The organism is Streptomyces sp. NPDC028928 (assembly GCF_055564915.1).
The window spans coordinates 200,342-314,010 of record NZ_JBVHVI010000012.1 but is presented as its reverse complement, the minus strand read 5'-3'; the positions used below and the strand labels follow the sequence as shown (position 1 = coordinate 314,010).

Genomic DNA, 113,669 nt, shown 5'->3' with positions numbered 1-113,669 from the left:
AAGCCCAGGTAGGACAGGACCGCCACGGACACCGCGCCGAGCACCGCCGACAGCGCGAACCCGCCCTGCGTGCCGTCTCCGGACAGCGGCGACAGCAGCCCCCGCTGCGCCCCGTCCCGCGCCAGCACCACGACCGCCGACACGACGAACACCAGCAGGACCACGACCTCCAGGGCCAGGACGGCCAAGCCCACGCGCGCGGCGGCCCGTACGCCCCACAGGTTGAGGAGGGTCGTGACGACCACGGCCAGCGCCGTCCACACCCACCGGGACACCTCGGGGACCAGCGCGTTCATCGCGATGCCGGAGAAGAGGTACGCCACCGCGGGGATGAGCACGTAGTCCAGCATCGCCATCCAGCCCGCGACGAACCCGGCCCCGTTCCCGAGCCCCGCGCGCGCGTAGGCGAACACCGAACCCGCCTGCGGTACGACCCGCACCATCTGCGCGTAGCTGAACGCGGTGAAACCCATGGCGACCGTCGCCACCCCGTACACCAGTGCCACCGCGCCGTGCGACCGGGCGTCCAGCGTGCCGTACACCCCGACCGGTGCCATCGGGGCGATGAACAGCAGCCCGTACACCACCAGGTCCCGGAAGCCGAGGCTGCGGCGCAGCCCGTGGTGCGCGCCGGTCGTGGAAGCTGTCGTTCCGGTGTCGGACATACGCGTCAGTCTTCCCCGCGGGGCCACGGGGAAGCGATCCCGGCGCCGCCGAACGCACCCTTACGATGGGACGCATGACCGCTTCCTCTGGCCGCCGTGTCCTGCTCGCCGCCCCCCGGGGCTACTGCGCCGGCGTGGATCGCGCCGTGATCGCCGTCGAGAAGGCCCTGGAGCAGTACGGGGCCCCGATCTACGTCCGGCACGAGATCGTCCACAACAAGTACGTCGTGCAGACCCTGGAGAAGAAGGGCGCCATCTTCGTCGAGCGCACGGAGGAGGTGCCGCCCGGCAACATCGTCATGTTCTCGGCGCACGGCGTCGCCCCCGTGGTGCACGAGGAGGCCCGCCAGGGCCGGCTCGCCACCATCGACGCCACCTGCCCCCTGGTCACCAAGGTCCACAAGGAAGCCGTCCGGTACGCGGGCGAGGACTACGACATCCTCCTGATCGGCCACGAGGGCCACGAGGAGGTCATCGGCACCTCCGGCGAGGCCCCCGAGCACATCCAGCTGGTCGACGGCCCCGCGGACGTCGACAAGGTCGAGGTCCGCGACCCGTCGAAGGTGGTCTGGCTCTCCCAGACCACCCTCTCCGTGGACGAGACCATGGAGACCGTCGACGCCCTGAAGACGAAGTTCCCCGGGCTCGTCTCCCCGCCCAGCGACGACATCTGCTACGCCACGCAGAACCGGCAGCTCGCCGTGAAGCAGATGGGTGCCGAGGCCGAGCTGGTCATCGTCGTCGGCTCGCGCAACTCCTCCAACTCCAAGCGGCTGGTCGAGGTCGCCAAGCTCGCCGGCGCCCGCGAGGCCTACCTGGTGGACTTCGCCAGCGAGATCGACGAGGCCTGGCTGGAGGGCGTGAGCACCGTCGGCGTCACCTCCGGGGCCTCCGTGCCGGAGGTGCTGGTCGAGGAGGTCCTGCAGTGGCTCGCCGAGCGCGGCTACGGGGACGTGGAGCTGGTCAAGGCCGCCGAGGAGTCCATCACCTTCTCGCTGCCCAAGGAGCTGCGCCGCGACCTGCGCGAGGAGGCGGCGGCCCTGGTCGCCGAGCGCGGCGGAAGCGGTACACCCGAGGCGTGACTGTCCGTGCTCCGTCGTAACGTGGAGCCATGCAGATCTTCGGCGTGGACATCGGCGGATCCGGGATCAAGGGCGCCCCTGTGGACCTGGACCGGGGCGACCTGGCCCAGGAGCGCTGCAAGGTGCTCACCCCGCACCCGGCGACGCCCGACGGCGTCGCCGACGGGGTCAGGCAGGTGGTGGACCACTTCGGCTGGACCGGGCCGGTCGGCCTGACCTTCCCCGGAGTGGTCACCGGCGGCGCCACGGTCCGTACGGCGGCGAACGTCGACAAGAGCTGGATCGACACCGACGCGCGCGCGTTGTTCAGCGACCGGCTCGGCGGGCTCCCGGTGACCGTGGTCAACGACGCGGACGCGGCGGGCGTCGCCGAGATGGAGTTCGGCGCCGGGCGGGGCCGCCGGGGCACGGTGATCCTGCTCACCTTCGGCACGGGCATCGGCAGCGCCGTCTTCGTGGACGGCGCCCTGGTCCCGAACACCGAGCTGGGCCACCTGGAGCTGAACGGCCACGACGCCGAGAAGCGCGCCTCCAGCAAGGCCAAGGACGACCGCGGCCTCAGCTGGGAGCAGTGGGCGCACCGCGTCCAGAAGTACCTGGCGCACGTGGAGATGCTGTTCTCGCCGGAGCTGTTCATCATCGGCGGCGGGGTCAGCCGCAAGGCGCAGAAGTTCCTGCACCTCATCGAGGACGTCAAGGCCGAGATCGTGCCCGCGCAGCTGCAGAACAACGCGGGGATCGTGGGCGCGGCGATGAGAGCGGCCCAGCACGCCTAGGGGGTTTCGTTCGGATCAGGTCGGACCCGGGCTGATCCAAACCAAACCCCCTGGGACCCGGGCTGATCCGCACGTACCCCCGGCCGGGCCGGCTGCTGTCAGCTTCGCCGCCGGCGCCGCTGTACCCACCGCACCCGGCGCACGAGCACGATCAACGCGGCGGCGAGCGTCCCCCCGTACAGCCAGCCCGCCTGCGTGGCCAGCCCGGTGACCAGCCCCATCAGACGGCCGGGCAGTCCCCCGCCGCCCTCGGCGACCGGCAGCAGCCCCACGGCGAACGCGATCGGTGCGACGACGGGCGCGCTCAGCACGTCCCCCGCCCGCACCCACAGCGCGGTCAGCACGCACACCGGCAGGAACAGCACGCCGTAGACCGCCGGGGACGCGCCGAACAGCAGCTCGTCCAGGCAGCCGAGCAGGAACATCGCCGCCAGGCAGAACAGCCCGCTGCCGAGCCCGGTCAGCCGGGGGTTCGGCAGGTGCCGGGCAACCGGCGCCGGCCGGCGCGCACCGGCGGGCCGGCCCGCTCCACCGGGCCGGCGCCGTCCCTGCCGCGGCAGCGGGGGTGACGAGGGCACGCCACGTCGCGGTCCGTCGTTCGGGGGATGCGTTCCGTATTGCTCCACAGGGACCAACCTAGGTCTGTTTATGTGCCGAATCGGCCTCCAGACACGCCGGTGGCCGGAGCTTGGCCGGGGGTTCGGCGCATCCGTGAGGCGGGCGCGCGGGACGCCGTAAACTGGTGGATCGGCCAGTGTCGGTCTCTGGCCCCTGGCAGCCCCTGGCCCACTCAACTACGGGAAGTCGCAACGTGTCGCTCACGATCGGAATCGTCGGCCTGCCCAATGTCGGCAAGTCGACCCTGTTCAACGCCCTGACCAAGAACGACGTGCTGGCGGCCAACTACCCGTTCGCCACGATCGAGCCGAATGTCGGCGTGGTCGGCGTGCCCGACGCCCGTCTCGCCCAGCTGGCCTCGATCTTCAAGTCGGAGCGCATCCTCCCGGCCACGGTCGACTTCGTCGACATCGCCGGCATCGTCCGCGGTGCCTCCGAGGGTGAGGGCCTGGGCAACAAGTTCCTCGCGAACATCCGCGAGTCCGACGCGATCTGCCAGGTCATCCGTGCCTTCAAGGACGAGAACGTCGTCCACGTCGACGGCAAGGTCTCGCCCAAGGACGACATCGAGACGATCAACACCGAGCTGATCCTCGCCGACCTCCAGACCATCGAGAAGGTCCTCCCGCGCCTCCAGAAGGAGTCCCGGATCAAGAAGGACATCGCTCCCAAGGTCAAGGCGGTCGAGGAGGCCAAGGACATCCTGGAGAAGGGCGACACCCTCTTCTCCCACGGCATCGTCCAGGGCACCGAGCGCGCGGAACTCCTCCACGACCTGCACCTGCTCACCACCAAGCCCTTCCTCTACGTCTTCAACGTGGACGAGGACGAACTGGTGGACGAGGACTTCAAGAACGAGCAGCGCGCCCTGGTCGTCCCCGCCGAGGCGATCTTCCTCAACGCCAAGCTGGAGGCCGACCTCGCCGAGCTGGACGAGAAGGAGGCCCTGGAGCTGCTGGAGTCCGTCGGCCAGCACGAGCCCGGCCTCGCCACCCTCGCCCGCGTCGGCTTCGACACCCTCGGCCTCCAGACCTACCTGACGGCCGGCCCCAAGGAATCCCGCGCCTGGACCATCAAGAAGGGCGCCACCGCCCCCGAGGCCGCCGGTGTCATCCACACCGACTTCCAGAAGGGCTTCATCAAGGCCGAGGTCATCTCCTTCGACGACCTCCTCGAAGCCGGCTCGGTCACCGAGGCCCGCGCCAAGGGCAAGGCGCGCATGGAGGGCAAGGACTATGTGATGCAGGACGGGGATGTGGTGGAGTTCCGCTTCAACGTGTAGCGGGTGACGTAACACCACTTCGCTGATCTGGCAAACGTGCAGGTCAGAAAGGGCCCGACTCTTCGGAGTCGGGCCCCTGGTTTTTCCCGTGCTGGGATGGTGCTGGGATGGCTGACGCCTCGCCACCTGTCATCTGCCCTCGCCTCCGGCCGTCCTACGCGCGGACGTGATGCTGGCCGTGCGACGCGATCCCGGCTACTTCCGCGGCTGGCGCCGTACCTACGCCACCGCCGGCGGAGTGCTGCACCAGCAGGCCATCCACGGCCTGGCACTCGCCCTGCGGATCGTCCCCGGCGACGTCGAGGCGGTCGACGCAAAGGTCGCGCGCTGCCGGGGCTTGGCCGAGACCGAGGACCGAGTCACAGCCGTCGTCACCCTGACCGGCGGGACCGCGGTCCACATCGACGCACGCGTGGACCACTCCGGCCCGTCGGCCCACGAACTCATCCTCCACCTTGCCGACGGACGCCTCCTTCGGGTACGTGGCCGGAACCTCGAAGCCGGACTCGGTATTCCGGTCACCGCTCCCACCCATGAGGAACTGCGGCGCGCGATGTACGCCGCAGTTCTGGACGCCGCCGACGGGCGTCCGCCCCCTCCCTGCCTGTTCCCGCTGACGGCGCTGCGGCGCCCGCTGGAGGTGATCGACCGTGTCTACCGTGACGCCCGTGTCGTACGGGTTACGGACTCCGCTGCCGCATGAACTGCCCGCCGAGTTCGGCCCGTGCCGCATCGGGCTGCTGTGGCGCAACGGCGCCGCGTACGACGACCCGGCATCGATCGAGATCACCACCGCCCACCAGGCACCGCCCGGGGCGACGGAGGAACTGGTGCGGGCCACGCTGTCCCGGACCGACTGGATGGATGACCTGCTGGCCGGTCGCTACCTGCCCACCATCGAACCGGTCGAGAATCTGCTCGTTGAACTGGAACGGGCTGCCGGATGACCGCGCACCGACTCACCACCGGCCACTGCTCGACCCTCCTCGTACTGCCCGAGAAACTGGACACCGCGCCCGCGCAGGCCGTCGACCGGTCCCTGCCTGGCGGCTGGACCCTGGAGGCAGCGCCGGACACCAAGGCGGCGGCCGACGTCGAGATCACCACAGGGGCGGCGGCTGTCACCGTCGAGAAGGACACCGTGCGCCTGCGACTACCCGCCGCCGTGGCCGCCTCGGACACCCTGGCCTACGCCACCTACACCGCGACCGAACGCATCCGCCAGCAGCAGCACAGGGTCACCGTGCACGGCACCGCCCTGATCGCACCCGACGGACAGGCGGTCTTGCTGATCGGAACGAAGGGCGTCGGCAAGACCTGCACTGCGATCGCCCTCGCGGCGCGCGGCTGGACCACGCCGGTGACGACCTGGTCGTCCTCGGCGAGCGAGGCGACGGTGGCCTTGCGGTGTGGCCGGGGAAGCCCACCGCAGCCATCCGTGACCCGACCCGACCCCTCGCGCCCAAGCCACGCTACCTTCTGGAGCCGTTCGCCACCGTCCCGGCGTCACTGGCGAGGGTCGTGCGCGTGGCCGTCCACCCGGATCTGGCTCAAGCCTCGATGACGCCCGCAGTGCCGCTCTCGGTGAACGAGCGGCTGCGGTGCACGAGATGCTGGCCCGCTACATCTCCGGCCTGCCCACTCCGGTAACCGGCGTCTCAGGAGTGCCGTACGGCCCGGTGTGGCCGCTGGACACCCCCGCCCTGGCCCGCTGGCGCAGTCACCTCATCACCGCGCTCGCGGGCTGCCGTTTCGACTACCTGCACGCCCCCGACCCCGAGACGGCCGCCGACCTGCTGACCAAAGAGGGGACCACATGAAGGCTGCCGCGATCCTGCCCAGCCGCAACGAGCCGGCCACCATCAGCGCCGTCACCACCGCCGTCGACACCGCCCTCGGCAACGTGGCGACGGTCATCGTCAACGCCGACTCCTCCGACACCCCGACCACCACCGAAAACTTCGCCGCCACCGGCACCCGGGCGAAGAAGGCGCCGCTGGCCGGCCTGACGCGGGGCAAGGGCGCCCAGATCCTGGCCGCTGCACGCCGTCCGGAACTCGCCGACGCTTGATCCCGGCCTCGGCGACCTCGTAGGCGCTCGGTACGCTCGGTACTGGCTCGTCCTCCATGGGGATCCAGAACTTCCGCCTGGTCAGCCGCAACGAAGCGTGGAACTCCGGGATGGCGTTGAAGACTTCGATGAGCAGCGGTCCGTCGTACACGGGCAGGATGGGCTCGAGGAACGTGCGCCAGGGGATCCAGCTGTCCGCGACTTCGCCGCGGTCCGGCGGGGACACCTGCACGTAGTGCAGGCGCCGCTGACCGACGGCATCCCGGATGCCGCGGAGGGCGGCCTCCGGGCCGCTGCTGCCGAGGACGACGTGGGAGCTGTCCACGCACACGCCGATCTGCGGACTGCGCAGGTCGGCGAGGAAGTCGAGCACGTCGCGCACCATGTTCGGAGCCGGTGTCTCCCAGTGGTCGACGGGTTCGATGGCGACCTGGACGCCCTTCTCCGCCGCGTATTCGCCGAGCCGCTCGAAGAGCGGCTGCGCGATCTCGTACCGGGGCCGCAGCCAGTCCTGCAGGGCGTCACTCCACAGCGGTTCGCCGTTGAGGGTGGGAAAGACGTTGTAGGGGAACAGGACGGGGCCCGCCATGATGGTGCCGCGCAGGGCCGCTGTGATGTCCACTCTGGACTTGAGGTAGGCCAGGGCCGCCTCGCGTTCCTCGGCCTTCAGCGATGCGGGGTCGTAGGCCGGTGTCGTGGCCACGTTGGTGGTCAGACCTACGTTGTCCAAGCCGGCCGCGTCGAGAGCCTTCCTGAGCTGTTCGTAGCGGGGTACGTCCGCTTGGGGATCGCCCGTGCCGTTCGGGAAAACGGGGAGGTCGAAGCCCGTGTACCCGATGTCCTGCAGTTTCTTCATGTGCCTGACGATGACCTCGGTGTACTGGGGGGTCATCCGGGTGCAGGTTGACGGTGAACATGAAGAAGCTGAGGTAGATGTCGCGTGTGCTCATCGTTACCACCCCAGGACTTCGGTGAGGTAACGACGAGCCATCTTGGCGTAGGTCAGCGGGTGTGCTGTCGCCGGGTGCTGTTCGGCCTCGACGACCAGCCAGCCCTCGTAGTCGGCTTCCGCCAGCGTCGAGAGGATGGGCTTGAAGTCGATCGCGCCTTCCGGGTCTCCGGGCACGGTGAAGACGCCTTCCAGGATTCCCTCCTGGAAGGACAGGTGGTTGCTCTTCACCTTGTCGACCACGGGCTGGCGGACGTTCTTGAGATGAACGTGCTTGATCCGCTGCTTGTGCCTTTCCGCGGCCGTGAGCGGGTCGTCGCCCGCGAACCGGAGATGCCCGGTGTCGAGCAGCAGATGCACGTGGTCCGGGTTGGTGTTCTCCATCAACCTGTCGATGTCCGCGGCCGTCTGCACGCCGGTGCCCATGTGATGGTGGTAGCACAGCCGCATTTTCTTGTCCGCGGCCAGCTTACCGATTTCGTTGAGCCCGCTGGCGAGGAGATCCCATTCTTCCTTGGTGAACTCCGGGCGGTGCTTGAAGACCGGGATAGGTTGCAGGTGGGACGACCGCCCGAATTCTGCGACCACGATGTCCTTGCCGCCCACTTTTTCGAGGAACTGTAGCTGCCTCTTGAAGTTTTCGACGGTCCGGTCTTTTTCGCCGATGGTGAAGTAGGTGCTCACCCAGGGCTCGGACACCTTCAGGCCGCGCAGGTCGAGTGCCTTGTTCAGTGCGGCGGGATCGGCCGGGTACTTGTGACCGATGCTGCAGCCCTGGAATCCGGCGAGCGCCATCTCGCTCACGCATTGCTCGAACGGGATGCCGATGTCGATCAGCGGAAAGTCGTCGTTCCACCAGAGTGTCGGCGTCACGCCGAGTGACACCTTGTCGGGACCCAGGTTCGGGACCGTGCCGGTCATGACACTTCCTCCTCTTGTCAGTCCTCGAATACGGGCGGATTGACCCATGATCCGTAGCCCGGCGCCTTAGCGCCGGACGGGTGGGCGCCGATCGCCCGCCACAACAGCCCCTCGGTGTAGGCGTCGGGAGAGACCACGAACAGCGGTTTGCGTTCGGCTCCGCCGTGCGCGGGATCTTCCCCGGCCGGCTGTCGTCCGGACGTGGCCTGCAGGGACCGGCTTTCCTCGGGCCGGCTGTCGTCCGGGACGGCGGGCTTCGCACCGCTCCGTCCGGGCGCCGTCCAGGCCGCGACGTCCATGCGCCCCACCAGTTCCGGGCCGTACCAGACGCCGACGTACCAGAGCTTGATGATGCTGTTCACCACTGGATCGGAGGGAACGGCAGAGGGATCGGACCCCATCGCCTTCCGGAGCGCGTCCAGCCCTTCTTGATTCACGGCCGTCTTGTAGTACTCCTCCGCCTGGCCGGTTCCCCAGAGGTCGAACTCGCTGAACCCGGTCACAGCGGCAGAGAACTTCACGAAATCGTGCAGATTATTTTCTGCGTCCGTTGTCTGCGTCATGATCCCGCCTCCTTCGACGGCCTCAGCCGTAGATCTCGAATGTCGGGCCGGCATTCTGCCCTGAATGCCCTGCGAGCGGGTTGCGGACGAGCCGGTTCATGCTGTCGCGCATGCGGAACATCTCCCAGACCGCCTTGAGCAGAAGGTCGGGCTGACCGTTGTAGGCCAGATTGATGTTGGTCAGGAAGGTGGCGTAGAACTGGTTGAATTCCTCGGCCGCCGCCAGGATTTCCGGGTCTCGCGAGAGGTCCACCATCTTGATGTCCGGCTTCACCGGATAGACGGCATCCCAGTCGACGTGCAGAACCGGGCCGGAAGGCTCGTTCGGCTCATCGCCCTTCTGGTAGTACCGCCCTTTCTCCAGCTGCTGGAACCTGTAGTAGTGGGCGAGTTCGTCCTGGCTGTCGTAGATGCCGCCGTACAGCCCTTCACCCTGCTCCGCGACGAGGGTGAGCGCCGCGACCGCGCTGTCGCGGCCGGTCACCACGATCACATCGCCACCACCGGAGTAGAAGTACTCGGGAGTCACCTGGCGGGCGGGATCACCGGTGAAAATCGTCGTCCCTGCCTGACGGGCCTGGTCCTCCAGGTGGTTGATGCCCCGGATGATCTCCTCGTAGAACTCACCGATGCTCGAGAAACGCTTGGTGGGATCCCCGGGGACGAGGCCGAAGACCGACCCGGACTGCTCGAGTTCCGCCAGTTTCTCCGGTGGCGGCGCCGCGCCGTTGGCCGTCAGTCCGAGGGGCGCCCAGTCCATCGGTACGAACCTGTCTTGCTCGGTAGCTACCTCTGGGGGTTTCTCGATCTTCAGGAACGTGTCGAGAGCCTCGGGCGAGAACGGCCGGAGATGGACATCGAAGTAATCGGGACCACACGGCAGGCGCGTCGGGTAATCCGGCACGAATCCCGGCTTGGTGAGGTCCGGCTTCCCGCCCACGGCGTTCAGGACGTTCGCGACCAGGGTGAGGTGCAGCATCTCCTCGACGGCCACGACCCTGATGATGTGCCGGGCATCCGAGTTCGTCCCCGGACGCAGCGAGTAGAGCGCGGTCAGGTAGGGCGGGAGCGTCGCATGCTCCAGCTGGAGCCCTTTGTAGAGGTAGTCGTACAGCTCCTCGATGGTCTTGATCTTGGGGTCCGGAGCGGGCTCTGATTCTGAGACGGACATGTTCCCCCAATCGTGGGAGGTGGACGGTGGGCGGTGTCGCGTTCAACTCGCCGGTCTGTGAGCCGTCTAGCTGCGGACGACGGCCGGCGCCTTCGCGGCGCGCAGGTACTTGACGATGTGGGCCGCACTGCGGAAGGCGAGTGCCGCCATGGTCAGGCTGATGTTGGACGTCCCGATCGAGGGCATGCTGCCGGGCCCGACGAGGTAGAGGTTGTCGTGGTCCCACGAGTGCTGGGTGTGGTCGACCACGGAGTGTGCCGGGTCGGTCCCCATGATGTGCGTGCCCGCCAGATGGTTGCCGCCCACGATGTTGTACCACTGGCCGTTGTACTCGACGGCGCTGGAGCGGTTCTTGTCGTACGTTGTGCAGTCCTCGGCGCCGAGCTTCTCGAAGATGTCGGTCGCGAGCTTGCGGGCGAACTCGGCGCCCCGCATGGTGTAGGGCGGGATCTTGAGCGACACGACCGGCTTCAGGTTGCCGAGGGCATCCTTGTACCGCTCGTCCACGGTGACCGTGTTGTTCCGGTCGGGCAGCAGGTCGATCATGAAGGCCAGCAGAAGCTGCCGGGAGATCTGGTTGCCGAGTGTCCTGCGCAAGTCCCGTCCGCGCAGGCCCTGCTTGTCCACGTGTTCGACCAGGTCCGTGTAGGGCGAGCCGGTCGCCCACCCCCAGCCTTCGTTGTGGATGTCCACGCCGAAGCCGGCCTGGGTTCCGCGGAATCGCCCGCCACGCAGGTCGGTGATCCCGCTCGTGCAGACCGTGCCTCGCATCGTGCCGGCCGGCTTGGGCAGCAGGCCCCAGGTCAGCAGGTACGCGTGGTCCATCAGGTTGCGGCCGATCAGCTTGCTGCGGCTCATGCGCTGCATGTCGGAGGCCAGCATGAGCCGGGCGTTCTCGATGGCGTGCGCGCAGAGGATGTAGACGGCACCCTCCACCGTGTGCTCCGTGTACTTCTCGGAGCTGAGCGACTCGTATTTCTTGAAGGTGATCCCGGCTACCCGTTGGTTGTGCTCGTTGATCTCGATCTTGGACGCGACGGCCTGGGTCACGATTTTGACGTTGCCCTTGCTGAGCGCCTTGGCCAGCGTCTTTCCCGAGTGGTATTTGGCCTGCACCGGGCAGATCGGGACGCAGTTGGTGTTGCCCTGGCAGCGCTCGCCCTCTTCCGCCTGGCTCGTGCTCACCGCGCCGACCGGGACGAAGCCCTTGCCGCCGTCGTACGCGGCGTTCGGCACGCCGTTACGGGCCTGCGGAAAGCTCCGCACCTGGAGGGTGTACTCGTCGTCCGCCAGGTTGACCCGCATGCCGTCCACACCCCGGGCGACCACCTGGTCGAGATAGGACGGCGGCATGCGGTGCATCGGGAACACGTATCCCTTCGGGAAATGCATTCCCAGGTACGCCTGGTCCTCGACGTCGGCGGCCACGCCCAGTTCGGCCTCGGCCTTGCGGTAGTAGGGTTCCAGGTCGTCATAGTTGAGCGGCCAGTTCAGGCCCTGGCCGTATTTGGTGCGCAGGTCGAAGTCCTCGGGAAGCATGCGCAGCGTTTTCCCCTCCCAGTGCATGGAGGTGCCGCCGAGGACCCGGGTGAAGGTGGTGTCCGTGCAGTACTTGTCCTCTTGCACGAGGTAGAAGTCGTCTCGGGGTGTGTTCGGATTCACCGGCATGGTGTCGGTGCTCCTGGGCATCCGGGCGTTCGGGTTGAACGGGTACGGAGACTGGTTGTCCTTGACGACCGCGCCGTAGAACCGCGACAGGTACGACTCGTACTCGGCGAGGTCCAGGTCCTTGCCGGGGCCGGCTTCGAGAAGCAACACCCTGTAGCCCGCCTGGCCCAACTGCTCGGCGACGATGGAGCCTGCCATGCCGCCACCGACGATGACGGCATCCCACACTTCTTGAGCAGCCTCCGCGGCGCTGGTCTGTGTCGCGGCACCGGCTGGAAAGATCACCGGGTCTGTACCGTCGTAAGACATCATTGATGCCCCTTGTCGTGTCTGGGGGTGACCTCACCCCGGTTACGGGCAGAACAGCCCGGTGACAGATCCCACCAGCCGTCAGAACGGATGGTGATTGATTGCTATCGAAGGCCGCCCCTGCCACTAGCAAGGAGAAACAGCTTGGAATCGGAGTTCAAGCTGGACATAAGGAAAGCAGGCATCTCGGCCACCGATGAACCACTGAGGGCGTCCCGTAATCCCAGCGGGTCCCGCCGCCGACTGCGGTCGCTCGCCGCGTTGACGGACAGTCCGCGTACGTCGCATACGAAGACCGCCCTGCGCTTTGCGATTGACGAAATCTGACGTTGTTCGCTGATCCACTGAGGACCGCGGGAGAGCCTCAGTACGAGGCTTGCATAGACGCTGTTATCTCGCTCTACCGCAGCGGGGATCTTGTCGGTGAATCCACCGTTCGGGCGTAATCAGTGAGCCTATCGGCGTTGCCTCTCCAAGGTGAGGACGGCCTTGGCGACGGCGGTCATGCGCTCGGGGCTTATGTGCGTGACCGCGGAAGATCCGCCAGGACTTCAGCCGTGCCATGCCGCGTCCGAAGGGAGTCCGGGCCTGGTCAGGCGTAGTAGGCGCTCAGCGCCGCGTTGGCCGTGTCGCCGTCCATCCGCAGCAGTTGGGCACGGCCGGTGAAGTAGGTGTGGACGGCCAGCGCGGCCGCCGCTCCTTCACCCGCGGCCATCGCGATACGGCGCACGCCGCGGTACCGCACGTCTTCGGCGGCGAAGACCCCCGGCACGCTGGTGGCGTACGACGGCACGTTCGGGCCAACGTCGGTACCCGTGACCACGTACCCCTTGGTCAGCTGGACGCCGGTGCCCTGCAGCCATTTGGTGTCCGGGTCGGTGCCGATCAGTACGTAGACCGCGCGCACCGGCCGGGTCTCCAGGGAGTCGTTGAGCGTCCGCAACTGCACGTCGGTGAGCCGCCCATTCTTGCCCACGTACTCGGCGATCTCGGTGTTCTCGCGGACCTCGATGCCGGACTGCTGGATTAGCTCCACCAGTCGCGGCAGCATCGAAGAGCCTTTGAGGGTGCCGCGGACGAGCAGGGTGACCTTGGTGGACTTCTCCGCGAACATCAGTGCGGCGCGACCCGCGGTGTCGCCGGCCCCGACGACCACGACCGAGTCGTCCTTGGAGACCTGCTCGGCGTCCGCGGGCAGGGCCATGTAGTAGACACCGCGACCCTCGTCATGGCGCTCGTGCTTCCCGCCCTGGCGACGGGCGGCCACTCCACAGGCCACCACCAGGGCAGCAGCGTTCAGTCCGGCCGGCCGGCCGTCGTCGCGACGCGCTGTCACCCGCCGTCTCCTGAGCGGGGGCTGCCCGTCGCCGGCATCGAGCTCCTCCAGCGCCGACAGACTCTCGGCCCGGCAGGCGGGGAGCCACTCCACTTTCTGGTTCAGCGCCTGGCGAAGCCCTCGCTGGGCCAGCTCACCGGCGACGATGCCGTCGGGAAAGCCGAAGTGGTTGTCGATGACGTTGACAGCGGTGCCGGCCGCGCCGCCGGGCGCCTCGTTCTCCACGATCAGCACCTTGTGGCCGAACAGGCCGGCGTGGTTGATCGCCGCGGTCAGCCCCGCCGGTCCGCCGCCGACCACGACCACGTCGTAGTCAGTGCCGCCGCTGTACCTGGTCAGGTGCAGTGCCTTGGCCAGGGCGATCAGCGGCGGATTATGCAGCTCTCGCCCGTCGATCCTCACGATGACCCCCGCTTGCCCCACGGGGCCGTGCGTGACGGCGAACGGGACGTGGTTGAGCAGCAGGAAACGGACCACGCGGTACACGGCGGCGTCGCGGCGGTCGCCTTCGACCAGTACTGTCTGCTGATCCTCGGGGGCCGTGTCGTAGAGCATCCGTTCCAGCCGCGGCCACAGGTCGTCCTCGTCCGGACGGGCAGGCAGCACCTGGATGCCGTCCTGGCCCTCACCGCCGGCCTGGGCACCGCGGTCGGACAGCAGCAGGCGTCCGGCCGGCGGCACGGCGCCGGTCTCCCACAGCAGGTCCGAGCCCGATCCATCGGACAGGTCCGCCGCCGCCAAGGACGGCGCACCGCGAGGGGCAGTGATCTCGGGTTGAGGCCGCTCGCTTTTGGTGGCCGAGGTTACGGGGGTGCCAGTGCCCTGACTCCCCGTCGTCGCTTGTAACCGGCGCGGAGGCGCGCGGACCCTCACCCGATCAGCGGACGGCGCACCGCGAGAGGCAGCTGCTACCCGCCCTCGTCGACGTCTCCACCGTGCGCGGCGTCTGCGTGGATATCTGGACCGGGCACGTCCGTGGCCTTGCTGGACAATGCACGGCAGGGGTGTACCGATACCTGGATCGGCCTGCGGGAACACGGAAACGTTGGGCCGAGCCCCGGCTCTCCGCACCTTGATGCAGCCGGAGCGCGAGGAGTATGAGCTGCATGGTGCTGGGATGGCGTTCCCGTGCTGGGACGGTGCTGGGGTGACTGGCTCGAAACCATCGTTTCCGCAGGTCACAGCGCTGGCTCAGACGTTGCACTTCAATGAGTAGTCGTGCACTTACTGCGCGTTAGACGTTGAGTCAAACGTGCAAGTCAGAAGGGGTCGGGCTCTATCGAGTCCGGCCCCTTCTTCGTCGTCACCGTGCTGGATGGGTGCTGGATGTTCTGACGTGTGGTCAGCAGCAATCAGGTGTCGTAAACGGTGGACCGGTGTCCCACGTGAACGACCCAGACCACCAGTTCTCCGTTGTCGATCGTGTAGACGACGCGGTAGTCGCCGACGCGCAGGCGGCGCCGTTCGGGCTGGGACACCAGTGCGGTGGTGTTGAAGCCGAGGGGGTCGCTCTCCAACTCGGTCAGCTTGGCCAGGATGCGCAGCGCCATGTCGCGGGGGATCTTCCGAAGCTCGGCCTGTGCCTCGGGACGGAAGACGGTTCGGTACTCACTCACCGCGTGCCAGCGTCTCCCTCATGATGTCCTCGATCGGGATGCCGGGCGCGGGGTTGGCCATGCGCTCGTCGATGATCCGATTGATCTCGCGCTCTTCCCACTCCTGGTACTTGCGCAGTACCTCGATGGAGACGACGGCGGCGACTTCCTTGCCCCGGCGCGTGATCACTGTGGGTACGTCGTCGCGATCGGCGCGCTCCACGACTTCGGCGAGGTGGGCCCGCACATCGCGAATGGACTCTATGGGCAGCGGCTGCGTCATGCGCCCAAGTGTACCGAGTGGCGCATGTGTACACAACGTGTCCCGTGCGGGCGACGGTCTTCGTCGCAGTTGCGCGTGCTGGATGTGCTGGATGAACTTACGCAGAGGTCAGGTGGTTTAGGTCAGTCAACATGTCGCCGCGGCGAACGCGCGCCTGATCGAGGCCCAGGCACGGGTGCCGATCGTCGCCCACTGGGGCGAGGGCCTGCTCGCTTCGGTGGACGGGCTGCGGTTCGTGGTGCCCAAGCGGACCATCCATGCCGGTCCCTCGCCGAAGTATTACCACTTCAAACGCGGGATCACGTGGCTGAACGCGGTCAATGACCAGGTCGCCGGGATCGGGCAGATGGTCGTGCCGGGCACCCCGCGCGACTCCCTGCACATCCTGGACACCCTGCTGAACCTGGATGCCGGGGTGAAGCCGGAGATGGTCGCCACCGACAACGCCTCGTACTCGGACGTGGTGTTCGGCCTGTTCTCGATGCTCGGCTACAACTTCTCGCCCCGGTTCCGGGACCTGGCCGACCAGCGGTTCTGGCGGGCGGAAATGCCTGGCGTCGAGACCGGCGGGTACGGGCCGCTGGAGGCGCTGGCCCGCAACAAGGTCAATCTGGGCAAGGTGATCACGCACTGGCCGGACATGCTGCGGGTGGCCGGCTCCTTGGTGACCGGGCAGGTCCGCGCGTACGACCTGCTGCGGATGTTCGGCCGTGAGGGGCGCCCGACCCCGATGGGGCAGGCATCCGCCGAGTACGGGCGGATCGCCAAGACGCTGCACCTGCTGCGCGTGGTCGACCCGGTCGACGACACCTACCGGCGGCAGATGAACCGGCAGCTCACCGTGCAGGAGTCCCGCCCAGTTAGGCATACGCCTCTGTTGAAACACCAGCGCTACCAGGCCGAATACACCTATGTGGGGGATGCTCTCGCCCACCGAGAGACGCACCGCCGCTCGACTCGCTCCTGCTGATGGACCACGGCCTTTGCGGCACAATGCCGCAGCCCCGCACGGCCAACCCCCCACCTATTCGTCTTCCAGACCACCGGCTGTGGCGTCGAGCCGGTCAGCGCGGGCTGGATCAACGACGTGCTCGGCGTGACCGTCCGCCGACTCCGTGAGGACCGCCTTCTCCATGCCGGTGAAGAGGTCTACGACATCGTCCTCGGTGGCGCCGTCCGGGTTACAGCGGCCGGACCACTGGGCGTCGCCCGCGCCCGGCCATCCGCGGTGCGTAGTGGCGCGCCAGGCGCACACCGGGGAGCACCTTGACCTCGTAGAAGCGCAGCCAATCCGCATCGGTGATCTCGAAACGGGCTTGGTCTCGAAGACGCCGGTGTTGTTGACCAGGATGTCGACGTCGGGCGGCTCTCGGATCAGGTCGGCCGTTCCCCCGGCCGTCCCGATATCGGCGGTGACGCCGCGTCCGCCGATCCGTTCCGCCGTCTCGGCGACACGGGCGGCATTACGGCCGTTGATCATGACATCTGCGCCGGCGGCGGCCAGCGTCCGCGCCGTCGCCTCCCCGACCCCGCCGTCGACCCCGGTGACGCGATACACCGGTGTGCGCAGGGCTGCCCAGGAGCACCCAGCGCCCCCAGACGCTAACGATTCTTCGGCAAGGCGACGGGGTCCGCACCACGACGACTCAGCACCGAGCCACGGCCGCACCAGTTGTCTTACCCGACAGCCGGGTCGAAGCGGGGCTCTTGCGTACCTCGATGCAGCTGGAATGCGAGGGGCTCCTGAGCCGCATGGTGCTGGGATAGGGTCCCGTGCTGGGATGGTCCTGGGATGACCGGCTCAAAAGAGTCGTTTCCGCAGGTCACAGCGCTGGCTCAGACGTTCCGCTTCAACGTGTGAGCGGATGACATGACACCACGTCACTGACGGGGCACACATGCAGGTCAGAAGGGGTCGGGCTCGTCGGGGTCCGGCCCCTTCATCGATCCCGTGCTGGATCCCCTGCTTCCCCCGGCGCGTGATTACCATGGGCAGGTCGGAAAGCGCAGGTGCTGAGGGTATGTACGAGTTCCACGGCTGGTTCGGTATCTCCGAGGACCCGTACGAGGACGACTCGCGGTGTCTGAAGGCCGGTGTCGAGGAATTGCGGGCGCGGATCGACGCGGTCCGGTGGGGCTCCAGCTGCAAGGTCGCGCTCGACGTCTTCAACGGGCTGGACGTCGTCACGGCCACCGGCCACACGAACCGCGTCGGCTACGAGGCCGGGCAGCTGGACGAACTGGTGGCGTACATCGCGCGCCGCTTCCCCGGTTCGTGGGGGATGCTCTACGACCGCTCGGACGACGGCGACATCCCGAACGCCGACAACGCGTTCCGGGTGCGTGTCATGCGCAGAGGGGTTGTCGAGGAGCGCCTGGATCCGTTCCTGTCGCCGTGCAATCCGGTGATCGAGGACTGAGCCCGGGCGGGGGCCGGCTCCTTCTGGGGCCGGCCCCGCACCGGTACCGGAAGCGGGGCTGCCTCAGCTCCGGGCGGGCTCGGCGGGGCGTGCCGACTCGGCCACCGCGTGCGGCACCCGCTCCGGGACCGTCCAGGCGGCCTCGGGGCGCCACCGGGACCAGGCCGGGTCCCACCACGCCTCGCCCCGGTCGAGGGCGCGCGTCAGCTCGCGTGCCGCCTCCCGGACCCGGTCGGCCTCGCCGTCGGCGAAGCCGCCCGCCTCCGCCCGGCCCTCGAAGTGATCGACGTCCTTCCAGCGGTAGGGGCCGCCGTCGCCGGGCACCCAGATGTCCAGTTCCAGGTCGAGCGTGCCTGCCACGGGTGGGCCCCCAGGAGAACGGTCCCGAGCCGAACGTCATGGGCGTGCCCTGCGCCAGGTACACCGCCAACAGCTCGGGTAGGTGATCCACGGCTTGTCGTCGAGCAGTTCGCGGCGAACGATGGCCTGTCCGGGGGAGAAGCGTTCTGTCATGACCGTAAAGCTAGAGTGGCCGCAATCATGATCGCGGATGCGGGGGCGTGTGGTGTTCGGAGGGCGCAGGCGGGCGGCTGGGCGTGAGCGGTACGACGAGGAGGGGCCCTCGGACACACGCTACGTCGTCGGTGAACTGGACGACCACGACGAGGCGTTGCCCGACATCCAGGTGCCCGACGAGCCCGGCACCTGGAAGGCGCCCGACGCGCTCGAACAGCACCTGTACGAGCTGCTGACCCGGCACGCCGCGGCCGAGTGGGAGGACGAGGAGGCCCAGGAAGAGGCCCGGGGGGAACTGACCCTCGCCTATCTGGAGGCGCTGGCCGGGGACCTCGTGTACGTGCCGTTCCGGCGGGAGGAGACCTCGCCCGATCCCGGCATGCGTACCTTCCACGTCTACGACACCCCGGTCGGGCGGCTCGTCGCCGTGTACACCCGCGGGCTGCTCCCGCGCCCCCATCCGTACCTGGTCTTCGAGTCGTACACCCTGCGCGACCTGGCCGACGACCTGCCGAAGGACGTCGACGGCATCGCCGTCAACAACCAGACCCCGATCCCGATGCTCATGGCGGCCGACGCGGAGGAGCGCCAGGTGTGGCGGGCGCTGCACAACGAGCACTGGGACGAGGACGGCCGCGCCGAGCGGCTCGTGACGCTGCGCTCCGGTGTGCCGCCGCTCGGGCCGCTCCTGCACGGGCTGGCCCTCGGCGCCCACATGTGCTTCGTCAACGGCGAGGCCTGGAACAACCCGCACTACCACGGTCTGGGCCTGTCCATCGAGCACGAGCGGCTCGCCAAGTGGTGGGGCGTCACCGGCCGGGACGAGTGGCTGGACGTCCAGCGGCGGCTCCTCGACCGGGAAGTGACGCCCTGGTACTGGGAGTTCGTCCTCGACGCACGGACCGCGCTCGCCCAGCGGTACACCGACGGGCGGCTGCAGGCCGTCGACGCCACCGTCTGGCGCGCGCACGTCGAGACGGCCCTGCGGGAGCGTGCCGCGCAGGTGCCGGAGCAGATCGGGCCGGACTGGGAGGAGTTCGTCGCCCACGTCGTGGGCCTGGTCGGCAAGGTGCTGCGCTACGAGGGCAGGTTCCGCGCCGACGGCCTGCTCGCGGCGGACGCCGCGGTGCGTTCGGTCGCCGCGTGGGACATCGGCCGCGCCTCGATGATGGCCCGCTGGGGCTACGGCGCCCGCTTCGCCACCCGCGCCGAGATGCGCGAGGCCGTCGTGGAGGCGAGCGAGGCCGCGCAGGCCGCGCACACCTCCTGGCAGGACTTCTCCGCCGGGTACGCGCTGGGCCGCTGCCTGCACTTCGACGACGAGGAGTTCGGCGGCTGGTACCAGGAGATGCTCGCCGCCCACCAGACCCTGGCCGGCCACCCGGACAGCCCCTGGCAGACCGTTCCCTTCCGCCTGCCCCAGGGGGCGGGACTGGGCGCGTAGCCATGGTCCGTCGGTGATGTGTCGCAGCGTCAGGCAGGGACAGCGGGGGAGTGCGCGGCGTCGTACACGGCGTGGGCGCGGGCGATGTCCCCGCTGTGCCGCCTGGCCCAGTCGACGAGGGAGAGCAGGGTCTCGTACAGCTCCAGCGCCATCTCGGTGCACTCGTACTCGACCCTGGGCGGAACGGTCGGGTAGACGGTGCGCACCAGCAGGCCCTCGCGTTCGAGCTTGCGCAGGTTGAGGGTGAGCATGCGGCGGCTGATGCCCTCGATGCCGCGCTCCAGCTCGCTGAAGCGCACCGGGCCCTTCGCCGCCGCGACCAGGATCCCGATGGCCCACTTGCCGGCCACCCGGTCCAGGACCTCGCTGACCGGGCACGCCGGGTTGTCGGCCTGCTCCGTCACATCCATGTGACCCCGAGACATAAAAGTGCCTCCTTACGCGGACCGCTGACGTTACACAAGATGGAGTCCGTAACAAAGTGAAACCACGGAGGGGGAGTTCCATGTCCGCTCAGGCCGTGCCCGTACGAGCGGGTGCCGGTGCATCACGCTGGCTCGCGCTGGCGATCCTCTGCGCCGGCCAGCTGATGGTGATCCTCGACGGCACCATCGTGAACGTGGCGCTGCCGTCCATCCAGGAGAGTCTGGACTTCACCCCGTCGAACCTCGGCTGGGTGGTGAACGCGTACCTGATCCCCTTCGGCGGCCTGCTGCTGCTCTCGGGCCGGTTCGGTGACCTCTTCGGCCGCAAGCGCGTCTTCATCACCGGCCTGGTCGTGTTCACCGTGGCCTCCCTGCTGTGCGGCCTGGCGCAGAGTTCGGCCATGCTGCTCGTGTCCCGCTTCGCCCAGGGCGTGGGCGGCGCCGTGACGTCCTCGGTCACGCTGGCCATGGTCGTCACCATGTTCACCGAGCCCGAGGAGCGGGCCAAGGCGATCGGCGTCTACAGCTTCGTGCAGTCCGCGGGCGGCACGCTCGGCCTGATGCTGGGCGGTGTACTGACACAGACCATCAGCTGGCACTGGATCTTCTTCGTGAACGTGCCGATCGGTGCCGCGGCCGTCCTCATGGCCCAGCGCCACCTGCGCGCCGAGCAGGGCGCGGGCAAGGGCAAGAACACCGACGCACTCGGCGCGGTCCTGATCACGGCCGCGCTCACACTCGCCGTCTACACCATTGTCGAGGCGGCCGACTACGGCTTCGGCTCCCCGCGCACCCTCGGCTTCGGCCTCGCCACCGTGGTCCTGCTCGCGGTGTTCGCGGTGCACCAGGCCAAGGCCGCGGACCCGCTGCTGCCGCCCCGGATGTTCAGGTTCCGCAACGTCTCCGGGGCGCTGGGCACGCACACCCTGATGGTCGCCGGCATGTTCGGCTTCCAGTTCCTGGCCGTGCTGTACATGCAGAACGTCCTGGGCTTCGACGAGGTGCAGACCGGCTTCGGCGTGGTCCCGGTCTCGCTGCTCATCGGCCTGATGTCGCTGTTCGTCGCCCCGCGCCTCATCGCCAGGGCCGGCCCCCGGACCGTGCTGCTCGGGGCGCTGGTCCTGATCGCCGGAGGCCTGGCGCTCCTCGGCCGGATCCCGGCCGACGGCGCCTACGTCACCGACGTGTTCCCCGCCACCGTGCCGCTCGGCATCGGCTTCGGACTGGCGATGCCGTCGCTGGCCGGCCTGGCCATGTCGGGTGCGGCCCCGCAGGACTCGGGGCTGGCCTCGGGCATGTTCAACACCGTGCAGCAGGTGGGTGCCTCCCTCGGCCTCGCCGTCCTGAGCACGCTGGCCGCCTCGCACACCAGCGCCGCGCTGGGTGACGGAACCGCCCGCGCGGACGCCCTGACCGAGGGGTACCAACTGGCCTTCCGGGTCGGTTCCTGCTTCGTCCTGGGCGCCCTGGTGGTCGCCGCGGCGGTGCTCCGCAGCGCGCCACGCCCCGCCGCCTCTCCGGCCGCCCGACCCGCGGCCGCTCAGCCGACGGAGACGGACACCGCCTCGGTGTGACACACGGCGGGCACGCGAAGGGGGCCGGGCTCGGCGGAGCCGGCCCCCTTTCGCACGCGGTCCCCCCGGTCACCGCACCGGCGGGGCCCCCGGAACACCCGGGACCGGGTAGGGCGCCGGTTCCGTCACCCAGCCCGCCGCCAGCACCAGGCGGGAGTCGCGGTCGACGGCGAGGAAGGCGAAGGGGCGGTCGAAGGTGACCCGGACGACCGTCGTCTCGTAGCGGAACTGCGGGGCCGCGCCGGCGGGCACCGGCATGAGCGCCGTCACCGCCGCCGCCCGGAAGCCGAGTGCGCCGAACTGGGCCACGGCCGACTGGCGGGCCTCCCCGACGGCCAGCGGGTAGGGGCTCACCCCCGGGAAGTGGCCGGCATCGGTGTCCATGGCCGAGGTGAGGCCGAACAGGCCCGCCAGGGCGAGCAGATCGTGGTCGGCCCGTACCTCGTACGCCACCGTCGTCACGTCCAGCGTCCTCGGTTCCGGCGCGGTGGCGGGCTGTTGCTCCACATGCAGACCGGGACCCACGTGCCCGTGCGGCAGCGCACCGCCCCCGGTCAGCGGCAGGCCGCGCTCCACGATGCCGACACCCGCCGCGAGCACCTGACCCGGCGTCATGCGCTCCTCGCCCAGCACCAGGTGGACGTCGACGCCGTTGTCCCCGGGGACCGTCAGCGCGGTCACGAAGCCGTCCGGGGTGCCCGTCACCCCCACCCGGTCCGGCCGCACACTGCGCCGGTGCAGGCCGCGCAGGGTGCGGCCCTGCCAGGGGCCGGCGCCGGGCCGCAGTGGCCGCTCGGTGAAGGGCTGGCGCCAGGTGGTGCGCAGCGACAGGGCGGTGGCCAGCACCATCCGCGCCTCCCGGGTCAGCGTCACCGGCATCCGCTCGACCAGCCCGCCGGTCCGCTCGGCCGCCCAGGCGTCCAGCCGCTCCTGCGCGGTGACGAGGTCGTCCCCGAAGACCCCGTGGGTGCCGGTGGGCAGCCCGGCCCGCCACTCCTCGCGCAGCGCCAGCCCCTGGTGCGTCCACAGGCCGAGCGCCGCGTCCAGGCCGGACACCGACGCCAGCCCCGCCAGCAGCTCCCGCGCCTCACCGGCCGCCCGCTCGGCCGGCACACCCAGGGCGCCCGCCAGTTCCGCGCGCGCCGGTCCGGCCGCGCCGTCGGCGAGGAAGGCCAGCAGGGGCCAGACGCCCGGCGCCGAGAACACCGTGCCCTCGGACAGCGCCTGCGCCCAGCGGGCGGTCAGCCCGTTCACACACCGGACCGTCTCCTCGGTCACCTTGCTCACTCGTCGCCCTTCCCCACGGCCCTGCTCACTGCTCGTCCCTCGTTCCCGTACGTCCCCGCACCCCGGCCCGCTCATCGTGTCCCGCTCCCCGGCGACTCCCGGAACGGACCGTCCCCGCCCGCCCACTCCGGCCGCGACGCCGGCGTCCCCTCGGTCCCCGGGCCCACGGCCGTGGCCGGCTCCGGCCGGGCCGGTCGGGCCGCGCCGTCGGCGAGGAAGGCCGGCGAGGGCCACACCCCGGCGGCGGAGAACACCGTGCCCGCGCGTACGCCCGCCGCCCACCGCCCGGTGAGCCCGTCCACGGCCCGTACGGCCGCCCCACCGATCCGGCCGTCGGGCCAGGCCTCCACCCGGCCGTACGCCCCCGTTGCCACCCGCATTCCGCCCCCGCTCGTGTGCCGCTTACCATGCGGCAGTCGTACGTCAGTCCAGCCGCCGGACGGCCGCCCGGTCCCGTGCTGCCGCCGCCCGATCCAGGAGCACGGTACCGGTGTCCATACCCCCGCCTCCCGGCCCCCACCAGCCGGAAGGGCCCTTCCGGTCACCCGCGTCGCAGCCGCAGGGGCCGTACGGTCCGCCGCCGTATCCGCACCAGGCGGGCTACCAGCCGTGGACGCAGGGCTACAGCCCGTACAACCAGCCCGCGCCCGTCAACGGCCTCGCCATCGCCTCCCTGGTGCTCGGGGTGCTGTGCTTCCTGCCCGGGGTGGGGCTGGTGCTCGGGCTGGTCGCGCTGCGGCAGATCCGCCGGCGCGGCGAGCGCGGGACGGGGCTGGCCGTCGGCGGTGCGGTGCTGTCCGGGGTCGGGCTCGCGCTGTGGGCGCTGCTGATCGCCACGGGCGGCGCGGCGGAGCTGTGGCAGGGGTTCAGGGAGGGCGCACGCGAGGGCGCGACGATCTCGCTCGCCGAGGGCGAGTGCTTCGATGCGCCGGACGGCGCACTGACCGGCGACACCTACGACGTGGACGAGGTCCCGTGCGCCGGCGCGCACGACGGGGAGGTGTTCGCCTCCTTCCGGCTGCCGGGCGGCGCCTACCCCGGGGACGACGCGGTCGCCGACACCGCCGACGAACGCTGCTGGAGCCTCCAGGACGGCTACGCGATGGACGGCTGGGCCCTCCCGGACGACGTCGACGTGTACTACCTGTCGCCGACCGAGGAGAGCTGGTCCGCCGGGGACCGCGAGGTCACCTGCGTGTTCGGCAACACGGAAGAGGGCCAGGACCTCACCGGGTCGCTGCGCAACGACGAGACCGTCCTCGACGCCCACCAGGTCGCCTATCTGAAGGCCGCGCACGTTCTCGACGCGGCCCTGGACACCGCCCCGGACGAGGAGTACGTGGAGGACGACCTGCCCGGGCACAAGGCGTGGGCGGGCCGGGTGGCGGCCGCGCTCGGCGAGCAGGCCCGGATGTTGCGCGCGCACGACTGGCCGGCCGGCGCCCGCAAGCCGGTCGCCGCGCTCGCCGCCGACCTGGACAAGGCGCGCGCGCAGTGGGCGAAGGCCGCCGGAGCCGAGGACGCGGACGCCTTCTACGAGCACTACGACACCGGCCTCGGCCTCATCGGGCCCGCACGGGCGGTCGCCGCGCGTACGGCTCTGGGGCTCGCCACCACCGTCCCGCTGGGCGACGACGGAGCCGACACCGGCATCCAGGTGTGAGAGCGCTCCTATACGGGGGAGAAACCGCCTGGGTAAAGCCCTCCCCGGCCCTTTGTCATCACATCGAGTGATTCTCTGGCCTTTGCTTGCATGGCACAACCCACGGTTGCCAGGCTGTTGCTGTCTGTACAACCTGAGGGGAGCGGCCAGTGACTTTCGGTGAGCAGCCGGCGTACTTGCGTGTCGCGGGTGATCTCCGCAAGAAGATCGTCGACGGTTCACTCCCGCCCCACACCCGCCTCCCGTCCCAGGCCCGTATCCGCGAGGAGTACGGCGTCTCGGACACGGTCGCCCTGGAAGCCCGCAAGGTGCTGATGGCCGAGGGCCTGGTCGAGGGCCGCTCCGGCTCGGGGACGTACGTGCGCGAGCGGCCCGTGCCCCGCAGAGTGGCCCGCTCCGGATACCGGCCGGCCGGCGGCGCCACCCCGTTCCGGCAGGAGCAGTCCGACGCCTCGGTGCGCGGCACCTGGGAGTCCAGCAGCGAGCAGACCGAGGCCGGCGCGGCCATCGCCGAGCGGCTCGCGATCCAGACCGGCGACCGGGTCATGCGCACCAAGTACCTCTTCCGGGAGGCCGGCGAGCCGATGATGCTCTCCACCTCCTGGGAGCCCCTCGCCGTCACCGGCCGCACCCCCGTGATGCTGCCCGAGGAGGGGCCGCTCGGCGGGATGGGCGTGGTCGAGCGCATGCGGGCCATCGACGTCATCGTGGACAACGTCACCGAGGAGGTCGGCGCCCGCCCCGGCCTCGCCGAGGAACTGCATCTGCTGGGGGGTGTCCCCGGTCATGTGGTCCTGGTCGTCCAGCGCACCTACTTCGCCTCCGGACGCCCGGTCGAGACCGCCGACGTCGTCATCCCGGCCGACCGCTACCGCGTCGCCTACCACCTGCCCGTCAAATGACCTCACGTCCGGCGTGAGGTAGCGCACACCCTCGCGCGCCTCACGCGCCGTCACCCCTGCCGCCCGGCACCTCGCGGGCCCCTCACGCGACGCAGCGATCCGGCCGTTTTCCCAGGTGGCCGAGGGTGCCCCCGGCATGCCTGCGACCCCAGCCGACAGAGGTCGCGACGGCGCATTCGGTCCCGTGCGCCCCCGGCGTTCTGGCTGGTTGCGTACCTCTTTGTGAAAAGCCGTATTCGCAGCGTGAAGGTTGGGCGTACGCTCGGGCATATGCGGATTGCGGTTTCCTTAGGCGGGGCACTGCGGGGGCCCGAGACGGGAAGCAGGTGGGGTGGTGCGAGAAGGACCGCGGGCGGTGGGGGCCATGAGTGAGGGCACGGTCTCCCTTCCCTGGATCGTGATACGGCAGGACGACAACGGCAATCGCTACCGCGTCGGCCGGTACGCGACCCGCGCGGAGGCGCAGAAGATCGCCGACAGCCTCGACGACCGGGGGCACAAGCAGCTCTACTGGGTCGAGCGCATCGGCCAGAACCGGGACGGCGCGCAGAACTGACCGGCCGCGCGCTCCCGTAGGCTCCGCTCCATGACGCGCATGACTCCCGGAGCGGAACGGATCGTGGTGGTGGGAGCCGCCCTGCTCGACGGCGGCCGGCTGCTGGCCGCACGCCGCAGCGCGCCCGCCGACCTGGCCGGGCGCTGGGAGCTGCCCGGCGGCAAGGTCGAGGCGGGGGAGCGGCCCGAGGACGCCCTGGTGCGCGAGCTGCGCGAGGAGCTGGGCGTCGACGCCGAGCCGCTCGGCCGCGTGCCCGGCGAGTGGCCGCTGCGCACGCCGTACGTCCTCCAGGTGTGGACGGCCCGCCTGTGCCCCGGCTCCCCCGCGCCGAGCCCCCTCCAGGACCATGACGATCTGCGCTGGCTGACCCCGGACCGCCTCTGGGAGGTCGACTGGCTGGACCAGGACGTCCCGGCGGTCCGGGAGGTGTCCGCCCGATGGCAGGGCGAGGGCGTGACCCCGCCCGCGAGGGGCGCGGACAACTGCGCGACCGACCGCGACGAACCCGCAGTCGCACGTCGACAGCACCCCCCGACCTCCTAGGCGCGCTCGGTACGCCGGACGTGCCACCATGCGCCCTCTCGCGCGGTACTGCCGCCTCGATACCGGGTATGTGCCCATTAACCCCATGAAACCGGACATGGGTGGGCTCGCTGGCCTGGGAAGTGATCGGCGTGATCGACACCGATGGCGACTGCGCCGAGTGGACCTTTCCGGCGGAACCGGGCGCCGTGCGCGCCGCCCGCGCGGCGGTCCGGGGCCAGTTGCACGGCTGGGACCTCGACTGCCTCGCCGATCTCGCCGCGCTGCTGGTCAGCGAGCTGGTCACCAACTCGCTGCGGCACGCGGCCGGTCCCATCGGCGTACGGCTGGTCCGCCCGGCCGGGATCGAGGACACGCTGCGGGTGGAGGTCTCCGACCCGCTCCCCGACCCGCCCCGGGAACGTGTCGCGCGGCCCGAGGACGAGAGCGGACGCGGCCTCCAGCTGGTCGCCGGCTCCTCCCGCCGCTGGGGCACCCGGCCCGGCGCGAGCGGAAAGACCGTCTGGTTCGAACTGGCTGTGCCCGGGTGACGTCGCGGCAGCCGCGGGGGCACGGGGGTGTACAGCCGTCGGCGTGCCGTCCATCGTGCGCGCCGGGGGCGCACGCGGTCCGGTGGTGGGTGATTCGGCGGTGTGTTCCCTGGTTAGAAGAGTGGAAGTGTTGTCACGGACCGGTCCGAAAAACACCTGGACCGAGCTGTGATCGTGAACACCGTGTCGTGCGGCGCCGTAGTGCTGGATACTGCGGGCAGCCGCCCCCGGTGACCGGTGCCGGACGCGGTGAGCTGGAGGGGACGGTTCGCGTGAGCGAGATACCAGCGAAGGCCACGGAGTCCGAGGACCCGTCGGACGGCGCGAGGAGTCAGGCCGCGGAGACTGCCGCGGCGCCCGGTGACGCCATGTGGCAGAGCAGTCCGCCCGGTTCGATCTACGACTACATCAAGGTCGCGTCCTTCTCCATCAGCCCCGGCGGACTGGTCGAGCAGTGGAGCCTGCGCGCCGAGCAGCTCTTCGGGATCCCCGCCGAACGCGCCGTCGGCATGGACCCGATCGAGGCCTTCGTCGACCCCGACCTGCGCGATCGCGGCCAGCGGAAGATGGCCGAAATCCTCGACGGGCGCGAGTGGACCGGAGTGGTTCCCTTCCGGATGCCGGACCGGCCGGACGGCACGCGCGGCGAGGAGGGCCTGGCCGAGGTCTACGTCATGCCGACGCGCACCGCCGAGGGCGAGAAGGCCGCCGTCTGCATCGTCGTGGACGTCCGCACGCTGCGCAGCATCGAGACCGATCTCGCCGCCTCGCAGGCGATTTTCGGTCAATCGCCCTTCGGATTCCTCCTGATCGACGCCGAGTTGCGGGTCCGCCGCGCCAACATGCGGTTCGCCTCCGTCTTCGGCGGAACCCCGGACGACCACCGGGGCAGGGGAGTTCACGACTATCTGCTGCGCGGCGAGGCCGAGCGGGTTGCGGCCACCCTGCGGCGGGTGCTGGAGACCGGCGAGTCCATCACCGACATGCACGTCACCGGCTTCGTCCCCGGCTCGGAGGAACGCCGGCACTGGTCGGTCAACCTCTACCGCGTGCACAGCGGCAGCGGCCGGCCCATCGGTATCGCCTGGCTCGGCACCGACATCACCGCCCGCCGCGCCGCCGCCCGCGAGGCCGCCGCCGCCCGCCGCAACCTCGCGCTGCTCAACGAGGCCGGCGCCCGCATAGGGAACTCCCTGGACCTGGAGACCACGGCCCGTGAACTCCTCGACGTCGTCGTCCCCGGCTTCTGCGACCTCGCCACCGTCGACCTCTACCAGGGCCTGCTGGCCGGCGACGAGACCCCGCCCGGGCTCGCCGACGGCAGCGCCGAACTGCGCCGCGTCGCCTTCGCCAGCGCCGTCTCCGGCGCGCCCTTCAGCGGTTCCGGGAAAGCCGTGGAGGTCGGCGCGGTCCACCACTACCCGTTCAACTCGCCCTGCGCGGACGCCCTGCGCACCGCCCGGCCGCAGCACGTGCCCGCCGAGGAGGGCGGCCTCGTGCAGTCCACGCTGGCCGTGCCGATGGTCGCCCACGACACGGTCGTAGGCCTCGCGCAGTTCGCCCGTACGAAGGGCAGCGAGCCGTTCGGCGACCGCGACCGGGAGCTGGCGGTCGAACTGGCGGCGCGGGCCGCGGTCTGCATCGACAACGCCCGCCTCTACCGCCGCGAGCACGAACGGGCGTTGATACTGCAGCGGTCCCTGCTCCCGCCCGGCGACCCCGAGGCCTCCGGTCTGGACATCGCCTGCCGCTATCTGCCGGGCAACGCGGCGACGGAGGTGGGCGGCGACTGGTTCGACGTCATCGAACTCCCCGGGCACCGCACCGCGTTGGTGGTCGGCGACGTCATGGGCCGGGGCCTGCGGGCCGCGGTCGCGATGGGTGAACTGCGCACGGCCGTACGGACCCTGGCCCTGCTGGACCTGGAACCGGCGGAGGTGCTGTCGGCCCTGGACGAGATCGCGCGCGGCCTCGGCACGCCGGGCGGGGTCCAGCAGGCGACCCGGACGGCCCGTCAGCCCAGGGACGCCGACCTCTCGGAGGTGTACCTGGCGACCTGCGTGTACGCCGTGTACGACTCCGTCACCAGGCGATGTACGTTCGCCAACGCCGGCCATCTGCCGCCGGTCCTGGTCGAGCCCGGCGAGGCGGCGCTGATGCTCGACGTGCCGCCCGGCATGCCCCTCGGGGTGGGCGGCGAGCCGTTCGAGGAGGTGGAGGTCGAACTCCCCGAGGGCGCCCTGCTCGCGCTGTACACGGACGGCCTGGTCGAGTCCCGCGACCATCCCCTGGACGAGGGCCTCCAGGCCTTCATCGGCGCGCTCACCGACCCCTCCCGCCCCCTGGAGGACGTCTGCGACCACGTCCTCAACACCCTGGACACCCACCACGGCGAGGACGACATCGCCCTGCTGATGGCCCGGGTGCAGGGGCTGCCCGCCGACTCGGTCGGCGACTGGACCCTGCCGCGGGAGCCGCGCAGCGTGGGCCGGGCCCGGGAGTACGCCCGCGGGCAGTTGCTGTCCTGGGACCTGGAGCCGCTGGTCGACACGACGGAACTGCTGGTCAGCGAGCTGGTGACGAACGCGCTGCGGTACGGCGAGGGGGAGATCAGACTGCGGCTGCTGCTCGACCGCACGCTGGTCTGCGAGGTCTGGGACTCCGGGCTCGTCCAGCCACGGCGCCGACGGGCCCGGGACACCGACGAGGGCGGCCGGGGCCTGCAACTGGTCGGGCTCCTCAGCGCGGCCTGGGGCTCCCGCCGGACGCCTCGCGGCAAGACGGTGTGGTTCGAGCTGCCGTTGCCGGGCGGAGAGGGAACCCTCACCGACCCCGCGGAAGCGTTGCTCAGCCTCTTCTGAGGGGTTCTCGGAGGCCTACGCGTGGTGGCGCGCGCGGGTGTCGGGGCCGCCGAAGGCGGCAGGCAGGTCGGTGTCCGGGTCCTCCGGGAGGAGGATTCCGCCGAGGAGGGCGCCGGTGAGGCCGGCCGTGTGGGCCTCGGGGCCGGTGCGGGGCGTGCCGTAGGCCCGTACGTCCCGTTCGGCCAGCTCCCGTGCCGCCCGGGCCACGGAGTCGGCCCGGGCGGTGTCGCCCGCGCCCAGCGCTCGTACCGCCTCCGCCAGCAGGGCCCGGGGCTCCGTGCCCACGGCCCCCCGGTGCACCGCGACGAACTCCTCCGCCCCGGCCACGGAACTCCGCGCCACGAGCAGCGCCGCGCTGTCCAGCACCCCGCCTCGCGCCGCCCCGTCCAGCCGCTCGGCGGCCCGGGCGATCCGGCGCAGCGCGTCCAGCGGGTCGTACGGACCGCCCGTCAGCTCCTCGCGGACCGCCGCCAGCACCCCGTCGGCGTGGGCCAGCCGGGCGTGCAGCTCACCCGTGGTCAGCGAGGCCCCCCGGGTCCCGCTCCGGACCGCCGCCAGCTCCGCCTCCGCGCCGGTCAGCGCCGCCGGCACCAGCCCGGCAGCCTCCCGCAGCAGGGCCGCGAGCCGCTCCACCCCGCCCACCAGCACCCCCGCCTGGACCACCGCGCCCTCCCCGGCGCGCAACCGCCGGGCGGCCCGCCGCAGATCGCCCGCGTCGACGGCCTGGCGGGCCTCGTTGAGCCGGGCGGTGGCGAACACCAGCCGGTCCTTGGCCTGTTCGACGTACCCGGTGACGGGCCCGGCCGCCGAAGGCGCGTACCGCTCCCGCAGGGAAGCCAGGGTGCCCTGCGCGGTCACCGCCCGCGCCGCCAGCTCCCGGAACCGCTCCTCGGCCACCACCAGCGCCGCCCCCACCCCCCGTTCCCCGCCCTCCTGCTCCTCACCCAGCCCCCGCAACCGGTCCAGCGCCTCCGCCTCCGCGTCCAGCCGGCGCCCCGCCTCCGCACAGCGGCCGATCACCCCGACCAGCGCCTGGCGCCGCGCGCTCGCCTCCTCCGGGACGCCCTCCTCGTACCGCCGCCAGATCGCGAACGCCGCCGACAGCTCGGTCTCGGCGGCCCGCAGCGCGTGCGTGAACGGCTCCGTCTGCTTCTCCGGGAACAGCTCCCCCACGAAGGACAGTTCCTCCCTGCTGGTCCGCACGCAGTCGTCGGCCAGCCGCAGTGCCGCCCGCGCCTGGCGCTCGGAGTCCGCCGGGGTGGGTGTGGGCGGGTGCGCCGAGACGGTGCCCGGGGTCGTCCGGGTCCGGGCCCGGCGGGTGCGCCGCAGGTAGCCGTATCCGGCCAGGGACACGGCCGCGACCCCGGCGATCAGCGGCAGCACGAGGTCGGCCGCCGACGTCCCGTCCTGCTGCGGGGCGGCGGCACTCGCCACCACGCCCACGGGGGCCGCGGGAACCGGATCACGGGCCTGGGCCGTCATCACCGGCAACACCAGCCATCCGGCTCCCACCAGGGCACCCAGCACGGCATGCACCACCCGCACCCGTATGTACGCGGTGGCACGCCGAGGCCGGCCCCGGATCAGGGAGGACGTCACATTTCGGAGCGTATGGGCAGGTAGGCGGCTCCGCGAGCGGGACGGATACGGGTGGGGGACCAGGCGGACAGGGGGGCGGGATGGACGAAAACCAGCCGGACGAAAACCAGCCGGACGAGATACCGGCGGACGGGAAACCGGCGGACGAGATACCGGCGGCCGGGAAACCGGCGGAGGAACGGCGGGCGGACGACACCCCGACGGGCGAGCAGCCGGACGGCGCCTCAGCGGGCACCCGACCCCAATCCGAATCCCAGCCCGACCCCCAATCCGAACCCCACCCCGACCCCCAGCCCCGCACCCCCCGCCCCCGCAAGCGCCGTGTCCTCCGCATCGCCTCCGCCGTTCTCGCCCTCCTCCTGCTGCCGCTCCTCACCGCCGAGGCGGCCCTCCGGCTCAACTACACCGGTGATCCGGCCCCCGGCACCCGTACCCGGCACCAGGACGCCCTCTGGCTGGGGCACGCCTGGGTGGACGGGCGGAAGTCCGACCGGGACGTCAAGGCCCTCGCCCGCCGCCTCCGTGACACCGGCATCCGTGATCTGTACGTGCACGCGGGGCCGCTGGAGCACGACGGCACTCTCCCCGCGTCGGCGTACCGGAAGGCCCGCCGGCTGACGGCGGCCGTCCACCGGGAGCTGCCCGGTGTGCGGGTCCAGGCCTGGCTCGGGGACAGGCTGGCCGGCGAGGGCGCGCAGGGGCTGCGGCTCGACCGTGCGGCCACCCGCGCCGCGATCCTCGACTCGACCCGCGCCGTCCTCGCCGCCGGCTTCCAGGGCGCCCACTTCGACCTCGAACCCCTGCACTCCGGCGACCGCGACTACCTCGGCCTCCTGGACGACCTCCGCGAGCTGACCCACGCCCGGGGCGCCGTGCTCTCCGTCGCCGCCCACCAGATCGACCCGCTGCCCGCCCTCCACTCCCTCGCGGGTGCCGCCACCGGCCACCCCAAGTGGTGGTCGCAGGCGTACTTCGGGCAGGTGGCCCGCCGGGTGGACCAGATCGCCGTCATGTCGTACGACACCATGCAGCCGCTGGAGAGCCTGTACGGCGGCTATGTGGCCCAGCAGACCAGCCTCGCCCTGGAGGTCACCCCGGAGAGCACCGACCTGCTGATGGGCCTGCCCTTCTACCACGAGAACAAGATCGGCCACTGGGCGCACGCCGAGACCGTCCCGGCGGCCGTGCGGGGCGTACGGCTGGGCCTGTCCCGGACCGACGCGGACCGCGCCCGCTTCGGCGTCGCCCTGTACGTCGACTTCGCCGCCACCGAGGATGACTGGACCGCCTATCGGAGGGACTGGGTCCGTACGCCATGACGCCCGCCCGCGCCCCCCTCACCCGTGACGGCCTCGCCCCGCTCGCCCGCGCGGCCCTCGGCCGTACCCCCACCGCCGTCCACCGGCTGCGCGGCGGCTCCAAGAAGGGCGTCTACCGGCTCCTCCTCGACAACGGCGGCACCGCGATCGCGTACGTCTGGTCCCCCGGGGAGGACTACTGGGGGCGGTCCGGCACCGACATCCGCGACAGCTTCTCGCACGCCTCCGGCATCGGTCTGTTCCTGGCCGCCCACCACCGGCTCACCGAGCTGGGTGTCCGCGTCCCGCGGCTGCTGCTCGCCGACGAGGACGCCGTCCACCTGCCCGCGCCCGCGGCGGTCGTGGAGGACGTCCGGGGCGCGAGCCTGGAGCGGCTGCTGCGCGAGGAGCCGGACGCGGCCCGGGTGCCGCTGGAGCGGCTGGCCGGGGTGCTCGGGGTGCTGCGGGAGTGCACGGCCGCCGGGCACGGCAAGGCCCTCCTGGTGGCGGAGGGCGGGACCGCGCTCGGCGGCTCCTGCGCGCAGGCCGTCGCCGACCGGGCGGTGCGGGACATCGCGGACACCGCCGAGCGGGAGCCACGGGTCCGCGCGGTGCGCGAGGCGCTGACGGAGCGGGTGCGGGACCTGCGGGGCGCCGTCCGGCCGCGCGGCCACACCTCCCTCGTGCACGGCGAACTCGGCCCGGACCACGTCCTGGTGACCCCGGACGGCGATCCCGCGCTCATCGACATCGAAGGCCTGATGTACTTCGACGCCGAGTGGGAGCACGTCTTCCTCCAGCTCCGTTTCGGACCCGCCTACGAGGTGCTGCGCGCCCCCGGCCTCGACGCGGACCGGATGGCCCTGTACCGGCTCGCGACGCACCTGAACCTGGTCGCCGGGCCGCTGCGGCTGCTCGACGGCGACTTCCCGGAGCGGGAAGCCATGCGGCAGATCGCGGAGTTCAATCTCCGGCGGGCGCTCGGCCTTCTGCGGGACGCCTCCTGATCTTCGAGCCGAGCCACACCAGCGGGTCGTACTTGCGGTCGACCGCGCGTTCCTTCAGCGGGATCAGCGCGTTGTCGGTGATCTTGATGCCCTCGGGGCAGACCTCCGTGCAGCACTTGGTGATGTTGCAGTAGCCGAGGCCGTGGTCGTCCTGGGCGGTGCGGCCGCGGTCCAGGCCGGTCTCGGCCGCCGCGTCCAGCGGGTGCATGTCGAGTTCGGCGACCCGCATCAGATAGCGGGGACCGGCGAACGCCCGTTTGTTCTCCTCGTGGTCGCGCACCACATGGCAGGTGTTCTGGCACAGGAAGCACTCGATGCACTTGCGGAACTCCTGCGCGCGGTCCACGTCCTCCTGGAACATGCGGTACTCGCCGGGGCCGAGACCGGCGGGCGGTACGAAGGACGGGATCTCCCGGGCCTTCTCGTAGTTGAAGCCGACGTCCGTCACCAGGTCCCGGATCACCGGGAAGGCGCGCAGCGGGGTGATCGTGACCGTCTCGGCGCGGTCGAAGACCGACATGCGGGTCATGCACAGCAGCCGTGGGCGGCCGTTGATCTCCGCCGAGCACGAACCGCACTTGCCCGCCTTGCAGTTCCAGCGCACGGCGAGGTCGGGCGCCTGGGTGGCCTGGAGGCGGTGGACGATGTCCAGGACCACCTCGCCGTCGTTCACCTCCACCGTGAAGTCCTCTAGGCCGCCGCCCTGTTCGTCACCCCGCCACACCTTGAAGCGGGCCTCGTAGCTGCTCACTCGTACAGCTCCTCTTCGGCGAGGTACTTGACCAGCTCCTCCTTCTCGAAGAGGGCGAGCAGGTCCGGGCGGATGGGCTCGGTGGTCTCGCGGGCGAGGCGGATCTGGCCCCGGGCCGGGTCGGTCCCGGCGAGGCCGCCGGTGGGGTCGGCGAGGGTGCACAGCAGGTTCATGTTGCGCCAGGCCCGGTCCATCGTCGGATGGTCCTCGCGGGTGTGCCCGCCGCGCGACTCGGTGCGCTCCAGCGCGGCCCGGGCCACGCACTCGCTGACCAGCAGCATGTTCCTGAGGTCCAGGGCGAGGTGCCAGCCGGGGTTGAACTGGCGGTGGCCCTCGACCCCGGCCCGGCGGGCCCGGGTCCGCAGCTCGGCCAGCTTGTGCAGGGCCTGCTCCATCTCGCCCTCACGGCGGATGATGCCCACCAGGTCGTTCATCGCCTGCTGGAGTTCCTGGTGCAGGGTGTACGGGTTCTCCGGCGGGCCGGTCTCGCCCTCCGCCTCCGCGGAGAAGGGCCGCAGCGCCTCGGCCGCGGCCGCGTCGACCTGGGCGTCGTCCACCGGCGGGCGCTGGTATGCCAGCCCCTGCGCGTACTCCGCCGCGTGCCAGCCCGCCCGGCGGCCGAAGACCAGCAGGTCGGAGAGGGAGTTGCCGCCGAGCCGGTTGGAGCCGTGCATACCGCCGGCCACCTCACCGGCCGCGTACAGCCCCGGCACCCCGCGGGCCGCCGCGGTGTCGGAGTCGACCGCGATGCCGCCCATCACGTAGTGGCAGGTCGGGCCGACCTCCATCGCCTCGGCGGTGATGTCGACGTCCGCCAGCTCCTTGAACTGGTGGTACATGGACGGCAGCCGGCGCCGGATCACCTCGGCGGGCATCCGGGTCGACACGTCCAGGAAGACCCCGCCGTGCGGGGAGCCCCGGCCCGCCTTCACCTCGGCGTTGATCGCGCGGGCCACCTCGTCGCGGGGGAGCAGTTCGGGGGGCCGGCGGTTGTGGTCCGGGTCCTCGTACCACCGGTCGGCCTCCTCCTCCGACTCGGCGTACTTCTCCTTGAAGACGTCCGGGATGTAGTCGAACATGAACCGCTTGCCCTCGGAGTTCCTGAGGATCCCGCCGTCGCCGCGCACCGACTCGGTGACGAGGATGCCCTTCACCGACGGCGGCCAGACCATGCCGGTCGGGTGGAACTGCACGAACTCCATGTTCAGCAGGGGGGCGCCCGCGAGCAGCGCCAGCGCGTGGCCGTCGCCGGTGTACTCCCACGAGTTCGACGTGACCTTGAAGGACTTGCCGATGCCGCCGGTGGCGAGGACCACGGCGGGTGCCTCCAGGACGAAGAAGCGGCCGGTCTCACGGTCGTAGGCGAAGACCCCGGACACCCGGCCCCCGTCCTTCAGGACCCGTGTGACCGTGCACTCCTGGAAGACCTTCAGCCGGGACTCGTAGTCCCCGGTCTCCTTGAAGTCCTCCTGCTGCAGCGCGACGATCTTCTGCTGGAGCGTGCGGATCAGCTCCAGGCCGGTGCGGTCGCCGACGTGGGCCAGGCGCGGGTACTCGTGCCCGCCGAAGTTGCGCTGCGAGATCCGGCCGTCCTTCGTCCGGTCGAACAGCGCGCCCCAGGTCTCCAGCTCCCACACCCGGTCCGGGGCCTCCTGCGCGTGCAGCTCGGCCATCCGCCACTGGTTGAGGAACTTGCCGCCGCGCATGGTGTCGCGGAAGTGCACCTGCCAGGTGTCGTGCTCGTTGGCGTTGGCCATCGCCGCCGCGATGCCGCCCTCGGCCATCACCGTATGCGCCTTGCCGAACAGCGACTTGCAGATCACCGCCGTACGGGCGCCCCGTTCGCGCGCCTCGATCGCCGCGCGCAGCCCGGCGCCGCCCGCGCCGACGACCACGACGTCCCACTGCTGCCGTTCCACCGCTGCCATCAGAAGAACCTCGGATCGTCGAAGACGCCGGACGCGACCAGATACACGTAGAAGTCGGCGAGTGCCACGCTGAGCAGCGAGGCCCAGGCCAGCTGCATGTGCCGGGCGTTGAGCCGCCCGACGAACTGCCAGGCCCGGTAGCGCACGGGATGCCGGGAGAAGTGCTTGAGCTTGCCGCCCACGATGTGCCGGCAGGAGTGGCAGGAGAGGGTGTACGCCCAGATCAGCACGATGTTGGCGAGGAAGACCAGGGTGCCGAGGCCCATGTGTCCCCACCGGTAGTGCTCGTCCCGGAAGGCCAGCACGGTGTCGTACGTCAGCACGCCGGCCACCAGCAGGGCGGCGTAGAAGAAGTACCGGTGGACGTTCTGCAGGATCAGCGGGAAGCGGGTCTCGCCGGTGTACGTCCGGTGCGGTTCGGCGACCGCGCAGGCGGGCGGGGACGCCCAGAAGGCGCGGTAGTACGCCTTGCGGTAGTAGTAGCAGGTCAGCCGGAAGCCGAGCGGGAAGATCAGGATGATGATCGCGGGGGAGATGCCCCACCAGCCCCCGAAGAGGTCGGCGTTGGGCCCCGCGCGCATGCTCCGGCAGTTCTCCGCCAGGCACGGGGAGTAGAACGGCGAGACATACGGCGCGGCGTAGTAGTCGGCGTTCGCGAAGGCCCGCCAGGTCGAGTACACGACGAACGCCAGCAGACCGGCCGCGGTGCCGGCGGGCGCCAGCCACCAGCGGTCGGTCCGCAGGTGCGGGGCGGTGATCGCGGCGCGCGTACGGCTGCGTACGCCGCCGCTGTTCTGTTGGGGTTCCGTACCAGTAGCCAAGTCAGGACTCCGGTCGGTAGCGGTTTCTCAGGGGGCGCGGCGGTCGCGGGCGCCCAGTCCCTCGTCGTCCGTGTCCGTCCACAGGCTGATGTCGTACGGCGCGTCGGAGATGGTGACGAGGTCGGGCCGGCGCGGTGTGGCCTCGGTGGTGGCGGCCTCCCGGAGCAGGGCCACGCTCTCGCGCAGATGGTCGGCGTCCAGACGGACCCGGCGTATCTCCAGGCCGCCGCTGCCGAGCTGGTGTTCCAGGCGGCCGAGCGACCGGTGGAGGTCGTCGAGACAGCGCTGGACGGCGTTGATGTCGTCGTGCACGGACATGACTTGCCCTCGCTTCCGCGGGTCCGGCGGGCCATGGACGGCAACGTTCATGCGCCTTGGAGTGTTGCGCCTCACGCCTGCCGATGTGAAGGGATGTGCAGCGATTGGCCGGGGCGTACGGGTGCATCGCCCGGTGTGTTGCGCCGCACGGGTGGGCTTACGGGCTGTCGTCGCCGTGTCGCCCGCTGTTGCCGGATCCTTTCCTCTTCAGTGGGCCGCATAGATCTGATCAGCTCCATATACCGCCAAACGTGATCAGCTCCACATACCGACAAATGTGAGCATAAAGCCCTCGGCTTCCTGGAGGTAGCAGAGATGTCCTACGACGGCGTCGGGCAGCGCCCTGAAGGGGCGCGGGGCTGCATCGATCAGCGGCTCCGCCGCGGGGCGCGACCGGCCACGACGCACCCGCAGACGACCGACGGCCGGCCCCGGCACCTGCGGCGGGCCCTCGTCTTCCTCAGCGCGAGCGCCCTGGCCGTCCCCCTGCTCGCCGGCTGCGGTGACGACGACGAGGTCAGCAGCCCGCTCGCACCGCAGGACATCGCCCCGGTCGCCCGGGACCTGGTCGCCGACGGCGGCACCCTGAAGTGGGCCGTGGACGCCGTACCGGAGACCCTGAACACCTTCCAGGCCGACGCCGACACCGCCACCAGCCGGATCGCCCAGGCCGTGCTGCCCTCCATGTTCCGGCTGGACTCCGCCGGCCGGCCGGTGGCCAACCCGGCCTACCTGGAGTCGGCCAAGGTCATCGAGACCGAGCCGCGCCAGGTCGTGCTGTACAAGCTCAACCAGCAGGCCGTCTGGAGCGACGGCCGGGAGATCGGCGCCGCCGACTTCGTCGCCCAGTGGCGCGCCCTGTCCGGCAGGAACAGCGCCTACTGGACCGCCCGCAACGCCGGCTACGACCGCATCGCCAAGATCGAGCGCGGCGCCAACGACCTCCAGGTGCGGGTCACCTTCTCCCGCCCCTACGCCGACTGGAAGTCGCTGTTCTCCCCGCTGTACCCGAAGGACGTCATGGGCACCCCGGACGCCTTCAACGACGGCGCCCGCCGCAAGCTCACGGTCACCGCCGGACCCTTCAAGGTGGAGAAGGTCGACACCGCCAAGAAGGACGTCGTCCTCACCCGCAACACCCGCTGGTGGGGCAAGCCCGCCAAGCTGAACCAGATCGTGCTGCACGCCGTCTCCCGCGACAAGCGGGCCGCCGCGCTCGCCGACGGCAGCGTGGACCTCGCCGAGATCGACTCCGCCGACGCCCAGCGGATCGGCCTCGCCAACCGGGCGAAGGGCACCGGCACCCCCCTCCAGGGCGCCGGGGGCAGGACCTCCGTGAAGAAGCTGCGCGAGTGGGCGCTCGCGCACGGCCTCGACTCCGACCAGGTGCACGCCGGGAAGAAGAAGCTCCGCAAGGCCATCACCCGCTACCTGGAGCAGCAGCAGGCGCTGCGGGACGTAGAGGTCCGCAAGTCCCTGGAGCCCGCCTACACCCAGCTCGCCCTCAACGGCTCCACCGGCCCCCTCACCGACGAACGGGTCCGCCGGGCCGTCGCCCGCGCCCTGGACCGCACCGAGCTGGCCCGGCTGGTGCTCACCCCGCTGGGCCTGCCCGCGGTCCCGGTCGGCAGCCACCTCGCGCTGTCCGGACAGGTCGCCTACGCCGACAACAGCGGCGCGATCGGCGGCCAGGACGCCAAGGAGGCGCAGGCGCTGCTCGCCGACGCCGGCTGGGTGCGCGGCGGTCCGCTGAAGGAGGAGAAGAAGGGCCAGAAGGCGGCCGGTCCCGGGAAGCAGGACAAGGACAAGCAGGACAAGGACAAGCAGGACGGGGACGTCTCGGACGGCGGGGACGACGGCGAGTACATCGTCGGGGAGGACGACAAGGGCCACGACGACCGGCACGACGACCGGCACGACGGCGGCAGCGGCCACGGCGGCACCGACGGCGGCGGCAGGACCCACGGCGGCAGCGACGGCGACGGCAAGGGCACGCACCACGAGTCCGCCGGCGACGGGCACGAGCACCCCGACCAGCACCTCGCGCAGGAGGGCAAGCACGGCGGCGCGCCCGGCGCCTACGCCCCCAAGGGCACGGCCGCCCCGGCCGCCGCCCCAGCCGGGCCCCTCGCCAAGGACGGCAAGCCGCTCGCGCTCCGCTTCGTCCTGCCCTCCGGACCCGGCTCCGAGACCCTGAACTCGGTCGCCGAGCGGATCTCCGCGATGCTGGAGCAGGTCGGCATCCGCGCGACGATCACCAAGGTCTCGGACGAGAGCTACTTCAAGGACCACATCGCCGCCGGCGACTACGACCTCGCCCTGTACTCCTGGCCGTCCTCCGCCTTCCCCGCCACCGACGCCCGGCCCGTCTACGCCAAGCCGGTCCCGGCCGCGGACGGCTCGGTGAACGTGGAGCAGAACTACACCCGGGTCGGCACGGACCAGGTCGACCAGCTCTTCGAGCAGGCCGCGACCACGCTGGACGAGGACGAGGCGCGGGACCTGATCCGCAAGGCGGACGCCCGCATCTGGGCGGCGGCGGGCTCCATCCCGCTGTACCAGCGCCCGCAGCTGGTGGGAGCACGGAAGAACCTGGTCAACGCGGGGGCCTTCGGCTTCCAGACGCCGATCTACGAGGACATGGGTTTCCTGAAGAAGGGAGCGAGGGTTTCAGCGAGCCCGAGCGCGTAGCGGGCGCGTCGGAGGCCGGCCTGAACTGCACCGACGTATCCCGGCGAGCCGCAACGGCAGCGGCCACGTACCATGGGGTGAGGCCGTGGCGTGTCCAGCCCGGCAGGGCCCGCGCGACACGGACGTACGCGCAGGGCATTCCTCACACTCCGGGAGTACGCCACACCATGGCCACGCGCCACGACATCCGCAACGTCGCCATCGTCGCCCACGTCGACCACGGCAAGACCACCATCGTCGACGGCATGCTCAAGCAGGCCGGCGCGTTCGCCGCCCACCAGCTCGACTCGGTCGACGACCGCATGATGGACTCGAACGACCTGGAGCGTGAGAAGGGCATCACGATCCTCGCCAAGAACACGGCGGTGAAGTACCACCCCAAGGACGGCGGGGACCCGATCACCATCAACATCATCGACACCCCCGGCCACGCCGACTTCGGCGGCGAGGTCGAGCGCGGTCTGTCGATGGTGGACGGTGTCGTCCTCCTCGTGGACGCCTCCGAGGGCCCGCTGCCGCAGACCCGCTTCGTGCTGCGCAAGGCGCTCCAGGCCCGGCTGCCCGTCATCCTGTGCATCAACAAGACGGACCGCCCCGACGCCCGCATCGACGAGGTCGTCAACGAGACCTACGACCTCTTCCTCGACCTGGACGCGGACGAGGAGCAGATCGAGTTCCCGATCGTCTACGCCTGCGGCCGTGACGGCATCGCCTCGCTGACCAAGCCGGACAACGGCACGGTCCCGGCCGACAGCGACAGCCTGGAGCCGTTCTTCTCCACGATCCTGGAGCACATCCCCGCCCCGACCTACGACGAGGACGCCCCGCTCCAGGCCCACGTCACCAACCTGGACGCCGACAACTTCCTCGGCCGTATCGCGCTGCTCCGCGTCGAGCAGGGCGAGCTGCGCAAGGGCCAGACGGTGGCCTGGATCAAGCGCGACGGTTCCGTGCAGAACGTCCGCATCTCCGAGCTGATGATGACGGAGGCGCTCACCCGCAAGCCGGCCGAGAAGGCGGGCCCCGGTGACATCTGCGCGGTCGCCGGTATCCCGGACATCATGATCGGCGAGACCCTGGCCGACACCGAGAACCCCATCCCGCTGCCGCTGATCACGGTGGACGAGCCGGCGATCTCCATGGTGATCGGTACCAACACCTCGCCGCTGGTCGGCCGGGGCGGCACCGGCAAGGGCGCGGACGCGAAGGCGGCCGTGAAGGACCGCAAGGTCACCGCCCGCCAGGTCAAGGACCGCCTGGACCGCGAGCTGATCGGTAACGTCTCGCTGCGGGTCCTCGACACCGAGCGCCCGGACGCCTGGGAGGTGCAGGGCCGTGGTGAGCTGGCGCTGGCCATCCTGGTCGAGCAGATGCGCCGCGAGGGCTACGAGCTGACCGTCGGCAAGCCGCAGGTCGTCACCAAGGAGATCGACGGCAAGGTCTACGAGCCGGTCGAGCGCATGACGATCGACGTGCCCGAGGAGCACATGGGCGCCGTGACGCAGCTCATGGGCGTCCGCAAGGGCCGCATGGACAACATGTCGAACCACGGCTCCGGCTGGGTCCGCATGGAGTTCGTCGTGCCCTCGCGCGGCCTCATCGGCTTCCGTACCGAGTTCCTGACCCAGACCCGTGGCACGGGTATCGGCCACTCCATCCACGAGGGCTTCGAGCCCTGGTTCGGCAACCTCACGACCCGCAACAACGGCTCCCTGGTAGCCGACCGCTCCGGCTCCGTCACCGCCTTCGCGATGACGAACCTGCAGGAGCGCGGCGTGCTGTTCGTGGAGCCGGGCACCGAGGTGTACGAGGGCATGATCGTCGGTGAGAACTCCCGTTCCGACGACATGGACGTCAACATCACCAAGGAGAAGAAGCTCACGAACATGCGGTCGTCGTCGGCCGACTCGTTCGAGGCGATCGTGCCGCCGCGCAAGCTGTCGCTGGAGCAGTCGCTGGAGTTCTGCCGCGACGACGAGTGCGTCGAGGTGACCCCGGAGGCCGTTCGCATCCGCAAGGTCGTGCTCGACCAGCGTGAGCGGGCCCGCACCGCGAGCCGCGCCAAGCACAGCTGATTCACCGGCACTTGAGCCCGGGTGCCCCCATGGTGGGGGCACCCGGGCTTTTTGCAACCCGTTTTCGGGGGCCCCATGTCCGACATGCGGAGACCGGTGCCCGATACCCATGTAACAAGTCCGTTTCGCGCCTTCTTCCGGCGAACAGTTTGTCCAGATTTTGGAAGGTGTAGCGGCGAGCTGTGACTGAATTGAGATCTACGGGCAGTGGTCGGTGGTCGACCCATGGCAGATAGTTAGCCGCGTAGCGCTCGGGTCAATGGGTCTCGCGCTGTGGGGACAGCGCCGACTCACGAGCACCAGGGGGTGTCTGACCCTCCGTCAGGGGTGTCGGAGGGAAGACGGAAACCCCTTCCTGTTGGTGAACACGTGGAGTCATGAGGAGGGAACCCCGGTAACTACGCGCGTCCGACTGCGGTCACGCGCGTTCTTGGAGTACGCGGGCATCTCCCACACTCATACCTGTGGAACGGACAAACCGTGACAAGTCCTATCGACATAGAGGGCGGCGGGGCTCCGCTCGTCGTCGACGGCGCACCAGGGCCGGAGACGAGGACCGAGGCCGTCAAGCTCGCGGGCCGGTCCCCCGGCCAGCTGATGTGGCTGCGCTTCAAACGCGATCGCACGGGTGTCATCTGCGCCCTGGTGGTGATCGGCTACTTCGTCGTCGCCCTGCTCGCGCCGCTGCTCGTGAAGCTGCCGGGCACCGATCCGTACACCCTGTACGGCCAGGACCCCACCTACGCCGACAAGCCCGTCCTCGATGAATTCGGGCTTCCGCTCGGCTACTTGGGAGGTGTCTCAGGAGACCACTGGTTCGGCGTCGAACCGCAGTACGGCCGCGACCTGTACGCCATGCTGCTGTACGGCATGCGCACCTCGCTGTACATGGCGCTCGGCATCACCGTCCTCATCATGGTCACCGGTGTCGTGATCGGCCTGATCGGCGGGTACTTCGGCGGTCGTACGGACTACTGGATCGGCCGTGGCACCGACTTCTTCCTCTCCTTCCCGCAACAGCTGTTCTTCATCGCCTTCATGCCCGTCGTGACGTCGTTCTTCGTGGATCCCCGCGAGGAGACGCCGACCTACTTCCGCGCCCTGGCCATGCTCATCGTGCTGTGGCTGCTGGGCTGGATGGGCATGGCGCGCCTGGTGCGGTCGACCGTACTGTCCCTGCGCGAACGGGAGTTCGTGGAGGCGGCCAAGGTCTCCGGGGCCTCGCCGTGGCGGATCGTGCGCAAGGAGATCCTGCCCAACGTCGTCACCCCGATCCTGGTGCAGTTCACGTACCAACTGCCCAGCACCATCCTCAGCATCGCCTTCCTGTCCTTCGCGGGCGTCGGGTTCGTCGAGCCGACTCCCGACTGGGGACGCCTCTTCGCCGCCGGCGCCCGGTACGCCGAGCAGGACCCGGCGTTCATGTTCTTCCCCGGGGTGGCGCTGGTGATCTTCGTCCTGTGCTTCAACCTCCTCGGGGACTCCGTACGGGACGCGTTCGACCCCAAGTCCGGGCGATAGGTCGTCCGTTGGGTGGGGGGTGGCTGCCGCCCCCGCCGGCCCCAGCCGGCCGGCGCCCGGCAGATCTCACGGATAACAATCGACAGGTAGGTGGATTCGCCACATGATGTCTCATCGCGCCCGCGGAGCGCGTGCCGTCGTGATCGCCATCGCGGCCGGCTCCCTGGCTCTCACGGCCTGCTCCAAGAACGAGGGCGGCAAGTCCGGCAGGGACTCCAAGAAGGACCAGAAGGAGGCGGCGGTCCAGTCGAAGGCGGTCACCTACGTCGACGCCGCGGGATCGACCGGCCCCGCCAAGGAGGTGCCCGGCGCCAAGCCCGGCGGCACGATCACGGTGTACCAGGAGCCGGGCCTGTCCCACCTGGACCCCGGCCAGATCTACGTCTCCGACGCCGGCCAGGTCGCCAACCTGCTCTTCCGCCGCCTGACCCAGTTCCAGGAGGACGACAAGGGCAACGTGTCCGTGGCCGGTGACCTCGCCACCGACTCCGGCAAGCCCTCCGACGGCGGCAAGACCTGGACCTTCACACTGAAGGACGGGATCAAGGACGAGAACGGCAACCCCATCACCTCGGCCGACGTCCGGCACAGCGTCGAGCGCCTGTACGCGAAGTTCATCTTCGACGGCCCGACCTACCTCCAGACCTGGCTGAGCGGCGCCGACTACCGCAAGGCCCTGCCCGGCGGCGGCTTCGACGGCAAGCACCTGCCGGCCTCGGTGCTGGACACCCCGGACGACAAGACGGTGGTCTTCCACTTCGACCAGCCGCGCCCGGACCTGCCGCAGACCCTCGCCATGGCCGGCTACGCCGTCGTCCCGGCGAAGGGCGACACCAAGGAGCGGTACGAGAAGAAGCCGGTCGCCACCGGCCCGTACAAGATTGCCGAGAACAAGGCCGGCAAGACCCTGAAGCTGGTGAAGAACACCAACTGGGACCCGAAGACCGACTCCGTGCGCCACCAGTACGTCGACGGCTTCACCATCCAGTTCGGCGTCACCGAGTCCACCCAGACCAAGCGCCTGATCGCCGACGAGGGCGACAACAAGAACGCCATCCAGCTCACCAACGGCGTCGAGGCCACCCAGATCCAGGACGTCATCAACAACCCCGAGGCCAGCAAGCGCACGGTCAAGGGCTACCAGCCCTACGTCATGACGCTGACCTTCAACCTCGACCGGGTCAAGGACAAGAAGGTCCGCGAGGCCGTCACCTACGCGGTCAACTCCAAGTCCCTCATCGCCGGCGAGGGCGGCGCCTACGGCGGTGACGTCGCGCCGAACTACTTCGCGCCGACGCTGCCCGGCTACGAGGCGAGCTACGACCCCTACGGCCGGCTGAAGACCCCGCAGGGCAACATCGCCAAGGCCAAGGAGATCCTCAGCGGCCTCCCGGCCGCCGAGAAGAAGCTCGTCTTCGCCTACCCCAACAGCGAGGCCGGCCAGAAGCGCAAGGTCGCCATCGAGGACGCGCTGACCAAGGTCGGCATCGACGTCGTCGCCAAGGAGGTCGACGCGGCGAGCTACTACGAGCAGATCGGCAAGATCAAGAACCCGTACGACATCTACATCACCGGCTGGGGCCAGGACTGGCCGTCCCCGGGCACGGTCGTCACGCCCATCTACGACGGCTCGCAGGTCTTCGACGGCTCCTCGAACTACTCGCACGTCAAGGACCCGAAGGTCGACGCCCTCATCAAGAAGGCGCTGACCCAGGAGCCCGCCGAGGCCGCCAAGACCTGGAAGGAAGCCCAGCACTACCTGCTGGAGAACGTCATCCCGGCGGCCCCGCTCTGGTACACGAAGCAGTTCCAGATCTCCGGCTCCAACGTGGGCGGTGCCCGGTACGGCTCGGTGTCCAGCCTCATCGACATCAACCGGCTGTACCTGAAGTCGTGACCCGCGGCTGAGGACGGGGGCGCGTTCCGCAGCGGGCGCGCCCCCGGTCCGAGCGCACCCCACCCACCGTCTGTCGCAGAGAGCAGCCAGCCCGCCATGCTTCAGTTCATCATCCGGCGCACGGTCGGCGCCTTCGTCACGCTCTTTCTCATCGGGGCGGCGACGTTCTTCCTCTTCGTGGCCGCACCTTCCGACTACGCCTCCCTGGCCTGCGGCAAGGACTGTTCGCCCCAGCGGCTGGCGGACATCCGGGAGGCCCTGGGCCTCAACCTGCCCCTGGCCCAGCAGTTCTGGAACTTCATGTCCGGCATCGTGACAGGCCGCGACTTCCCGACCGGGCACTGCTCGGCCCCCTGCCTGGGCGTGTCGTTCTACTCGGGGGACATGGTCTGGAGCACCATCATGGACCGGTTCCCGCTGACCCTCACCCTGACCGCCGGCGGCGCGATCGTCTTCCTCCTCATCGGCGTCGGCGCGGGCATGATCGCCGCCTACCGGCGCGGCACGCTGGTGGACAAGGTCGCCACCGGCGCGTCCATGGTGCTCAGCTCGTTCCAGATCTACTTCCTCGGCCCGGTCGTGCTGACCATCCTCGTCTACGGCAGCGGCTGGATGGAGGACCCCAAGTACGTGCCCCTCACCCAGGACCCGGTCGGCTGGTTCGTCGGCATGTCGATCCCGGTGTGCGTGATGGCCACGATCTTCACCGCGCAGTACACCCGTATGGCGCGCTCCTCCATGATCGAACAGCTCGCCGAGGACCATGTGCGCACCGCCCGGGCCAAGGGCATGTCGCGCAAGTACGTCTTCCTGCGCTACGCCTGGCGGGGCTCGCTCATCCCGATCGTCACCGTGCTCGGCATCGACGTCAGCTCCATGCTGGGCGGCGCCGTCGTCACCGAACTGACCTTCTCCCTCCAGGGGATCGGCCGGCTCGCCGTGGACGGCGCGGTCAACAAGGACCTGCCGCTGACGATGGGGGTCATGCTGTTCGGCGCCTTCTTCATCCTCATCATCAACATCCTGACCGACATCACCTACGCGTGGATCGACCCCCGCATCCGGCTCTCCTAGGAAGAACCAGCCAAGTGACCACAGTGACCAAGGCCGAGGGCGCACCGGCCCCGACCGGGCCGGACGGATTCCTCTCGGTGCGCGATCTCCAGGTGACGTTCTCCACCGAGGACGGCCCGGTCAAGGCCGTCGACGGGCTCTCCTTCGACCTGCACCGCGGGAAGACCCTCGGCATCGTCGGCGAGTCCGGCTCGGGCAAGTCGGTCACCAACCTGACGATCCTCGGGCTGCACGACCCGCTGTTCACCACGATCGACGGGGAGATCGTCCTCGACGGCAAGGAACTCATCACCGCCACCGAGAAGGAGATGGAGAAGCTCCGCGGCAACCGGGTGGCGATGATCTTCCAGGACCCGCTCACCGCGCTGTCGCCCTTCTACACCATCGGCCGGCAGATCGCCGAGCCGTACATGAAGCACACCGGCGCCTCGAAGAAGGCGGCCTGGGGACGGGCCGTGGAGATGCTCGCCAAGGTCGGCATCCCCAACCCCAAGGAGCGCGCCCGGGACTACCCGCACCAGTTCTCCGGCGGTATGCGCCAGCGCGCGATGATCGCCATGGCGCTGGTCTGCGACCCCGACCTGCTGATCGCCGACGAGCCGACCACGGCCCTGGACGTGACCGTGCAGGCCCAGATCCTGGACCTGCTCAAGGACCTCCAGCGGGAGTTCGGCACGGCGATCGTCTTCATCACCCATGACCTCGGGGTCATCGCCGACATGGCCGACGACATCATGGTCATGTACGCCGGACGCGCGGTGGAGCGCGGCACCGTGGACGAGGTCCTGCGCTCACCGCAGCACCCGTACACCTGGGGCCTGCTGAACTCCATGCCCCGGCTGGACTCCGACCTGGGCACCCCGCTCTCCCCGATCCCCGGCACCCCGCCCTCCCTGCTGACCCCGCCGTCCGGCTGCCGCTTCCATCCCCGGTGCACCTTCCGGGACCGCGTCGGCGGCGACCGCTGCGTGACCGAGCGCCCGCTGCTGGCACCGGACCGTTCCTCGGCGTGTCATCTCGGCACGGAGCAGAAACGAACCATCTTCATCGAAGAGATCAGGCCCCGACTGGGCTAGGAGGACAACCGTCATGAAAGAGGACCTGGTCCTCCCCGACACCCGCGAGGCCGGTGCCGACGCGGTGCCGGAGCCGTTGCTCAAGGTCTCGGGGCTGGTCAAGCACTTCCCGGTCAAGGGCGGCTTCCCCATCCGCCGTACGGTCGGCGCGGTCCAGGCCGTCGACGGCCTCGACCTGACCGTGCACGCGGGGGAGAGCTTCGGCCTGGTCGGCGAGTCGGGCTGCGGCAAGTCGACCACCGGCCGGCTGATCACGCGCCTGCTGGAACCGACCCGCGGCACGATCACCTACCGCGGGCAGGACATCAGCCACGCCAACCGCAAACAGCTCGCCCCGATCCGCTCCGAGATCCAGATGATCTTCCAGGACCCGTACTCGTCGCTGAACCCGCGGCAGACGGTCGGCAAGATCATCTCCGGGCCGATGGAGATCAACGGCATCAACCCGGAGGGCGGCCGCGAGAAGCGCGTCCGCGAGCTCCTGGAGATCGTCGGCCTGAACCCCGAGCACTACAACCGCTTCCCGCACGAGTTCTCCGGCGGCCAGCGCCAGCGCATCGGTGTGGCCAGGGCGTTGGCCCTGGAACCGAAGCTGATCGTCGCCGACGAGCCGGTCTCCGCCCTGGACGTCTCCATCCAGGCCCAGGTGGTCAACCTGCTCCAGCAGGTCCAGAAGGAACTCGGCATCGCGTTCGTCTTCATCGCCCACGACCTGGCGGTGGTCCGCCACTTCTCCCAGCGCGTAGCGGTCATGTACCTGGGCAAGATCATCGAGGTCGGCGACCGCGACTCCATCTACACCCGCCCGCGCCACCCCTACACCCACGCCCTGCTGTCCGCCGTCCCCGAGGTGGCCCTCACGGAGGACGAGGCACCCCCACGCGAGCGCATCCGCCTCGCCGGCGACGTACCGTCCCCCATCTCCCCACCCTCCGGCTGCCGCTTCCGCACCCGCTGCTGGAAGGCCCAGGACAAGTGCGCGACCGAGGAGCCCCCGCTGATCCAGCTCTCCGGCAACCACGACGGCCACCTGACGGCCTGCCACTTCCCGGAGGACCCGACGACCGCCCGCGAGGAGGAGATCGTGCTGGACCCGGCGTTGTCGGCACTGGAGGAGGACCAGAACTAGACCGGCTCCGGCCGGGCCGGACGCGGCCAGGCGATCCGGCCCGGTGCACACCCGGGCCGACGCGCGCGAAAACGGGATGACCTCACCCGTGCCCCGCCGCTAGCCTCGCCCCGCATGAACCAGCGGCGACACAAGAAGCTCTCCCGGCGCCTGTTCGAGGCGACTCTGGCGGGCGACACCGCCTGCGTGAAGGCGCTCCTGCGCTCCGGGCTCGACCCGGAGCGGCCCGACGACGAGGGCACCACCCCCCTCTACCGGGCATCCGTGAACGGACAGTCCGAGATCGCGCTCCTGCTGCTGGCGGCCGGGGCCCGTCCCGACACCGAGAGCAGCGGGCTCGGCGCGGAGGGGACGCCATTGTGCGCGGCAGCATGCTGGGGCCACACCGAGACGGTCCGCGCGCTGCTGGCGTACGGCGCCGACCCGAACCTCCGCGAAGACCACGGCACCGGCCTCACGCCCCTTCAGTGGGCACGCGCCGGCAACCATACGGAGACCGCCGCCCTCCTCACGGCTGCCGGAGCGGCGACAGGGGAGGCGTGAACCTCAGGTCCGCCGGGCCACCGTGATGATCTCCGGTGACGTCGGGGTCAGCGGACCCCGCCCCCAGTCGCCGTACTGCTCGGTCACGGTCAGGCCCGCCTCCGTCAGGAAGGCGTTCAGGGTGTCGGCGTCCAGGAAGCGGAGGGTGCTGTGGTGGACCTGGGGGGTGGGCCAGCGGGGGCCGGCGTAGGTTTCGGTGAAATGGACACGGTCCCGGGCGGGGCCGGCGGGCTGGACCTCGTGCCACACCCGTACCGGGGTGCCGTCGGCGGCGGTGATCTCGTGCACCCGGTCCGGGGTCCAGCGCTCCCAGGGGCGGGCGGCGGGGTTGCGGGTCTCGAAGACGAAACGGCCGCCGTCGCGCAGGGCCGAGCGGGCGGCGTGCAGGCAGGTCCGGATGTCGTCGTCCGTCAGCAGTTCCTGGAAGGCGTGCCCGGTCATGACGACGAGGTCGAAGTCCTGCTCCCACCGCCGGACCCGTACGTCGCCGAGGACCCACTCGATGTCCGGGCGCGCCCGGCGTGCCTGGACGAGCATCGCGGCGGCCGGATCGAGTCCCATCAGCCGCCCCCGGTGCCCCTCGGCCCGGGCCCGCCGGAGCAACTGCCCGGTGCCGCAGCCGATGTCCAGCACGGACCCGGCCTCCCGCAGCAGACCCAGGTAGAAGTCGTCCCCCGGTCCCCAGGGGTTGAGGCGGTCGTAGAGCGCGGCGAGCGAGAGATCGGCAAAGACGTGATCCACCACCGCGGCAGTCTGACACACGATGCTGAACGGCGTGTCAGGAAAGGAAGACCCAGAACACGGAAAGAGGGCCCGTGCCTTGGGGAGGCGCGGGCCCTCGTCCCCTGGACCGGACGTTCATGGGCTCGGGTCAATGGGCCGGTGAAAGTCCGCTCCGCAAGGGGGCGGCTGACGGAAAGGGGTGTGTCAGGCCGCCGCCTCGGGGTCCTTGGAGAGGCGCGGAGCGGGGACGGTGTCCGCCGTCTCAGGGTAGTGGCATGCCGTGAGGTGACCGGCCTTGTTGCCCTCCGCCTGCACCAGCGGCGGTGCCTCCGTCGCGCACTTCTCGGTCGCCTTCCAGCACCGGGTGCGGAAGCGGCAGCCGGACGGCGGGTTGATCGGCGACGGCACATCACCGGTCAGGCGGATGCGCTCCCGCGGCTCCTCGTCCACCGTCGCCTCGGGCACGGCGGACAGCAGGGCCCGCGTGTAGGGGTGGCGCGGGTTGTTGTAGAGGTCGTCGCGGTCGGCGATCTCGACGATCTTACCCAGGTACATGACCGCGACGCGCTGGGAGAAGTGGCGGACGATCGCCAGGTCGTGGGCGATGAAGACGAACGCGATGCCGAGGTCCTTCTGGACCTGCTGGAGCAGGTTGACGACCTGCGCCTGGATCGAGACGTCCAGCGCGGAGACCGGCTCGTCCGCCACGATCAGCTTCGGTTCCAGCGCCAGGGCGCGGGCCACGCCGATGCGCTGGCGCTGGCCGCCGGAGAACTCGTGCGGGAAGCGGTTGTAGTGCTCGGGGTTCAGGCCGACGATCTCCAGGAGTTCGCGGACGCGCTTCTCCCGGCCGCCCTCCGGGTTGATGCCGTTGATCTCCATCGGACCGGAGATGATCTTGCCGACCGTCTGCCGCGGGTTCAGCGAGGCGTACGGGTCCTGGAAGATCATCTGGATCTCGGAGCGGATCGGCGCCAGCTGCTTGCGGCCGGCATGCGTGATGTCCTGGCCGCGGTAGGTGATCGTGCCGCCGGTCGGCTCCAGCAGGCGTGTGATCAGCCGGCCGGTGGTCGACTTGCCACAGCCCGACTCGCCGACCAGGCCCAGGCTCTCGCCCTCGGCGACCTGGAAGTCCAGACCGTCGACGGCCTGCACGGCGCCGACCGTCCGCTTGATGGGGAAGCCGCCCTTGATCGGGAAGTGCTTGGTGAGCCCGGAGACGTCCAGGAGGGGGGTGGTGCTGCTCATGGTGGTGAAGTCCCGTCTGAAATCCGTCAGTGGGTGCGGGCGGCGACGTGGTCGGAGAACAACTCGCGCTTCTGCTCGGGCGTCAGGTGGCAGGCCGCACCCCGCCCGTCCACGACCTCCAGCGCGGGCCGCTCGCCGGAGCAGCGCCCGCCGGACACCTTGTCGGCGAACGCGCACCGGGGGTGGAAGCGGCAGCCGGACGGCGGGTTGAGCAGGGAGGGCGGCGAACCGGGGATCGGCGACAGGGGGACGTCGACCGGCCCGTCCAGCGCCGGCATCGAACCGAGCAGCCCCAGCGTGTACGGGTGCTGCGGGGTCTGCAGGACTTCCTTCTTCGTCCCGCGCTCCACGCACCGGCCGCCGTACATCACCAGCACGTCGTCCGCGATGTCCGCGATGACACCCAGGTCGTGCGTGATGAAGATGATCGCGGTGCCGAACTCCTGCTGGAGATCCTTGAGCAGGTCCATGATCTGCGCCTGGACCGTCACGTCGAGGGCCGTGGTCGGCTCGTCGGCGATGAGCAGCTCGGGGTCGCAGACCAGCGCCATGGCGATCATGGCGCGCTGGCGCATACCGCCGGAGAACTGGTGCGGGTAGTCGTCCACCCGGACATCGGGCTGCGGGATGCCGACCCGGCGCAGCATCTCGATCGCGCGGACCCGGGCCTCGCGCTTGGTGCAGCCGGTGTGCTTCCGGTACGTCTCGCCGATCTGCGCGCCGATGGTGTGGTACGGCGACAGGGAGGCCAGCGCGTCCTGGAAGATCATCGACATCTTGTTGCCGCGGAGCCGCTCCAGCTCCTTCTCGGTGGCGGTGATCAGCTCCTTGTCGTCGAGCAGGATCTCGCCGTCGAGGGCGGTGTTGCGCGGGTCGTGCAGGCCCAGGATCGCCATGTTGGTGACGGACTTGCCGGAGCCGGACTCGCCGACGATGCCGAGGGTCTTGCCCTTCTCCAGGTCGAAGGAGAGCCCGTCGACGGCCTTGACGATGCCGTCCTCGGTGGAGAAGTGCACCTTGAGGTCGCGGACGGAGAGGAAGGGGGTGCTCATGGGTCTCTCCTTAGGCGAGGCGCACGCGCGGGTCGATCAGGGCGTACACGGCGTCCACGATGATGTTGAAGACGACGATCGCGCCGGCGGCGACCAGGACGACGCCCAGCAGCACCGGCAGGTCGTTGTTCTGGACCGCCTTCACCGAGAGCATGCCGAGGCCCTGGAGGCTGAAGGTCGACTCGGTGATGATCGCGCCGCCGAGCAGCACACCGAGGTCGAGGCCGAAGATGGTGATGATCGGGCCCATGGCGCCGCGCCAGGCGAACCGGAAGAACACCGTACGGCGGGACAGGCCCTTGGCGCGGGCGGTGCGGACGTAGTCCTGGGTGAGGGTCTCCACCATCTGCGAACGCGTCATACGGGTGTAGTTCGCGGTGAAGATGAGCGACAGCACCAGCCACGGCACCAGCAGGCCCGAGAACCACTTGCCCGGGTTGTCCGTGAAGGGCGTGTAGCTGGCCCGGTCCAGCAGGTGCAGCTGGTCGACCAGGAGGTAGGTGGCGAAGACACCGACGACGTAGATCTGCATCGAGGACGCGACCAGTGAGGCGGAGCTGGCGATCTTGTCCAGGGGCTTGCCCTGCTTGACGGCGGCGAGCATGCCCGTGCCGACACCGAAGATCAGGAAGATCACGGCAGCGCCCAGGGACAGGGAGATCGTGGTGGGGAAGCGGTCCAGGATGGTGTCCAGCACCGGCTCGCGGCTCTGGAAGGAGAAGCCCAGGCAGGGCGCGTCACAGTGCCCGAACGAGGAGTAGTCCCGCCCCACGAACAGGCCCTTGAGCCATTCCCAGTACTGCACGGGGAGCGGGTCGGAGATCGCCAGGTTCTTCTTCACCAACTCCAGGGTCTCCGGAGTGCAGACCTTGCCGCAGGCGATGCGGGCGGGGTCACGCGGAGCGGCGTAGAACAGGACGAACACCAGGGCACTGATGATCAGCAGGATCACCGCGGCGCCGAGGATCCGGCGGACGAGGAAGCGGAACATGGCAGTTGGGATTTCCTGACGGATGCCGTAGGGGGGTGAGACGGCGGGGCGGCACCTGGGCCGCCCCGCCTAGGGGGCCGTACGTCAGGCCTTGACGAAGGTCTTGTACAGCAGGGTCGCGGAGAAGTTCGGGTCGAACTGAGCGCCGCCGACCTTGTTTCCGTAGACGTAGAAGCGACGCTGGTACGTCTCCGGGATCATCGGGGCGACCTCCTCCATGATCCGCTTGTCGAGCGCGGCCCAGGCCTTGCCGGCCTCCTGCTGGTCCGGGATGACCGCGTTCTTCTTGATGCCCTCGTTGATCCAGTCGACGTCGGTCTGCGACACGTTGTTCTTGCCGTTTCCGATGGCGTCACCGTCGAGCAGCGGCTGGATCATGGTGTAGGCGGTCGGCCAGTCCGGGGACCAGCCGCCCCACATCACGTCGTAGCTGTTGTCGATCTGCTGGACCTGGTCGTAGTACGCCGTGGACTCCAGCGGCTTGATGACCGGGGTGAAGCCGGCCGCCTTCAGGGCGTTCTCGATGACGACCTTGGTCTTGTTGTAGGTCGGGTCGTTCGGGAAGGCGTAGACGATCTTCTGGCCGAGCTTGCCGGCCTCCTTCAGCAGCTTCTTCGCGGCCTCGGGGTCACCCTGCGGCTTCTTCGACTTGTTGTACGGGTCGGTCTTCTGGTAGCCGATGATGTCGGGGCTGAGGACCGAGGTGGCGAAGTCACCGGCGGACGGGCCGCCGTAGATCTGCCGGATCTGCTGCAGCGGCCAGGCGTGGATGAGGGCCTGGCGGACCTTCAGGTCCGTGACGCGCTTGGTGTTGATCCAGTAGAAGTAGGTGCCGGTCAGCAGGCCGTTGAAGGTGCGCTTCTTCAGGTCGGGGTCGGTGAGGACCTTCTGGATGCGCTCGGCGGGCACGCCCTTGTAGATGGAGACGCCGTAGGCGTCGTTGCCCTGGGAGGCGATGAGGCGGTCGACGCCGTCCAGCGTCTCGACACCGAAGGTGAACTCGAAGCCGTCCGGGTAGGCGTTGCGGATCGAGTCGGTCTTCGGGTCCCAGTGCTTGTTGCGGATCAGCACCATCGACTTGTCGGTGGTGTGGGCCTTGATCTTGTACGGGCCGGAGGCGACCGGCTTCTTGTCGTACTTCTCCTTGGTGTCCAGCTTCACCGGCACCGCGGCGTAGGAGTGCATGGCCAGGGTGAAGTTGAAGTCCGGCTTCGACTCGGCCAGTTTGAAGGTGATCGTCCGCTTCGCCTTGTCGGTGACGATCGAGTCGAGGTGCTTGCCCTTGTACGGGCCCTCGTACGCGTCACGCCACTTGCCGCCCTTGCCGGTCAGCGCGCGCTGGGCGTAGTCGGCGCCCTCGGTGACGAACGGCGCCCAGGCGCGCTCGAAGCCGTGGCGGACGTCCTCGACGGTCAGCTCGCTGCCGTCCTCCCACTTCAGACCCTCCTTCAGCGTGAAGGTCCAGGTCTTGTTGTCGTCGGAGGCCTTGCCGGTGTCGGTGGCCAGGTCGCCGACCAGCTTCTGCTTGCCGGACGCGTCGATCTTGTAGCCGGTCAGGCAGCGGTGCAGCAGCAGCGCGACGGTGGAGTTGTACGCGTAGTAGATGCGCTGCGGGTCGAGGTGGGAGAAGTCGTCCGGGGCCAGGCCGTAGATCGTGCCGCCCGTCTTCGCGCCGGGGATCTCCGGGGCCGGGCCGGTGGAGTCGGCCGCGGTGCCGACGGTGACCGAGGCACCGGTGTACTCCGTGGCGCCGGCACTCGGGGTGCCGCCGCCGCTGCCCGCGTCACCGCTGCTGCACGCGGACAGCACCGTCGAGCCCGCGGCCGCGACAGAGGTGGCGATCAGGAAGTTTCTGCGGGAAAAGGACATGGCTGGCCTGTTCTGCTGAAGGAACGAAGTGGTGCTGGACCCCGGCCGGGCCCCGTCGCCGTGGCCGGGGATGACGCGTCAGCGCTTGGTCTTGGGGTCCAGGGCGTCGCGGACCGAGTCGCCGAGGAGGTTGAAGGCGACGACGAAGATCACCATGGACAGGCCCGGGAAGAGCATGAAGGTGATGTCGTCCTGGTAGTACTTGGCGCCGTTCTGGATCATCACGCCCCAGTCGGGGGTGGGATCCGTGAGGCCGACGCCGACGAAGGCGAGGCCCGCTTCCGCCGTGACGTACGTGGGGAGCAGAAGCGTGGACTGGATCAGGATCGGCGTCCAGAGGTTGGGCAGCAGTTCCTTGAAGATGATCCGCGCCGGAGAGGCGCCGGTGACCTTGGCCGCCTCGACGAACTCCCGCTCGCGCAGGGCGAGGACCTCGCCGCGCAGCAGACGGGCGATGGAGGCCCAGCCGAAGGCCGTCATCACGAGGATGAGGCTGGTGACGGTCAGCCAGACCGGGGTGTTCTCCTCGGGCGAGACGAAGATCGCCATGACCACCGGCCAGAAGGCGATGAAGAAGAGGGTCTGCGGGAACGCCAGCAGGATGTCGATCACGCGGCCGACGAGGTAGTCCGTCTTGCCACCCAGGTAGCCGGCGGTGATGCCGACGACGACGCCGAGCAGGGTCGTCAGCAGGGCGGCCACCGCCGCGATCAGCAGCGAGTTGCGGATGCCGTAGAGCAGGAAGGTGAAGACGTCCCGGCCGAGCTGCGGCTCGATGCCGAACCAGAAGTCGGAGCTGATGCCGCCGTTGGGCTTGATCGGGAAGTTGAACTCGTTCAGCAGTCCCGGGATGTTCATGCCGTAGGTCGTGTACGGGTCCTTGCCGTACAGCTTGGCTATGAGCGGCGCGAGGATGCCGATGGCGAAGAAGAAGATCACTACAAAGGCGGATATGACGCCCGTCCGGTCCCGCTTGAAGCGGGTCCAGGCCAGCCGTCCCGGAGAGCGGCTTTCGCTGCCCTTGGGGGTGCCGAGCTTCGCCGGTGCGGCGCTGTCTTCGTCGGTCACCTCAAGTGGGGTGGCCGGGGAAGGGGTTGCGGGGGTCATGATGCTCCGTGCCTTGTGGGTCAAGGCTCCGCAGGGCGCTCCCCTACGGGCTACGCCGGACTTTTTCAACGCAATTCATTCAAGGTCAATAAATTCTCGACCGCCTTGGTTGTCTCTTTACCTTCTTTGCTCTCCCTTGATCATTCCGTAGCTACGCGGGTAGCGCGCCGTAATCAATCCGTGCTTCACATCGGACCAATTGGGCGAAACGGGCAAGGAGTTCGATATGCGGACGGTGGAGTGTCGAAATGCGTACATCGCCGCGTCCCAATCCAACGTTTCCGCATCGTTACGCGAAGATCTATTGCGCTTGACTCTCAAGATCATCAGGGCGGCGGGCGGACCCTGCCTGCATTCGGATGACGTGTCCCGCTAAAGGTGGCCCAATCGGGCGGTGTGCGTGAAGCATGCGCGGTATGTGTCGATATGACCGTTGATCGAGCCGGGCGCACGGAGGAGGCACGCCATGCGGGGAAGCGCGCATGCCCGATGGGCCGCCGGCGCGGTGACGATGGCACTGGCGGCCACGGCCTGCGGGGTCGGCGGAGCGGCCGGCGGCGCCGTGCTCAGTTCCTCCTGGGGCGATCCGCAGAACCCGCTGGAGCCCGCCAACACCAACGAGGTGCAGGGCGGCAAGGTCCTCGACATGATCTTCCGCGGGCTGAAGAAGTACGACCCGAGGACCGGCCGGGCCCAGAACTGGCTCGCCCGGTCCATCGAGACCGAGGACTCGCGGAACTTCACCATCCGGATCAAGGACGGCTGGACCTTCTCCAACGGGGAGAAGGTGACCGCCCGGTCCTTCGTGGACGCCTGGAACTACGGGGCGAGTCTGCGCAACAACCAGAAGAACGCCTACTTCTTCGGCTACATCGACGGCTACGACCAGGTCCACCCCGACAGCGGCGGGCAGCGCGCCGACACACTCTCCGGGCTGAAGGTCGTCGACGACCACACCTTCACCGTCCGGCTCAACCAGAAGTTCTCAGGCTTCCCCGACACCCTCGGCTACGCCGCCTTCGCCCCACTGCCCCGGCTGTTCTTCACCGACCACGCGGCCTGGGTGAGGAAGCCGGTCGGCAACGGCCCGTACGCCATCGCGTCCTACACGAAGGGCGCGCAGATGTACCTGAGGAAGTGGGACGGCTACCCGGGCCCGGACAAGGCGCGCAACGACGGCGTGACCCTCCTCGTCTACACCGACAGCAACACCGCCTACACCGACCTCCTGGCCGGCAACCTCGACCTCGTGGACGACATCCCCGCCGCCCAGCTGAAGAACGTCAAGGGGGACCTCGGCGACCGCTACATCAACACCCCGGCCGGCATCCTCCAGACCCTCGCCTTCCCCTTCTACGACAAGGCCTGGAACAGACCGGGCATGGAGAAGGTCCGCACCGGTCTGTCCATGGCGATCAACCGCGGGCAGATCACCGACACGATCTTCCGCAAGACCAGGACCCCGGCCACCGACTGGACCTCCCCGGTCCTCGGCACGGCCGGCGGCTACAAGGCCGGACTGTGCGGCACGGCCTGCGACTACGACCCCGTCCGGGCGAGGGAGCTGATCAAGGAGGGCGGCGGGATCCCCGGCGGCCGGCTGAGGATCACGTACAACGCGGACACCGGCTCGCACAAGGAATGGATCGACGCGGTGTGCAACTCCGTCAACAACGCGCTCGGCGACGACAAGGCCTGCGTCGGCAACCCGGTCGGCACCTTCGCCGACTTCCGCAACCAGCTCGGGCGGCACAAGATGACCGGCCCGTTCCGCGCGGGCTGGCAGATGGACTACCCGCTCATCCAGAACTTCCTCCAGCCGCTCTACTACACGGGCGCGTCCTCCAACGACGGCAAGTGGTCCAACAAGGACTTCGACCGGCTCGTGAACCGGGCCAACGCGGAGACGGACACCGCCAAGGCGGTCTCCCTCTTCCAGAAGGCCGAGGAGGTGGTGCGCGACCACATGGCCGCCATCCCGCTCTGGTACCAGAACGGCAGCGCCGGTTACTCCGACCGGCTGTCCCACGTGGCGCTCAACCCCTTCAGCGTGCCCGTCTACAACGAGATCAAGGTCGGCTGAGCCGCCGTGGGACGCTATGTCGCCCGGCGACTGCTCCAGATGGTCCCGGTCTTCGTCGGGGCCACGCTGCTGATCTTCCTGATGGTGAACGTGATGGGCGACCCCATCGCCGGCCTGTGCGGGGAGCGGGCCTGCGACCCGGCGACGGCCGCCCAGCTGAGGAAGGAGTTCGGCCTCGACAAGCCGTTGTGGCAGCAGTACCTGACCTACATGGGGAACGTCTTCACCGGAGACTTCGGTACGGCGTTCAACGGTCAGCCGGTGACCGAGCTGATGGCGACGGCGTTCCCGGTCACCGTCCGGCTGACCGTCGTGGCCGTCCTCTTCGAGATCGTCATCGGCATCACGCTGGGCGTCGTGACCGGGCTCAGGCGCGGCCGGCCCGTCGACACCGGGGTGCTGCTGGCCACCCTGGTCGTGATCTCCGTCCCGACCTTCGTCACCGGCCTGCTGCTCCAGCTGCTGCTCGGCATCAGATGGCAGTGGATCAAACCATCGGTCCGCAGCGGCACCTTCGACGAGCTGATCGTGCCCGGCCTGGTCCTCGCCTCCGTCTCGCTCGCCTACGTCACCCGGCTGACCCGCACCTCCATCGCCGAGAACAAGCGGTCCGACTACGTCCGCACGGCGATCGCCAAGGGCCTGCCCCGGCGCCGGGTCATCACCCGGCACCTGCTGCGCAACTCCCTCATCCCCGTGGTCACCTTCATCGGCACCGACATCGGCGCGCTGATGGGCGGCGCGATCGTCACCGAGCGGATCTTCAACATCCACGGTGTCGGCTACCAGCTCTACCAGGGCGTCCTGCGCCAGAACACCCAGACGGTCGTCGGCTTCGTGACCGTGCTCGTCCTCGTCTTCCTGGTCGCCAACCTGCTCGTGGACCTGCTGTACGCCGTACTCGACCCGAGGATCCGCTATGCCTGAGCAGCCGTACGAGCCCGAGCGCGCGATCGCCGGCACCGGCATGGGCGGCGCGATGGACCTCGCGGCGAGCGAGGCGACCACGCTGGAGGGGACACCCGGCGGACCGGAGGGCACCGGGCCGGCGGGGCCGCATCCGTCAGCCGCCTCCGGCGGACGGGCGCGCTCGCTCTGGTCCGACGCCTGGCGGGACCTGCGCCGCAACCCGGTCTTCCTCCTCTCCGCCCTGATCATCCTCTTCCTCGTCCTCATCTCCCTGTGGCCCTCGGCGATCGCCTCCGGCAGCCCCCTGACGTGCGACCTGGCCAGGGCCCAGGACGGCCCGGGCCCGGGCGCGCCGTTCGGGTACGACGGCCAGGGCTGCAACGTCTACACACGGACCGTCTACGGCGCCCGTACGTCCGTCACGGTCGGCCTGTGCGCCACGCTCGGGGTGGCCCTGTTCGGGTCGGTGCTCGGCGGTCTCGCGGGCTACTTCGGCGGTGTCTGGGACGCGGTGCTCTCCCGGATCACCGACATCGTCTTCGCCATCCCGGTCGTCCTCGGCGGTCTCGTCCTCCTCTCCGTGGTGACCTCCACTACGGTCTGGCCGGTCATCGGGTTCATGGTGCTGCTCGGCTGGCCGCAGATCTCCCGCATCGCGCGCGGCTCGGTCATCACCGCCAAACAGCACGACTACGTCCAGGCCGCCCGCGCCCTCGGCGCCTCCGACACCCGCATCCTGCTCCGGCACATCGCCCCGAACGCCGTGGCCCCGGTCATCGTCGTCGCCACCATCGCGCTCGGCACCTACATCGCCCTGGAGGCGACCCTGTCCTACCTCGGCGTCGGCCTCAAACCGCCCAGCGTCTCCTGGGGCATCGACATCTCCGCCGCCTCCCCCTACATCCGCAACGCCCCGCACGCCCTCCTGTGGCCCTCCGGCGCACTCGCGGTCACCGTCCTGGCCTTCATCATGCTCGGCGACGCGGTCCGCGACGCCCTCGACCCGAAGCTGAGGTGACGGCGGGCGTGCTGCGGGAAGGGCGAAGCGCGGGCGGCGGGTCCGGGGCCGGGGGCCGGGGCCGGTGCGGGGGCGGCCGGGCCGGGGGCGGTGGTGCGGGCGTGCACCCGGCTGTGCTCCCCGGGCGCGTCGGGGGTGCCGGCGCCGGCTTCGGTGTGTTCGGTGACGTGGTTCGTGCTGCTCTCTGCGCGGGGTCGAGGTGATGGCGGGCATGCTGCTCGACGTGCGGGATCTGTGGGTGGAGTTCCGGACGCGGGACGGTGTCTCGCATGCCGTCAACGGGGTCGGGTTCGGGGTGGACGCGGGGGAGACGCTGGCCGTGCTCGGGGAGTCCGGGTCGGGGAAGTCCGTCACCGCGCAGGCCGTGATGGGCATCCTGGACACGCCGCCGGCCCGGATCACGGGCGGGCGGATCCTGTTCCAGGGGCGGGACCTGCTGACGCTGAAGGGGGAGGAGCGGCGGAGGATCCGGGGTGCCGGGATGGCGATGATCTTCCAGGACGCGCTGTCCGCCCTCAACCCCGTCATGACGGTCGGCGACCAGCTGGGCGAGATGTTCGTCGTCCACCGGGGCATGTCGCGGAAGGACGCCCGGGCCAGGGCCGTCGAGCTGATGGAGCGGGTGCGCATCCCGGCCGCCGCCCAGCGGGTGCGGGACTACCCCCACCAGTTCTCCGGCGGCATGCGCCAGCGCATCATGATCGCCATGGCGCTGGCCCTGGAACCGGCGCTCATCATCGCCGACGAGCCGACCACCGCCCTGGACGTCACGGTCCAGGCCCAGGTCATGGACCTGCTCGCGGAGTTGCAGCGCGAGTACCGCATGGGGCTGATCCTGATCACCCACGACCTGGGCGTCGTCGCGGACGTCGCCGACCGGATCGCGGTGATGTACGCGGGGAGGATCGTCGAGTCCGCGCCCGTGCACGACATCTACAAGGCACCGGCCCACCCCTACACCCGCGGCCTGCTGGACTCCATCCCCCGCCTGGACCAGAAGGGACAGCAGCTCTACGCCATCAAGGGCCTCCCGCCGAACCTGACCCGCATCCCGCCCGGCTGCTCCTTCCACCCCCGCTGCCCGCTCGCCCGGGACGTGTGCCGCACCGACGAGCCCCCGCTGTACCAGGTGGACGAGGACCGGGGCAGCGCCTGCCACTTCTGGAGGGAGTGCCTGCATGACCACGACCACTGAGCCGATCCTGGAGGTCAGCGGCCTGGTGAAGCACTACCCCCTCACCCGGGGCGTCCTCTTCAAGAAGCAGATCGGCGCGGTGAGGGCCGTGGACGGCGTCGACTTCACCCTCGGCCGGGGCGAGACCCTGGGCATCGTCGGCGAGTCGGGCTGCGGCAAGTCGACGGTCGCGAGACTGCTCTGCAACCTGGAGCGCCCGACGGCCGGCTCCATCCGGTTCAAGGGCGAGGACATCACCCGGCTGTCCGGCCGCGCCCTGAAGGCCGTACGCCGGAACATCCAGATGGTCTTCCAGGACCCGTACACCTCCCTCAACCCGCGCATGACGGTGGGGGACATCGTCGGCGAGCCGTACGACATCCACCCGGAGGCGGCCCCCAAGGGCGACCGGCGCCGCCGGGTGCGGGAGCTGCTGGACGTGGTCGGCCTCGACCCGGAGTACGTCAACCGCTACCCGCACCAGTTCTCCGGCGGCCAGCGCCAGCGCATCGGCATCGCCCGGGGCCTCGCGCTGCGCCCCGAGGTCATCGTGGCCGACGAACCGGTCTCCGCGCTGGACGTCTCGGTCCAGGCCCAGGTGATCAACCTGCTGGACCGGCTCCAGGAGGAGTTCGAGCTGTCGTACGTCTTCATCGCGCACGACCTGTCGATCGTCCGGCACATCTCGGACCGGGTCGCGGTGATGTACCTGGGGCGGATCGTGGAGACCGGCCGCGACAGCGAGATCTACGACCATCCGACCCACCCCTACACCCAGGCCCTGCTCTCCGCGGTGCCCGTGCCCGACCCCGACGCCCGCGACCGCCGGGAGCGGATCATCCTCGCCGGTGACGTGCCCTCCCCGGCGGACATCCCCTCCGGCTGCCGCTTCCGCACCCGCTGCTGGAAGGCGCAGGAGCGCTGCGTCCGGGAGGTCCCGGCGCTGGCGGTCCCCGCCGCCTTCCGCGATTCCTCGGGCCCGGCGGCCCACCCCTCGGCGTGCCACTTCGCGGAGGAGCGGCAGGTCGTACCGCCGAAGGAGGCGCAGCCGAACGGCAACGGGCCGGGGTGACATGGCGCACCCCGGCCCGTTCACGGCACCCGCACGGCCGTACGCTGATCAGCCTCCCGTGTCCGTATATCGGTACCGCTTCCGTGAAGTTGCCTGCGTGTTAACGGAGTTCACGCCTGCCCGCCCGGCCGGGGGAGGGAGCGCCGGAGGAAGTCCAGCTGGAGCAGGAGCAGGTTCTGCGCGACCGTCTCCTGCGGGGTCATGTGGGTCACCCCGGACAGGGGCAGCACCTCGTGCGGGCGGCCGGCGGCCAGCAGGGCGGAGGACAGGCGCAGCGAGTGGGCGACGACCACGTTGTCGTCCGCCAGCCCGTGGATGACCATCATCGGGCGGTGCGGCTCGGCCGGGTCGACCAGGCCCGCGTCGTCGATCACCGAGTTGCGGCGGTAGACCTCCGGCTGCTTGTTCGGGTCGCCGAGGTAGCGCTCCTGGTAGTGGGTGTCGTACAGCCTGAGGTCGGTGACCGGCGCGCCGACCACCGCCGCGTGGAAGACGTCCGGGCGGCGCAGCACCGCCAGCGCCGCCAGATAGCCGCCGAAGGACCAGCCCCGGATCGCCACCCGGCTGAGGTCCAGCGGGTACCGCTCGGCGAGCGCGTGCAGGGCGTCGACCTGGTCCTGGAGCACGACGTCCGCCAGGTCGTCCCGGATCGACTTCTCCCAGGCCGGCGAACGGCCCGGGGTGCCCCGGCCGTCGGCGACGACCACCGCGAAGCCCTGGTCGGCGAACCACTGGGAGGTCAGGTGGGCGTTGTGCGCGGCGACCACCCGCTGGCCGTGCGGACCGCCGTAGGGGTCCATGAGGACCGGCAGGGGAGTGTCACCGGGGTAGTCCCGTGGCATAAGCACGGCGCACGGAATTCGGCGTGCGCCCCCCTGGGTGAGGGCCACCCGCGGGGACAAACCAGGATCTTCGGCGTACGACCGGACAGTGGCCGTCAGTTTCCCGTCACACAGCACCTGGACCCGGGAGCCCGGCCGGTCCAGTGCGGCGGACACCAGGACGGTCACGCTCCCGGAGCGCACCGCCGAGTGCACACCGGGCTCCTGCGACAGGCGCTCCACGCCCAGCTCGTTCACCCGGTACACATGGACTTCGCCAATTTCCGGCGCCTCGGCCTCCGGACCGGAGGAGGCGGAAACCAGTACGTCCTCCGGACCCACGTCCACAACGGCACGAATGTGCAACTGTCCGCTGGTCAAGGGCCGTTCGCCGACCGTCAGCACCCGTGCGCCGCCCTCGTCCGCGATGCGGACAAGCTGCCCGGAGGGGCTCCAGCAGGGCACACCGGCGAACAGTTCCAGCCAAGTTGGATCTTCATCGGCGTGCACCATCCGCGTGGCCCCGGAATCCGGGTCCACCGCCAGGAACAGCTGGCTGCGCTGGTCCCGCGCCTGCACCAGCAGTAGCGGCGCACCCGCCTCTGACCAGTGCACACGCGCCAGATAGGGATAGCGCGTCCGGTCCCAGACCACCTCCGTCCGGGCCCCGTCCAGCCCCTGGACGAACAGCCGTACGTCCGCGTTCGGGGTGCCCGCCGCCGGGTACCGGATGTTGAGTGGCTCACGCTCCGGCCGGGCCGGATCCGCGATCCACCACCGCCGTACCGGCGTGTCGTCCACGCGCGCCACGAGCAGCCGGTCCGACCCCGGCGCCCACCAGAACCCCCGCGAACGCCCCATCTCCTCGGCCGCGATGAATTCCGCGAGACCGTAGGAGACGTCCGCCGACTCCGGCTCGGCCAGCGCCCGGTCGCCGTCCCCCTCGGCGCCCACCACCCTGAGCGCGCCCCGCGCGACGTACGCGATGTGCCGCCCGTCGGGCGACGGACGCGGGTCGATCACCGGCCCGGTGACGGGGAGTTCACGCGCCGTACCGGCCCGCAGCTCCGCCGTGAAAAGCCGCCCTGACAAGGCGAAAGCCGCCAACTCCACGGAACTGTCAGTGGCATAGGCGACGATGCCGGCGCCGCCCTCCCGGCTGCGCTCACGCCGTGCCCGCTCCTCGGCCGAGAGCTCTTCGGAGGCGCCCTGGAGGAGCACGCGCGGGTCGGCCGCGAGGCGCTCCGCGCCCCCCGGAAGATCCAGTACCCACAGGGAGTTGGCCCGGTCGGTGCCGGAGCCGGAACGCAGGAACGCGACACGCGAACCGTCGGGCGCCACGGTGAACGCACGCGGCGCGCCGAGCGTGAACCGCTGGGTCCGGGCGTGCCGACGGGGGAAGGAGTCAGCCTCGGTCGTCATACTCCGACCATATTGGCCATGCGCCCCCTTGTGCGGCCGTGCGCCGACCGATGCGCGAGTACGGATAGTTATGATCACTACCGCAGAGTGGGTATGAACCTGCTGGCGTCTGCATGGATTTGCTCAACTGATCTAGAACCCGCGTCCCTGGGATCTTTGGAGGTGAGCCGCCGTGGCACTCTCGATTTCGGCGGTGGTGCTGCTGGCGATCATCGTCTTCCTGCTGATCAAGAAGTCAGGGTTGAAGGGCGGCCATGCGGTCGTCTGCATCCTGCTCGGCTTCTACCTCGCCTCCTCGACCGTCGCTCCCACGATCAGCGAGCTGACGACCAACGTCGCCAGCATGATCGGCAGCATCAAGTTCTGACGGCCGCCGTCCCGGGGACCGTCATGGGGACCTCGTAGGCTGGTCCCCATGACGGAACTGTCCTCCCGGCGGCTTCTCCTGGTGCACGCGCATCCGGACGACGAGTCGATCAACAACGGTGCGACCATGGCCAGGTACGCGGCCGAGGGTGCCCATGTGACGCTGGTCACCTGCACCCTGGGGGAGCGGGGCGAGGTCATCCCGCCGGAGCTGCGGCATCTGACGGGCCCCGCGCTGGGCGCGCACCGGCGTGGTGAGCTGGCCGCGGCCGCCGCCGCGCTCGGGGTCACCGACGTCCGGCTGCTCGGCGGCGCCGGGCGGTACGGCGACTCCGGGATGATGGGCCTGGCCGACAACGACGACCCCGGCTGCTTCTGGCAGGCCGACGTGGACGAGGCCGCCGGCCTGCTCGCCGAGGTGATCCTTGAGGTCCGCCCGCAGGTCGTCGTGACGTACGACGACAACGGCGGCTACGGCCACCCGGACCACATCCAGGCCCACCGCGTCGCCATGCGCGCGGTCGACCTCGCGGCCGACCGCGGCCACCGGATCGCCAAGGTGTACTGGAACCGCGTCCCGCGCTCCGTCGCCGAGGCCGCCTTCGCCCGCCTCCAGGACGAGCTGTCCGCACTGCCGTTCGACAAGAGTGCCGGCCTGGAGGACGTACCCGGCGTCGTGGCCGACGAGCGGATCACCACCGCGGTCGACGGCACCGCCCACGCCGCCGCCAAGGCCGCCGCGATGCGCGCCCACGCCACCCAGATCGAGGTGGCCGAGCCGTACTTCGCGCTCTCCAACGCACTCGCCCAGCCGCTGTTCACCACCGAGTACTACGAGTTGGTGCGCGGCCCGGGACAGCGCGGGGAGACCGACCTGTTCGCCGGCCTCGGCCTCGGGGAGGCGTCGTGAGCAACGGCGGAAACGGTTCCCTGCTCGCCCAGCCGCTGCGCCCGCCCTCCGCCGGACGGGCCCTCGCCCACCTCGGCCTGTTCCTGCTCGGCGCGGTCACGGGTCTCGCCGGGGCCCTGGTGCAGGCCGCCTGGTTCCCCGGCGGGCTGCTGCTCGCCCTCGCGGGCGCCGCCGGGCTGTTCCTCGGCGGGGGATACGCCACCGGGGGCCGGGGCGGGGCGGTCGCGCCGGCGGCGGGCTGGATCGTCGCCGTCATCCTGCTGACCACCACGCGCCCGGAGGGCGACTTCCTGTTCGGCGCGGGCGGCGGCTCCTATCTCTTCCTGCTCGGCGGCATGGCCCTCGCTGTGATCTGTGCCACCGTTGGCGCCGGGCGGCAACCTCGCGGCGACTCCGCCCGACTTGGCAAGTGACGTACCACTTCGCCGTGCGGCGCACGTGCGAGTCCGGTGTGGGTTTCCTCAGCGGTCATGGGATAAGCGCCATAAGTGGCCAGTATGGTGGTGCGCGCCGCCGAGCCGCCCGCAGTGGTCGTACGGGCGGTGGAGCCAACTGGGAGAACCTGCCTTGAGTCGTGAAACTGACACTCCGTCCTCCGGGCCCAACGGGCGCGGCGGAGCCGCATATCCCTCCGGCACGCCGCCGTACGGGACCCCTTTGGCTTCCGACGACGGTACGAACGCGGGCCGTTCGGGCACGCGCCCGGAGGAGAAGAAGACCGAGACCACGCTGACGACCCGGATCCGGATCAACATCCCCGGGTCCCGGCCCATCCCGCCGGTCGTCGTGCGCAAGCCGGTCGGGGACGGCGAGGGCTCCGGGGACGAGGCGCCCGCCGCCGAGCCGCGGCCCGCCGCCGACCGGACACCCGCCGCTGCCGCCGCCGAGGCCCCGGCCGAGTCCGGCGCCCAGGCGGAGGAGAAGACCAGCGACTGGTTCGCGCCCCGCAAGTCCTCGGCCCCCAAGGGCGGTCCGGGCGGCGGCGGCACGAACGGTGCCGGGATCCCCGGCGGTTCCGCCGCGCCTTCCGCGCCCGCCGCGTCTTCCGGCGTGTCGGGCGGCCGTACGGGTGGTCCGAAAGCGTCCGGCGCCGCCGGTACCACCGGCGCGCGACCCGGCGGCGGCCGTCCCGGCGGTGTGGTCGGCTCCATGAGCGTGCCGGGCGGCTCCCGCTCCGGCGGTTCGAACGGCAAGGGCCTGCCCGGCGCCACCGGCGGCCCCGTCGCCCCGGGACACGGCGGCGGCACCGGCTCCTTCGACGTGACCGAGGCGCTGACCGCGGGCCCGCTGGGCGGCGGCTCCCGCCCCGGCTCCGCGGGCTCCGGCGAGCCCCGCCGGGACGACCTGCCGTACTTCGCGGAAGGCCACCCGGACGGCGCCGGCCAGGACGGCTTCGGCACCGGCACGCCGGGCACCGGCGGCCAGGACGGCTTCGGCGGTCAGGACGGCTTCGGGGGCGGCGCGGGCGGTGCGCACGGGCGCGACGGCTTCGCCGGTGCCGCGGGCGGTGCCCACGGGCACGGCGGCCCCGGCGGCGCCAGCGGCTTCAACGGGCCCGGCGGCCTCGGCGGCCCCGGCGGCCCGCAGGGCCCGGCCGGTCCCACCGGCGGCCCGGTCACCGGCGACGGCACCCTCGTCCCGCCGGCCGCCGGCGGCGGCCTCGGCACGGGGCCGGGCGAGCCCTTCGACGGCCCCGCGGGCGCCGGCTTCCCCGGCCGGAGCACCCCGCCGGCCCGCAGCGCCCTCTCCGACATCGCCGACCTCGACGGCCCGGCCGGCGGTCCCGGCGCCGGTCCCGCGGGCCGCGGTCCCGGTGGCGGCCTCAGCGACGACACCGCGATCCTCACCCCGCAGAAGCCGGCCCCGGAGCCCGGCGCGCCCGGCTACCGTTCCCCGGCCGCCGACAACGTCTCCGGGCACACCGTCACCAGCGGTATCCCGGTCGTCCCGAACGCGGACAAGCCCCCCTTCGGCACCCACCCCGGCGGCCCGGCGGCACCCGCCGCGCCCAAGCCGGAGCAGGCCGCCGCGCCCAAGGCGGCGGCCAAGCCGAAGAAGAAGGGCCGCAGCAAGCTGATGCTGCTCGCCGTCGGCGTGGTCGTCGTCGCGGGCGGTGCCTACGGCGCCGGGCTGCTGATGAACCACACCGACGTGCCCAAGGGCACCACCGTGCTCGGCGTCGACATCGGCGGCGGCACCCGTGACGACGCCGTCAAGAAGCTGGACGACGCCTTCGGCAGCCGGGTGGACAAGCCGCTGAAGCTGTCCGTGGGCGGCAGGACGGTCAGCCTCGCGCCGGGGAACGCGGGCCTCCAGTTCGACTACCAGGCCACGGTGAGCGAGGCCGCGAAGAGCGACTACAACCCGGTCCACGTCGTCGGCTCGCTCTTCGGGCAGAAGCGCGTGGTCGAGCCGGTCATGCCGGTCGACGAGGAGAAGCTGCAGGCCGCCCTCCAGCAGGCCGGCGGCGGCTCCGGCTCGGTCACCGACGGCACCATCACGTTCCGGTCCGGCAAGGCCGTGGCCGTCTACGGCAAGGCGGGCAAGGCCATCGACGCCGGCCGCGCGACCGACGCGGTCGAGCAGGCCTACCGCACGCTGGTGGAGACGGACACCGCGACCCCGGTCACCGTGCCGACCACCACCAAGCAGCCGACGGTGTCGAACGCCGAGGTCGACCGGATGATGAACGACTTCGCGAAGCCCGCGATGTCCGGCCTCGTCCGGGTGCAGACCGACGCGGCACACAGCATCCCGTTCGGCCCGGTGTCCCTGCCGAAGATCATCAGTTTCAAGGCGGTCGACGGCAAGCTCGTGGACACGTACGACCTGAAGGCGCTCAAGGAGGCCTACGGCAGCACCTTCGACGGCGTGCAGGTCCAGACCGCGACCGGGAAGCGCGGTGTGCTGCCGCAGGACGTGGTCGCCGCCCTGCGGAAGGCGCTGCGCGGCAAGACGGCGGCCGAGCGGGTCGGGGTCATCGACACCAACCCCAGTTAGCCGGCTGTTCCAGGGGGCGCCCTCCCACGGGGGGCGCCCCCTCGGCGTATCCGTCACCGGATCCGCGTGACATCTGTCATCCGGGAGTCAGGACCGCCGGCACTGCCGGGTCCACGGCCCTCCCGGCCAGCATGGACGCATGACGACGACAGCGGCACCGGCCACCACCACCCCGGTGGTCGGGTTCGACCAGGTGACCAAGACGTACGGGAGCGTGCGGGCCGTCGACGGCCTCTCGCTCCGGCTGTACCCGGGCGAGACCGTCGCCCTCCTCGGCCCGAACGGGGCCGGCAAGTCCACCACCCTGGACCTGCTCCTCGGGCTCAAGCACGCCGACAGCGGCTCGGTGAGCCTGTTCGGCACCGGCCCGCGCGAGGCGATCGTCGCCGGGCGGGTCGGTGCCATGCTGCAGAGCGGCGGGCTGATGGACGGGGTCACCGTCGCCGAACTGGTCAAGCTGGCCTGCTCGCTGCACCCGCGGCCGTACCCGGTGTCCGAGGTGCTGGCCCGCGCGGGCATCGCCCAGATCGCCGACCGCAAGGTGGACAAGCTCTCCGGCGGCCAGGCCCAGCGGGTGCGGTTCGCCCTCGCCACCGCCGGCGACAGCGACCTGATCATCCTGGACGAGCCGACCACCGGCATGGACGTCTCCGCCCGCCAGGCCTTCTGGGCCACCATGCGGGAACAGGCCGACCGGGGCCGTACGGTCCTGTTCGCCACCCACTACCTGGAAGAGGCCGACGCCATCGCCGACCGGGTCCTGGTGCTGCACCGCGGCCGGCTCCTCGCCGACGGCACGGCCGCCGAGATCAAGGCGAAGGCGGGCGCCCGGCGGATCTCCTTCGACCTGGAGGGCGAGATCGACCAGGACGCCCTGCGCGGACTGCCCTTCCTCACCTCCATCGACGTGTCCGGCCAGACCGTCCGCATCCAGTCCGCCGACGCCGACGCCACCGTGCACGCCCTGTACGGCCTCGGCCTGTACCCCCGCAATCTCGAAGTCGCCGGGCTCGGTCTGGAGCAGGCCTTCGTCGCCATCACGGAGGCCGAGGAGGCCCGGCAGTCATGAACGCCCTCATCAAGCTGGAACTGGCCCGCGCCCTGAGGAACAAGAAGTTCTTGTTCTTCTCGGTGCTCTACCCCTCGATCATCTACCTGATCTTCTCCAGCGGCGCCGGCTCGGCCGGGAGGGTCGACGGCAGCGACCTGACCGTGGCCACCTACCTGATGGTCTCCATGGCCTCCTTCGGTGCCCTGACCGCCGTCCTGATGGGCAACAGCGAGCGCATCGCCAAGGAACGCGAGAGCGGCTGGGTACGGCAGCTGCGGCTGACCCCGCTGCCCGGACGCGGCTACGTCCTCGCCAAGACCGCGAGCGCCGCCGTGGTGAGCCTGCCGGCCATCGTCGTGGTGTTCGCCGTCGCCGCCGGGATCAAGCACGTACGCCTGGACGCCTGGCAGTGGCTCGCCCTCACCGGGGTCATCTGGGCCGGCAGCCTCGTCTTCGCCGCGCTCGGCGTCGCCATCGGCTACCTCGCCTCCGGGGACGCGGTCCGCCCGATCACGATGATCGTCTACTTCGGTCTGTCGCTCCTCGGCGGCCTGTGGATGCCGTCCACGAGCTTCCCGCAGTGGCTCCAGGACATCGCCCAGTGGCTGCCCACCCACGCGTACGCTGCCCTGGGACGCGCGATCGAACAGAGCCAGGCCCCGCACGCCCAGGACATCGCCGTCCTCGCCGTCTCCTTCGTCCTTTTCGCGGGCGGCGCGGCCTGGCTGTACCGGAAGGACACGCTGAAAGCGTGAGCACGATGAGGGAAGACCCGCACACCGGGACGCCGAACCACGCGCCCGTGGGCTGGCCGCCCCGCAACCGGCGCGAGCTGCTGGTCAAGACGCTGTGGATCGGGGTCTGGCTGGTCTTCCTCAGCTCACCGGTCGAGGACCTGGTGAGCGGCGGGCACTCCACCGGCGCCACCGCGGCCGGGGCGGCCGGCCTCACCGTCTTCGTGGGGGTCTATCTGACGCTGGTCTTCCGCAACATAGGCCGGCCGTTCGCCCCGCGCGTGGTGCTCACCCTGGGCGGGATCCTCGGTGTGCTCGCCCCCGTCCTGGCGTACACCCTCGGCAGCGCCTGGCTGGGCCTGTTCGTCTACCTGTCGGTCGCGTGGGGAGCCACCCTGCCGCTGCGGGCGGCGTACTGGGCCATCCCGGCCTCCGCCGTGGTGATGTACCTGATCGGCATGCACTCCGACGAGAAGGAGGCGCGCGGTCTGGTCCTGCTGGTCCTCCTCATCGGGTTCGCGATGACGGGGATCGGCCAACTCGTCCGTACGACCATCGCGTTGCGCAAGGCACGGGCCACCGTCGCCCAGCTCGCCGCCAACGAGGAGCGGCTCCGGCTCGCCCGCGACCTGCACGACCTGCTCGGCCACTCGCTGTCGCTGATCACGCTGAAGAGCGAGCTGGCCGGCCGGATGCTGCCCGACCACCCCGACAAGGCGGCCCAGCAGGTCGCCGACATCGAACAGGTCAGCCGGCAGGCCCTGGTCGACGTCCGGGAGGCCGTCACCGGCTACCGGCGGCCCCGGCTCGCCGCCGAACTCGCCGGCGCCCAGGTCGCCCTGACCGCCGCCGGCGTCGTCGCCGAGACACCCGCCGAACCCGACCTCGACGGCGTCGAGGAGGACGCCGAGTCCGCGCTCGCCTGGGCGCTGCGCGAGGCGATCACCAACGTGGTCCGGCACAGCGGCGCCGACCGCTGCGTCATCCGGCTGCTGCGCCGCCAGACCCTGGACGGGCCGGTGCTCGAACTCTCCGTCGAGGACAACGGATCCGGCGGTTCCGGTACCGGCCCCGGCAACGGTCTGACCGGTCTGACCGAGCGGCTGGAGAAGGCCGGCGGCACCCTGGAGGCGGGCCGGTCCCGGCACGGGTTCCGGCTGCTCGCCCGCGTGCCCGCGGCCCCCGCGGCCGACGTAGGATCCGGGGCATGACGAGCACGATCAAGGTCCTTCTCGCCGAGGACCAGTCGATGGTCCGCGAGGCGCTGGCCGCGCTGCTCGGCCTGGAGGACGACATCGAGGTCGTCGCCCAGGTCGCGCGCGGCGACGAGGTGCTCGCGGCCGTCGGCGCGCACGGCGTGGACGTCGCGCTGCTCGACATCGAGATGCCCGGCTGCACCGGCATCGAGGCCTGCGCCCGGGTGCACCGGGAGTATCCGCAGGTCAAGCTGGTCGTCCTCACCACCTTCGGCCGGCCCGGCTATCTGCGCAGCGCCATGGAGGCGGGCGCCGACGCCTTCCTCGTCAAGGACGCACCGGCCGCCCAGCTCGCCGAGGCGATCCGCAAGGTGCTGACCGGCGAGCGGGTCATCGACCCCACGCTGGCCGCCGCCGCGCTCGCCGAGGGCGCGAACCCGCTCACCGAGCGCGAACGCGAGGTGCTCCGCGCGGCGGCCGACGGCTCCACCAACGCCGAACTGGCCCGCACCCTCCACCTCTCCCAGGGCACGGTCCGCAACTACCTGTCCACGGCGATCCAGAAACTGGCGGCACGCAACCGGGCGGAGGCGGTACGGATCGCCCGGGACAAGGGATGGCTCTGACCGGCAGGCTCAGTTGAGCTTGGCCCGAGCCGTCCCCGCCTCCTGCCGTACCTTCCGCGCCGCCGACTCGTCCACCACCTCGATCAGGTCGGCGTAGTACTCCAGTTCCTCGGCGCCCGCCACGAACTCCCCGCGCTGCACGAGCAGTTGCCCGCGTTCGTAGCGCAGCCGGGCCGGATGGGAGGGGACGAGCAGCGACAACTCCACGGCCCGCAGCGCGATGTCCGACCGCTCGGGCCGTGCCGCCGCCCAGGCCCGGATGTTGTTCAGGATGCGCTGGACGACCTCCAGCGGGGGTGCCGGCTCGAGCATCGAGGGGTGCAGCGGCGCACCCGTGGCACCCACCACCAGCAACTCGGCGTCCGTCCCGGTCAGCACCCGGCCGCCGTCGAAGGGGTCGGCCAGTACCTGTTCCGCCGCCGTCCCGAACCCGACCACGAAGTGCCCGGGCAGCGCCACCCCGTACACCGGAGCCCCCGCCCGGCGCGCGACCTCCAGCCACACCACCGACAGCATGATCGGCAGCCCGCGCCGCCGCCGCAGCACCTCGTGCAGCAGGGAGGACTCCAGGCGCTGGTAGTCGCCCGGCGTGCCGTGGAACCCGTAGCGGGTGCCGAGCAGCCGGCTCACGGCCTGCGCCCATGCGCCCGGCCCGCCCGGCCGGTACGGCAGCTCGCCCGCCAGCCGGTCCAGCTCCGCCTGCGCGGCGTCGATGCCGGCCTCGTCCAGCGAGCCGTCCGTCTCCGCCCCGATCAGCAGGCACAGCGCCGACAGGTCCGGCCGCTCGGACCGGGCCTCCTCGGCGAACCGCTGCCGCAGCTCGGCGGAGCGCTCCGGCGGGGGCGGATACGGGGGCGGCAGATACGGGTGATGCATGCCAGGCTCATGCCCTTCCACGGCGGTTTCTACGGGCGTCCGGCGCCGGCGGTTGCCTCCGGCCCCTCGACTGTTCCGGGTCGAGGACCGGACGCGGGTTCCTGGGCTGTTCCGGTTCGGCGGCCGGCTGTGGGTTTCTGGGTTGGTCCGGGGTGGTGGTCGGCTGTGGGTTTCTGGGTTGGTCCGGGGTGGTGGTCGGCTGTGGGTTCCTGGGCTGCTCCGGTTCGGCGGCCGACTGTGGATTCCTGGGTTGGTCCGGGGTGGTGGCCGGATGTTGGCTCCTGGGTTGCTCCAGGTTGAGGCTCGGTTCCGGGTTTCTGGGCTGTTCCGGGGCGCGGGCCGGCACCGGGCTCTCCCGCTGCCCTGTGCGGCCGGCCGGCCCCGGGTTCCTCCGCGGTCCCGGGCGGGCGGCCGGACGTGGCCTCCTGGGCCGTTCCGGGCCGGCGGCCGGACCCGGACTCCTCGGGCGCCCGGTAATGGTGGTAGGCGTGGTGCGGCAGGAAGCCGAGCGCGCGGTACAGCGCCCGGCCGCCCTCGTTGTCCGTCTCCACCTGGAGCCAGGCCGCCGAGGCGCCCTCGTCCAGCGCGCGCCGGGCCAGGGCGGCCATCACCGCGGTGGCCAGCCCCTGCCGCCGCCGGCCGGGGTCGACCTCGACGGCGGCGAACCCGGCCCACCGCCCGTCGACGACACACCGCCCGATCGCCGCCGGAGGCTCGCCCTCCGCCTCACCGGGCACGGAGGCGAACCACACCGACGGCCCGGACCCGAGCACCCGCAGGGCCACCTCGCTCATCCCCTTGCGCCGGTACCGCGCGAGCCACGCCTCGTCCGCCGTCCGGGACAGGACCACCCCCGCGCCCTCGGCCCGGTCCGCGACCGGCGCCAGGGCCCCGGTCCACAGCTCGGCGGTCACCTCCCGCACCCAGCCGCGCCGCTCCAGCTCCGCGCACAGCAGCTCCTGCGTGCCCTCCGCGCCGGTCGCGGTCTGCACGTATGCGGGCAGGCCACGCTCGCCGTACCAGCGTCGTACGGCCGCCAGGGCCGCGTCGAGCGGAAGACCGGGATCACCGAGCGGCAGCACACTGTTGGCCCGCCGGGTGAACCCGCCGGCCGCCCGCAGCTCCCACTCGCCCAGCCGCTCGCTCTCCACCGGCGGCCACGCGCGCGCGGTGATGTGCGCGAGTTCCGGGTACGTGGCGGAGGGCCCCCTTCGCCGCGCCGGGGCGGCGGGCACCACCTTGCCCGCGACCAGCGCGGATTCCGGAACGCGCACCCGTTCGCCGTCCCGCCGTGTGATCATGAGCACGCCGCCGTCCCATGATGTGAGAACACCCACCGTGTCAGTGAACTTCTCCGAGCCGGAACCGGTTTCGCCCAAGCGCCGTACAGAGACCCGTTTCCCCACGTCAGCAGGGGTGATTCGGACCTCCAGGCGTCCTTTCGCCGAGATTTCCACTGGTCAGTTCACCCCTCCTGTTCGGATCATGCTCCGGAACGGAGATACTAGGGGCGGGCATCGACGACGCCGCGCTCCCGCGCGCCAGGCGGCGGAGCCTGAGGAGGCCCGCCAGCGCCCTATCGAGGAGGAACGACAGCGTGACCTACGTCATCGCGCAGCCTTGTGTCGACGTCAAGGACAAGGCGTGCATCGAGGAGTGCCCGGTCGACTGCATCTACGAGGGCCAGCGGTCCTTGTACATCCACCCGGACGAATGCGTCGACTGTGGTGCCTGTGAGCCGGTCTGCCCGGTCGAGGCGATCTTCTACGAGGACGACGTCCCGGAGGAGTGGAAGGACTACTACAAGGCGAACGTCGAGTTCTTCGACGAGCTGGGCTCGCCCGGCGGTGCCAGCAAGCTGGGGCTGATCGAGCGCGACCACCCCTTCGTCGCCGCGCTGCCGCCGCAGGGCGAGTGACCGTCTAAGCGCCAAGCGGCCGCCCGCAACAGCGCCGCCTCGGTCCCGTACGGCCCGATCACCCTGATCACCGCCGCACGGGACCGAGGCGTTTGCCGCACCGTACGAAAGTGAGCCTGATTCCCGTGTCCGCAGTCTCCGACCGGCTCCCCACCTTCCCCTGGGACAAGCTGGCCCCGTACAAGAAGACGGCCGCGGCCCACCCGGACGGCATCGTCGACCTCTCCGTGGGCACCCCGGTCGACCCGGTCCCCGGCCTGGTCCAGAAGGCCCTGATCGACGCGGCCGACTCCCCGGGCTACCCGACCGTCTGGGGCACCCCCGCGCTGCGCGACGCGATCACCGGCTGGCTGGAGCGCCGCCTCGGCGCCCGCGGTGTCACCCACCACCACGTCCTGCCGGTCGTCGGCTCCAAGGAACTGGTCGCCTGGCTGCCGACCCAGCTCGGCCTCGGCCCCGGTGACAAGGTCGCCTACCCGCGCCTGGCCTACCCCACCTACGAGGTCGGCGCCCGCCTGGCCCGCGCGGACTACGAGGTCTACGACGACCCGCGCGAGCTGGACCCGTCGAACCTGAAGCTCCTCTGGCTGAACTCCCCGTCCAACCCGACGGGCAAGGTGCTGTCGAAGCAGGAGCTGACGGACATCGTCGCCTGGGCCCGCGCCCACGGCGTCCTCGTCCTCTCCGACGAGTGCTACCTGGAACTGGGCTGGGAGGCCGACCCGGTCTCGGTCCTGCACCCGGACGTCAACGGCGGCTCCTACGACGGCATCGTGGCCGTCCACTCCCTCTCCAAGCGCTCCAACCTCGCGGGCTACCGCGCGGCCTTCGTCGCCGGCGACCCGGCCGTCCTCGGCCCGCTGCTGGAGATCCGCAAGCACGGCGGCATGATGACCTCCGCGCCGACCCAGGCGGCGGTCGTGGCCGCGCTGTCCGACGACACCCACGTCCACGAACAGCGCGAGCGCTACGCCGCCCGCCGCGAGGCCCTCCGCTCGGCCCTCCTCGCGGGCGGCTTCCGCATCGAACACAGCGAGGCCAGCCTCTACCTCTGGGCCACCCGGGACGAGTCCTGCTGGACCACGGTCGCCCACCTCGCCGACCGGGGCATCCTCGTGGCCCCGGGCGACTTCTACGGCAAGGCCGGCGAGAACCACGTACGGGTGGCCTTCACGGCGACGGACGACCGCGTACGAGCCGCGGTAGCCCGCCTGACCGCGTAACGCGCGGCTGTAGACACCAAAAGGCCGACGGGGCCCAGGAAGGAAACCTGGGCCCCGTCGGCGTGCGCGGCCGGGGTCAGCCGCCCAGCGGCAGGCCCTTGGTGGGCAGGGACGACGTCGGCAGGCCGCCCTTGGTGAGGGAGTCCGTCGGCAGCCCGCCCTTCGTCGCGCCGGAGGCGGCGTCCCCCAGGACGCTCCCCGCCGTCCCGGCCGCGTCGCCCGCGGCCTTCTGCGCCACGGGCGCCGTCTTCTTCACGGCGCCGCCGCCGGTCTTGCCCGCGGCCGGCACCGTCTGCTCGACCGCCTTGCCGCCCGCGTGGCCCGCGAGCGAGGTGGCGCCCTGCGCGACACCGTCGACGGTGTTGGCGGCGTGCGCGCCGTCCAGGGCGGTCAGACCGCCCAGGTTCGGGGTGGCCGCCGGCAGATTCGTGGCCGCTCCGGCGGAGCCGGCCGCACCGACCCCGGCAGCCGCTCCCGCTGCGACGAGCAGCGCGGCACGGGCGATCCGGCGGGTCAGAGGGAGGGACATGATGCTCCATTCGACGGGAGAGAACGGTGTAGGTGTCCGGGAACCGTGTCCGGCTCGGACGCCGTGACTACCGCTCGAAACCCGCGAAGGTTGCGGACGCCCCAGGTAAAGAATGGATAACGCATCGCATTATCAGGTGTGGATAAAAACGGGCAAAGAACGTCCGGCTGAATGCGTGCAGAATCCTTCCGGCCCTTGAATTCCAAGGGCTTCCGCACCCAGTACCCCACCCGCCCGGACGGCCCGGCGTCGCCGCGCCGCGCAACCCGCCGGAGTGATCGGCCGTACTACTGTCCGGTCACGATCCGGACCGAGCCCAGGGACTGCTCCGCCCCGCCGGCCCCCTGCGCACCGGCCGTCCGCCACGCGTCGCTCTCGGTCCCCGCGGTCCACACCCGCCCCGCGTACGACACCCGCTCGATGTGCAGCGCCGAGGAGTTCGCGACCGCCCACTGCGCCAGCTGCCACCCCCGCGCCCGCTCGCCGCGCCCGGACGCGTCCGTCTTCGCGCCGCCCTGCCGCACCGGAACCGTCACCGTCCGCCCGTGCGCGGTCGCGGTCACGCTCGGCGACGGGGACGGCGACGGCACGGGCGTCCCGCCCACCACCGCACCGGTCTCCTGCAGCGCGTCCCGCCCGAAGTCCCGTACCAGCGCGTCCCGTACCGCGTCCGGACCCGTCGCCGAGGCCGTACGCTCCGGGCGTCCGTCGCAGGTCAGCGTGGCCGCCGCCCGCCCGGTCAGGGCCGCGGCGAGCAGCGTGGCGTCCCGCTCGTGCTTGGCGTACGCCTCCGGGTAGCCGCTGCGCTGCACCCGCTGCGCGGCCACCGTCAGCGGCAGATCGGTGTAGTCCGGCACCTTGGCCAGATGCGCGTAGAAGATGCCCGCCGCGTACGACGGGTCCATGATCTGCCGTTCGGTGCCCCAGCCCTGCGAGGGCCGCTGCTGGAACAGGCCCAGCGAGTCCCGGTCGCCGTGCCCGATGTTCCGCAGCCCCGACTCCTGCAGGGCGGTCGCCAGCGCGATCGTCACGGCCCGCTCGGGCATCCCGCGCCCGGTGCCGACGGCGGCGATCGTCGCCGCGTTCACCGCCTGCTCGGGCGTGAACTCGTACGAGGCCCCGTCGCCGGAGGCCGAGACCACCTTGCAGCCGCGCGCTCCGCCGCCTCCGGTGACGTACTGCACCACGAGGTACGCGGCGACGCCGCACAGGACCAACAGGGCCGCGGAGACACGGAAGAGGCGACCGCGGCGCTTGGGACGGGTGGGGGACGGCTCTGACACGCGTACAAGGTACTGGAGCCCCGCCCGCCCCTCGCGGCGGGTTCCGCGCCTGTCGTGCGCCCCCGGCCCCGGTGAGCGGCGCGCTAGGGTCGTGGCCATGGCCGACACCTCGCTTGACCTCACGCTGGACGCCGCCGCGCTCACCGCGCAGCTCGTGGACTTCCCGTCCGAGAGCGGCACCGAGAAGCCTCTCGCGGACGCCATCGAGACCGCCCTGCGCGCCCTGCCGCACCTGACCGTCGACCGCTACGGCAACAACGTGATCGCCCGGACGAACCTGGGCCGCGCCGAGCGCGTGATCCTGGCCGGTCACATCGACACCGTGCCGATCGCGGACAACGTGCCCTCGCGGCTCGACGCGGACGGCGTGCTGTGGGGCTGCGGCACCTGCGACATGAAGTCGGGCGTGGCGGTGCAGCTGCGCATCGCGGCCACGGTCCCCGCCCCCAACCGGGACCTGACCTTCGTCTTCTACGACAACGAGGAGGTCGCCGCCCACCTCAACGGTCTGAAGCACGTCGCCGAGGCCCACCCCGAGTGGCTGGCGGGCGATTTCGCGGTGCTGCTGGAGCCCTCCGACGGCGAGGTGGAGGGCGGCTGCCAGGGCACGCTGCGGGTGCTGCTGAAGACCAAGGGCGAGCGGGCCCACTCCGCGCGCGGCTGGATGGGCTCCAACGCCATCCACGCGGCGGCCCCCATCCTGGCCCGCCTGGCCTCCTACGAGGCGCGCCGGCCGGTCATCGACGGCCTGGAGTACCGCGAGGGCCTGAACGCGGTGCGGATCGGCGGGGGAGTGGCCGGGAACGTCATCCCGGACGAGTGCGTGGTGACGGTCAACTTCCGCTACGCCCCCGACCGCACCGAGCAGGAGGCGATCGCGCACGTCCAGGAGGTGTTCGCGGACTGCGGCGTGGAGGAGTTCGTGGTGGACGACCACAGCCCCGGCGCGCTGCCCGGCCTCTCCCAGCCGGCCGCCGCGGCCTTCATCGAGGCGGTCGGCGGCACCCCGCGGCCCAAGTACGGCTGGACGGACGTGTCCCGTTTCTCCGCGCTCGGCATCCCCGCGGTCAACTACGGCCCCGGAAACCCGCACTTGGCGCACAAGCGGGACGAGCGCGTGGACACCGCGAAGATCCTCGCGGGCGAGGAGCGGCTGCGGAACTGGCTCACCGCGTAAGGCTCCGCCGGGCGGCCCCGCTGCACGCCGGACATGCTCAGGTCCCCCCTCCGTAACCCGCGTGGATCTAGTCTGAGATCGAACTACCGGCAAGCGGAGGGAGCGCACATGGCTACCGGCAACCCCGAGGGGAAGAAGCAGCCGCCGGACGAGCAGCGGCTCGGACCGGTCCTCCGACGGCGGGCCCAGGTGACGGCCAGCACGACCGACCAGCGGCTGCTGGACGAGCGCGCCCCCACGGACTGGGTGCACACCGACCCCTGGCGGGTCCTGCGCATCCAGTCGGAGTTCATCGAGGGCTTCGGCACCCTGGCCGAACTCCCGCCCGCCATCAGCGTCTTCGGCTCGGCCCGGACACCGGTGGACTCACCGGAGTACGACGCGGGGGTGCGGCTCGGCCGCGGGCTGGTGGAAGCCGGCTGGGCGGTCATCACCGGCGGCGGCCCGGGAGCCATGGAGGCGGCCAACAAGGGGGCGTGCGAGGCGGGCGGCATCTCGGTCGGCCTCGGCATCGAACTGCCCTTCGAACAGGGGCTGAACCCGTACGTCGATATCGGCCTCAACTTCCGCTACTTCTTCGTGCGGAAAATGATGTTCGTCAAATACGCCCAAGGGTTCGTGGTCCTCCCCGGCGGCCTCGGCACCCTCGACGAGCTGTTCGAGGCCCTGACCCTGGTCCAGACCCAGAAGGTCACCCGCTTCCCGATCGTCCTGTTCGGCACCGCGTACTGGGGCGGCCTGGTGGACTGGCTGAGGGGCACGCTGGTCGCCCAGGGCAAGGCGGCGGAGAAGGACCTGCTGCTCTTCCACGTGACGGACGAGGTGGAGGAGGCGGTGGCCCTGGTCTCGAAGGAGGCCGGCCGCTGAGCCCCGCGGGGCTGTGCCCCCGGGGCTCGGCCCTGGGGGCTCGGCCCCCGGACTCAGGCCAGACCCCGGCGGGCGACCGCGGGGGGACGGTGACCGGCGATGGACGCCACCATCTCCAGCACCTGGCGGGTCTCCGCCACCTCGTGCACCCGGTACACCTGCGCCCCGAGCCACGCGGAGACCGCGGTCGTCGCCAACGTACCGATCAACCGCTCCTTCACCGGCCGGTCCAGCGTCTCGCCGACGAAGTCCTTGTTGGACAGCGAGACCAGCACCGGCCATCCCGTGGCCACCATCTCGTCCAGCCGGCGTGTCGCCTCCAGGCTGTGCCGGGTGTTCTTCCCGAAGTCGTGCCCGGGATCGATCAGCACGGACTCCCGCGGCACACCGAGCGCCACCGCCCGCTCGGCCAGCCCCACGGTCACGTCGAGGATGTCGGCCATGACGTCGTCGTACGTCACCCGGTGCGGACGCGTCCGCGGCTCCACACCCCCGGCGTGCGTGCACACCAGCCCCACCCCGAACCTCGCCGCGACCTCCGCGAGGGCGGGGTCCACCCCGCCCCACGCGTCGTTCAGCAGATCCGCGCCGGCCTCGCACACGGCCTCGCCGACATCGGCCCGCCAGGTGTCCACGCTGATGATCACATCGGGGAACCGGCGCCGTACCTCCGCGACGAAACCGACCGTCCGGCGCGCCTCCTCCTCGGCCGTGACCTCCTCGCCGGGTCCGGCCTTGACCCCGCCGATGTCGATGATCGCGGCGCCCTCGGCCACCGCCTGCTCCACCCGGGCGAGGGCCGGTTCGTCGCGGAAGGTGGCTCCCCGGTCGTAGAAGGAGTCCGGCGTCCGGTTGACGATCGCCATGATCACCGGCTCGTGCGGGCCGAATTCCCGCCTGCCCAGCCTGAGCATCCGCTGTGACCTCTCCTAGTACGTTCCGCAGTACGGCCGCCTGTGACCCTAACTGTCAGACTCGCATGGCACGATCGGACCCTGACAGATTCGGCATCCGGCACAGCGTCCGGTACGAGCGTGGGGACCCTGAGGCGATGATGATGTTCTTGTTCCTGGTCGTCGCGCTGGCCGTCGTGGTCGCCGCGGTGACCCTGGCCGTGGTGGGCGGCGGCGAGAGCGCCCCGCTCCCCGAGGTGGCACCCGAGCGGCTCCAGGACCCGCTGCCCGCCGACCGCCCGGTGGACGCCGCGGACGTGGAGACCCTGCGCTTCCCGGTCGCCCCGCGCGGCTACCGCATGGCCGACGTGGACGACGCGCTCGGCCGGCTCGGCGCGGAACTGGCGGAGCGGGACGCCCGCATCGCCGACCTGGAGTCCGCGCTGGCCGGCGCCAGAGCCGCCGCCGCGCACGCCCCCCGGGCGCCGCACGCACAGCCGGACACCAGCGAGGGCCCGGAGGACCAGCGATGACCACCGGAGCGGCCGTCGCCGGACCGGACGGCGCCCTGCGCTGCCCCTGGGCCCTGTCCACCGACGACTACGTGGCGTACCACGACGAGGAGTGGGGCCGCCCGGTCCACGGCGACGACGCCCTCTTCGAACGGCTCAGCCTGGAGGCCTTCCAGTCCGGCCTGTCCTGGATCACCATCCTGCGCCGCCGCCCCGGCTTCCGCGCGGCCTTCGCCGGCTTCCGCATAGAGAAGGTCGCCGCCTTCACCGACACCGACCGCGAGCGCCTGCTGGCCGACCCGGGCATCATCCGCAACCGCGCCAAGATCGACGCCACCCTCGCCAACGCCCGCGTCCTCGCCGACTGGGCCGAGGGCGACCTGGACGAGCTGATCTGGTCCCACGCCCCCGACCCGACGAGACGCCCGGCCCCGAAGACGCTCACGGACGTCCCGGCGGTCACCCCGGAGTCCACGGCCCTCTCCAAGGCCCTGAAGAAGCGGGGACTCAGGTTCGTGGGCCCGACGACGGCGTACGCGCTGATGCAGGCGTGCGGCCTGGTCAACGACCACCTGGAGACCTGCGTGGCCCGCAGCGCCCCGTAAGGGGTGAGCTACCGCCCCAGATACTTGGGCTTCTCCTTGTTCACGAACGCCTGGACGGCGATGGCGTGGTCCTCGGACCGCCCGGCCCGGGTCTGCAGCTCGTCCTCCTTCTCCAGCGTCTCCTCGAGCGAGTGCGTCAGCCCGTAGGCCACCGCCTCCTTGATCGCCGCGTACGCCACCGTCGGCCCCTCGGCCAGCGCCCGCGCCACCTTCTCGGCCTCGGCGCGCAGCTCCGCGGCGGGCACGACCCGGTTGGCGATGCCCAGCTCCAGCGCGTCCTGGGCGCTGATGCTGCGCGGGAAGAGCAGCAGGTCGGCGGCGCGGCTCGGGCCGATCACCCGGGGCAGCGTCCAGGAGATGCCGGAGTCGGCGGTCAGGGCCACGCCGGCGAACGACGTGTTGAAGGAGGCGGTGTCGGCCACGACGCGGTAGTCCGCGGTGAGCGCGAAACCGAACCCGGCCCCGGCCGCGACGCCGTTCACCGCCGCGACCACCGGCTTCGGCGCCCCGGCGAGCGCCCGCACGATCGGGTTGTAGTGCTCCTTGACCGTGCTCATCGTCTGCCCGGACCCGGTCTCCCGGTCCTGGGCGAGCAGCCCGATGTGCTCCTTGAGGTCCTGGCCCACGCAGAACGCCCGCTCCCCGGCGGCGGTCAGCAGAATCGCCCGTACGGCCGTGTCGCCGGCCGCCGATTCCGCCGCCTCGCGGAGGGCGACCTTGGTCGCGATGTTCAGCGCGTTCATCGCCTCGGGGCGGTTCAGCGTGATCGTCGCGAGTCCGTCGCTCACCTCGTAGAGCACGGTGTCGGCCATGGCGCATCCCCTCCGGTGTCGCGGCTGGTGACGTACCGCTCAGTACGTCGGTGTCTGAGGACAGCATGGCGGAGATCGCCGTCCAGGAACCGGACCGGACGTGTGACCTGCGTCAAAGAAAACCGGAGCGGAGCCGGTCGGCGGATCTCCGTGCGGTGGCGCAGTATCGCAGCCACATCGCCGAATTGGGTGGTTTTGCTCGCGCGCGTTGCCCAAGCGATGCCGACCGATGTTGGTCATCGGGTCGTGCGATGCGGGATAATGGCCGGGAAGCAATGTGTTCGATGCCGGTGTCGCGCGTGTCCGTTTCGGATGGCGGGTGCCCTTGCGGGGCCGTCGGCAGACGATGAGCTGGTTTCAGGAAGGGGAACGAGCATGGCGGCCATGAAGCCGCGGACGGGTGATGGCCCGCTCGAGGTGACCAAGGAGGGGCGGGGCATCGTCATGCGCGTTCCGCTCGAAGGCGGCGGTCGACTCGTCGTCGAGCTGACCCCTGACGAGGCCGAGGCGCTCGGCGACGCCCTCAAGAAGGTCGTCGTCTGACGCCCCAGCGATCAGTAGTCCTTCCGGCTGCCCCGGCATCGTACGCGGTGCCGGGGCAGCCGCGTACCCCCACCCCCACCTGCGGGTTTCACCGTTTGACGGCGCACAGCAGGCCGTCGCCCACGGGCAGCAGCGAGGACACCAGGTCCTGGCTCTCCCGGACCGTGCGCAACAGCTCGCGCAGCCGCAGCACCTCGGTCGGCTGCGGCCCCGAGTCGACCGTACGGCCGTTCGCGAAGACGCCCTCGAAGACCGCCAGACCGCCCGGTCGCAGCAGGCGCAACGATTCAGCGAGGTAGTCCGGGTACTCCAGCCGGTCGGCGTCGCAGAAGACGAGGTCGTAGCCCGAGTCCGCCAGCCGCGGCAGCACGTCCAGGGCGGGACCCGGGATGAACCGGGCCCGGTTGCTGGCGAAGCCGCAGACGCGGAAGGCCTGCCGGGCCGACTGCTGGTGCTCCGGCTCCAGGTCCACCGTGGTGAGCACCCCGTCCGGGCGCATCCCGTGCAGCAGGTGGATTCCGGAGACCCCGCAGCCCGTGCCGATCTCCGCGACCGCCTTCGCGTCCACGGAGGCGGCGAGCAGTCGCAGCGCGGCGCCCGTGCTGGGCGACACCGAGCGCAGCCCTGCCTCGCGGGCCCGGTCGCGGGCCCAGCGCAGCGCTTCGTCCTCGGCGACAAAGGCGTCGGCGAACGCCCAGCTCGTCTGCCGGTTGCCGGTAATGGCCCTCTCCTGTCCCCTGGTTGCCTCGGCGTGACTGTATCCGTTGGCGACGGGAACCCGCAGATGGGACCGGGCGTTTATAGGGGTGGGCCGGTGGCCGGGGACGCGACGGGGGGCAAGAGGTGGAGCAGGACGCCGAGCAACTGCTGACGCAGTGGCATGAGCCGTATCAGCGTGTATCAAATTCTCGTAAAACCGCTTATCCGGAGCTAACGGGCGAGGTGGCTATGGTAGGGGCTCCACTGGACACCACCAGAGCCGACAGGGGAGGTGCGGCTGCGCCCGGGGATCGGGGCGGAGTGCTGCGGCGCTTCCTCGGGTCGGCGGGCAGGCCGAAATCCGTGACCGACACCGCTGCTGACCGCCACGCCGCCGGTCTCGCCGCAGGCGAGACCCAGACCGCGACCTTCGCCACCGACGCGGACGGGCAGGCGTGGACTCCGCCCACGTGGGACGAGATCGTCAGCACGCACAGCGGCCGTGTCTACCGGCTCGCCTACCGTCTGACGGGCAACCAGCACGACGCCGAGGACCTCACCCAGGAGGTCTTCGTCCGCGTCTTCCGCTCCCTGTCGACGTACTCGCCGGGCACCTTCGAGGGCTGGCTGCACCGCATCACCACGAACCTCTTCCTGGACATGGTCCGGCGCAAGCAGCGCATCCGCTTCGACGCCCTCGGCGAGGACGCGGCCGAGCGCCTGCCCAGCCGCGAGCCCACCCCGCAGCAGCTGTTCAACGACGCCCACTTCGACGCCGACGTCCAGCAGGCCCTCGACACCCTCGCACCCGAGTTCCGCGCCGCCGTCGTCCTGTGCGACATCGAAGGACTGTCGTACGAGGAGATCGCCGCGACCCTCGGCGTGAAGCTCGGCACCGTCCGCTCCCGCATCCACCGCGGCCGGTCCCAGCTCCGCAAGGCGCTCGCGCACCGCTCCCCGGAGGCCCGTGCGGCCGAGCGGCGCTCCTTCCTGGCCCGGGTCCCCGCTCTGGGAGGAGGGGGCGCGACCGCGTGAGTGGATCTCGGCCGAAACCTGTCGAGGTGGCACACCTCGCAGAGCAGCACCTGGGAGACCGGCTCTCCGCCCTGGTGGACGGAGAGCTGGGTCATGAGACGCGTGAGCGTGTCCTCGCGCACCTGGCGACCTGCGCCCGGTGCAAGGCGGAGGCGGACGCCCAGCGCGCGCTGAAGAACGTCTTCGCGGAGGCGGCCCCGCCGCCGCCCTCGGCGAGCTTCCTGGCCCGCCTCCAGGGCCTCCCCGGGGGAGGTGACCTGGACGGCGGCGGCACGCCGTCGCCCGGGGGCGGACTCCTCGGCGGCGGCCACGGCACCGGATCCGCCGGACCCGCCGCAGCCTCCGGACCCTCCGGAGCTTTCGGGGTGAGGCGCGCCGAGCGTCTCCCGTTCGGATACGCCGCCGCCCGTGCGCACGGCTTCCTCCCGGCCGGCGCGGACCGTCCGGCGGCCCCGGAGGACCGCGGCTTCCGCATCCATCCCGTCGGCCGCCCGGACGACGGCCGCTCCGGCTCACGCGGGCTGCGCTTCGCGTTCGCCGCCGCCGGTGCGGTGTCGCTGGCCGCGGTCGCCCTCGGCGGCGTGACCACCGCCATCCCCGGCGACCTGACCAGCGAGGCCCGTGGCGGCTCCGGCACGGGCAGCAATGTGACCCCGGGCCGCTCGGCGGGCACCGGCTCGGGCGGGGGCGCGGCCACGCCGGACAGCCAGCGCCGCCGTCCGGTGGGACCGCTGCTGGCGCAGGGCGACATGCTCGCCGGCCCGGCACCGGTGGCGCCGACGGCGCTGTCCGCGCCGCTGGTGCCCGGGGTGCCGGACCCGGCCGCCGGGCAGGGCCGCACCGATGCGGTGCGTGGCCTGACCGCGCCGGTGCTGGCCGGTGCGGCGGCCGTCTCCCCGCTGATACGCCGGCTCGACGAGGCCGTGACCCTCCCGCTCACCGACTGGTCCACCACCCCCGGAGTCACCGGCTCCGGCCTGCTGTCCGCCCCCGTCCCCGACACCACCCCCGACGCCACCCCCGCTCCCTCCGCCTCGCCGGCCGCACCCGCCGCGCCCCGGCAGTCGCCCTGACCGGCCACTGCGCCACGGCCCGCGAACCTGGTTGAATCCTGTGAGGCCGTGCCCGCGGCGACGACCCGGGGCGGCAGTCGATGTGCCATGGCCGCGGCAGCGCGCGGTCGCGGCCCAGCCGTGGGGAGAGCATGAACGAGGGGAACCGTGTCCCGCCGGTGGACGGACCGGAGGGAGCGGCGGGGGAGACACCGGCCGGCCGGACCGTGGGCGCCGAGGGTGCCGTAGCGGAGACAGCCGGACCGGACGGCGACTTCGAGCTGGCCAAGCCGGCGCCGGTCGCATCGGCCGGCGCCGATGCGGACGACACCGCGGATGCCAGCGCGGACGGCACCGCGGCGGCCGGGGAGACCGCCTGGGCGGCGGCCCCCGCCGAGCGGCCCAAGCCGCTGCACGACCCCGACCCGTACAGCACCCCGCCGTACGGCGAACCCGGCCCCTGGGCCCCCGCACCCCCGGTCCAGCACCCGGCGGCCACCCCGGCACACGGCACGGCCGTACCCGCGCCCGCGGGCCCGCCGGCACCCGTGCTCACGGCATCCGTGCCCGCGCCCATGGCTCCCGCACCGGCGCCCGCGCCCCACGTTCCCGGGCCTACCCCGGCACCGGCACCGGCAGCGGTACTGGCACCGGCGCCCACGGTGTCCGCGCCGGGCGCCCCGGCCGCCGACTCCGTGCCGCCGGCCGCCGGCCCCTGGGGCCGTTACGACCCCTGGGCCGCCGGTTCCGCCACGGAGCAGGCGCTGGCCCGGGGGCCGCTGCAGCAGACCGGTGCGGGGGTGCCGACGGAGCAGAAGCGCCGTAGGAGCGCTCGGCGGATCCTGCTCGCGTGGACCCTGGTCGTCGCCGTCGTCTCCGCGGGCATCGGCGGAGCCGTCGGCGCCTACGTGCAGCGTGAGGGCCTCGGCGACGACGTACGGCTTCCGCAGGCCGGGAGCGTGCCGGCCGGGCGGGCGCCGGACAGCGTGGCCGGGATCGCCGCCCGCGCCCTGCCCAGCGTGGTCACGCTGCACGTCAGAGGGGCCGACGCGGCGGGTACCGGCACCGGCTTCGTGCTCGACACCGAGGGGCACATCCTCACCAACAACCACGTGGTCGAGCCCGCCGGGTCGGGCGGCGAGATATCCGTGACCTTCAGCAGCGGTGACACCGTCAAGGCGAAGGTCGTCGGCCGGGACAGCGGCTACGACCTCGCGGTGGTCCAGGTGCACGGCGTCCACGGACTCGCCCCGCTGCCGCTCGGCAACTCCGACGACGTCAAGGTCGGCGACCCGGTCGTGGCCATCGGCGCCCCCTTCGACCTCGCCAACACGGTGACCTCCGGCATCATCAGCGCCAAGGAACGGCCCATCACGGCCGGCGGGGAGAGCAGCGACGGCAGCGACGTGTCGTACGTCGACGCGCTCCAGACCGACGCCCCCATCAACCCGGGCAACTCCGGCGGTCCGCTGCTCGACTCCCGGGCCCAGGTCATCGGCATCAACTCCGCCATCCGCTCCGCCGGCAGCGGCTCCGACTCCGACGGCGGCCAGGCCGGCTCGATCGGCCTCGGCTTCGCCATACCCGTCAACCAGGCCAAACGCGTCGCCGAGGAGCTGATCAACGACGGCCGTGCCACGCACCCGGTGATCGGCGTCACCCTCGACATGGGCTACAGCGGCGACGGCGCCCGCATCGACAGCAAGAGCGCGGGCGGCGGCCCCGCCGTCCTCAGGGGCGGCCCCGGCGAGCGGGCCGGCCTCAAGGCGGGCGACGTCATCACGGAGGTCGGAGGGGAGCGCGTCCACAACGGCGAGGAGCTGATCGTCAAGATCCGCGCCCACCGGCCCGGCGACCGGCTGCGGCTGACGGTCGAACGCGACGGAGCCGAGCGGGAGGTGTCACTCGTGCTGGGCGCCTCGGGGCGGAACTGACACAAGTCTCACCTCGGGACGGTACCGGTCGGACAGGAACGCCGGGTACCGTTGAGCGACCGAGGACATCGCAAGGAGCGTCAGGTGTTCAATGACATAGGACCACTGGAGCTGGTGACCATCATCGTGCTCGCCGTGCTCGTCTTCGGTCCGGACAAGCTCCCCAAGGTCATCCAGGACGTGATGCGCACGATCCGGAAGATCCGCGAGTTCTCGGAGAGTGCGAAGCAGGACATCCGTAGCGAACTGGGTCCCGAGTTCAAGGACTTCGAGTTCGAGGACCTCAACCCCAAGACGTTCATCCGCAAGCAGCTGGAGAACGACGAACTGGGGCTGAAGGAGATCCGCAACGGATTCGACCTGAAGAAGGAGATGGCCGAGGTCACGGACGCGGTCCACGGCCGCGACAGCGGCGCGTCCTCCTCGTCCTCGCCCTCCTCCCCGTCCTCCTCCGGCGGGCGCGTCGACATGACCAAGAAGCCCGAGACGCCCGACGACGACCGCCCGCCCTTCGACGCGGACGCCACCTGAGCGCTCCCGGCGGGCGCTCCTCCCCGCCGACACGCGCACCCGGGCGTACGCCGCGCACGTGACGCGTTTCATAACCCGCACCCGTCGCGCACGGCCTGAACAGGCCGTTCGCGCGACCCACGCATCCAGCGCCTGCCCTGCTGCTCTCAGCGGTGTGGATATGCTGCCGAGTTGTTGTGCGGACCGGACGCGTACGCCCGAAGGGGGGCGGGCCACCCCGGTCCGACGAGAGCGAGGAGGCGTCCGGGCAGATGGAGACGACGAGTCGGGTGGGCGCGCAGGCGCCGGCCGCGGAGGGCGGACAGCAACTCCCCTCCGCCCGGCGTACGGTCGACGGTTACCTGCGGGCGCCCTTCCCGTGGTACGGGCTCGACGAGGCGTTCACGGGGCCGCGCTGGCTGATGCAGGTCGGCACAGCGGCCGACGGCGCCGTCGAGCACGGGTCGATCGGGCACGGTGACGAACCCTCGGTGCGGGGCGAGACCGGCTCCGCCGGTGAGCCGCGGGAGAAGTTCGCGGTCGTGGTGACCGTCGCCGCACAGCCGTCCCGGCGCAGCCCCGACGGCACCGGACTGCTGGAGGCGACCTCGGTGTCCTCGGCGGCATGGCTGGCCGGGGTCGGGCTGCTGTCGTTCACCTGGCCCGGCCAGATGGACCACAGCCTGCGCGACGACTGGCTGGAACAGCAGACCGAGACGGCCTGGGCCCTCGCCGACGATCTCGACGGCCCCGAGTGGTCCAGACTCTCCCTCCCGGTGGACGGGGTCGCCGCCTCGTTCCACTACCGGGAGTCCGAGTACGGCTGGGTGCTGGCCGGCACGACGGAGGCGGGGGTGCACCTGGGCGCGTACGGGCGGGGGATGAGCGCGTACGGGCTGGGCTTCGCGGCGATCAAGGACATCGCCGACTACGCCTGACCTGCCAGGCCCGGGGGCGATGCCTCCCGGGCCCTGTCGGCCGTCCGCTCAATGTTTTGTCAGGTTGACGAAGATCGTCACGACGGCGCCCACCTGGGCCACGATCCAGGTGACCTGGCCGGACAAGCCGCGCATTTGGTAGACGGACAGCAGTAGGGCGAAACGGCTGGGCCAGTACTGCCGTTCCTCACGGAAGGTCGCCATGTCCATCCAGATGCTGGTGAGCGTCAGGACGACGAGCAGGAGCGCGGCGTACAGCAGGAGCGGGCGAGGATCGGTGTCCATGACCTTGACGAGCGCGGCAGCCAGCACCATGGGGAGGCCGTAGGCGGCGGTGAGGATCCAGGCCCGCACCTGGCTCCGGCGTCCGGGCAGCAGGCGCCACAGCGCCCCGAGCGTGAAGCCTGCGAACGTCCACGCCATCTGATAAAGGATCAGGTTCGCGGCGAACTCCGGAAGACCGACGGGGGTGTCCAGGACTTGCTGCCGCCCATAGGGATCCTGCGCCTGGTAGTAGAGAAGTAGCCCGGTGGCCGGTGTGCCGAACCAGAATGAGAGACGCCCTGCGCGAACAGCATTGGACCACCAACGTCCCTCCGGTCCCCAGGCCAAGGCGATGTCCAGCACCGAAATATGCTCCGGCGGGTCGCCATCTTCATGTGCGGTGGCCAGCCACTGATGCAGTTGGTGCAGCTTTTCTTCCAACTGCTCGCAGGTCACCCCGTCGGCACGACCGCGATCCAACAAGTGCATCTGATGGTTCGCATTACGGTATTGGTGGGCTTTCTCCAGTAACTCGCTTCGGTGCTGCTCAGTGCCCAGCCTCACTGTGCAGAAACGCTCACCCATCCGACTCAACACGGACCACCGGCGTCCCAGGGCAAGAGCGACGTACAGTGCGAGAATGTTCAGTCCCAGCCAGATGGCGGACAGTCCGCTGGCGCCCGCGAATTTCGCGGCCCGGACTCCGACGAAGAAGGCGAACAAAGAGACGGTCAGCAGGATGTCCGGCTTGCTCGGTCCCAGGGGGAATCGCTCGTACCTGGGGCGGTCATGTGCCCGGGGTGGTCTGTTGCGAAAACGCAGCAGGGCCAGTAGGGCCACTCCTGTCAGTACCCAACTGTAGGCGAAAGTCCATCTCAGGTCGGTGTAGGAGAAGTTCTCCAACAGATTGTTCAGGTTTGCGTTGTACTGGGAAGGGTCACGTTCTTCGACGAGCCAGTTGACGCGTGTCCACCGTCGTTTGCTCACCCACCAGGCGCATGCGAGCAATGCCACGGCGACGTTGAACAGCAGGCATCCGACGAAGGCCACACAGCGAGCGGGGGCCTCGTCCCACGGTCTGGTCCAGCGCTCGCGGAGCAATCCTCCTTCGCGTGCGAAGCGCCAGGCCCAGGCGATCATCGCGGCCAACCACAACCACACGGTCACCAAGCCCAGCAGGACGAGCCCGGTGCGGCCCAAGCGGGTCGTTGTCTTCATTTCGAGGCTCCACGGCAGCCCGAAGACATCGTGGGCCGGGATCACCAGCAGGCCGATGCCCGCGACCGCACACGCGGTGGCCACGACGGCGAATGCCTGACGGCGTCGGACGTCTGCGGGCGGGGCCGGCTCGTCAGGGACGGCGCCGGGCGCGGTCGGTGACGCGCCCGGGCTCCAGGGGCGGGCGGCGAGGATCAGACCCAAGCCCGCAGGAATGTAGAGAAGGGCGCCCGTCAGGCGGGAAAGATGTTCCTGTGGAAACAGGAGCAGTGCCAGGGCGACTCCCGCGCTGAGCGCGGCCCACTCCAGCAGCGTGCGCGTGAAGCTCGGGCCGCGCCTGGTGTCCGTGTCCGAGCCCCCCACCGGCGGTTGCCGGGTCGCCTCCCCGCCCGCTGGTTGCTGTGCCGCCTCGCGCACAGCGGCTGCTTCGGCCCGCTTGGCGCGCATCGCGGCCACAGCCATCAGGATCGAGGCGCACACCCACCATGAGGCAACGCCCACGGTGGCCAAGCCCGACTGACTGAGCATCACCGGCAGCTGCCAACGCTGCCAGGGCGGATCGACCTCCACCTGGACGTCTTCGGGCAGCTTCTTCTTCCACACCACCTCGTTCTCGGTGGACTCCGAGGCCCGTTCCGCGAGGTCGCTGAAATCGAGGCCACCCAAATGGACCTCGATGCGCTCCCACCGGATGGTCCGAAGCGTCCGCGGCCACAGATAGATCATCCATGTCTTTTGTGTGGGGATGATTTCCCAGGGGCCCACGACGACGGGTTTTCCCGGGTTGATCCAGTTGTATGCGACGTAGTACACGGTGACCCCGGAGTCGATTGCGGTCACCACGGGGTCATGGGGGCGCCACTCGTTCCGTGACCCAGGGGCCTCGTCCCCGAGCAGCAGGCACCGCATCGCCATCTGGTACTGCTTGGACTTCTCGCCGAAGGTCAGCTGCTTGGCGAGGGGCCACTGCCTCGGCACGTGCACCGTCATCTCGGACGTGAGCCGGGGAACGGAGCGCTTGTGCCGCTCCAGCTTCAATGTGGCGGAGACGGTACTGCTCTTGAGTCCGTCCGACACACAGTCACTACCGGCGTCGTGCTCCCGTGCGTGAGCCGTCCCGCCCTCCCACACACATGCCACCAGCACCAAGAGTGACAGCAGCCGCCACCACCGAGCCATCGCCATAGGCCGACACCTCTCCATATCCCTGGCGAATCTAGACAAAGCGGGTGGATGTGTCATGCACAGACACACGGCGGATTGCTGACGCATACCTGCTTGGACGTGCCGGCGGCATGTGCGGAAGCGCGTCTCCGGTCAGCGGTGGGCCAGGTGCTGCCAGAGCCCCACGGCCGCCACGAGTTGCGCGAGCAGCCAGGCGAGGTGGCCGGACAGTCCCCGGAGCCGATAGACGGACACCAGCAACGCCAGGCGGCTGGGCGAGTACTGCCGTTCTTCCCTGAACGTCGATGTGTCCATCCAGATGCTGGTGGCCGTCAGGATGATGGCCATGAGCAGGGAATAGAGGAACAGGTTCAGAAGGTCGGCGCCGGTGTACCGGTAGAAGAGCATCGCGAGGCAGGCGGGCACGGCATAGGCGAAGGTGAGGCACCATGCCCGCACCGGACTGCGGTGACCGGGGAGCAGACGCCACAGCGCGCCCAGGGTGAAACCCGCCGCGGCCCAGGCCGTCTGGTAGGCGATGAAATGCGCGACGATCGCCGGCATCGCGGTGGGGTCGTGGCTGAGTTGCATGAAGTCCAGCGGATCCCGCAGGGCCAGGTAGAGCAGGGCTGCGCTGGCCGGAATCCCGGCGCAGAAGGCCAGGCGTGCGGCATACAGCGCGTTGTCCCACCAGTGTTCCTGCGGTCCCCAGGCCACGGCGATGTCCAGAACGGAAATGTGTTCGGGCGGGACCGTCTTGCCGCATCCGGCCACCACCCACTGGCGCAACTCGTGCTGACGCGCCTCCAGTTCTTCTCGTGTGAGAGGGCCGCCATGCCCTTGGTCGAGCAACCGCAGCTGGTGGCTGAGGCCGTGGTACTCATGCACTTTCGCCATCAGCGCGCCGTGCCGCTTCTTGCTCCTCAGCCTCTTGAGGCAGAAGCTGGGGCCCAGTCGGCTGAGCACCGACCACCGTCGTCCTGCGGCGATCACCAAGAACAGTGAGCCGATGTTCAGGAGCAGCCACAGACCGTACTGGGCGCTGCTGCCGGCGAACGTCGCGGCCTCCAGGCCCACCGTGAAAGCGAACACCAGCGCGGTGAGCAGCACGTCGGGTCCTTCGGGCCCCAATGCGACTTTCACCGGTTTGCCGACGGGCGTCTCCTGTGTCTCGGTGCGGAATCTCAGCAGGGCGAAGATCGCGATACCCGTCAGGACCCAACTGTAGGTGAAGAGCCAGGTGAGTTCGGTGAACGAGAACTTGGACAGATAATCACGGATGTATTTTCCGTGCTCTGTCGTGGAGTTCTGCGCGATGAGCCAGTATGTCCTTCTCCACTGGTTCTCCTGCACCCACCAGAAGCAGCCGAACAGACCCGCGGCCACCGCCCCGAGCAGCAGGGAGACGACCACGACCCACCGGACCGGCGCCTTGTCCCACCCTGCGGTCCACGAGTCAGGGACCAGATTGCCCTCGCGTGCGAAGCGCCACGCCCACGCGGTCATCGCCGCCAGCCACAGCCAGACGGTCGCCAGGCCCATGAGTACGTAACCGGCCTTTCCGGCGGCACTGGGCGCCGCTTTCGGCAGCAGGTCCCGCGGCAGGTCGAACAACCCGGGCACCAGAACCACCAGGAGCCCGATCGCCGCCACCGTGAAGGCCGCGCTCTTCACTGCGACGGCCTGACGGTGCCAGGTGTCCTCGGTGATGCCGGTCCGGCTGCTTCCACCGTTCTGGCCCGTCCCCCCGGCCGGGGCAGGCCGGGGTGGCCCGACAGTGGCCCAGGGGCGGGCCACCAGCGTCAGCCCCAGACCGGCCGCGATGCAGACGAGGGTATGCCGCCAGGGGGAGACCGGCTGCTGGGACTGCAGCAGAAGCAGCATCAGAGCGACCGCTCCGCTCAGCAGGGCCCACGCCAGCACCGTCTGCGCGGGGCTGTCCTCGCGCCCAGCCGACACGGAGGGCGGGGACGCCTGCCCCGCGCGCCGCGCGGCCAGTGCGATCACGAACGAGGCGCACACCCACCAGGCGGCCACACCGGCCTTGCTCCAGGCCGACCGGTCGTAGCGCAGGAGTCGCATGCTCGGCTTGGGGAGATCGACGTCGATAACGACATCACCCGGATCACGCTTCGCCCATACCAGCTTGTTCCCGTCGGAATTCGGGGCGCCGGAGCGAGCAGCGTAATGCAGGCCACCCAGGTCGGCCGTGACTTTCTGCCAGTGGGCTTTCCCCAGCGTCGACGGCGGGCTGAGCGAAACCGTCCACGTCCTGTCGTGGTCCCGCTTCCGTTCGAGCTTCCACGGTCCGAGCAGGAGTGTCTCGTACCCCTGGATCAGGCCGACGGCCTCGTAGCACACCCTCACCTCATTGCCCGTGGCGGTCACGGTCGGCTGATGGAGTCGCCACTCGTTGTGCGCCGACGTGTCCCGCCCCCGCAGCAGACACTGCATGGCCTCCACGTACTCCTCGGAGTCCTCGCTGCTGGTCAGCTGCCTGGCTGGCCGCCACTTGTCCAGGGGGACCGTGACCGTCATGCCGGACGAGACTTTCACGAATTTGTCGCTCTTTGGGTCGAATCCGATGGAGGCCTCGATCCCACTGCTTTTCAGCTGCTTTTCGGAACACGTATCACCAGGGTGTGGCTGAGCCCCCGCCGAGGGACACCCGCACCACATCAGCGCCGCAATAATCAACGGCAGAAGTCGCCGCCATCGCATCTGCTTCATCGCCCCGACACCTCCCTCAGAGGAATTTATATACCGCTTATGCGTGGCGCTTCCCGGACACGCGGAGGTGAGTTGCGGGAAAAAAGTCGGTGGCTGATAATGGAATCCGATGACCGTCAACTATTTGACGGAGGGATTATGGCCGACATAAACGTTTCCGCTCCGAGAACCGCACTTCCCCGTTTCGAAGAGGCAGAAGGCCTGGGCCCGCAGGACGCGGAGTTCGTCCGGGATCTCGTGGCGGTACTGGCCAAGCACGGGAATCTGGACCGTTTCGGTCTGTGCCTGCTGCACGACCACTTCCCGCTCGGCGCGGACGAGGTGCTGGTGGAGACGAACGACTCCCGGGCCCGCACGCTGCACGTGCAGGTCGAGAAGGCGGACCGGACGCGGCACCTCAAGGCATCGCAGTGGCGGTTCGTGCCGCATACCGACCGCGAGCCGGGCGGGCGGTCCGCGGGAGCCTCCTGTCAGGAGATCCTGCTGTGCACCACGCTCGATCTCTGCCCGGGGCGCGCGGACGCACGCGACGACCGCTGAGGACGGCGAAGGGCGCCGTCCTCCGAAGAAGACGGCGCCCCTCGCCGGAAAGACCTCAGAACTTGTTCTTCGGCGTGATCCCCAGCGACAGCCCCGACAGCCCCCGCTGCCGTCCGCCCAGCTTGCCGGCGATCGCGCGCAGTGCGGAGCCCGCCGGGGAGTCCGGGTCGGTGAGGACCACCGGCTTGCCCTCGTCGCCGCCCTCGCGGAGGCGGACGTCGATCGGGATGTTGCCGAGGACGGGAACGGACGTGCCCGTGGTGCGGGTGAGGCCGTCGGCGACCAGCTGACCGCCGCCCGTGCCGAAGACGTCGACCATCTCGCCGCAGTGCGGGCAGGGCAGGCCGGACATGTTCTCGACCACGCCGACGATCTTCTGGTGGGTCTGGACCGCGATGGACCCGGCGCGCTCGGCGACCTCGGCCGCCGCCTGCTGCGGGGTCGTCACGACCAGGATCTCGGCGTTGGGGACCAGCTGGGCCACGGAGATCGCGATGTCGCCGGTGCCGGGCGGGAGGTCCAGCAGGAGGACGTCGAGGTCGCCCCAGTAGACGTCGGCGAGGAACTGCTGGAGCGCGCGGTGCAGCATCGGGCCGCGCCAGACGACCGGCGCGTTGCCCGGGGTGAACATGCCGATGGAGATGACCTTCACGCCGTTCGCGGACGGCGGCATGATCATGTTCTCGACCTGGGTGGGCCGGCCGTCGGCGCCCAGCATGCGCGGCACGCTGTGGCCGTAGATGTCGGCGTCCACGACACCGACCTTCAGACCGTCGGCGGCCATCGCCGCCGCCAGGTTCACCGTCACCGAGGACTTGCCGACGCCGCCCTTGCCGGAGGCGACCGCGTAGACCCGGGTGAGGTTGCCCGGCTTGGCGAAGGGCACCTCGCGCTCGGCCTGGCCGCCGCGCAGGGCCGCCGCCAGCTCCTTGCGCTGCTCGTCGCTCATCACGTCCAGGGTGACGTCGACGCGGGTGACGCCCTCGACCCGGGAGACCGCCTCGGTGACGCGCTGGGTGATGGTGTCGCGCATCGGGCAGCCGGACACCGTCAGGTACACGGTGACCGCGACCGCTCCGTCCGCGCCGATCTCCACCGATTTGACCATCCCGAGTTCGGTGATCGGGCGGTTGATCTCGGGGTCGTTCACCGTCGCCAGTGCCTCGCGCACCGCGTCTTCCGTAGCCATAAGGACGATGGTACGGCGCGCCGAGGGGCGTCCGGGATGCCCCTCAGCGGTCGTCTGTGTCACGTCCCGGCGGGCGTTCTGCCCGTTCCGCCGGGAATACGACGTGCCCGGGGTGCCCGTCGTGGCGGCGGCGCTCCTCCAGCTCCTTGACCAGGTCCTGCAGCTCCGAGCGGATCCAGTCGCGGGTGGCCACCTCGCCCAGACCCGTGCGCAGCGCGGCGACCTCCCGGGTCAGGTACTCGGTGTCGGCGATGGACCGCTCGTTCTGCTTGCGGTCCTGCTCCAGGTTGACCCGGTCGCGGTCGTCCTGCCTGTTCTGCGCGAGCAGGATCAGCGGGGCCGCGTAGGACGCCTGCAGGGACAGCATCAGGGTGAGGAAGATGAAGGGGTACTCGTCGAAGCGCAGGTGGCGGGGCGCGGCGACGTTCCACAGCACCCACATGATGATGACGACCGTCATCCAGACGATGAAGCGTCCCGTCCCCAGGAACCGGGCGATCTTCTCCGACAGCCGGCCGAAGGCCTCCGGGTCCCACTCCGGCAGGAACCGGCGGCGCGGCGGGCGCGGCTGGTCCAGCCGCAGCGCCCGGGGGCGGCCGGCGGCCGTGGCACCCGCCGGATGACGCTCGCGGGTCGCGGTCTCACGCTCAGGAGCCATGCGTGGCCGCCCCCTCTCCTTGGTCGAGCCCGTCTTCCAGGTGGAACTCCGTCTCCCGCCAGTCCTCGGGCAGCATGTGGTCCAGTACGTCGTCCACGGTCACCGCGCCGAGCAGCGACCCGGACTCGTCCACCACGGGCGCCGCCACCATGTCGTACGCGGCGAAGAACCCGGCGACGACCGGGAGCGCGGCGTCCGGCGCCAGGGTCTGGAGGTCGTCGTCCACGAGCGAGCTGACCAGCGTGTACGGCGGGTCGCGCAGCAGCCGCTGGAAGTGGACGGTGCCCAGGTACTTGCCGGTCGGGGTCTCGTCGGGCGGGCGGCAGACGTAGACCTGGGCGGCGAGTGCGGGGGACAGGTCCGGGTTGCGGACCCGGGCGAGCGCGTCGGCGACGGTGGCGTCGGGCCGCAGCACGATCGGCTCCGTCGTCATCAGACCGCCGGCGGTGTGCTCCTCGTACGACATCAGACGGCGCATGTCGGCCGCGTCGGCGGGCTGCATCAGGCTCAGCAGCCGCTCCTTGTCCTCCTCGGGGAGTTCGGCGAGCAGGTCGGCGGCGTCGTCCGGGTCCATCGCCTCCAGCACGTCCGCCGCGCGCTCCTCCTTCAGCTTGCCGAGGATCTCGATCTGGTCGTCCTCCGGCAGCTCCTCCAGTACGTCGGCGAGCCGGTCGTCGTCCAGGGCGGCGGCCACCTCCGCCCGCCGCTTCGCGGAGAGGTGGTGCAGGACGTTGGCGAGGTCGGCGGGGCGCAGCTGTTCGAAGGTGGCGAGCAGGCTCTCGGCGCCCTGGCCGTGCTCCTCCAGGGAGAACCCGGTGACGGCCGACCACTCGGCGGTCAGCGTCTCGCCCTTCGCCCGCCGGAAGGCGCTCCCCTTCCTGCCCTTGCGGACGAAGACGCGGTCGACCTCCCAGTCCCGGCGGGCGGGCAGCTGCTGCACGGACACGTCGAGGACGGTGACCTCCTCACCGGTCTCCACCAGCGTCACGCGCCGGTCCAGCAGCTCGCCGAAGACCAGCCGCTCGGTGGGCCGCTGCTCGAAGCGCCGGACGTTGACCACGCCGGTGGTGATGACCTGGCCGGACTCGATGCCCGTGACCCGGGTCATGGGCAGGAAGATACGACGCCGGGTGGACAGTTCGACGACCAGCCCGAGGACGCGCGGGGGCTTGCGGCCCACACGCAGCATGACGACCAGATCGCGTACGCGGCCCACCTGGTCGCCGGCCGGATCGAAGACGGGAACCCCGGCGAGGTGCGAGACGAAGATCCGGGGGGCGCCGGCTGCCATGACTGTGCTTCCTTTGCGTGGGGATCGTGTGAGTTGCTCAGATATGCCCGCTCGGGTGCGCTTCAGGCTAGCCCGTCCTGTTCGGATACGCCCTGGTGGGCGGTCCGGACGGACTGGCTCCGCCGGGCGGGCAGGGCACCGGTACCCTGCGGTACGCCGCTCAGGAACCGTCAGAAAGGCGACCCCACCTGTGACTGCGATTCCCCAGGGCCGTAGCCGCCGGACCGTGCTGGTGACCGCGAGCTGCGCGCTGGCCGTGACGGGAGCGATGGTGCTGTCGGGGTGCGGCGGCGACGATCCGGACGCGGGGACCAACGGGGTGGGCAAGCTGCCCGCCGCGAAGATCCAGGCGAAGACCCGGGCCGCGGCGGACGCGGCGTCCGCGGTACGGCTGTCCGGGACCGTGGTCACCAGCGGCCGTACGTACCAGCTGGACATGCAGCTCAAGGCCGACGGCGGCACCGGGTCGGTGACCTCGCAGGGGGCGACGTTCAAGCTGCTGCGGGTCGGGCGGGAGCTGTATCTGAAGGCCGACGCGGACTTCTGGAACCACGCCGACGGCAGCGACGGCGCGACCGGCAAGCTGGACGGCAAGTACGTGAAGGTGCCGCAGGGCGACCCCGCGTACAAGAAGTTCAGCGGCTTCACGGACAAGGACGTCCTCCTCGACGGTCTGCTGACGCTGCACGGCACGCTGGCCACGGACGGCCACCACGCCGACCAGGCGGGTACCCGCACGATCCGCATCACCGGCGACGACGGCTCCGGCGGCACGCTGGACGTCTCCCTCCAGGGCACGCCCTACCCCCTCCGCCTGGTCCGCGCCGGCCACGCGGGAACGCTCCGCTTCTCGGACTGGGGCAAGAACTTCACCGTCGAGGAACCGTCCACGTCGGAAACGGTGGACTACGGCAAGCAGCTGCCGACGTCGTAGGACGGCTGTCAGCTGTCAGAGGGTGCGGCCGCGGCCGGTCACTTCCTCTTCCGGCGTTTGAGCAGCAGCTTCGGCAGGCCCGCCGGGACCGGTCTGCGCGTGGTCGCCGGAGTCGTGACCGGGCGTTCCGCCAGGGTGCCGGAGGGCAGCGGTGTCACCGAGCCCGTCGGTACCAGGCGGAGCACCCGGCACTCGCGGGCCCAGCGGGCCGGCATCTGCTCGCCGTCGGGGGCGTTCAGCCGCTTGCCCTTCAGCTCGGCGACGGCCGCCTCCCACTCCTCGGAGCCGGACGCCAGCTCGGACACGGTCACCGGGAACGTCACCAGCCGGCCGCCCTTGTCCTTGCTGCGCACGCTCACCTCGGCGGAGCCGCCGTCGGTCAGCCCCTCCAGCGGCTGCTCACCGGGACCGTCCCCGACCACGCACACCGCGCCCTCGTGCCACACGTGCCACAGCGCACGCGCGGCCGGCGCACCGGCGCCCCTGACCCAGATCAGGCCGGACTTCTTCGAGGCCTCCTCGATGAGGGCCCGGTCGAGCAGCTCGCTTGTCATAGGCCCCAGCCTAACCAGGCCGTACCGGCCCGCTCACAGCCAGCCGTTGCGCTTCAGCGTGCGGTGGATGCCCAGACACAGGACGACCGTGACGCCCATGATCACCGGGTAGCCGTACTTCCAGTGCAGCTCGGGCATGTGGTCGAAGTTCATGCCGTAGACCCCGCACACCATCGTCGGTACGGCGATGATGGCCGCCCACGCGGTGATCTTGCGCATGTCCTCGTTCTGCGCGACGGACGCCTGGGCGAGGTTGGCCTGGAGGATGGAGTTGAGCAGCTCGTCGAAGCCCATGACCTGCTCCTGGACCCGGGCCAGGTGGTCGGCGACGTCCCGGAAGTACTTCTGGATGTCCGGGTCGATCAGCCGCATCGGCCGCTCGCTCAGCAGCTGCATCGGCCGCAGCAGCGGAGCCACCGCGCGCTTGAACTCCAGTACCTCGCGCTTGAGTTGGTAGATCCGTGCCGAGTCCACACCGCGCGAGACCCCGCCCTTGCGGCCGGGCGAGAAGACCTCGGTCTCCACCTCGTCGATGTCGTCCTGGACCGCGTCGGCGACCGCGATGTAGCCGTCCACGACATGGTCGGCGATGGCGTGCAGCACCGCCGAGGGGCCCTTGGCGAGCAGCTCCGGGTCGTCCTGGAGGCGGTGCCGCAGGGCGCGCAGCGAGCCCTGGCCGCCGTGCCGGACGGTGATGAAGAAGTCCCGGCCGGTGAAGCACATGACCTCGCCGGTCTCCACGACCTCGCTGTTGGCGGTGAGCCGGTCGTGCTCGACGTAGTGGATGGTCTTGAAGACGGTGAAGAGGGAGTCGTCGTAGCGCTCCAGCTTCGGGCGCTGGTGGGCCTGGACCGCGTCCTCCACGGCCAGCGGGTGCAGCCCGAACTCGCTCGCGATACCGGCGAATTCGGCCTCGGTCGGCTCGTGCAGCCCGATCCACACGAAGCCGCCGTCGCGGCGGACCAGCCGCATCGCCTCGTGCGGGGTGAGCGGCCCCGTGCTCTGCACGCGGGCGCCGTCGCGGTAGACGGCGCAGTCGACGACGGCCGAGGGCGTGCCGGGGGCGCGCGTGGTGTCGTAGGACGGGCTCGTGTCCTTGCGCAGCGAGACACGGGACGACGGGCGGACCACGGCGCGCAGGTCGCGGATCATCGACATGGGCAGGCTCCTTCGCGGGCGGGCAGCGAATGCGCGCGGCAACGGGTGGAACTACCCGGAATGGGGACGTCCTGTGTGCGTACGTCTGGCACGTCCACAAAGCGGGGAGCACCGCACCGTTGCGGTGGCGACTTCGCTGCTGATGCAGAACTGATTCAGATCAGGCAGATCAGGCAAAGCGAAACGAAGTGCTCTTCCGCACGACGACGCGCAAAGGAAGGCGGCGGCCAGCCGGTAACTACGTCAGCAGCCGGAAGAGCGAGTGGTACTGCACGGTCGACTTCGATCCATGACAGCCCCACCTCCTCCGGCCGGTCCCTCGTAAGGGAGTCTCATCGGCGTCGGGACCCGATAGCGACGCTTCGCGTGCTGCCCCGAACCACCGGCTCAGAGTACCAGCCGCCCGTACTGTCAAGGCGCCGCTTTGCCCGCTACTGACGAGTTCTATGCTCGGCGCATGGCAGATGTTCTTCCTCTGGTCGAGGCCCGGTTGACCACCGCCCTGGGCGAACCGGACGCCCGTGCCGCGGTGACCTTCCTCGGCACGGACCGTATCGAGGTGCTCCGCTTCCAGGAGGGGGACGTCGTCAGGTACGCCACCCTCGGTATGTCGCAGCACCCCATGGCGGATCCCACGGCGATGCTCGCCGACCCGGTCAAGGGCCCCCGCGCCGAACTGGTCCTGTCCGTCCGCGCGGGCCTCGCCGACACCGACAAGGTCCTCCGCCCGCTCGCCGTGCTGGCCGCGACGCCGCAGGTGGAGGGGCTGGTGGTGACCCCGGGCGCCTCGCTGGACGTGGGCGAGCCGCTGTGGCCGGGCGCCCCCTTCACCTCGGTGCTGGTGGGCGAGCCCGGCGGGCTGGTGGAGGACCTGGAGCTGGACGCCCCGATGGACCCCGTACGGTTCCTGCCGCTGCTGCCGATGACGCCGAACGAGGCCGCCTGGAAGCGGGTGCACGGCGCCCAGGCCCTCCAGGAGCGCTGGCTGGCGAACGGGACGGACCTGAGGGATCCGGCCCGCCGGTCCGTCCCGCTGGACTGACGCCCCACGTGACCGATCTCACCAACACAAGGCGGGATCCGGTCAGTTGGCGAAGACGCCGGCCCCGTCCTCGGTGGCGTGCCCCGGCGCCGGCTCCTCCGCCTCATGGGTGAGGGCCTTGCGCCGGACGGCGACCAGCGCTCGCCATCGGGCGCGGGGCGTCCGACACGCCGAGGTGCAGACGACGGTCGCGGCGGAGAACACCGCGCCCGAACGGTACGGCGTCATGTCCGAGCGGCAGGGTCTTCCGGCCTCCCTGCGCGACATAAGTTAGCTCAGCTAATTAATGCATGTCACATCGAGTTTGTCGGACGGGTGATCGTCCTTGACGTGGGCGGGCCGGGGTAGGACCGTGGAGCCCTATGAGGGGCGAACCCAGTTGCCCGAGGTGCGGTGGCCGGGTCAGGGCTCCCGGACTCTTCGCCGATGCGTGGCAGTGCGATGTGCACGGCACGGTGTATCCGTTGCAGCCCGTGATCCCGCCCAGCGTCGAGGCACTCAACGTCGTGGTGCACCGCACACAGGTGCCGGTGTGGATGCCGTGGCCGCTGCCGGTCGGCTGGCTGTTCACCGGTGTGGCCTACGCCGGTGACGACCGCAGTGGCGGCCGGGCGACCGCGGTGGCCTGCTCGGGCCCAGGCCCGCTCGGCGGCCCCGGGGAGATGATCCTGATCGCCGAGGAGCTGGGCGTCGGACTCGGCGCGCGCTACGCCGGCATCGACGGCCCGGACCCGGGGTCGTACATGAACGTCGAGAAGCCGCCGCAGGCCAAGGTGCTGGCCGCGGGCCGCCCGACCCCGCTCTGGCACGTCTACCGCACCCCTGACGACCGCGCCGTCTTCGCCGGCGAGGCGCTCGGGATGTGGGTGTGGGCCGTGATGTGGCCGGAGCAGTCGGGGCTGCTCATGTACGACGAGCTGGTGCTGACCGATCTGCGGGACGCGGGGGCAGAGATAGACCTGGTGCCCTGCGGAGCGTTGTCGCCGCGCCTGCTTCGGCCGTAGCGCCTACCGGGGTGCCGGGTTCTGTTCGTTTCCGGCTGTGGGTAGTGGTGGGCTGGTCGCGCGGTTCCCCGCGCCCCTCACGGGGTTGCAGTAGGGGGCGCTGACGGGTTTCGGGTGTGACAGTGGCGCTTGAAAACACCGCTATCCTTAGGTGTCCCCTTCTTCCGTCGCCCCGCCTGGAGTTCGCGTGCGTATTGATCTGCACTGTCACTCCACGGCGTCCGACGGTACGGACACCCCGGCCGGGCTGGTGCGGAAGGCCGCTGTCGCGGGGCTGGACGTCGTCGCGCTGACCGATCACGACACCACCCGGGGGTACGGCGAGGCGATCGCCGCGTTGCCCGAGGGGCTGACGCTGGTCACCGGTGCGGAGCTGTCGTGCCGGATCGACGGTGTGTCGATGCACCTGCTGGCCTACCTGTTCGACCCCGAGGAGCCCGCTCTGTTCGCCGAGCGCGAGCTGGTGCGGGACGACCGGGTGCCGCGGGCCAAGGGCATGATCGTCAAGCTGAACGCGCTGGGCGTGCCGGTCACCTGGGAGCAGGTCGAGCGGATCGCCGCCGGCGGCTCGGTGGGGCGCCCGCACGTCGCCTCGGCGCTGGTCGAGCTGGGTGTCGTACCGACGGTGAGCGACGCGTTCACCGAGGAGTGGCTGGCCGACGGCGGGCGGGCCTTCGTGGAGAAGCACGAGACCGACCCCTTCGAGGCGATCCGGCTGGTCAAGGCCGCGGGCGGGGTCTGCGTGTTCGCGCACCCGGCCGCCGCCAAGCGCGGCCGTACCGTGCCGGAGTTCCGTATCGCGGAGATGGCCGAGGCCGGTCTGGACGGCATCGAGGTCGACCACATGGACCACGACCTCGACGCCCGCGACCGCCTGCGGGGCCTGGCGAAGGAGCTGGGGCTGCTGGTCACGGGCTCCTCGGACTACCACGGCAGCCGCAAGTCCGTGGCGCTGGGAGCGTACACGACCGACCCCGAGGTGTACGGGGAGATCACCCGGCGGGCGACGGGCGCGTTCCCGGTGCCGGGCACCGGCGGAGCCTGAGGCCCCTAGGGGCCGGCCCGTCACACCACCTCACACCCGCGGTTCGCACCGCCCCACGCCCGTAGTTCCTCTTCCCGCAAGGCCTGTACTTCCCCCATGTTCGACATCGCCGTCTTCGGCTCCCTGTTCCTGACCCTTTTTGTCATCATGGATCCCCCTGGGATCACCCCGATCTTCCTCGCCCTGACCGCCGGACGACCGGCCAAGGTGCAGAGGCGGATGGCCTTCCAGGCCGTCTGCGTGGCGGGCGGGGTCATCGCCGTCTTCGGCGTCCTGGGCCACCAGATCCTCAACTACCTGCACGTCTCCGTGCCCGCGCTGATGATCGCGGGCGGACTGCTGCTCCTGCTGATCGCGCTCGACCTGCTCACCGGCAAGACCGACGAGCCCAAGCAGACCAAGGACGTCAACGTCGCGCTCGTCCCGCTGGGCATGCCGCTGCTGGCGGGGCCCGGTGCGATCGTGTCCGTGATCCTGGCCGTGCAGAAGGCCGACAGCGTGTCCACGCAGCTCTCGGTGTGGTCCGCGATCCTCGCGATCCACGTCGTGCTGTGGCTGGTGATGCGTTACTCGCTGTTGATCATCAGGGTCATCAAGGACGGCGGTGTCGTCCTCGTGACGCGGCTCGCGGGCATGATGCTCTCCGCGATCGCCGTGCAGCAGATCATCAACGGGGTCACTCAGGTGATCCGGGGGAGCTGAGGCTCGTCACGACGGGGGACCATCCCCGCCGTCCGGTTCCGGCGCGGCCTCGTCTGCCCGCGCCTGCCAGTGGGCCAGGTCGTAGCGGATGGCGTCGGTGACCGGGTGCTCCGGTCCGAGCGCTGCCAGCGCCTCGGCCAGCAGCCGCTCCATGGCAGCCCGCGCCCCCGCCGGATCACCTGCATCGCCCAGCAGACACGCGGCGCGGGCCCGGACGTCGAGGACATACGGATCATCGCGGCCCGCCAACTGCCCGAGGTCGTCGGCGAGCCGGGCCAGGAGTTCCGCGGCGGCGGCCGGGTCTCCCGCCTCGCCGTGCCAGTCGGCGAACAGTTCCCTGGTCTCCAGCGTGTCAGGGTGGTCCGGGCCGAGTATCCGGGTCTGAGCGGCCAGCAGCTCGCCCAACGCCGCGCAGGCCTGGCCGGCATCACCGGTCTCTATCGTTGCCGCGGCCAGCTCGTCGCTGACATCGAGCACACGGACATCGTCAGGGCCCAGCACCCGTATCGTGTCGGCGAGCAGCTCCCCCAGCAGACCGGCGGCCCGCCCCGCTTCGCCGGCCTTCCGCAGCCAGTGGGCATGGGCCTGCCGAGTGAGCAGCACGTCGGTGTGATCCCGGCCCAGCACGCGTACCTGGTCCTCGGCCAGCTCGGCGAGCCGGGCCGCTGCCTGCAGCGGATCTCCCAGCTCCCCGACGCACTCGGCGAGCAGCATCCTGACGTCGGCGGTGTCCGGGTGGTCCGGGCCCAGGACACACCGTTGGTCCGCCAGCAGTTCCGTGGCCATGGCGGCTGCTTCGGCCACGTCGGTCTCGCGGACGCAGCGAGCGAGCAGCCGACGGGTGGTCAGGGTGTCGGGGTGGTTCCGGCCCAGCAGGCGCACCTGTCCGTCCAGGGCTGCACGGAACATGGCTGTGGCGCGTTCCCAGTCTTCCGTCTCATGGAGCCAGAAACCCATCAGCACACGGGTGTACAGGGTGTCGCTGTGGCCCGGCCCCAGCATGCGCAGACGGGTCGCCAGCAGACTGCCGGCCTCCGACAGCGCGTCCTCGTGCTCCCCCGACTCCCAGAGCCGGATCGCCAGGGTGGTGCGCGCCTCCGGACCGTCGGGATGGTCCGGGCCCAGCTCCTCCAGCACCTCGGCAAGCTGCGCCCGCGCGTCCGGGTCGCTTGCGGCCCGGGCCAGCCAGAGGGCGAGGAGGCCCCGGGCTTCCTGGGTGCGGGCGTGCTCCGGGCCGAGAAAGCGGGCCACGTCCCGCAGCAGCTGTCGTGCCGACGCCGCCCCTTCCTCGGGGGGAACCGTCAGCGTGTAGTCGACCCGGGCGAGGAAGAGACGGGTTACGAGGGTGTCGGGGTGGCCGTCGCCCAGGGTGCGGCGCTGGGCCTCCAGCAGGTCACTCGCGGCCCGCCTGGCTCCCACGTGGTCCTGGGCCCTGTCCCGCCACAGTGCGAGGCTTCCCCAGAACAGCTGCGTGATCTTGTGGCTGGTGCCCAGCACGCGCACGCAGTCGTCCACCACCTCCCGGAAGGCCGCCGCGGCGGCCGACGGATCACCGGCCGTGCCGCGCCACTCCGCGATGTTCCCCCGCGTGGCGAGCGTGTCGGGGTGGTCGGCGCCCACCAGGAGAACCAGCTCGGGCAGCAGTTCCGCCGCGGCGTCGGCGGCCCTCGACGGATCCCCGGCCTCGGCTTCCCACCGGTTCCGTTGCAGCCGCGCCGTGATCACCGTCGGATGGCCGGGGCCCCGCACCCGGATCAGGTCTGCCAGCAGCTCGTCGAAGAGCGCGACGGCTTCGGCGGTCCGCCCGGCCTTGCCCAGTACGGCGGCCAGAGCGCCTCGCAGGTCGTAGGCATGCGGATGCTCCGGCCCCAGGGCCGCCACCACATCGTCCAGCACCTCCGTCAGAACGCGTTCGGCGCCGGCCAGGTCTCCGCTCGCGAATCTCCAGTTCACCAGGTCTGCACGCGCACTGAAAACCTGGGGGTGATCGTGGCCCAGGATCCGGATCTCCTCCGCGAGCAGTGCGGCCATGGCCTCGCCGCCGCCCTCGGTGTCCCCGGCCGCCCACCGGAGCCGCAGGAGGGCGCGTCGCGTGAGAAGCGTCGCGGGATGGTCCGGACCGTGGATCCGCAGCAGGTCCGCCAGCAAGTCGGTGTAGTCCCGTTCGGCTGACGACAGGTCACCGGCACTGCTTCGCCAGAACGCGAGGTTGCCGCGCAGTACGAGAGTGGCCTCGTCCTCAGGGCCCAGCACCCGCACCAGCTCCGACAGGAGTTCGGCGGCGGCCGTCACGGTCACCGCCGGATTCTCGAACGCGCTGTTCCAGCGGAGGAGGTTGACCCGGGCCTTGAGCGTCTGGGGGTGCTCGGGGCCGAGGACGCGATGCCGGTCGCGTACGAGTTCCGCGGCGGCTGTCGCAGCCCCGGACTCGTCGCCCGAATGGCCCTGCCAGTTGAGGTGGTCGCCGCGCAGGGCAAGGGTGTCGACGTGCTCGGGACCGAGCAGGCGGCGGCTCGTCTCCACCAGCTGCCCGAAGCTCTCCCGGGCCGCCTGGACGCGGCCGCTCCTGCCTAGACTCAGGGCCGTCCGGGCCGGCAGGGGATGAGCGCCCGACCGCCACAGCGCGTCACCCGCATGCCGGATCACAGCGTCGGCATTGGCACGCAGGGCCTGAGCGAGAGCAGAGTCCGGCTCTATCTCCGGCCAGGCGGCCATGACGGCGTCGGCGGCGTCGCGTACGAGGTGGGCCCGGTGCCCGGGAGTGAAGGTGTCACGGACGGTGCGTTGGACCAGTTGGTGCACGCGCACCGTGTCGTTCGGGGCGTCGGGGGTGTGCTGGATCAGGTTCAGCCGGTGCAGCACACGGAGCGCGTCGACCGCGTCGTCAGGCGTCACCTCGGGGCGGTCCGGGACCTGTGCCCGCAGGTGGGCGAGGGCCGGGGCACTGGTCAGGACGGCGGCGGGGACGCCGTTGGGGTCCAGCAGGGACAGGAGCTGGACCATCGGTGCGGCCAGGCCGGCCGGGCGCATGCGATCGGCGCGTTCCAAGGAGATCGAGCACGCGGCGGTGAAGGTGTCGGTCTGCTCGTCGGGAAGCTCGCCGTCGTCCGGTAAGGCGTCTGCCAGGGCCCGGGAGCGATCGGCCAGCCGGCGACGGTAGGCGGCGCAGTCGATACCGGCATTGACGAGATAGGCGACGGCCTGTGACAGGGCCAGTGGCATGTCCCCGAGATCGGCGGCCAGGGCCGCCAGCTGCGCGGGCTCTTCCCGGCGGCCGTGCACGGCCAGGGATTCGGTGAGGTAGGCGACGGCTTCCCGCCGGGTGAAGACGCCCACGGTGACGAGTCGGCGCGCCGGGCCGGCCAGCGCGGCGTCACGGCGCCGGGTGGTGACCAGCGTACGGCCGGCCGGACTGGCCGGAGGCCACAGGCCCCGCAGATCGGCGAGATCGATCACGTCGTCCAGCACGATCAGCCAGCGCGGGCCGGGCGTTCCGCCGGTGCCGCGGCCGGGCGCTGCCAAGGGGCTGGTCGCCAGCCAGGACAGGAACAGAGAGGCGGCATGCGGGTCCGCGGGGTCCGCGCCCAGAACGCGGGCCGCGGCCTGGGCGTACGCGTCGAGGATGGCAGGACGGGTTGCGGCCGGCACCCAGACCAGCAGGTCGACACGGCCGTCGGCCAGGGCACGGCGAGCGTGGTCGGCGGCGAGCTGCGTCTTCCCGATCCCGCCCAGCCCGGTGACGACCTGGCAGAGCACGGCTGTGCCCGCCTCGGCGACGGCGGCGTCGAGCTGGTCCGCCTCGGACCGGTGCACGAAACAGTCGGCTTGCCGGGGCGGGTTGCCCACCTGGAAGGGCCAGCTCACGGGGGAGCGCTGCTCCGCGCTGACGTGGAAGGCCAGGTGATCGACGTGCTGGACGGCAACGCCCTGCTGGGTGGCGTGGACGTACGCGCCGCCCGCGAGCCCGGGCGGGGCGCCGGGCGGTGCGGCCGGCTCCGGGGGGCTGAAGAGCGCCGGTCCGGTCAGCCCCGGGGTCCGTCCGGCGTCCCAGGGTGGCCGATGCGAACGCCGCCGTGGACCACGGTGGCGGCGACTGATCCGCCGTCGGCGCGGTTGGTGAGGGAACCCCCGGCGGCGACACCGCCGGCAGCGGCCGACACCCCTCGCGCGTCGCCGTCTCCCGCAGGCACGCCCAGAACCGTCCTCAGCGCTGCCGCGGCGGCCTCGCGTTCGGTCTCGTCCAGGCCCTCGAGGAAGTCCTCGATCCTCGTCCGCCAGCTCGCCGCGAGATCGCTGCGCTCCTGGTCGTCATCGGCTCCCACGGCGTCGTCCAGGGCGGCGGCGGTCCGGTCCAGGCGCTCCAGCACCGTCCGCGTCCGGCCGGGATCGCCTCCGCCCAGCCACGAGGCCAGCCGTTCCCGGAAGCCGCTCCACGCGTCCGTCCCCGCCGCTTGTACGACAGCGGTACCACCCGCCGCCGCCAGTGCCGTCAGGCCCTCCGCCAACACGCTTCCCCCTCGGTCTCGACGGTGGTGGTCCGACGGTAGCCGGTGCAGCGCCGAAGGGGTAGGACGTGCGGCGGGTCCGGGGAACACCGCGGAACACCAGCGCGGCCCCCGTGCGGAACTGGTCCGCGCGGGGGCCGCGAAAGCTTCTGCGCAAGCGCGTGTTATGAGGCCGTGGTCTCGGCCGGGCGGATCCACAGGCGCTGTCCGATGGCGGCGGCCTGCTGAACGATCCGGTTGACGGAGGCGGCGTCCACGACGGTGCTGTCCACGGCGGTGCCGTCGATCTCGTCGAGTCGCATGATTTCGAAGCGCATGGGCTTCTCCCTTCGTCTGGTCATCCTCCTGCGGAGAACTACTTGGTGTGACGTCCGGTGTATCCGGTGTCGTACAGACTCAACATGCCTCGTGTTACAAACATTCCCTACGCTAAAGAAATTTTTCGAACGACTAATTACTGACCGGTAAGCCGCCCTGGCGGACCCAGTGGGACCAGTTGTGTTCGCACTGTGACCACCGGGACAATGGAGGCGATGAACGACGACCTGGCCGCCCTCGGCGCCCGTATCGACCGCACGAACGAGCTGCTGGAACGCATGCTCGCCGAGGTGGCCAAGACACCCTCGACCCACGCGATCTTCGTCGATGCGGGCTATCTGTACGCGGCGGCCGGCCGGCTGGTCGCCGGAACCGAGGACCGCCGCGCCTTCGACCTCGACGCCGAGGGCCTGATCGACGCACTGATCGACAAGGCCCGCACGATCTTCGCGGACAGCCGGCTGCTGCGCGTGTACTGGTACGACGGCGCCCGGCGCCGCATCCACACCGCCGAGCAGCAGGTCATCGCCGAACTCCCCGACGTCAAGGTCCGCCTCGGCAACCTCAACGCCAACAACCAGCAGAAGGGCGTCGACTCGCTGATCCGCACCGACCTGGAGTCACTGGCCCGGCACCGCGCGATCAGCGACGCTGCCCTCCTCGGCGGCGACGAGGACCTGGTCTCGGCGGTCGAGGCGGCCCAGGGCTACGGCGCCCGCGTCCACCTCTGGGGCATCGAGGCACCCGAGGGCCGCAACCAGGCCGAGCCGCTGCTCTGGGAGGTCGACAGCCAGCGCACCTTCGACCTGGAGTTCTTCAAGCCGTACGTCTCCCGGCGCACGGCCGCCGCCTACGACACGGCCGGCGGCAACCGCCCCACCCGCGAGGACGTCCGCTTCGTCGGCGCCCAGATCGCGGCGCGCTGGCTCGCCTCCCGGGGCCGCGAAGCGCTGGTCGAACTCTTCCCCGGCCACCCCTACCTGCCCGGCTCCGTCGACCAGGACCTGCTGGTCGAGGCCGAGGAACTGCTCCAGTACTCCCTGCGCGGCCAGGCCGACCTGCGGCGGGCGCTGCGGGACGGGTTCTGGCAGCATCTGCAGGCGCAGTACTAGGCCCGCCCGGCCGCGTCGTCCCAGAAATCGGCGAGGGCGCGGGCCGTCTCCGCAGGGCGGTCGGTGTTGGGTGAGTGCCCGGCGCCCTCGATGACCGTCCGGCGCGCCTTCAGCCGTACGGCCATCTCGTCGAGCAGCGGCAGCGGCCAGGTGTCGTCCAGCGCGCCCGACAGCACGTGGAACGGCAGCGGCACGGCCGCCAGTTCGGCGACCCGGTCCGGTTCCGCGCACAACTGGCGGCCCGTTGCGAGGAGTTGGGCGGGCTTGGTGCCCAGCCAGCGGCGCCGCAGGTCCTGCCGGTCGTCCAGCCCGGCGTCGAGCGCGGGCGTGTCCGTATCCTCCGGCGGCTCCATCGCCTGGATCGCCTCCCACACCTCCGCCATGGTCAGCACGGCGAGCGCGTCCCGGAGCAGCTTCACGCGCTCCTGCTGGGGCGTCGAGATCTGCGCCGGTCCGGAGGACATCAGGGTGAACGACAGGAAGGGCGTGTGGTCGAGCAGGACGGCCGCGCGCGCGATCTGTCCGCCGAGGGAGTGCCCCAGCAGGTGCACCGGGCCGCCGATCGCCTCCGCCTGCGCGAGCACGTCCCGCGCCAACTCCTCCTGCGCGTAGGCCGACTCGTCCGTCGCGGGGCCGTCCGACTCGAACTGGCCCCGCCCGTCCACGGCGACGGTCCGGTATCCGCGCTCGGCGAGCGGCACGTGCAGCGGGTTGAAGTCCTCCTTGCTCCCGGTGAACCCCGGCAGCAGCAGCGCGACACCCTGGGGCTCCACACCGGCGGCCACCGGAGCGTCCACCACGGCGAATTCACCGCGCGCCGTTCGAAGCGGGTACGCACGGGCGCCGGGAGGCGGGACGAAGGTGGGGGGCCTGCTCATGGGGAGAGGTTATCGGGAGGGGGTGGGGACGGGGGTGGGGGGTGAGGGCTGGTGGAGCGTGCCGGGTACGGGGCCTGTGCCGGAAAGGCCGATGGCCGGGTCCACTGTCGTGAACCCGGCCATCGGACCGGAACTGACGTCCTGCCGCCGCCGCGCGTGCGGCGCCGGGTCAGGCCTCGGGGGCCTCTACGGCCGCCGTGGCCTTGCGGGTCCGGCGCGGCTTGGGCGTCGTCGTCTCGGCGCTCTCACCGGCCGCCTCGGCAGCGGACGCCGCGGTCTTGCGGGTCCGGCGCCGCGGCTTGACCTCCGGCTCCTCGGTGGACTGCGCCGGAATCTCCGGAGCAGCCGCCTCGGCAACGGCCTTGCGGGTCCGTCGCGCCTTGGGAGCGGCGACCGCTTCGCCGTCGACGGCGTCCACGACGGCAGCGGCGGTCTTGCGGGTGCGGCGCGGCTTGGCCTCGGCTTCGGCCTCGGGCGCTTCCGGTGCGGTCGCGGCGGTCTTGCGGGTGCGTCGGGGCTTGGTTTCGGCCTCGGCTTCGGCCGCTTCCGGTGCGGCCGTGGTGGCCTTGCGGGTGCGGCGGGGCTTGGCTTCCGTGCCTTCCGCGGTGTCCACGGCGGCCTCGGCGGCAGCGGCGGTCTTGCGGGTGCGGCGCGGCTTGGCCTCGGCTTCGGCCTCGGGCGCTTCCGGCGCGGTCGCGGCGGTCTTGCGGGCGCGTCGGGGCTTGGTTTCGGCCTCGGCCTCGGCCGCCTCCGGTGCGGCCGTGGTGGCCTTGCGGGTGCGGCGGGGCTTGGCTTCCGTGCCTTCCGCGGTGTCCACGGCGGCCTCGGCGGCAGCGGCGGTCTTGCG

Annotated in this window: 103 protein-coding genes and 4 pseudogenes (1 of these 107 cut by a window edge); 59 read left to right on the top strand and 48 right to left on the bottom strand. The window is 70.8% G+C overall.

All coding sequences use genetic code 11. The features are described from left to right. Positions 1–665 carry the start of an APC family permease gene (locus ACZ4U1_RS28455; protein WP_467906996.1) on the bottom strand. 748 nt of this gene lie to the left of the window's left edge, so 665 of the gene's 1,413 nt are visible here — the first part of the coding sequence; its start codon is at positions 663–665; its stop codon lies off the left edge, out of view. A 74-nt stretch (positions 666–739) separates the two neighbouring features. Here ACZ4U1_RS28455 and ACZ4U1_RS28450 point away from each other — a divergent pair, with 74 nt between their 5' ends. After that, positions 740–1,747 carry a 4-hydroxy-3-methylbut-2-enyl diphosphate reductase gene (locus tag ACZ4U1_RS28450; protein WP_467906995.1) on the top strand — a complete coding sequence of 336 codons (1,008 nt, stop codon included), beginning with the start codon at positions 740–742 and terminating at the stop codon, positions 1,745–1,747. A 29-nt stretch (positions 1,748–1,776) separates the two neighbouring features. Next, positions 1,777–2,523 carry a polyphosphate--glucose phosphotransferase gene (gene ppgK / locus ACZ4U1_RS28445; RefSeq protein ID WP_467906994.1) on the top strand — a complete coding sequence of 249 codons (747 nt, stop codon included), beginning with the start codon at positions 1,777–1,779 and terminating at the stop codon, positions 2,521–2,523. 98 nt (positions 2,524–2,621) lie between these two features. Here the strand turns inward: ppgK and ACZ4U1_RS28440 are convergent, their stop codons facing one another. Then, complete coding sequence (locus ACZ4U1_RS28440) at positions 2,622–3,101, bottom strand: DUF6542 domain-containing protein (protein WP_467906993.1); 480 nt, start codon at positions 3,099–3,101, stop codon at positions 2,622–2,624. A gap of 233 nt (positions 3,102–3,334) precedes the next feature. Here ACZ4U1_RS28440 and ychF point away from each other — a divergent pair, with 233 nt between their 5' ends. The 5 genes from ychF (at position 3,335) to ACZ4U1_RS28415 (ending at position 6,243) form a co-directional block, all read left to right on the top strand. Next, positions 3,335–4,423 carry a redox-regulated ATPase YchF gene (ychF, locus tag ACZ4U1_RS28435; RefSeq protein ID WP_467906992.1) on the top strand — a complete coding sequence of 363 codons (1,089 nt, stop codon included), beginning with the start codon at positions 3,335–3,337 and terminating at the stop codon, positions 4,421–4,423. A gap of 178 nt (positions 4,424–4,601) precedes the next feature. Continuing rightward, on the top strand, positions 4,602–5,126 hold the full coding sequence (locus tag ACZ4U1_RS28430; RefSeq protein WP_467906991.1) for a Gfo/Idh/MocA family protein: 525 nt from the start codon (positions 4,602–4,604) through the stop codon (positions 5,124–5,126). Further along, the gene (locus ACZ4U1_RS28425) at positions 5,092–5,370 is read left to right on the top strand and encodes a hypothetical protein (RefSeq protein ID WP_467906990.1); all 279 of its coding nucleotides are present in this window, start codon (positions 5,092–5,094) and stop codon (positions 5,368–5,370) included. The genes ACZ4U1_RS28430 and ACZ4U1_RS28425 overlap by 35 nt, the downstream gene beginning before the upstream one ends. Then, positions 5,367–5,987 carry a hypothetical protein gene (locus tag ACZ4U1_RS28420; protein WP_467906989.1) on the top strand — a complete coding sequence of 207 codons (621 nt, stop codon included), beginning with the start codon at positions 5,367–5,369 and terminating at the stop codon, positions 5,985–5,987. Before ACZ4U1_RS28425 ends, ACZ4U1_RS28420 begins: the two co-directional genes overlap by 4 nt. Before the next feature lie 37 nt (positions 5,988–6,024). Continuing rightward, positions 6,025–6,243: a hypothetical protein gene (locus ACZ4U1_RS28415; RefSeq protein WP_467906988.1), complete on the top strand. Its 219-nt coding sequence runs from the start codon at positions 6,025–6,027 to the stop codon at positions 6,241–6,243. A 99-nt stretch (positions 6,244–6,342) separates the two neighbouring features. Here the strand turns inward: ACZ4U1_RS28415 and ACZ4U1_RS28410 are convergent, their stop codons facing one another. The 9 genes and pseudogenes from ACZ4U1_RS28410 to ACZ4U1_RS28370 form a co-directional block, all read right to left on the bottom strand. Further along, positions 6,343–7,350: a sugar phosphate isomerase/epimerase family protein gene (locus tag ACZ4U1_RS28410; RefSeq protein ID WP_467906987.1), complete on the bottom strand. Its 1,008-nt coding sequence runs from the start codon at positions 7,348–7,350 to the stop codon at positions 6,343–6,345. Between the two features lie 96 nt (positions 7,351–7,446). After that, positions 7,447–8,364, bottom strand: coding sequence for a myo-inosose-2 dehydratase (gene iolE / locus ACZ4U1_RS28405; RefSeq protein ID WP_467906986.1), 918 nt, complete (start codon positions 8,362–8,364; stop codon positions 7,447–7,449). A gap of 17 nt (positions 8,365–8,381) precedes the next feature. Further along, entirely contained in the window at positions 8,382–8,927 is a 546-nt protein-coding gene (locus tag ACZ4U1_RS28400; RefSeq protein ID WP_467906985.1) for a hypothetical protein, read from the bottom strand. 22 nt (positions 8,928–8,949) lie between these two features. Further along, positions 8,950–10,098: a ferritin-like domain-containing protein gene (locus ACZ4U1_RS28395; RefSeq protein ID WP_467906984.1), complete on the bottom strand. Its 1,149-nt coding sequence runs from the start codon at positions 10,096–10,098 to the stop codon at positions 8,950–8,952. A 66-nt stretch (positions 10,099–10,164) separates the two neighbouring features. Beyond that, positions 10,165–12,075: a GMC family oxidoreductase gene (locus tag ACZ4U1_RS28390; protein WP_467907046.1), complete on the bottom strand. Its 1,911-nt coding sequence runs from the start codon at positions 12,073–12,075 to the stop codon at positions 10,165–10,167. A 455-nt stretch (positions 12,076–12,530) separates the two neighbouring features. Beyond that, positions 12,531–12,663 (bottom strand): annotated as a pseudogene (locus ACZ4U1_RS28385) (IS5/IS1182 family transposase); the annotation flags it as partial. A gap of 4 nt (positions 12,664–12,667) precedes the next feature. Next, the gene (locus ACZ4U1_RS28380; RefSeq protein ID WP_467906983.1) at positions 12,668–14,152 is read right to left on the bottom strand and encodes an NAD(P)/FAD-dependent oxidoreductase; all 1,485 of its coding nucleotides are present in this window, start codon (positions 14,150–14,152) and stop codon (positions 12,668–12,670) included. A gap of 611 nt (positions 14,153–14,763) precedes the next feature. Further along, on the bottom strand, positions 14,764–15,027 hold the full coding sequence (locus ACZ4U1_RS28375) for a type II toxin-antitoxin system RelE family toxin (protein ID WP_093677539.1): 264 nt from the start codon (positions 15,025–15,027) through the stop codon (positions 14,764–14,766). Then, positions 15,020–15,289, bottom strand: coding sequence for a type II toxin-antitoxin system Phd/YefM family antitoxin (locus tag ACZ4U1_RS28370; RefSeq protein ID WP_019434848.1), 270 nt, complete (start codon positions 15,287–15,289; stop codon positions 15,020–15,022). The genes ACZ4U1_RS28375 and ACZ4U1_RS28370 overlap by 8 nt, the downstream gene beginning before the upstream one ends. Before the next feature lie 136 nt (positions 15,290–15,425). Between ACZ4U1_RS28370 and ACZ4U1_RS28365 the strand changes: the two are divergent. Continuing rightward, a pseudogene (locus ACZ4U1_RS28365) lies at positions 15,426–16,145 on the top strand (Tn3 family transposase); the annotation flags it as partial. 168 nt (positions 16,146–16,313) lie between these two features. On the opposite strand, the gene ACZ4U1_RS28360 reads toward ACZ4U1_RS28365, so the two are convergent. Next, complete coding sequence (locus tag ACZ4U1_RS28360) at positions 16,314–16,847, bottom strand: SDR family NAD(P)-dependent oxidoreductase (protein ID WP_467906982.1); 534 nt, start codon at positions 16,845–16,847, stop codon at positions 16,314–16,316. 463 nt (positions 16,848–17,310) lie between these two features. Between ACZ4U1_RS28360 and ACZ4U1_RS28355 the strand changes: the two genes are divergently transcribed. Next, complete coding sequence (locus ACZ4U1_RS28355) at positions 17,311–17,709, top strand: Imm7 family immunity protein (protein WP_467906981.1); 399 nt, start codon at positions 17,311–17,313, stop codon at positions 17,707–17,709. 63 nt (positions 17,710–17,772) lie between these two features. Here ACZ4U1_RS28355 and ACZ4U1_RS28350 read toward each other — a convergent pair whose 3' ends face one another. Then, complete coding sequence (locus ACZ4U1_RS28350) at positions 17,773–18,069, bottom strand: DUF402 domain-containing protein (RefSeq protein ID WP_467906980.1); 297 nt, start codon at positions 18,067–18,069, stop codon at positions 17,773–17,775. Positions 18,070–18,259: 190 nt separating this feature from the next. Here ACZ4U1_RS28350 and ACZ4U1_RS28345 point away from each other — a divergent pair, with 190 nt between their 5' ends. Next, positions 18,260–19,669 (top strand): DUF1266 domain-containing protein, encoded by a 1,410-nt coding sequence (locus ACZ4U1_RS28345; RefSeq protein WP_467906979.1) that lies wholly within the window; start codon positions 18,260–18,262, stop codon positions 19,667–19,669. 29 nt (positions 19,670–19,698) lie between these two features. Here the strand turns inward: ACZ4U1_RS28345 and ACZ4U1_RS28340 are convergent, their stop codons facing one another. Beyond that, complete coding sequence (locus tag ACZ4U1_RS28340; protein ID WP_467906978.1) at positions 19,699–20,094, bottom strand: winged helix-turn-helix transcriptional regulator; 396 nt, start codon at positions 20,092–20,094, stop codon at positions 19,699–19,701. Between the two features lie 80 nt (positions 20,095–20,174). On the opposite strand from ACZ4U1_RS28340, the gene ACZ4U1_RS28335 reads away from it, so the two are divergent. After that, positions 20,175–21,668, top strand: coding sequence for an MFS transporter (locus ACZ4U1_RS28335; RefSeq protein ID WP_467906977.1), 1,494 nt, complete (start codon positions 20,175–20,177; stop codon positions 21,666–21,668). 69 nt (positions 21,669–21,737) lie between these two features. Here ACZ4U1_RS28335 and ACZ4U1_RS28330 read toward each other — a convergent pair whose 3' ends face one another. Next, complete coding sequence (locus tag ACZ4U1_RS28330; protein ID WP_467907045.1) at positions 21,738–22,946, bottom strand: serpin family protein; 1,209 nt, start codon at positions 22,944–22,946, stop codon at positions 21,738–21,740. A gap of 80 nt (positions 22,947–23,026) precedes the next feature. Then, the gene (locus ACZ4U1_RS28325) at positions 23,027–23,335 is read right to left on the bottom strand and encodes a hypothetical protein (protein ID WP_467906976.1); all 309 of its coding nucleotides are present in this window, start codon (positions 23,333–23,335) and stop codon (positions 23,027–23,029) included. 110 nt (positions 23,336–23,445) lie between these two features. Between ACZ4U1_RS28325 and ACZ4U1_RS28320 the strand changes: the two genes are divergently transcribed. From ACZ4U1_RS28320 to ACZ4U1_RS28295, 6 genes are all read left to right on the top strand, one after another. Beyond that, complete coding sequence (locus ACZ4U1_RS28320) at positions 23,446–24,618, top strand: DUF4190 domain-containing protein (protein ID WP_467906975.1); 1,173 nt, start codon at positions 23,446–23,448, stop codon at positions 24,616–24,618. 149 nt (positions 24,619–24,767) lie between these two features. Further along, positions 24,768–25,520: a GntR family transcriptional regulator gene (locus ACZ4U1_RS28315; protein ID WP_467906974.1), complete on the top strand. Its 753-nt coding sequence runs from the start codon at positions 24,768–24,770 to the stop codon at positions 25,518–25,520. A gap of 364 nt (positions 25,521–25,884) precedes the next feature. Then, positions 25,885–26,076 (top strand): SPOR domain-containing protein, encoded by a 192-nt coding sequence (locus tag ACZ4U1_RS28310; protein WP_189301997.1) that lies wholly within the window; start codon positions 25,885–25,887, stop codon positions 26,074–26,076. Positions 26,077–26,106: 30 nt separating this feature from the next. Further along, entirely contained in the window at positions 26,107–26,619 is a 513-nt protein-coding gene (locus ACZ4U1_RS28305) for a (deoxy)nucleoside triphosphate pyrophosphohydrolase (protein WP_467906973.1), read from the top strand. 101 nt (positions 26,620–26,720) lie between these two features. Next, on the top strand, positions 26,721–27,149 hold the full coding sequence (locus ACZ4U1_RS28300; RefSeq protein WP_467906972.1) for an ATP-binding protein: 429 nt from the start codon (positions 26,721–26,723) through the stop codon (positions 27,147–27,149). Positions 27,150–27,421: 272 nt separating this feature from the next. Beyond that, entirely contained in the window at positions 27,422–30,010 is a 2,589-nt protein-coding gene (locus ACZ4U1_RS28295) for a SpoIIE family protein phosphatase (RefSeq protein WP_467906971.1), read from the top strand. Between the two features lie 15 nt (positions 30,011–30,025). Here ACZ4U1_RS28295 and ACZ4U1_RS28290 read toward each other — a convergent pair whose 3' ends face one another. Continuing rightward, a complete protein-coding gene (locus ACZ4U1_RS28290; RefSeq protein ID WP_467906970.1) occupies positions 30,026–31,609 on the bottom strand; it encodes a hypothetical protein in 1,584 nt (527 codons plus the stop codon). Between the two features lie 80 nt (positions 31,610–31,689). On the opposite strand from ACZ4U1_RS28290, the gene ACZ4U1_RS28285 reads away from it, so the two are divergent. Both ACZ4U1_RS28285 and ACZ4U1_RS28280 read left to right on the top strand, forming a co-directional pair. Next, positions 31,690–32,928 carry a glycoside hydrolase family 18 protein gene (locus ACZ4U1_RS28285; protein WP_467906969.1) on the top strand — a complete coding sequence of 413 codons (1,239 nt, stop codon included), beginning with the start codon at positions 31,690–31,692 and terminating at the stop codon, positions 32,926–32,928. Then, positions 32,925–33,914, top strand: coding sequence for a phosphotransferase family protein (locus tag ACZ4U1_RS28280; protein WP_467906968.1), 990 nt, complete (start codon positions 32,925–32,927; stop codon positions 33,912–33,914). The genes ACZ4U1_RS28285 and ACZ4U1_RS28280 overlap by 4 nt, the downstream gene beginning before the upstream one ends. On the opposite strand, the gene ACZ4U1_RS28275 is transcribed toward ACZ4U1_RS28280, so the two are convergent. From ACZ4U1_RS28275 to ACZ4U1_RS28260, 4 genes are read right to left on the bottom strand one after another with little or no spacing between them, the layout of a single operon-like run. Beyond that, on the bottom strand, positions 33,871–34,665 hold the full coding sequence (locus ACZ4U1_RS28275) for a succinate dehydrogenase/fumarate reductase iron-sulfur subunit (RefSeq protein WP_467906967.1): 795 nt from the start codon (positions 34,663–34,665) through the stop codon (positions 33,871–33,873). The genes ACZ4U1_RS28280 and ACZ4U1_RS28275 overlap by 44 nt on opposite strands. After that, a complete protein-coding gene (locus tag ACZ4U1_RS28270) occupies positions 34,662–36,593 on the bottom strand; it encodes a fumarate reductase/succinate dehydrogenase flavoprotein subunit (RefSeq protein WP_467906966.1) in 1,932 nt (643 codons plus the stop codon). The genes ACZ4U1_RS28275 and ACZ4U1_RS28270 overlap by 4 nt, the downstream gene beginning before the upstream one ends. Then, positions 36,593–37,414: a hypothetical protein gene (locus ACZ4U1_RS28265; RefSeq protein ID WP_467906965.1), complete on the bottom strand. Its 822-nt coding sequence runs from the start codon at positions 37,412–37,414 to the stop codon at positions 36,593–36,595. The genes ACZ4U1_RS28270 and ACZ4U1_RS28265 overlap by 1 nt, the downstream gene beginning before the upstream one ends. 27 nt (positions 37,415–37,441) lie before the next feature. Continuing rightward, positions 37,442–37,732 carry a hypothetical protein gene (locus tag ACZ4U1_RS28260; RefSeq protein ID WP_467906964.1) on the bottom strand — a complete coding sequence of 97 codons (291 nt, stop codon included), beginning with the start codon at positions 37,730–37,732 and terminating at the stop codon, positions 37,442–37,444. Between the two features lie 315 nt (positions 37,733–38,047). Here ACZ4U1_RS28260 and ACZ4U1_RS28255 point away from each other — a divergent pair, with 315 nt between their 5' ends. The 8 genes from ACZ4U1_RS28255 (at position 38,048) to ACZ4U1_RS28220 (ending at position 49,738) form a co-directional block, all read left to right on the top strand. Further along, the gene (locus tag ACZ4U1_RS28255; RefSeq protein ID WP_467906963.1) at positions 38,048–40,423 is read left to right on the top strand and encodes an ABC transporter family substrate-binding protein; all 2,376 of its coding nucleotides are present in this window, start codon (positions 38,048–38,050) and stop codon (positions 40,421–40,423) included. Between the two features lie 167 nt (positions 40,424–40,590). Further along, positions 40,591–42,498 (top strand): translational GTPase TypA, encoded by a 1,908-nt coding sequence (gene typA, locus ACZ4U1_RS28250; RefSeq protein ID WP_467906962.1) that lies wholly within the window; start codon positions 40,591–40,593, stop codon positions 42,496–42,498. Positions 42,499–42,978: 480 nt separating this feature from the next. Then, entirely contained in the window at positions 42,979–44,019 is a 1,041-nt protein-coding gene (locus ACZ4U1_RS28245; protein WP_467906961.1) for an ABC transporter permease, read from the top strand. 103 nt (positions 44,020–44,122) lie between these two features. Further along, a complete protein-coding gene (locus ACZ4U1_RS28240; RefSeq protein WP_467906960.1) occupies positions 44,123–45,916 on the top strand; it encodes an ABC transporter substrate-binding protein in 1,794 nt (597 codons plus the stop codon). A gap of 96 nt (positions 45,917–46,012) precedes the next feature. Then, positions 46,013–46,990 (top strand): ABC transporter permease, encoded by a 978-nt coding sequence (locus ACZ4U1_RS28235; protein WP_467906959.1) that lies wholly within the window; start codon positions 46,013–46,015, stop codon positions 46,988–46,990. Positions 46,991–47,004: 14 nt separating this feature from the next. Next, positions 47,005–48,066, top strand: coding sequence for an ABC transporter ATP-binding protein (locus ACZ4U1_RS28230; RefSeq protein ID WP_467906958.1), 1,062 nt, complete (start codon positions 47,005–47,007; stop codon positions 48,064–48,066). Between the two features lie 13 nt (positions 48,067–48,079). Next, on the top strand, positions 48,080–49,195 hold the full coding sequence (locus tag ACZ4U1_RS28225; RefSeq protein ID WP_467906957.1) for an ABC transporter ATP-binding protein: 1,116 nt from the start codon (positions 48,080–48,082) through the stop codon (positions 49,193–49,195). Between the two features lie 114 nt (positions 49,196–49,309). Continuing rightward, positions 49,310–49,738 (top strand): ankyrin repeat domain-containing protein, encoded by a 429-nt coding sequence (locus ACZ4U1_RS28220; protein WP_467906956.1) that lies wholly within the window; start codon positions 49,310–49,312, stop codon positions 49,736–49,738. 3 nt (positions 49,739–49,741) lie between these two features. Here the strand turns inward: ACZ4U1_RS28220 and ACZ4U1_RS28215 are convergent, their stop codons facing one another. The 6 genes from ACZ4U1_RS28215 to ACZ4U1_RS28190 all read right to left on the bottom strand — a co-directional run bounded on the left by ACZ4U1_RS28215 (position 49,742) and on the right by ACZ4U1_RS28190 (position 56,728). After that, positions 49,742–50,482 (bottom strand): class I SAM-dependent methyltransferase, encoded by a 741-nt coding sequence (locus ACZ4U1_RS28215; RefSeq protein ID WP_467906955.1) that lies wholly within the window; start codon positions 50,480–50,482, stop codon positions 49,742–49,744. A 183-nt stretch (positions 50,483–50,665) separates the two neighbouring features. Next, complete coding sequence (locus ACZ4U1_RS28210; protein WP_467906954.1) at positions 50,666–51,709, bottom strand: ABC transporter ATP-binding protein; 1,044 nt, start codon at positions 51,707–51,709, stop codon at positions 50,666–50,668. A gap of 26 nt (positions 51,710–51,735) precedes the next feature. Then, the gene (locus ACZ4U1_RS28205) at positions 51,736–52,761 is read right to left on the bottom strand and encodes an ABC transporter ATP-binding protein (RefSeq protein ID WP_467906953.1); all 1,026 of its coding nucleotides are present in this window, start codon (positions 52,759–52,761) and stop codon (positions 51,736–51,738) included. Between the two features lie 10 nt (positions 52,762–52,771). Then, a complete protein-coding gene (locus ACZ4U1_RS28200; protein WP_467906952.1) occupies positions 52,772–53,752 on the bottom strand; it encodes an ABC transporter permease in 981 nt (326 codons plus the stop codon). Positions 53,753–53,836: 84 nt separating this feature from the next. Further along, positions 53,837–55,621 carry an ABC transporter substrate-binding protein gene (locus ACZ4U1_RS28195; RefSeq protein WP_467906951.1) on the bottom strand — a complete coding sequence of 595 codons (1,785 nt, stop codon included), beginning with the start codon at positions 55,619–55,621 and terminating at the stop codon, positions 53,837–53,839. 78 nt (positions 55,622–55,699) lie between these two features. Next, the gene (locus tag ACZ4U1_RS28190) at positions 55,700–56,728 is read right to left on the bottom strand and encodes an ABC transporter permease (RefSeq protein WP_467906950.1); all 1,029 of its coding nucleotides are present in this window, start codon (positions 56,726–56,728) and stop codon (positions 55,700–55,702) included. A 466-nt stretch (positions 56,729–57,194) separates the two neighbouring features. Between ACZ4U1_RS28190 and ACZ4U1_RS28185 the strand changes: the two genes are divergently transcribed. The 5 genes from ACZ4U1_RS28185 to ACZ4U1_RS28165 all read left to right on the top strand — a co-directional run bounded on the left by ACZ4U1_RS28185 (position 57,195) and on the right by ACZ4U1_RS28165 (position 62,984). Then, positions 57,195–58,811: a peptide ABC transporter substrate-binding protein gene (locus ACZ4U1_RS28185; RefSeq protein WP_467906949.1), complete on the top strand. Its 1,617-nt coding sequence runs from the start codon at positions 57,195–57,197 to the stop codon at positions 58,809–58,811. Positions 58,812–58,817: 6 nt separating this feature from the next. Continuing rightward, a complete protein-coding gene (locus ACZ4U1_RS28180; RefSeq protein ID WP_467906948.1) occupies positions 58,818–59,738 on the top strand; it encodes an ABC transporter permease in 921 nt (306 codons plus the stop codon). After that, the gene (locus ACZ4U1_RS28175; protein ID WP_467906947.1) at positions 59,731–60,738 is read left to right on the top strand and encodes an ABC transporter permease; all 1,008 of its coding nucleotides are present in this window, start codon (positions 59,731–59,733) and stop codon (positions 60,736–60,738) included. Before ACZ4U1_RS28180 ends, ACZ4U1_RS28175 begins: the two co-directional genes overlap by 8 nt. A gap of 211 nt (positions 60,739–60,949) precedes the next feature. Further along, positions 60,950–61,933, top strand: coding sequence for an ABC transporter ATP-binding protein (locus tag ACZ4U1_RS28170; RefSeq protein ID WP_467906946.1), 984 nt, complete (start codon positions 60,950–60,952; stop codon positions 61,931–61,933). Then, positions 61,917–62,984 (top strand): ABC transporter ATP-binding protein, encoded by a 1,068-nt coding sequence (locus tag ACZ4U1_RS28165; RefSeq protein WP_467906945.1) that lies wholly within the window; start codon positions 61,917–61,919, stop codon positions 62,982–62,984. The genes ACZ4U1_RS28170 and ACZ4U1_RS28165 overlap by 17 nt, the downstream gene beginning before the upstream one ends. Positions 62,985–63,094: 110 nt before the next feature. On the opposite strand, the gene ACZ4U1_RS28160 is transcribed toward ACZ4U1_RS28165, so the two are convergent. After that, positions 63,095–65,227 (bottom strand): S9 family peptidase, encoded by a 2,133-nt coding sequence (locus ACZ4U1_RS28160; protein WP_467906944.1) that lies wholly within the window; start codon positions 65,225–65,227, stop codon positions 63,095–63,097. A 172-nt stretch (positions 65,228–65,399) separates the two neighbouring features. On the opposite strand from ACZ4U1_RS28160, the gene ACZ4U1_RS28155 reads away from it, so the two are divergent. The 8 genes from ACZ4U1_RS28155 (at position 65,400) to ACZ4U1_RS28120 (ending at position 73,110) form a co-directional block, all read left to right on the top strand. Further along, positions 65,400–65,594 carry a hypothetical protein gene (locus ACZ4U1_RS28155; protein WP_030649813.1) on the top strand — a complete coding sequence of 65 codons (195 nt, stop codon included), beginning with the start codon at positions 65,400–65,402 and terminating at the stop codon, positions 65,592–65,594. 48 nt (positions 65,595–65,642) lie between these two features. Continuing rightward, positions 65,643–66,503, top strand: a complete 861-nt coding sequence (gene mshB / locus ACZ4U1_RS28150; RefSeq protein WP_467906943.1) for an N-acetyl-1-D-myo-inositol-2-amino-2-deoxy-alpha-D-glucopyranoside deacetylase — start codon at positions 65,643–65,645, stop codon at positions 66,501–66,503. Next, positions 66,500–66,916 carry a DUF6113 family protein gene (locus ACZ4U1_RS28145; protein WP_467906942.1) on the top strand — a complete coding sequence of 139 codons (417 nt, stop codon included), beginning with the start codon at positions 66,500–66,502 and terminating at the stop codon, positions 66,914–66,916. The genes mshB and ACZ4U1_RS28145 overlap by 4 nt, the downstream gene beginning before the upstream one ends. Positions 66,917–67,070: 154 nt before the next feature. Continuing rightward, positions 67,071–69,503: a hypothetical protein gene (locus tag ACZ4U1_RS28140; protein WP_467906941.1), complete on the top strand. Its 2,433-nt coding sequence runs from the start codon at positions 67,071–67,073 to the stop codon at positions 69,501–69,503. Between the two features lie 139 nt (positions 69,504–69,642). After that, positions 69,643–70,572, top strand: coding sequence for an ABC transporter ATP-binding protein (locus ACZ4U1_RS28135; protein ID WP_467906940.1), 930 nt, complete (start codon positions 69,643–69,645; stop codon positions 70,570–70,572). Continuing rightward, entirely contained in the window at positions 70,569–71,309 is a 741-nt protein-coding gene (locus tag ACZ4U1_RS28130; protein WP_467906939.1) for an ABC transporter permease, read from the top strand. The genes ACZ4U1_RS28135 and ACZ4U1_RS28130 overlap by 4 nt, the downstream gene beginning before the upstream one ends. A 5-nt stretch (positions 71,310–71,314) precedes the next feature. Beyond that, positions 71,315–72,499, top strand: a complete 1,185-nt coding sequence (locus ACZ4U1_RS28125) for a sensor histidine kinase (RefSeq protein WP_467907044.1) — start codon at positions 71,315–71,317, stop codon at positions 72,497–72,499. Further along, a complete protein-coding gene (locus tag ACZ4U1_RS28120; protein WP_467906938.1) occupies positions 72,496–73,110 on the top strand; it encodes a response regulator in 615 nt (204 codons plus the stop codon). The genes ACZ4U1_RS28125 and ACZ4U1_RS28120 overlap by 4 nt, the downstream gene beginning before the upstream one ends. A gap of 9 nt (positions 73,111–73,119) precedes the next feature. Here ACZ4U1_RS28120 and ACZ4U1_RS28115 read toward each other — a convergent pair whose 3' ends face one another. Together ACZ4U1_RS28115 and ACZ4U1_RS28110 are read right to left on the bottom strand one after the other, a co-directional pair. Then, complete coding sequence (locus ACZ4U1_RS28115; protein ID WP_467906937.1) at positions 73,120–73,986, bottom strand: SirB1 family protein; 867 nt, start codon at positions 73,984–73,986, stop codon at positions 73,120–73,122. A 443-nt stretch (positions 73,987–74,429) separates the two neighbouring features. Then, positions 74,430–75,443: pseudogene (locus tag ACZ4U1_RS28110) on the bottom strand (GNAT family N-acetyltransferase); the annotation flags it as partial. Positions 75,444–75,583: 140 nt separating this feature from the next. Between ACZ4U1_RS28110 and fdxA the strand changes: the two are divergent. Together fdxA and ACZ4U1_RS28100 are read left to right on the top strand one after the other, a co-directional pair. Continuing rightward, positions 75,584–75,904 (top strand): ferredoxin, encoded by a 321-nt coding sequence (fdxA, locus tag ACZ4U1_RS28105; RefSeq protein ID WP_014674796.1) that lies wholly within the window; start codon positions 75,584–75,586, stop codon positions 75,902–75,904. 125 nt (positions 75,905–76,029) lie between these two features. Next, complete coding sequence (locus ACZ4U1_RS28100) at positions 76,030–77,127, top strand: bifunctional succinyldiaminopimelate transaminase/glutamate-prephenate aminotransferase (protein ID WP_467906936.1); 1,098 nt, start codon at positions 76,030–76,032, stop codon at positions 77,125–77,127. A 76-nt stretch (positions 77,128–77,203) separates the two neighbouring features. Here the strand turns inward: ACZ4U1_RS28100 and ACZ4U1_RS28095 are convergent, their stop codons facing one another. After that, positions 77,204–77,656: an ATP-binding protein gene (locus tag ACZ4U1_RS28095; RefSeq protein WP_467906935.1), complete on the bottom strand. Its 453-nt coding sequence runs from the start codon at positions 77,654–77,656 to the stop codon at positions 77,204–77,206. Between the two features lie 287 nt (positions 77,657–77,943). Then, a complete protein-coding gene (locus ACZ4U1_RS28090) occupies positions 77,944–78,939 on the bottom strand; it encodes a VldE C-terminal domain-containing protein (protein ID WP_467906934.1) in 996 nt (331 codons plus the stop codon). A gap of 97 nt (positions 78,940–79,036) precedes the next feature. On the opposite strand from ACZ4U1_RS28090, the gene dapE reads away from it, so the two are divergent. Together dapE and ACZ4U1_RS28080 are read left to right on the top strand one after the other, a co-directional pair. Further along, positions 79,037–80,116, top strand: a complete 1,080-nt coding sequence (gene dapE / locus ACZ4U1_RS28085) for a succinyl-diaminopimelate desuccinylase (RefSeq protein WP_467906933.1) — start codon at positions 79,037–79,039, stop codon at positions 80,114–80,116. 108 nt (positions 80,117–80,224) lie between these two features. After that, on the top strand, positions 80,225–80,983 hold the full coding sequence (locus ACZ4U1_RS28080) for an LOG family protein (RefSeq protein WP_467906932.1): 759 nt from the start codon (positions 80,225–80,227) through the stop codon (positions 80,981–80,983). A gap of 53 nt (positions 80,984–81,036) precedes the next feature. Here the strand turns inward: ACZ4U1_RS28080 and folP are convergent, their stop codons facing one another. Beyond that, positions 81,037–81,897, bottom strand: coding sequence for a dihydropteroate synthase (folP, locus tag ACZ4U1_RS28075; protein ID WP_467906931.1), 861 nt, complete (start codon positions 81,895–81,897; stop codon positions 81,037–81,039). Positions 81,898–82,034: 137 nt separating this feature from the next. On the opposite strand from folP, the gene ACZ4U1_RS28070 reads away from it, so the two are divergent. Next, positions 82,035–82,409, top strand: coding sequence for a DivIVA domain-containing protein (locus tag ACZ4U1_RS28070; protein ID WP_467906930.1), 375 nt, complete (start codon positions 82,035–82,037; stop codon positions 82,407–82,409). Further along, positions 82,406–82,993, top strand: a complete 588-nt coding sequence (locus ACZ4U1_RS28065) for a DNA-3-methyladenine glycosylase I (protein WP_467906929.1) — start codon at positions 82,406–82,408, stop codon at positions 82,991–82,993. Before ACZ4U1_RS28070 ends, ACZ4U1_RS28065 begins: the two co-directional genes overlap by 4 nt. Positions 82,994–83,001: 8 nt before the next feature. On the opposite strand, the gene chcB is transcribed toward ACZ4U1_RS28065, so the two are convergent. Next, the gene (gene chcB / locus ACZ4U1_RS28060; RefSeq protein WP_467906928.1) at positions 83,002–83,805 is read right to left on the bottom strand and encodes a 2-cyclohexenylcarbonyl CoA isomerase; all 804 of its coding nucleotides are present in this window, start codon (positions 83,803–83,805) and stop codon (positions 83,002–83,004) included. A gap of 375 nt (positions 83,806–84,180) precedes the next feature. On the opposite strand from chcB, the gene ACZ4U1_RS28055 reads away from it, so the two are divergent. Next, complete coding sequence (locus tag ACZ4U1_RS28055) at positions 84,181–84,348, top strand: DUF3117 domain-containing protein (RefSeq protein ID WP_018544333.1); 168 nt, start codon at positions 84,181–84,183, stop codon at positions 84,346–84,348. An 88-nt stretch (positions 84,349–84,436) separates the two neighbouring features. Here ACZ4U1_RS28055 and ACZ4U1_RS28050 read toward each other — a convergent pair whose 3' ends face one another. Next, positions 84,437–85,132, bottom strand: coding sequence for an O-methyltransferase (locus ACZ4U1_RS28050; protein WP_467907043.1), 696 nt, complete (start codon positions 85,130–85,132; stop codon positions 84,437–84,439). Between the two features lie 236 nt (positions 85,133–85,368). On the opposite strand from ACZ4U1_RS28050, the gene sigE reads away from it, so the two are divergent. From sigE to ACZ4U1_RS28025, 5 genes are all read left to right on the top strand, one after another. Continuing rightward, positions 85,369–86,082, top strand: a complete 714-nt coding sequence (gene sigE, locus ACZ4U1_RS28045; protein WP_467906927.1) for an RNA polymerase sigma factor SigE — start codon at positions 85,369–85,371, stop codon at positions 86,080–86,082. Beyond that, positions 86,079–87,155 (top strand): zf-HC2 domain-containing protein, encoded by a 1,077-nt coding sequence (locus ACZ4U1_RS28040; protein ID WP_467906926.1) that lies wholly within the window; start codon positions 86,079–86,081, stop codon positions 87,153–87,155. Before sigE ends, ACZ4U1_RS28040 begins: the two co-directional genes overlap by 4 nt. Positions 87,156–87,286: 131 nt before the next feature. Next, the gene (locus ACZ4U1_RS28035; RefSeq protein WP_467906925.1) at positions 87,287–89,068 is read left to right on the top strand and encodes a S1C family serine protease; all 1,782 of its coding nucleotides are present in this window, start codon (positions 87,287–87,289) and stop codon (positions 89,066–89,068) included. 84 nt (positions 89,069–89,152) lie between these two features. Beyond that, on the top strand, positions 89,153–89,599 hold the full coding sequence (locus tag ACZ4U1_RS28030) for a sec-independent translocase (RefSeq protein WP_467906924.1): 447 nt from the start codon (positions 89,153–89,155) through the stop codon (positions 89,597–89,599). A 251-nt stretch (positions 89,600–89,850) separates the two neighbouring features. Then, positions 89,851–90,516, top strand: a complete 666-nt coding sequence (locus ACZ4U1_RS28025) for a hypothetical protein (protein WP_467906923.1) — start codon at positions 89,851–89,853, stop codon at positions 90,514–90,516. A gap of 48 nt (positions 90,517–90,564) precedes the next feature. On the opposite strand, the gene ACZ4U1_RS28020 is transcribed toward ACZ4U1_RS28025, so the two are convergent. Beyond that, positions 90,565–93,075 (bottom strand): DUF6185 family protein, encoded by a 2,511-nt coding sequence (locus ACZ4U1_RS28020; protein WP_467906922.1) that lies wholly within the window; start codon positions 93,073–93,075, stop codon positions 90,565–90,567. Positions 93,076–93,315: 240 nt separating this feature from the next. Next, positions 93,316–95,892 carry a DUF6185 family protein gene (locus tag ACZ4U1_RS28015; protein ID WP_467906921.1) on the bottom strand — a complete coding sequence of 859 codons (2,577 nt, stop codon included), beginning with the start codon at positions 95,890–95,892 and terminating at the stop codon, positions 93,316–93,318. 138 nt (positions 95,893–96,030) lie between these two features. Between ACZ4U1_RS28015 and ACZ4U1_RS28010 the strand changes: the two genes are divergently transcribed. After that, entirely contained in the window at positions 96,031–96,432 is a 402-nt protein-coding gene (locus tag ACZ4U1_RS28010; RefSeq protein WP_467906920.1) for a hypothetical protein, read from the top strand. 55 nt (positions 96,433–96,487) lie between these two features. Here ACZ4U1_RS28010 and ACZ4U1_RS28005 read toward each other — a convergent pair whose 3' ends face one another. From ACZ4U1_RS28005 to ACZ4U1_RS27995, 3 genes are read right to left on the bottom strand one after another with little or no spacing between them, the layout of a single operon-like run. Then, a complete protein-coding gene (locus ACZ4U1_RS28005; RefSeq protein WP_401392602.1) occupies positions 96,488–97,621 on the bottom strand; it encodes an Mrp/NBP35 family ATP-binding protein in 1,134 nt (377 codons plus the stop codon). A 43-nt stretch (positions 97,622–97,664) separates the two neighbouring features. Continuing rightward, on the bottom strand, positions 97,665–98,279 hold the full coding sequence (locus ACZ4U1_RS28000; RefSeq protein ID WP_467906919.1) for a DUF1003 domain-containing protein: 615 nt from the start codon (positions 98,277–98,279) through the stop codon (positions 97,665–97,667). Beyond that, positions 98,269–99,570, bottom strand: coding sequence for a magnesium transporter MgtE N-terminal domain-containing protein (locus ACZ4U1_RS27995; protein WP_467906918.1), 1,302 nt, complete (start codon positions 99,568–99,570; stop codon positions 98,269–98,271). Before ACZ4U1_RS27995 ends, ACZ4U1_RS28000 begins: the two co-directional genes overlap by 11 nt. A 190-nt stretch (positions 99,571–99,760) precedes the next feature. Here ACZ4U1_RS27995 and ACZ4U1_RS27990 point away from each other — a divergent pair, with 190 nt between their 5' ends. Further along, on the top strand, positions 99,761–100,504 hold the full coding sequence (locus tag ACZ4U1_RS27990) for a hypothetical protein (RefSeq protein WP_467906917.1): 744 nt from the start codon (positions 99,761–99,763) through the stop codon (positions 100,502–100,504). Between the two features lie 38 nt (positions 100,505–100,542). Here the strand turns inward: ACZ4U1_RS27990 and ACZ4U1_RS27985 are convergent, their stop codons facing one another. Both ACZ4U1_RS27985 and ACZ4U1_RS27980 read right to left on the bottom strand, forming a co-directional pair. Beyond that, entirely contained in the window at positions 100,543–101,058 is a 516-nt protein-coding gene (locus tag ACZ4U1_RS27985) for a hypothetical protein (RefSeq protein WP_467906916.1), read from the bottom strand. A 33-nt stretch (positions 101,059–101,091) separates the two neighbouring features. Then, entirely contained in the window at positions 101,092–102,216 is a 1,125-nt protein-coding gene (locus tag ACZ4U1_RS27980; RefSeq protein WP_467906915.1) for a magnesium and cobalt transport protein CorA, read from the bottom strand. A 457-nt stretch (positions 102,217–102,673) separates the two neighbouring features. Here ACZ4U1_RS27980 and ACZ4U1_RS27975 point away from each other — a divergent pair, with 457 nt between their 5' ends. Further along, positions 102,674–103,258, top strand: a complete 585-nt coding sequence (locus tag ACZ4U1_RS27975) for a suppressor of fused domain protein (protein ID WP_467906914.1) — start codon at positions 102,674–102,676, stop codon at positions 103,256–103,258. A 42-nt stretch (positions 103,259–103,300) separates the two neighbouring features. Here the strand turns inward: ACZ4U1_RS27975 and ACZ4U1_RS27970 are convergent, their stop codons facing one another. Beyond that, positions 103,301–103,486 (bottom strand): hypothetical protein, encoded by a 186-nt coding sequence (locus ACZ4U1_RS27970; protein ID WP_467907050.1) that lies wholly within the window; start codon positions 103,484–103,486, stop codon positions 103,301–103,303. Between the two features lie 134 nt (positions 103,487–103,620). On the opposite strand from ACZ4U1_RS27970, the gene ACZ4U1_RS27965 reads away from it, so the two are divergent. The 3 genes from ACZ4U1_RS27965 (at position 103,621) to ACZ4U1_RS27955 (ending at position 106,009) form a co-directional block, all read left to right on the top strand. Next, positions 103,621–104,262, top strand: coding sequence for a DUF6758 family protein (locus ACZ4U1_RS27965; RefSeq protein ID WP_467906913.1), 642 nt, complete (start codon positions 103,621–103,623; stop codon positions 104,260–104,262). 187 nt (positions 104,263–104,449) lie between these two features. Beyond that, positions 104,450–105,307: a PHP domain-containing protein gene (locus ACZ4U1_RS27960; RefSeq protein WP_467906912.1), complete on the top strand. Its 858-nt coding sequence runs from the start codon at positions 104,450–104,452 to the stop codon at positions 105,305–105,307. Between the two features lie 96 nt (positions 105,308–105,403). Further along, positions 105,404–106,009 (top strand): MarC family protein, encoded by a 606-nt coding sequence (locus ACZ4U1_RS27955; RefSeq protein ID WP_014674825.1) that lies wholly within the window; start codon positions 105,404–105,406, stop codon positions 106,007–106,009. 6 nt (positions 106,010–106,015) lie between these two features. On the opposite strand, the gene ACZ4U1_RS27950 is transcribed toward ACZ4U1_RS27955, so the two are convergent. From ACZ4U1_RS27950 to ACZ4U1_RS27940, 3 genes are all read right to left on the bottom strand, one after another. Continuing rightward, complete coding sequence (locus ACZ4U1_RS27950) at positions 106,016–109,873, bottom strand: tetratricopeptide repeat protein (RefSeq protein WP_467906911.1); 3,858 nt, start codon at positions 109,871–109,873, stop codon at positions 106,016–106,018. 158 nt (positions 109,874–110,031) lie between these two features. Beyond that, on the bottom strand, positions 110,032–110,517 hold the full coding sequence (locus ACZ4U1_RS27945; protein WP_467906910.1) for a hypothetical protein: 486 nt from the start codon (positions 110,515–110,517) through the stop codon (positions 110,032–110,034). Positions 110,518–110,678: 161 nt separating this feature from the next. Beyond that, a complete protein-coding gene (locus ACZ4U1_RS27940; protein ID WP_467906909.1) occupies positions 110,679–110,831 on the bottom strand; it encodes a hypothetical protein in 153 nt (50 codons plus the stop codon). 207 nt (positions 110,832–111,038) lie between these two features. Here ACZ4U1_RS27940 and ACZ4U1_RS27935 point away from each other — a divergent pair, with 207 nt between their 5' ends. Next, complete coding sequence (locus tag ACZ4U1_RS27935) at positions 111,039–111,944, top strand: NYN domain-containing protein (RefSeq protein WP_467907042.1); 906 nt, start codon at positions 111,039–111,041, stop codon at positions 111,942–111,944. On the opposite strand, the gene ACZ4U1_RS27930 is transcribed toward ACZ4U1_RS27935, so the two are convergent. Both ACZ4U1_RS27930 and ACZ4U1_RS27925 read right to left on the bottom strand, forming a co-directional pair. Then, entirely contained in the window at positions 111,941–112,822 is an 882-nt protein-coding gene (locus ACZ4U1_RS27930; protein WP_467906908.1) for an alpha/beta fold hydrolase, read from the bottom strand. The two genes, ACZ4U1_RS27935 and ACZ4U1_RS27930, sit on opposite strands and share 4 nt — an antisense overlap. A 169-nt stretch (positions 112,823–112,991) precedes the next feature. Next, positions 112,992–113,669 (bottom strand): annotated as a pseudogene (locus ACZ4U1_RS27925) (DEAD/DEAH box helicase); the annotation flags it as partial.

Excerpts from the sequence above, each read along its gene's own strand:
- ACZ4U1_RS27980 (WP_467906915.1), bottom strand. The coding sequence starts at position 102,216 with ATGTCGATGATCCGCGACCTGCGCGCCGTGGTCCGCCCGTCGTCCCGT.
- ACZ4U1_RS28280 (WP_467906968.1), top strand. The coding sequence starts at position 32,925 with ATGACGCCCGCCCGCGCCCCCCTCACCCGTGACGGCCTCGCCCCGCTC.
- ACZ4U1_RS28260 (WP_467906964.1), bottom strand. The coding sequence starts at position 37,732 with ATGTCCGTGCACGACGACATCAACGCCGTCCAGCGCTGTCTCGACGAC.
- ACZ4U1_RS28095 (WP_467906935.1), bottom strand. The coding sequence starts at position 77,656 with ATGTCCCTCCCTCTGACCCGCCGGATCGCCCGTGCCGCGCTGCTCGTC.
- ACZ4U1_RS28165 (WP_467906945.1), top strand. The coding sequence starts at position 61,917 with ATGACCACGACCACTGAGCCGATCCTGGAGGTCAGCGGCCTGGTGAAG.
- ACZ4U1_RS28005 (WP_401392602.1), bottom strand. The coding sequence starts at position 97,621 with ATGGCTACGGAAGACGCGGTGCGCGAGGCACTGGCGACGGTGAACGAC.
- ACZ4U1_RS28335 (WP_467906977.1), top strand. The coding sequence starts at position 20,175 with ATGTCCGCTCAGGCCGTGCCCGTACGAGCGGGTGCCGGTGCATCACGC.
- ACZ4U1_RS28080 (WP_467906932.1), top strand. The coding sequence starts at position 80,225 with ATGGCTACCGGCAACCCCGAGGGGAAGAAGCAGCCGCCGGACGAGCAG.
- ACZ4U1_RS28400 (WP_467906985.1), bottom strand. The coding sequence starts at position 8,927 with ATGACGCAGACAACGGACGCAGAAAATAATCTGCACGATTTCGTGAAG.
- ACZ4U1_RS28195 (WP_467906951.1), bottom strand. The coding sequence starts at position 55,621 with ATGTCCTTTTCCCGCAGAAACTTCCTGATCGCCACCTCTGTCGCGGCC.
- ACZ4U1_RS28390 (WP_467907046.1), bottom strand. The coding sequence starts at position 12,075 with ATGTCTTACGACGGTACAGACCCGGTGATCTTTCCAGCCGGTGCCGCG.
- ACZ4U1_RS27995 (WP_467906918.1), bottom strand. The coding sequence starts at position 99,570 with ATGGCAGCCGGCGCCCCCCGGATCTTCGTCTCGCACCTCGCCGGGGTT.
- dapE (WP_467906933.1), top strand. The coding sequence starts at position 79,037 with ATGGCCGACACCTCGCTTGACCTCACGCTGGACGCCGCCGCGCTCACC.
- ACZ4U1_RS27985 (WP_467906916.1), bottom strand. The coding sequence starts at position 101,058 with ATGACAAGCGAGCTGCTCGACCGGGCCCTCATCGAGGAGGCCTCGAAG.
- ACZ4U1_RS28010 (WP_467906920.1), top strand. The coding sequence starts at position 96,031 with ATGGCCGACATAAACGTTTCCGCTCCGAGAACCGCACTTCCCCGTTTC.
- ACZ4U1_RS28370 (WP_019434848.1), bottom strand. The coding sequence starts at position 15,289 with ATGACGCAGCCGCTGCCCATAGAGTCCATTCGCGATGTGCGGGCCCAC.
- ACZ4U1_RS28000 (WP_467906919.1), bottom strand. The coding sequence starts at position 98,279 with ATGGCTCCTGAGCGTGAGACCGCGACCCGCGAGCGTCATCCGGCGGGT.
- ACZ4U1_RS28340 (WP_467906978.1), bottom strand. The coding sequence starts at position 20,094 with ATGTCTCGGGGTCACATGGATGTGACGGAGCAGGCCGACAACCCGGCG.
- ACZ4U1_RS28035 (WP_467906925.1), top strand. The coding sequence starts at position 87,287 with ATGAACGAGGGGAACCGTGTCCCGCCGGTGGACGGACCGGAGGGAGCG.
- ACZ4U1_RS28070 (WP_467906930.1), top strand. The coding sequence starts at position 82,035 with ATGATGATGTTCTTGTTCCTGGTCGTCGCGCTGGCCGTCGTGGTCGCC.
- ACZ4U1_RS28175 (WP_467906947.1), top strand. The coding sequence starts at position 59,731 with ATGCCTGAGCAGCCGTACGAGCCCGAGCGCGCGATCGCCGGCACCGGC.
- ACZ4U1_RS27970 (WP_467907050.1), bottom strand. The coding sequence starts at position 103,486 with ATGACGCCGTACCGTTCGGGCGCGGTGTTCTCCGCCGCGACCGTCGTC.
- iolE (WP_467906986.1), bottom strand. The coding sequence starts at position 8,364 with ATGACCGGCACGGTCCCGAACCTGGGTCCCGACAAGGTGTCACTCGGC.
- ACZ4U1_RS28160 (WP_467906944.1), bottom strand. The coding sequence starts at position 65,227 with ATGACGACCGAGGCTGACTCCTTCCCCCGTCGGCACGCCCGGACCCAG.
- ACZ4U1_RS28015 (WP_467906921.1), bottom strand. The coding sequence starts at position 95,892 with ATGAAGCAGATGCGATGGCGGCGACTTCTGCCGTTGATTATTGCGGCG.
- ACZ4U1_RS28345 (WP_467906979.1), top strand. The coding sequence starts at position 18,260 with ATGCGGGGGCGTGTGGTGTTCGGAGGGCGCAGGCGGGCGGCTGGGCGT.
- ACZ4U1_RS28220 (WP_467906956.1), top strand. The coding sequence starts at position 49,310 with ATGAACCAGCGGCGACACAAGAAGCTCTCCCGGCGCCTGTTCGAGGCG.
- ACZ4U1_RS28235 (WP_467906959.1), top strand. The coding sequence starts at position 46,013 with ATGCTTCAGTTCATCATCCGGCGCACGGTCGGCGCCTTCGTCACGCTC.
- ACZ4U1_RS28325 (WP_467906976.1), bottom strand. The coding sequence starts at position 23,335 with ATGCGGGTGGCAACGGGGGCGTACGGCCGGGTGGAGGCCTGGCCCGAC.
- ACZ4U1_RS28420 (WP_467906989.1), top strand. The coding sequence starts at position 5,367 with ATGACCGCGCACCGACTCACCACCGGCCACTGCTCGACCCTCCTCGTA.
- ACZ4U1_RS28205 (WP_467906953.1), bottom strand. The coding sequence starts at position 52,761 with ATGAGCACCCCCTTCCTCTCCGTCCGCGACCTCAAGGTGCACTTCTCC.
- typA (WP_467906962.1), top strand. The coding sequence starts at position 40,591 with ATGGCCACGCGCCACGACATCCGCAACGTCGCCATCGTCGCCCACGTC.
- ACZ4U1_RS28120 (WP_467906938.1), top strand. The coding sequence starts at position 72,496 with ATGACGAGCACGATCAAGGTCCTTCTCGCCGAGGACCAGTCGATGGTC.
- mshB (WP_467906943.1), top strand. The coding sequence starts at position 65,643 with ATGACGGAACTGTCCTCCCGGCGGCTTCTCCTGGTGCACGCGCATCCG.
- ACZ4U1_RS28025 (WP_467906923.1), top strand. The coding sequence starts at position 89,851 with ATGGAGACGACGAGTCGGGTGGGCGCGCAGGCGCCGGCCGCGGAGGGC.
- ACZ4U1_RS28410 (WP_467906987.1), bottom strand. The coding sequence starts at position 7,350 with ATGAAGAAACTGCAGGACATCGGGTACACGGGCTTCGACCTCCCCGTT.
- ACZ4U1_RS28270 (WP_467906966.1), bottom strand. The coding sequence starts at position 36,593 with ATGGCAGCGGTGGAACGGCAGCAGTGGGACGTCGTGGTCGTCGGCGCG.
- ACZ4U1_RS28200 (WP_467906952.1), bottom strand. The coding sequence starts at position 53,752 with ATGTTCCGCTTCCTCGTCCGCCGGATCCTCGGCGCCGCGGTGATCCTG.
- ACZ4U1_RS27975 (WP_467906914.1), top strand. The coding sequence starts at position 102,674 with ATGGCAGATGTTCTTCCTCTGGTCGAGGCCCGGTTGACCACCGCCCTG.
- ACZ4U1_RS28310 (WP_189301997.1), top strand. The coding sequence starts at position 25,885 with ATGAGTGAGGGCACGGTCTCCCTTCCCTGGATCGTGATACGGCAGGAC.
- ACZ4U1_RS28305 (WP_467906973.1), top strand. The coding sequence starts at position 26,107 with ATGACGCGCATGACTCCCGGAGCGGAACGGATCGTGGTGGTGGGAGCC.
- ACZ4U1_RS27965 (WP_467906913.1), top strand. The coding sequence starts at position 103,621 with ATGAGGGGCGAACCCAGTTGCCCGAGGTGCGGTGGCCGGGTCAGGGCT.
- ACZ4U1_RS28130 (WP_467906939.1), top strand. The coding sequence starts at position 70,569 with ATGAACGCCCTCATCAAGCTGGAACTGGCCCGCGCCCTGAGGAACAAG.
- ACZ4U1_RS28190 (WP_467906950.1), bottom strand. The coding sequence starts at position 56,728 with ATGACCCCCGCAACCCCTTCCCCGGCCACCCCACTTGAGGTGACCGAC.
- ppgK (WP_467906994.1), top strand. The coding sequence starts at position 1,777 with ATGCAGATCTTCGGCGTGGACATCGGCGGATCCGGGATCAAGGGCGCC.
- ACZ4U1_RS28125 (WP_467907044.1), top strand. The coding sequence starts at position 71,315 with ATGAGGGAAGACCCGCACACCGGGACGCCGAACCACGCGCCCGTGGGC.
- ACZ4U1_RS28135 (WP_467906940.1), top strand. The coding sequence starts at position 69,643 with ATGACGACGACAGCGGCACCGGCCACCACCACCCCGGTGGTCGGGTTC.
- ACZ4U1_RS28285 (WP_467906969.1), top strand. The coding sequence starts at position 31,690 with ATGGACGAAAACCAGCCGGACGAAAACCAGCCGGACGAGATACCGGCG.
- ACZ4U1_RS27940 (WP_467906909.1), bottom strand. The coding sequence starts at position 110,831 with ATGCGCTTCGAAATCATGCGACTCGACGAGATCGACGGCACCGCCGTG.
- ACZ4U1_RS28395 (WP_467906984.1), bottom strand. The coding sequence starts at position 10,098 with ATGTCCGTCTCAGAATCAGAGCCCGCTCCGGACCCCAAGATCAAGACC.
- ACZ4U1_RS28210 (WP_467906954.1), bottom strand. The coding sequence starts at position 51,709 with ATGAGCAGCACCACCCCCCTCCTGGACGTCTCCGGGCTCACCAAGCAC.
- ACZ4U1_RS28450 (WP_467906995.1), top strand. The coding sequence starts at position 740 with ATGACCGCTTCCTCTGGCCGCCGTGTCCTGCTCGCCGCCCCCCGGGGC.
- ACZ4U1_RS28065 (WP_467906929.1), top strand. The coding sequence starts at position 82,406 with ATGACCACCGGAGCGGCCGTCGCCGGACCGGACGGCGCCCTGCGCTGC.
- ACZ4U1_RS27930 (WP_467906908.1), bottom strand. The coding sequence starts at position 112,822 with ATGAGCAGGCCCCCCACCTTCGTCCCGCCTCCCGGCGCCCGTGCGTAC.
- ACZ4U1_RS28185 (WP_467906949.1), top strand. The coding sequence starts at position 57,195 with ATGCGGGGAAGCGCGCATGCCCGATGGGCCGCCGGCGCGGTGACGATG.
- folP (WP_467906931.1), bottom strand. The coding sequence starts at position 81,897 with ATGCTCAGGCTGGGCAGGCGGGAATTCGGCCCGCACGAGCCGGTGATC.
- ACZ4U1_RS28055 (WP_018544333.1), top strand. The coding sequence starts at position 84,181 with ATGGCGGCCATGAAGCCGCGGACGGGTGATGGCCCGCTCGAGGTGACC.
- ACZ4U1_RS27935 (WP_467907042.1), top strand. The coding sequence starts at position 111,039 with ATGGAGGCGATGAACGACGACCTGGCCGCCCTCGGCGCCCGTATCGAC.
- ACZ4U1_RS28240 (WP_467906960.1), top strand. The coding sequence starts at position 44,123 with ATGATGTCTCATCGCGCCCGCGGAGCGCGTGCCGTCGTGATCGCCATC.
- ACZ4U1_RS27955 (WP_014674825.1), top strand. The coding sequence starts at position 105,404 with ATGTTCGACATCGCCGTCTTCGGCTCCCTGTTCCTGACCCTTTTTGTC.
- ACZ4U1_RS28355 (WP_467906981.1), top strand. The coding sequence starts at position 17,311 with ATGTACGAGTTCCACGGCTGGTTCGGTATCTCCGAGGACCCGTACGAG.
- ACZ4U1_RS28170 (WP_467906946.1), top strand. The coding sequence starts at position 60,950 with ATGCTGCTCGACGTGCGGGATCTGTGGGTGGAGTTCCGGACGCGGGAC.
- ACZ4U1_RS28255 (WP_467906963.1), top strand. The coding sequence starts at position 38,048 with ATGTCCTACGACGGCGTCGGGCAGCGCCCTGAAGGGGCGCGGGGCTGC.
- chcB (WP_467906928.1), bottom strand. The coding sequence starts at position 83,805 with ATGGCCGACACCGTGCTCTACGAGGTGAGCGACGGACTCGCGACGATC.
- ACZ4U1_RS28225 (WP_467906957.1), top strand. The coding sequence starts at position 48,080 with ATGAAAGAGGACCTGGTCCTCCCCGACACCCGCGAGGCCGGTGCCGAC.
- ACZ4U1_RS28115 (WP_467906937.1), bottom strand. The coding sequence starts at position 73,986 with ATGCATCACCCGTATCTGCCGCCCCCGTATCCGCCCCCGCCGGAGCGC.